General features: G+C 53.8%; 104 protein-coding genes, 4 tRNA genes, 1 other RNA gene, 5 pseudogenes and 1 other annotated feature. Of the genes and pseudogenes, 97 read left to right on the top strand and 17 right to left on the bottom strand.

The window, feature by feature from the left end:
• Nucleotides 1-130: 130 nt before the first annotated feature.
• The 3 genes from ACTNC3_RS02685 to ACTNC3_RS02675 are packed head-to-tail and all read right to left on the bottom strand — an operon-like array spanning nucleotide 131 to nucleotide 840.
• Nucleotides 131-472: a hypothetical protein gene (locus tag ACTNC3_RS02685; protein WP_441226372.1), complete on the bottom strand. Its 342-nt coding sequence runs from the start codon at nucleotides 470-472 to the stop codon at nucleotides 131-133.
• Between the two features lie 30 nt (nucleotides 473-502).
• A complete protein-coding gene (locus ACTNC3_RS02680) occupies nucleotides 503-658 on the bottom strand; it encodes a MoaF-related domain-containing protein (RefSeq protein WP_441226371.1) in 156 nt (51 codons plus the stop codon).
• Nucleotides 625-840, bottom strand: coding sequence for a hypothetical protein (locus ACTNC3_RS02675; protein ID WP_441226379.1), 216 nt, complete (start codon nucleotides 838-840; stop codon nucleotides 625-627). Before ACTNC3_RS02675 ends, ACTNC3_RS02680 begins: the two co-directional genes overlap by 34 nt.
• A 335-nt stretch (nucleotides 841-1,175) precedes the next feature.
• On the opposite strand from ACTNC3_RS02675, the gene ACTNC3_RS02670 reads away from it, so the two are divergent.
• The 3 genes and pseudogenes from ACTNC3_RS02670 to ACTNC3_RS02660 form a co-directional block, all read left to right on the top strand.
• Entirely contained in the window at nucleotides 1,176-2,912 is a 1,737-nt protein-coding gene (locus tag ACTNC3_RS02670; RefSeq protein ID WP_441226370.1) for a [FeFe] hydrogenase, group A, read from the top strand.
• A 73-nt stretch (nucleotides 2,913-2,985) separates the two neighbouring features.
• Nucleotides 2,986-3,213: a hypothetical protein gene (locus ACTNC3_RS02665; RefSeq protein WP_410043421.1), complete on the top strand. Its 228-nt coding sequence runs from the start codon at nucleotides 2,986-2,988 to the stop codon at nucleotides 3,211-3,213.
• 138 nt (nucleotides 3,214-3,351) lie between these two features.
• Nucleotides 3,352-3,573, top strand: a pseudogene (locus tag ACTNC3_RS02660) (VOC family protein); the annotation flags it as partial.
• Between the two features lie 66 nt (nucleotides 3,574-3,639).
• Here the strand turns inward: ACTNC3_RS02660 and ACTNC3_RS02655 are convergent.
• Both ACTNC3_RS02655 and ACTNC3_RS02650 read right to left on the bottom strand, forming a co-directional pair.
• On the bottom strand, nucleotides 3,640-4,035 hold the full coding sequence (locus tag ACTNC3_RS02655) for a pyridoxamine 5'-phosphate oxidase family protein (protein WP_154522770.1): 396 nt from the start codon (nucleotides 4,033-4,035) through the stop codon (nucleotides 3,640-3,642).
• 11 nt (nucleotides 4,036-4,046) lie between these two features.
• The gene (locus tag ACTNC3_RS02650; RefSeq protein ID WP_441226369.1) at nucleotides 4,047-4,547 is read right to left on the bottom strand and encodes a DODA-type extradiol aromatic ring-opening family dioxygenase; all 501 of its coding nucleotides are present in this window, start codon (nucleotides 4,545-4,547) and stop codon (nucleotides 4,047-4,049) included.
• A 268-nt stretch (nucleotides 4,548-4,815) separates the two neighbouring features.
• Between ACTNC3_RS02650 and ACTNC3_RS02645 the strand changes: the two genes are divergently transcribed.
• From ACTNC3_RS02645 to ACTNC3_RS02635, 3 genes are all read left to right on the top strand, one after another.
• Nucleotides 4,816-5,199, top strand: coding sequence for a winged helix-turn-helix transcriptional regulator (locus tag ACTNC3_RS02645; RefSeq protein ID WP_410043424.1), 384 nt, complete (start codon nucleotides 4,816-4,818; stop codon nucleotides 5,197-5,199).
• Between the two features lie 144 nt (nucleotides 5,200-5,343).
• Nucleotides 5,344-5,892, top strand: coding sequence for a histidine phosphatase family protein (locus tag ACTNC3_RS02640; RefSeq protein ID WP_441226368.1), 549 nt, complete (start codon nucleotides 5,344-5,346; stop codon nucleotides 5,890-5,892).
• A gap of 97 nt (nucleotides 5,893-5,989) precedes the next feature.
• Complete coding sequence (locus tag ACTNC3_RS02635; protein WP_410043425.1) at nucleotides 5,990-6,925, top strand: DUF1848 domain-containing protein; 936 nt, start codon at nucleotides 5,990-5,992, stop codon at nucleotides 6,923-6,925.
• 294 nt (nucleotides 6,926-7,219) lie between these two features.
• Here ACTNC3_RS02635 and ACTNC3_RS02630 read toward each other — a convergent pair whose 3' ends face one another.
• Together ACTNC3_RS02630 and ACTNC3_RS02625 are read right to left on the bottom strand one after the other, a co-directional pair.
• Nucleotides 7,220-7,537 carry a type II toxin-antitoxin system RelE/ParE family toxin gene (locus ACTNC3_RS02630; RefSeq protein WP_410043426.1) on the bottom strand — a complete coding sequence of 106 codons (318 nt, stop codon included), beginning with the start codon at nucleotides 7,535-7,537 and terminating at the stop codon, nucleotides 7,220-7,222.
• Nucleotides 7,518-7,790, bottom strand: a complete 273-nt coding sequence (locus tag ACTNC3_RS02625; RefSeq protein ID WP_410043427.1) for a type II toxin-antitoxin system Phd/YefM family antitoxin — start codon at nucleotides 7,788-7,790, stop codon at nucleotides 7,518-7,520. Before ACTNC3_RS02625 ends, ACTNC3_RS02630 begins: the two co-directional genes overlap by 20 nt.
• Before the next feature lie 186 nt (nucleotides 7,791-7,976).
• Between ACTNC3_RS02625 and ACTNC3_RS02620 the strand changes: the two genes are divergently transcribed.
• The 4 genes from ACTNC3_RS02620 to ACTNC3_RS02605 all read left to right on the top strand — a co-directional run bounded on the left by ACTNC3_RS02620 (nucleotide 7,977) and on the right by ACTNC3_RS02605 (nucleotide 10,075).
• A complete protein-coding gene (locus ACTNC3_RS02620; protein ID WP_410043428.1) occupies nucleotides 7,977-8,483 on the top strand; it encodes a hypothetical protein in 507 nt (168 codons plus the stop codon).
• Nucleotides 8,470-8,790, top strand: coding sequence for a hypothetical protein (locus ACTNC3_RS02615; protein WP_441226367.1), 321 nt, complete (start codon nucleotides 8,470-8,472; stop codon nucleotides 8,788-8,790). The genes ACTNC3_RS02620 and ACTNC3_RS02615 overlap by 14 nt, the downstream gene beginning before the upstream one ends.
• 71 nt (nucleotides 8,791-8,861) lie before the next feature.
• Nucleotides 8,862-9,095 carry a hypothetical protein gene (locus ACTNC3_RS02610; RefSeq protein ID WP_441226366.1) on the top strand — a complete coding sequence of 78 codons (234 nt, stop codon included), beginning with the start codon at nucleotides 8,862-8,864 and terminating at the stop codon, nucleotides 9,093-9,095.
• Entirely contained in the window at nucleotides 9,092-10,075 is a 984-nt protein-coding gene (locus tag ACTNC3_RS02605) for a hypothetical protein (protein ID WP_441226365.1), read from the top strand. Before ACTNC3_RS02610 ends, ACTNC3_RS02605 begins: the two co-directional genes overlap by 4 nt.
• Before the next feature lie 80 nt (nucleotides 10,076-10,155).
• Here ACTNC3_RS02605 and ACTNC3_RS02600 read toward each other — a convergent pair.
• A pseudogene (locus tag ACTNC3_RS02600) lies at nucleotides 10,156-10,470 on the bottom strand (substrate-binding domain-containing protein); the annotation flags it as partial.
• On the opposite strand from ACTNC3_RS02600, the pseudogene ACTNC3_RS02595 reads away from it, so the two are divergent.
• The 16 genes and pseudogenes from ACTNC3_RS02595 to ACTNC3_RS02520 form a co-directional block, all read left to right on the top strand.
• Nucleotides 10,437-11,492 (top strand): annotated as a pseudogene (locus ACTNC3_RS02595) (hypothetical protein); the annotation flags it as partial. The pseudogenes ACTNC3_RS02600 and ACTNC3_RS02595 sit on opposite strands and share 34 nt — an antisense overlap.
• Nucleotides 11,483-11,863: pseudogene (locus ACTNC3_RS02590) on the top strand (carbohydrate kinase family protein); the annotation flags it as partial. The pseudogenes ACTNC3_RS02595 and ACTNC3_RS02590, both read left to right, overlap by 10 nt.
• 189 nt (nucleotides 11,864-12,052) lie before the next feature.
• On the top strand, nucleotides 12,053-13,402 hold the full coding sequence (locus ACTNC3_RS02585) for an MATE family efflux transporter (RefSeq protein ID WP_441226364.1): 1,350 nt from the start codon (nucleotides 12,053-12,055) through the stop codon (nucleotides 13,400-13,402).
• A 453-nt stretch (nucleotides 13,403-13,855) separates the two neighbouring features.
• The gene (locus ACTNC3_RS02580; protein ID WP_441226363.1) at nucleotides 13,856-14,113 is read left to right on the top strand and encodes an HPr family phosphocarrier protein; all 258 of its coding nucleotides are present in this window, start codon (nucleotides 13,856-13,858) and stop codon (nucleotides 14,111-14,113) included.
• 35 nt (nucleotides 14,114-14,148) lie between these two features.
• Nucleotides 14,149-15,768 (top strand): phosphoenolpyruvate--protein phosphotransferase, encoded by a 1,620-nt coding sequence (ptsP, locus tag ACTNC3_RS02575; RefSeq protein WP_441226362.1) that lies wholly within the window; start codon nucleotides 14,149-14,151, stop codon nucleotides 15,766-15,768.
• A gap of 13 nt (nucleotides 15,769-15,781) precedes the next feature.
• Entirely contained in the window at nucleotides 15,782-16,513 is a 732-nt protein-coding gene (nagB, locus tag ACTNC3_RS02570; protein WP_410043434.1) for a glucosamine-6-phosphate deaminase, read from the top strand.
• Nucleotides 16,514-16,539: 26 nt separating this feature from the next.
• Nucleotides 16,540-17,652 carry an N-acetylglucosamine-6-phosphate deacetylase gene (gene nagA / locus ACTNC3_RS02565; RefSeq protein ID WP_441226361.1) on the top strand — a complete coding sequence of 371 codons (1,113 nt, stop codon included), beginning with the start codon at nucleotides 16,540-16,542 and terminating at the stop codon, nucleotides 17,650-17,652.
• A 3-nt stretch (nucleotides 17,653-17,655) separates the two neighbouring features.
• Complete coding sequence (locus ACTNC3_RS02560; RefSeq protein WP_410043436.1) at nucleotides 17,656-18,135, top strand: PTS sugar transporter subunit IIA; 480 nt, start codon at nucleotides 17,656-17,658, stop codon at nucleotides 18,133-18,135.
• 67 nt (nucleotides 18,136-18,202) lie between these two features.
• Complete coding sequence (locus ACTNC3_RS02555; protein WP_441226360.1) at nucleotides 18,203-19,672, top strand: PTS transporter subunit EIIC; 1,470 nt, start codon at nucleotides 18,203-18,205, stop codon at nucleotides 19,670-19,672.
• Nucleotides 19,673-19,900: 228 nt separating this feature from the next.
• On the top strand, nucleotides 19,901-20,848 hold the full coding sequence (locus ACTNC3_RS02550) for a hypothetical protein (protein WP_441226359.1): 948 nt from the start codon (nucleotides 19,901-19,903) through the stop codon (nucleotides 20,846-20,848).
• Nucleotides 20,849-21,002: 154 nt separating this feature from the next.
• The gene (locus tag ACTNC3_RS02545; RefSeq protein WP_441226358.1) at nucleotides 21,003-21,425 is read left to right on the top strand and encodes a NusG domain II-containing protein; all 423 of its coding nucleotides are present in this window, start codon (nucleotides 21,003-21,005) and stop codon (nucleotides 21,423-21,425) included.
• Nucleotides 21,426-21,567: 142 nt separating this feature from the next.
• Nucleotides 21,568-24,117 (top strand): FAD-dependent oxidoreductase, encoded by a 2,550-nt coding sequence (locus tag ACTNC3_RS02540; RefSeq protein ID WP_441226357.1) that lies wholly within the window; start codon nucleotides 21,568-21,570, stop codon nucleotides 24,115-24,117.
• A 278-nt stretch (nucleotides 24,118-24,395) separates the two neighbouring features.
• The gene (locus ACTNC3_RS02535) at nucleotides 24,396-25,058 is read left to right on the top strand and encodes a zinc ribbon domain-containing protein (RefSeq protein WP_441226356.1); all 663 of its coding nucleotides are present in this window, start codon (nucleotides 24,396-24,398) and stop codon (nucleotides 25,056-25,058) included.
• A 33-nt stretch (nucleotides 25,059-25,091) separates the two neighbouring features.
• Nucleotides 25,092-26,309, top strand: coding sequence for a flagellin lysine-N-methylase (gene fliB, locus ACTNC3_RS02530; protein ID WP_441226355.1), 1,218 nt, complete (start codon nucleotides 25,092-25,094; stop codon nucleotides 26,307-26,309).
• 124 nt (nucleotides 26,310-26,433) lie between these two features.
• Nucleotides 26,434-27,228 (top strand): aspartate dehydrogenase domain-containing protein, encoded by a 795-nt coding sequence (locus tag ACTNC3_RS02525; protein ID WP_441226354.1) that lies wholly within the window; start codon nucleotides 26,434-26,436, stop codon nucleotides 27,226-27,228.
• Between the two features lie 120 nt (nucleotides 27,229-27,348).
• Complete coding sequence (locus ACTNC3_RS02520; protein ID WP_441226353.1) at nucleotides 27,349-28,251, top strand: NAD(P)-dependent oxidoreductase; 903 nt, start codon at nucleotides 27,349-27,351, stop codon at nucleotides 28,249-28,251.
• 109 nt (nucleotides 28,252-28,360) lie between these two features.
• Here ACTNC3_RS02520 and ACTNC3_RS02515 read toward each other — a convergent pair whose 3' ends face one another.
• Nucleotides 28,361-29,266, bottom strand: a complete 906-nt coding sequence (locus tag ACTNC3_RS02515; RefSeq protein WP_441226352.1) for a TIGR01212 family radical SAM protein — start codon at nucleotides 29,264-29,266, stop codon at nucleotides 28,361-28,363.
• 129 nt (nucleotides 29,267-29,395) lie between these two features.
• On the opposite strand from ACTNC3_RS02515, the gene ACTNC3_RS02510 reads away from it, so the two are divergent.
• The 7 genes from ACTNC3_RS02510 to ACTNC3_RS02480 all read left to right on the top strand — a co-directional run bounded on the left by ACTNC3_RS02510 (nucleotide 29,396) and on the right by ACTNC3_RS02480 (nucleotide 38,327).
• On the top strand, nucleotides 29,396-30,214 hold the full coding sequence (locus tag ACTNC3_RS02510) for an MBL fold metallo-hydrolase (protein WP_441226351.1): 819 nt from the start codon (nucleotides 29,396-29,398) through the stop codon (nucleotides 30,212-30,214).
• 98 nt (nucleotides 30,215-30,312) lie between these two features.
• On the top strand, nucleotides 30,313-31,581 hold the full coding sequence (locus ACTNC3_RS02505; protein ID WP_441226350.1) for a chloride channel protein: 1,269 nt from the start codon (nucleotides 30,313-30,315) through the stop codon (nucleotides 31,579-31,581).
• A 267-nt stretch (nucleotides 31,582-31,848) separates the two neighbouring features.
• Complete coding sequence (locus ACTNC3_RS02500; RefSeq protein ID WP_441226349.1) at nucleotides 31,849-32,535, top strand: polyphosphate polymerase domain-containing protein; 687 nt, start codon at nucleotides 31,849-31,851, stop codon at nucleotides 32,533-32,535.
• Nucleotides 32,536-32,555: 20 nt separating this feature from the next.
• Entirely contained in the window at nucleotides 32,556-33,239 is a 684-nt protein-coding gene (locus ACTNC3_RS02495; RefSeq protein ID WP_410043449.1) for a DUF4956 domain-containing protein, read from the top strand.
• Nucleotides 33,239-34,897, top strand: a complete 1,659-nt coding sequence (locus tag ACTNC3_RS02490; protein ID WP_441226348.1) for a CotH kinase family protein — start codon at nucleotides 33,239-33,241, stop codon at nucleotides 34,895-34,897. Before ACTNC3_RS02495 ends, ACTNC3_RS02490 begins: the two co-directional genes overlap by 1 nt.
• 13 nt (nucleotides 34,898-34,910) lie before the next feature.
• Complete coding sequence (locus tag ACTNC3_RS02485) at nucleotides 34,911-37,130, top strand: glycosyltransferase family 2 protein (protein ID WP_441226347.1); 2,220 nt, start codon at nucleotides 34,911-34,913, stop codon at nucleotides 37,128-37,130.
• Nucleotides 37,131-37,139: 9 nt separating this feature from the next.
• On the top strand, nucleotides 37,140-38,327 hold the full coding sequence (locus tag ACTNC3_RS02480) for a cellulase family glycosylhydrolase (RefSeq protein ID WP_410043452.1): 1,188 nt from the start codon (nucleotides 37,140-37,142) through the stop codon (nucleotides 38,325-38,327).
• 162 nt (nucleotides 38,328-38,489) lie between these two features.
• On the opposite strand, the gene ACTNC3_RS02475 is transcribed toward ACTNC3_RS02480, so the two are convergent.
• The 3 genes from ACTNC3_RS02475 to ACTNC3_RS02465 all read right to left on the bottom strand — a co-directional run bounded on the left by ACTNC3_RS02475 (nucleotide 38,490) and on the right by ACTNC3_RS02465 (nucleotide 41,004).
• The gene (locus ACTNC3_RS02475) at nucleotides 38,490-39,386 is read right to left on the bottom strand and encodes an ROK family protein (RefSeq protein ID WP_441226346.1); all 897 of its coding nucleotides are present in this window, start codon (nucleotides 39,384-39,386) and stop codon (nucleotides 38,490-38,492) included.
• 163 nt (nucleotides 39,387-39,549) lie between these two features.
• Nucleotides 39,550-40,035, bottom strand: coding sequence for a peptidylprolyl isomerase (locus tag ACTNC3_RS02470; protein WP_410043454.1), 486 nt, complete (start codon nucleotides 40,033-40,035; stop codon nucleotides 39,550-39,552).
• Between the two features lie 564 nt (nucleotides 40,036-40,599).
• Nucleotides 40,600-41,004 (bottom strand): hypothetical protein, encoded by a 405-nt coding sequence (locus tag ACTNC3_RS02465; protein ID WP_441226345.1) that lies wholly within the window; start codon nucleotides 41,002-41,004, stop codon nucleotides 40,600-40,602.
• Nucleotides 41,005-41,090: 86 nt separating this feature from the next.
• Here ACTNC3_RS02465 and ACTNC3_RS02460 point away from each other — a divergent pair, with 86 nt between their 5' ends.
• From ACTNC3_RS02460 to ACTNC3_RS02375, 18 genes are all read left to right on the top strand, one after another.
• Nucleotides 41,091-41,849 carry a S1 RNA-binding domain-containing protein gene (locus ACTNC3_RS02460; protein WP_441226344.1) on the top strand — a complete coding sequence of 253 codons (759 nt, stop codon included), beginning with the start codon at nucleotides 41,091-41,093 and terminating at the stop codon, nucleotides 41,847-41,849.
• 317 nt (nucleotides 41,850-42,166) lie between these two features.
• On the top strand, nucleotides 42,167-43,516 hold the full coding sequence (locus ACTNC3_RS02455) for an ATP-binding protein (protein ID WP_441226343.1): 1,350 nt from the start codon (nucleotides 42,167-42,169) through the stop codon (nucleotides 43,514-43,516).
• Entirely contained in the window at nucleotides 43,506-44,405 is a 900-nt protein-coding gene (locus ACTNC3_RS02450) for a radical SAM protein (protein ID WP_441226342.1), read from the top strand. The genes ACTNC3_RS02455 and ACTNC3_RS02450 overlap by 11 nt, the downstream gene beginning before the upstream one ends.
• 249 nt (nucleotides 44,406-44,654) lie before the next feature.
• A complete protein-coding gene (gene sufC / locus ACTNC3_RS02445) occupies nucleotides 44,655-45,398 on the top strand; it encodes a Fe-S cluster assembly ATPase SufC (protein ID WP_441226341.1) in 744 nt (247 codons plus the stop codon).
• 18 nt (nucleotides 45,399-45,416) lie between these two features.
• The gene (sufB, locus tag ACTNC3_RS02440; RefSeq protein WP_410043458.1) at nucleotides 45,417-46,835 is read left to right on the top strand and encodes a Fe-S cluster assembly protein SufB; all 1,419 of its coding nucleotides are present in this window, start codon (nucleotides 45,417-45,419) and stop codon (nucleotides 46,833-46,835) included.
• Nucleotides 46,836-46,846: 11 nt separating this feature from the next.
• Nucleotides 46,847-47,926: a SufB/SufD family protein gene (locus tag ACTNC3_RS02435; protein ID WP_441226340.1), complete on the top strand. Its 1,080-nt coding sequence runs from the start codon at nucleotides 46,847-46,849 to the stop codon at nucleotides 47,924-47,926.
• Nucleotides 47,919-49,157 (top strand): aminotransferase class V-fold PLP-dependent enzyme, encoded by a 1,239-nt coding sequence (locus ACTNC3_RS02430; RefSeq protein ID WP_441226378.1) that lies wholly within the window; start codon nucleotides 47,919-47,921, stop codon nucleotides 49,155-49,157. Before ACTNC3_RS02435 ends, ACTNC3_RS02430 begins: the two co-directional genes overlap by 8 nt.
• Nucleotides 49,157-49,624, top strand: a complete 468-nt coding sequence (sufU, locus tag ACTNC3_RS02425; RefSeq protein ID WP_410043460.1) for a Fe-S cluster assembly sulfur transfer protein SufU — start codon at nucleotides 49,157-49,159, stop codon at nucleotides 49,622-49,624. Before ACTNC3_RS02430 ends, sufU begins: the two co-directional genes overlap by 1 nt.
• 367 nt (nucleotides 49,625-49,991) lie before the next feature.
• Nucleotides 49,992-52,628, top strand: a complete 2,637-nt coding sequence (locus tag ACTNC3_RS02420) for a transglycosylase domain-containing protein (RefSeq protein ID WP_441226339.1) — start codon at nucleotides 49,992-49,994, stop codon at nucleotides 52,626-52,628.
• An 8-nt stretch (nucleotides 52,629-52,636) separates the two neighbouring features.
• A complete protein-coding gene (locus ACTNC3_RS02415) occupies nucleotides 52,637-53,251 on the top strand; it encodes a YigZ family protein (protein ID WP_441226338.1) in 615 nt (204 codons plus the stop codon).
• Nucleotides 53,252-53,301: 50 nt separating this feature from the next.
• The gene (typA, locus tag ACTNC3_RS02410; RefSeq protein ID WP_410043463.1) at nucleotides 53,302-55,134 is read left to right on the top strand and encodes a translational GTPase TypA; all 1,833 of its coding nucleotides are present in this window, start codon (nucleotides 53,302-53,304) and stop codon (nucleotides 55,132-55,134) included.
• A 109-nt stretch (nucleotides 55,135-55,243) separates the two neighbouring features.
• On the top strand, nucleotides 55,244-56,128 hold the full coding sequence (gene dapA, locus ACTNC3_RS02405) for a 4-hydroxy-tetrahydrodipicolinate synthase (protein ID WP_441226337.1): 885 nt from the start codon (nucleotides 55,244-55,246) through the stop codon (nucleotides 56,126-56,128).
• A gap of 208 nt (nucleotides 56,129-56,336) precedes the next feature.
• Nucleotides 56,337-57,101, top strand: a complete 765-nt coding sequence (dapB, locus tag ACTNC3_RS02400; protein WP_441226336.1) for a 4-hydroxy-tetrahydrodipicolinate reductase — start codon at nucleotides 56,337-56,339, stop codon at nucleotides 57,099-57,101.
• Nucleotides 57,102-57,275: 174 nt separating this feature from the next.
• Entirely contained in the window at nucleotides 57,276-58,712 is a 1,437-nt protein-coding gene (gene purB, locus ACTNC3_RS02395; RefSeq protein ID WP_410043466.1) for an adenylosuccinate lyase, read from the top strand.
• Between the two features lie 280 nt (nucleotides 58,713-58,992).
• A complete protein-coding gene (locus ACTNC3_RS02390; RefSeq protein WP_441226335.1) occupies nucleotides 58,993-61,002 on the top strand; it encodes a M28 family peptidase in 2,010 nt (669 codons plus the stop codon).
• Between the two features lie 12 nt (nucleotides 61,003-61,014).
• Nucleotides 61,015-61,650: a GNAT family N-acetyltransferase gene (locus ACTNC3_RS02385; protein ID WP_410043468.1), complete on the top strand. Its 636-nt coding sequence runs from the start codon at nucleotides 61,015-61,017 to the stop codon at nucleotides 61,648-61,650.
• A 182-nt stretch (nucleotides 61,651-61,832) separates the two neighbouring features.
• The gene (locus ACTNC3_RS02380; RefSeq protein ID WP_410043945.1) at nucleotides 61,833-62,018 is read left to right on the top strand and encodes a phosphate ABC transporter substrate-binding protein; all 186 of its coding nucleotides are present in this window, start codon (nucleotides 61,833-61,835) and stop codon (nucleotides 62,016-62,018) included.
• 126 nt (nucleotides 62,019-62,144) lie between these two features.
• Nucleotides 62,145-63,431 (top strand): adenylosuccinate synthase, encoded by a 1,287-nt coding sequence (locus ACTNC3_RS02375; RefSeq protein WP_410043946.1) that lies wholly within the window; start codon nucleotides 62,145-62,147, stop codon nucleotides 63,429-63,431.
• Between the two features lie 141 nt (nucleotides 63,432-63,572).
• Here ACTNC3_RS02375 and ACTNC3_RS02370 read toward each other — a convergent pair.
• Nucleotides 63,573-64,259, bottom strand: a pseudogene (locus ACTNC3_RS02370) (M20/M25/M40 family metallo-hydrolase); the annotation flags it as partial.
• A 317-nt stretch (nucleotides 64,260-64,576) separates the two neighbouring features.
• On the opposite strand from ACTNC3_RS02370, the gene ACTNC3_RS02365 reads away from it, so the two are divergent.
• The 4 genes from ACTNC3_RS02365 (at nucleotide 64,577) to ACTNC3_RS02350 (ending at nucleotide 67,444) form a co-directional block, all read left to right on the top strand.
• Nucleotides 64,577-65,233: a redox-sensing transcriptional repressor Rex gene (locus tag ACTNC3_RS02365; protein WP_410043948.1), complete on the top strand. Its 657-nt coding sequence runs from the start codon at nucleotides 64,577-64,579 to the stop codon at nucleotides 65,231-65,233.
• Between the two features lies 1 nt (nucleotide 65,234).
• Complete coding sequence (gene acpS, locus ACTNC3_RS02360; RefSeq protein WP_441226334.1) at nucleotides 65,235-65,651, top strand: holo-ACP synthase; 417 nt, start codon at nucleotides 65,235-65,237, stop codon at nucleotides 65,649-65,651.
• Nucleotides 65,593-66,555 carry an NAD(P)H-hydrate dehydratase gene (locus tag ACTNC3_RS02355; RefSeq protein WP_441226333.1) on the top strand — a complete coding sequence of 321 codons (963 nt, stop codon included), beginning with the start codon at nucleotides 65,593-65,595 and terminating at the stop codon, nucleotides 66,553-66,555. The genes acpS and ACTNC3_RS02355 overlap by 59 nt, the downstream gene beginning before the upstream one ends.
• Nucleotides 66,556-66,694: 139 nt before the next feature.
• Nucleotides 66,695-67,444 carry a YebC/PmpR family DNA-binding transcriptional regulator gene (locus ACTNC3_RS02350; RefSeq protein ID WP_410043951.1) on the top strand — a complete coding sequence of 250 codons (750 nt, stop codon included), beginning with the start codon at nucleotides 66,695-66,697 and terminating at the stop codon, nucleotides 67,442-67,444.
• A 28-nt stretch (nucleotides 67,445-67,472) separates the two neighbouring features.
• Here the strand turns inward: ACTNC3_RS02350 and ACTNC3_RS02345 are convergent, their stop codons facing one another.
• Nucleotides 67,473-69,248, bottom strand: coding sequence for an Rqc2 family fibronectin-binding protein (locus tag ACTNC3_RS02345; RefSeq protein WP_441226332.1), 1,776 nt, complete (start codon nucleotides 69,246-69,248; stop codon nucleotides 67,473-67,475).
• 168 nt (nucleotides 69,249-69,416) lie between these two features.
• On the opposite strand from ACTNC3_RS02345, the gene ACTNC3_RS02340 reads away from it, so the two are divergent.
• The 22 genes from ACTNC3_RS02340 to rnpB all read left to right on the top strand — a co-directional run bounded on the left by ACTNC3_RS02340 (nucleotide 69,417) and on the right by rnpB (nucleotide 88,467).
• On the top strand, nucleotides 69,417-70,298 hold the full coding sequence (locus tag ACTNC3_RS02340; protein ID WP_410043953.1) for a YicC/YloC family endoribonuclease: 882 nt from the start codon (nucleotides 69,417-69,419) through the stop codon (nucleotides 70,296-70,298).
• 11 nt (nucleotides 70,299-70,309) lie between these two features.
• Entirely contained in the window at nucleotides 70,310-70,948 is a 639-nt protein-coding gene (gene gmk, locus ACTNC3_RS02335) for a guanylate kinase (RefSeq protein WP_441226331.1), read from the top strand.
• On the top strand, nucleotides 70,929-71,327 hold the full coding sequence (rpoZ, locus tag ACTNC3_RS02330) for a DNA-directed RNA polymerase subunit omega (RefSeq protein WP_410043955.1): 399 nt from the start codon (nucleotides 70,929-70,931) through the stop codon (nucleotides 71,325-71,327). The genes gmk and rpoZ overlap by 20 nt, the downstream gene beginning before the upstream one ends.
• A gap of 3 nt (nucleotides 71,328-71,330) precedes the next feature.
• Nucleotides 71,331-72,599, top strand: a complete 1,269-nt coding sequence (gene rimO, locus ACTNC3_RS02325; protein WP_410043956.1) for a 30S ribosomal protein S12 methylthiotransferase RimO — start codon at nucleotides 71,331-71,333, stop codon at nucleotides 72,597-72,599.
• Nucleotides 72,599-73,141, top strand: a complete 543-nt coding sequence (pgsA, locus tag ACTNC3_RS02320; RefSeq protein WP_441226330.1) for a CDP-diacylglycerol--glycerol-3-phosphate 3-phosphatidyltransferase — start codon at nucleotides 72,599-72,601, stop codon at nucleotides 73,139-73,141. Before rimO ends, pgsA begins: the two co-directional genes overlap by 1 nt.
• A 12-nt stretch (nucleotides 73,142-73,153) precedes the next feature.
• On the top strand, nucleotides 73,154-73,423 hold the full coding sequence (locus ACTNC3_RS02315; RefSeq protein WP_410043958.1) for a hypothetical protein: 270 nt from the start codon (nucleotides 73,154-73,156) through the stop codon (nucleotides 73,421-73,423).
• Between the two features lie 18 nt (nucleotides 73,424-73,441).
• Entirely contained in the window at nucleotides 73,442-74,389 is a 948-nt protein-coding gene (locus ACTNC3_RS02310) for a DUF2953 domain-containing protein (RefSeq protein WP_441226329.1), read from the top strand.
• 11 nt (nucleotides 74,390-74,400) lie between these two features.
• Nucleotides 74,401-74,838, top strand: a complete 438-nt coding sequence (locus ACTNC3_RS02305) for a GerW family sporulation protein (protein WP_410043960.1) — start codon at nucleotides 74,401-74,403, stop codon at nucleotides 74,836-74,838.
• A 161-nt stretch (nucleotides 74,839-74,999) separates the two neighbouring features.
• Nucleotides 75,000-75,233 carry a 50S ribosomal protein L28 gene (rpmB, locus tag ACTNC3_RS02300; protein ID WP_410043961.1) on the top strand — a complete coding sequence of 78 codons (234 nt, stop codon included), beginning with the start codon at nucleotides 75,000-75,002 and terminating at the stop codon, nucleotides 75,231-75,233.
• 139 nt (nucleotides 75,234-75,372) lie between these two features.
• Nucleotides 75,373-75,729 (top strand): Asp23/Gls24 family envelope stress response protein, encoded by a 357-nt coding sequence (locus ACTNC3_RS02295; protein ID WP_410043962.1) that lies wholly within the window; start codon nucleotides 75,373-75,375, stop codon nucleotides 75,727-75,729.
• Nucleotides 75,730-75,754: 25 nt separating this feature from the next.
• Nucleotides 75,755-77,461: a DAK2 domain-containing protein gene (locus ACTNC3_RS02290; protein ID WP_441226328.1), complete on the top strand. Its 1,707-nt coding sequence runs from the start codon at nucleotides 75,755-75,757 to the stop codon at nucleotides 77,459-77,461.
• A 56-nt stretch (nucleotides 77,462-77,517) separates the two neighbouring features.
• On the top strand, nucleotides 77,518-79,554 hold the full coding sequence (recG, locus tag ACTNC3_RS02285) for an ATP-dependent DNA helicase RecG (RefSeq protein WP_441226327.1): 2,037 nt from the start codon (nucleotides 77,518-77,520) through the stop codon (nucleotides 79,552-79,554).
• A 139-nt stretch (nucleotides 79,555-79,693) separates the two neighbouring features.
• The gene (rsmD, locus tag ACTNC3_RS02280; protein ID WP_410043965.1) at nucleotides 79,694-80,251 is read left to right on the top strand and encodes a 16S rRNA (guanine(966)-N(2))-methyltransferase RsmD; all 558 of its coding nucleotides are present in this window, start codon (nucleotides 79,694-79,696) and stop codon (nucleotides 80,249-80,251) included.
• A 73-nt stretch (nucleotides 80,252-80,324) separates the two neighbouring features.
• Entirely contained in the window at nucleotides 80,325-80,825 is a 501-nt protein-coding gene (gene coaD / locus ACTNC3_RS02275) for a pantetheine-phosphate adenylyltransferase (RefSeq protein ID WP_410043966.1), read from the top strand.
• On the top strand, nucleotides 80,812-81,435 hold the full coding sequence (locus tag ACTNC3_RS02270; RefSeq protein ID WP_441226326.1) for a vacuolar family H+-ATPase subunit H: 624 nt from the start codon (nucleotides 80,812-80,814) through the stop codon (nucleotides 81,433-81,435). The genes coaD and ACTNC3_RS02270 overlap by 14 nt, the downstream gene beginning before the upstream one ends.
• A 187-nt stretch (nucleotides 81,436-81,622) precedes the next feature.
• Nucleotides 81,623-81,696: transfer RNA gene (locus tag ACTNC3_RS02265), tRNA-Pro, on the top strand.
• Between the two features lie 152 nt (nucleotides 81,697-81,848).
• Nucleotides 81,849-82,907 (top strand): deoxyguanosinetriphosphate triphosphohydrolase, encoded by a 1,059-nt coding sequence (locus ACTNC3_RS02260; protein ID WP_410043968.1) that lies wholly within the window; start codon nucleotides 81,849-81,851, stop codon nucleotides 82,905-82,907.
• A gap of 18 nt (nucleotides 82,908-82,925) precedes the next feature.
• Nucleotides 82,926-84,692 carry a DNA primase gene (gene dnaG, locus ACTNC3_RS02255; protein ID WP_441226325.1) on the top strand — a complete coding sequence of 589 codons (1,767 nt, stop codon included), beginning with the start codon at nucleotides 82,926-82,928 and terminating at the stop codon, nucleotides 84,690-84,692.
• 157 nt (nucleotides 84,693-84,849) lie between these two features.
• The gene (locus ACTNC3_RS02250; protein ID WP_441226324.1) at nucleotides 84,850-85,533 is read left to right on the top strand and encodes a tRNA (adenine(22)-N(1))-methyltransferase; all 684 of its coding nucleotides are present in this window, start codon (nucleotides 84,850-84,852) and stop codon (nucleotides 85,531-85,533) included.
• The gene (locus ACTNC3_RS02245) at nucleotides 85,530-86,387 is read left to right on the top strand and encodes a Nif3-like dinuclear metal center hexameric protein (RefSeq protein WP_441226323.1); all 858 of its coding nucleotides are present in this window, start codon (nucleotides 85,530-85,532) and stop codon (nucleotides 86,385-86,387) included. Before ACTNC3_RS02250 ends, ACTNC3_RS02245 begins: the two co-directional genes overlap by 4 nt.
• A 12-nt stretch (nucleotides 86,388-86,399) precedes the next feature.
• Nucleotides 86,400-88,055 (top strand): nucleoside kinase, encoded by a 1,656-nt coding sequence (locus ACTNC3_RS02240; protein ID WP_441226322.1) that lies wholly within the window; start codon nucleotides 86,400-86,402, stop codon nucleotides 88,053-88,055.
• Between the two features lie 65 nt (nucleotides 88,056-88,120).
• An RNA gene (gene rnpB, locus ACTNC3_RS02235) (RNase P RNA component class A) lies at nucleotides 88,121-88,467 on the top strand.
• 62 nt (nucleotides 88,468-88,529) lie between these two features.
• Here rnpB and uxaC read toward each other — a convergent pair.
• Both uxaC and ACTNC3_RS02225 read right to left on the bottom strand, forming a co-directional pair.
• On the bottom strand, nucleotides 88,530-89,957 hold the full coding sequence (gene uxaC / locus ACTNC3_RS02230; RefSeq protein WP_441226321.1) for a glucuronate isomerase: 1,428 nt from the start codon (nucleotides 89,955-89,957) through the stop codon (nucleotides 88,530-88,532).
• A 243-nt stretch (nucleotides 89,958-90,200) separates the two neighbouring features.
• Entirely contained in the window at nucleotides 90,201-91,229 is a 1,029-nt protein-coding gene (locus tag ACTNC3_RS02225; protein WP_441226320.1) for a LacI family DNA-binding transcriptional regulator, read from the bottom strand.
• 171 nt (nucleotides 91,230-91,400) lie between these two features.
• On the opposite strand from ACTNC3_RS02225, the gene ACTNC3_RS02220 reads away from it, so the two are divergent.
• From ACTNC3_RS02220 to ACTNC3_RS02130, 19 genes are all read left to right on the top strand, one after another.
• The gene (locus tag ACTNC3_RS02220; RefSeq protein ID WP_441226319.1) at nucleotides 91,401-92,432 is read left to right on the top strand and encodes a sugar kinase; all 1,032 of its coding nucleotides are present in this window, start codon (nucleotides 91,401-91,403) and stop codon (nucleotides 92,430-92,432) included.
• Between the two features lie 353 nt (nucleotides 92,433-92,785).
• Nucleotides 92,786-93,020: a binding site (T-box leader), on the top strand.
• A 162-nt stretch (nucleotides 93,021-93,182) separates the two neighbouring features.
• On the top strand, nucleotides 93,183-94,301 hold the full coding sequence (locus ACTNC3_RS02215) for an ABC transporter substrate-binding protein (protein WP_441226318.1): 1,119 nt from the start codon (nucleotides 93,183-93,185) through the stop codon (nucleotides 94,299-94,301).
• 424 nt (nucleotides 94,302-94,725) lie between these two features.
• Nucleotides 94,726-95,670: an ABC transporter permease gene (locus ACTNC3_RS02210; RefSeq protein WP_441226317.1), complete on the top strand. Its 945-nt coding sequence runs from the start codon at nucleotides 94,726-94,728 to the stop codon at nucleotides 95,668-95,670.
• A gap of 1 nt (nucleotide 95,671) precedes the next feature.
• A complete protein-coding gene (locus tag ACTNC3_RS02205; protein WP_410043072.1) occupies nucleotides 95,672-96,487 on the top strand; it encodes an ABC transporter ATP-binding protein in 816 nt (271 codons plus the stop codon).
• A 72-nt stretch (nucleotides 96,488-96,559) separates the two neighbouring features.
• Nucleotides 96,560-97,198: an AAA family ATPase gene (locus ACTNC3_RS02200; protein WP_410043071.1), complete on the top strand. Its 639-nt coding sequence runs from the start codon at nucleotides 96,560-96,562 to the stop codon at nucleotides 97,196-97,198.
• Complete coding sequence (gene aroA / locus ACTNC3_RS02195; RefSeq protein ID WP_410043070.1) at nucleotides 97,198-98,526, top strand: 3-phosphoshikimate 1-carboxyvinyltransferase; 1,329 nt, start codon at nucleotides 97,198-97,200, stop codon at nucleotides 98,524-98,526. Before ACTNC3_RS02200 ends, aroA begins: the two co-directional genes overlap by 1 nt.
• A gap of 105 nt (nucleotides 98,527-98,631) precedes the next feature.
• A tRNA-Glu gene (locus ACTNC3_RS02190) sits at nucleotides 98,632-98,703 on the top strand.
• A 20-nt stretch (nucleotides 98,704-98,723) separates the two neighbouring features.
• A tRNA-Glu gene (locus ACTNC3_RS02185) sits at nucleotides 98,724-98,795 on the top strand.
• Nucleotides 98,796-98,815: 20 nt separating this feature from the next.
• A tRNA-Glu gene (locus ACTNC3_RS02180) sits at nucleotides 98,816-98,887 on the top strand.
• A 161-nt stretch (nucleotides 98,888-99,048) separates the two neighbouring features.
• Nucleotides 99,049-100,758 (top strand): AAA family ATPase, encoded by a 1,710-nt coding sequence (locus ACTNC3_RS02175; RefSeq protein ID WP_441226316.1) that lies wholly within the window; start codon nucleotides 99,049-99,051, stop codon nucleotides 100,756-100,758.
• 116 nt (nucleotides 100,759-100,874) lie between these two features.
• On the top strand, nucleotides 100,875-101,750 hold the full coding sequence (gene pgeF / locus ACTNC3_RS02170; protein ID WP_441226315.1) for a peptidoglycan editing factor PgeF: 876 nt from the start codon (nucleotides 100,875-100,877) through the stop codon (nucleotides 101,748-101,750).
• 10 nt (nucleotides 101,751-101,760) lie between these two features.
• Nucleotides 101,761-101,976, top strand: coding sequence for a hypothetical protein (locus ACTNC3_RS02165; RefSeq protein ID WP_441226314.1), 216 nt, complete (start codon nucleotides 101,761-101,763; stop codon nucleotides 101,974-101,976).
• Nucleotides 101,973-102,620 carry an RluA family pseudouridine synthase gene (locus tag ACTNC3_RS02160; RefSeq protein ID WP_441226313.1) on the top strand — a complete coding sequence of 216 codons (648 nt, stop codon included), beginning with the start codon at nucleotides 101,973-101,975 and terminating at the stop codon, nucleotides 102,618-102,620. The genes ACTNC3_RS02165 and ACTNC3_RS02160 overlap by 4 nt, the downstream gene beginning before the upstream one ends.
• Nucleotides 102,621-102,737: 117 nt before the next feature.
• On the top strand, nucleotides 102,738-103,313 hold the full coding sequence (locus ACTNC3_RS02155; protein ID WP_441226312.1) for an HD domain-containing protein: 576 nt from the start codon (nucleotides 102,738-102,740) through the stop codon (nucleotides 103,311-103,313).
• Between the two features lie 137 nt (nucleotides 103,314-103,450).
• The gene (locus ACTNC3_RS02150; RefSeq protein ID WP_441226311.1) at nucleotides 103,451-104,383 is read left to right on the top strand and encodes a hypothetical protein; all 933 of its coding nucleotides are present in this window, start codon (nucleotides 103,451-103,453) and stop codon (nucleotides 104,381-104,383) included.
• Nucleotides 104,367-104,738, top strand: coding sequence for a DUF4186 domain-containing protein (locus tag ACTNC3_RS02145; protein WP_410043063.1), 372 nt, complete (start codon nucleotides 104,367-104,369; stop codon nucleotides 104,736-104,738). The genes ACTNC3_RS02150 and ACTNC3_RS02145 overlap by 17 nt, the downstream gene beginning before the upstream one ends.
• Before the next feature lie 231 nt (nucleotides 104,739-104,969).
• A complete protein-coding gene (gene asnA, locus ACTNC3_RS02140; protein ID WP_441226310.1) occupies nucleotides 104,970-105,977 on the top strand; it encodes an aspartate--ammonia ligase in 1,008 nt (335 codons plus the stop codon).
• Nucleotides 105,978-106,088: 111 nt separating this feature from the next.
• Nucleotides 106,089-106,499 (top strand): hypothetical protein, encoded by a 411-nt coding sequence (locus ACTNC3_RS02135; protein ID WP_441226309.1) that lies wholly within the window; start codon nucleotides 106,089-106,091, stop codon nucleotides 106,497-106,499.
• A 157-nt stretch (nucleotides 106,500-106,656) separates the two neighbouring features.
• Nucleotides 106,657-107,514, top strand: a complete 858-nt coding sequence (locus tag ACTNC3_RS02130) for a lysostaphin resistance A-like protein (protein ID WP_441226308.1) — start codon at nucleotides 106,657-106,659, stop codon at nucleotides 107,512-107,514.
• A 196-nt stretch (nucleotides 107,515-107,710) separates the two neighbouring features.
• On the opposite strand, the gene ACTNC3_RS02125 is transcribed toward ACTNC3_RS02130, so the two are convergent.
• Nucleotides 107,711-108,547 (bottom strand): ribonuclease H family protein, encoded by an 837-nt coding sequence (locus ACTNC3_RS02125; protein WP_441226307.1) that lies wholly within the window; start codon nucleotides 108,545-108,547, stop codon nucleotides 107,711-107,713.
• A 220-nt stretch (nucleotides 108,548-108,767) separates the two neighbouring features.
• On the opposite strand from ACTNC3_RS02125, the gene ACTNC3_RS02120 reads away from it, so the two are divergent.
• Nucleotides 108,768-109,517 (top strand): HAD family hydrolase, encoded by a 750-nt coding sequence (locus ACTNC3_RS02120; protein ID WP_441226306.1) that lies wholly within the window; start codon nucleotides 108,768-108,770, stop codon nucleotides 109,515-109,517.
• Nucleotides 109,518-109,581: the final 64 nt, after the last annotated feature.

The following is a 109,581-nucleotide window of genomic DNA, read 5'->3' as shown; positions in this document are numbered from 1 at the left end:
TTGATATCGGACATGCTGAGCATCTTCCTTTCCTCCCTTATCTATTGGTTGTGCTTTAGATAAAGGATAATTTTGATTGGTTGGTGTTTCAACGTGTCCTTTCCATTTATAGGGAATTCCTTTTCCAATTTCAGGGATTTTTATTTCCAATTACTAGTATTATTAGTTTACAACATACATGCTGCTGAGTCTCCTCTGTTGAAAGAACCTCGAGCTTCGGAACAGAGCGTAGAATCTGTTCTATTCCGAAATAGTAATCCGGATCACCGTGGATAGCAAATGCACCTTTCAGATTCAGTTTTTCGGTGTTTAAAAAATCAACAAGCTCATTTGCCGTAGCTCTGGTAAAACCTGTATTGATGAGATAAGCGTCAGCTTCTTTCAGAAGGATGACTGCGGTTACATTGAAACTGTTGTCATCTGTGCCGAACACATGAATCTTAAAATTCTCTGTGGATAATGTTTTTCTCATTGATTTGTTCCTTTCTCCTGTCATCAGACATCAGTCCATGATTTTCAGTGTGCCTTTGTGAAGAAGTTCAGCCCTTTTACCGCGCGCATTCTCATCCGGCCAGGTCATAAAGGCATAAACCCTGCCATTTGCAAAATCTGCAATCTGGGATACTACAAGACCGGACGCCTCAATCCAGTTGACCATGTATTTTCCATCGCCGCATAAGAAGTATACGGCTCGTCCTCATGTGCCGGAGCGCCCTCGGCGGTCTTTGAGAGTGCGTCCCAATGCAGTTTATTCTCACTGAGATAGGTAATTACAAAGTGGTAGCCTGTCTCATAATCTACATCGACCTTTTTCCCCTTAGTAAATTCATAAATAGACATCTTTGTTTTCTCCTTTGTTGATGTTAAAAAGCTGAAATACTATTAAAAGTAAAACAAGTATTGATTTAATACTACACTTACTATATAGCATTTACAGAAATTAAAAAGTACGATTTTTTTGGTGACCAAGTCACCTGAAAATTACCGCCTGGGGAAAAATCGGTCTCTGATATTTGAAAAAGTTCGGTCGGTGTAATTTTTAATGCGGGGAAACACAGGCAGGTGTATAATGGTTGCAGGATCGATCTTTCCTGCAGCCATTTTCTGATGAGCTGACCCGGAAGGATGACAGAACAAGAAAAGGCGTAAGTTTCAATAAAAAAAGGAGGCGCGCAGTGGGAAAACATTTATCAGAAAGCATCCGTGTTCCAATTGAGGCAGACAATCCTGCCATCCGCCGCATAGAAAATATCTGTATTAAGTGTGGTCAGTGCAGAGACATCTGCCGGGATTATATCAGCGTGCTCGGCTATTATGACCTGTCAAAGACCAACGACACTGCCGTCTGTATCCATTGCGGCCAGTGCGCGAATGTCTGTCCGGTCAGCTCGATAACAGAGACACCGGAGATGGACGCCGTAATAGCCGCAGCAAAGGATCCGGATAAGGTTCTTATCGTCAGTACATCACCATCCGTCAGGGTTTCCCTGGGCGAAGCTTTCGGAATGCAAAGAGGAAGCTTTGTCGAAGGAAAGATGATAGCACTCCTCCGGAAACTGGGCGCAGATTATGTGCTCGACACAAATTTCGCGGCAGATATGACGATTATGGAGGAGGCCAGCGAACTTGTGGAGAGGCTTACAACGCACAATAAGCCACTTCCTCAGTTCACATCCTGCTGTCCGGCCTGGGTGAAGTTTGCCGAGATCTATTACCCCGAGCTTTTGCCGAATATTTCGTCCGCAAAGAGCCCTATAGGGATGCAGGGTCCTACGATCAAGACCTATTTTGCAAAGAAAATGGGGATAGATCCAAAGAAAATTGTAAATGTGGCGCTGACGCCCTGTACCGCTAAAAAATTCGAGATCCGCCGCGGAGAAATGAATGCTTCCGCCAGGTATCTGAATCTTCCCGGTCTCAGAGATATGGATCATGTCATCACAACGCGTGAGCTCGCAGACTGGGCGAAAAAGGCTGACATTGATTTTTCAACGCTGGAGGATTCAAAATTCGACAAGCTGATGGGAGAGGCCTCCGGCGCAGGCGTAATCTTCGGCAACACAGGCGGCGTCATGGAGGCTGCCGTCCGCACTGCCTACGAATTTGTCACACATGAACCTGCTCCAAAGGAACTGTACACACTCGAGCCCGTCCGCGGCATGCAGGAAATCCGTGAAGCGGCCGTAGAAATCGGAACACTGCGCCTTCAGCTGGCCGTGATCTATGGCACATCGAATGTCCGCAGATTCCTTTCCATGGCAAAGGAATCCGGAAAACATTATGATTTTATTGAGGTCATGACCTGTCCGGGAGGATGCATTGGCGGCGGAGGACAGCCGAAAGCCGATGTGGAAGAGCGCAGAACTATGGTGGATTCCCGTATTGAAAGTCTTTACAAGCGGGATGCGCAGATGAAGTTGCGAAAGAGTCATGAGAATCCAGAGCTGAAGCAGCTGTACGAAGAGTTTTACAGAAAGCCTCTCTCGCCGATCGCTGAAGAAATGCTCCATACATCCTACACGGACAGGAGTGGGCTGCTCGGTGAAGATGCCGGAAAATATAAGACACTACTGACATTTGACGTAGATGGAGCAGAAGCGAAAAACGGTGCAGCAGCCTTTTTCGGAGAAGAAACAGGCAAAAATGCAAGGTCAGAAGGCACCGGCGATTATGAGGAAGTGACAACGCCCGGATCTGCAACACGAAAATGGAAATGTCGTGTCTGCGGTTATATCTATGAAGGAGATAATCCGCCGGCTGAGTGTCCGATTTGTCATAAGGACAGCTCCTACTTCGATCCTGTTAAGAAGTGGAAGTGCCGCATTTGTGGTTATATCTGCGAGGACGTCAATCCACCGGCTGAGTGTCCGATCTGTCACAAGGACAGCTCCTACTTCGATGAGATCGAATGACACCGTGACCGGCGCGCAGTCACCAGCGCGCCGGTCACAATGTGCTGAATCAACAATGAGGATGACAAAAGAAATGGTCCAGGCAGATTTGGATGCCCTGCCGGAATCTTACAGAACAAAAGATGTGGATGCCCTGATCATGCGATATGTAAAGAATAACGCCGATGTATCTGCCCTGCGTGGGTATGTGCTGACCGAGCAGCAGTTTCATCGCATCTATTTCTATGTGACACTGGATCAGATCGGAAGCGTGAATGATCGGATGTCATTTATCAATCACAACCTGTTGTTTGATGACTAGTGGCATACTGACGAACTGATTAAATATGTTGCGGACCTGGATTTTAAAACAGCCCTATCCTATGCGGGAAAATATGTGCTTTCAGACCATCCGTTTATCCGCAGATGGGGATATGCCATGTACATGGGAGGACAGACAATGAAAATTGAACATATCGCCATGTATGTCAATGATCTGGAAAAGGCGAGATCCTTCTTTATGCAGTATCTGGGTGCCAGATCAAACGAAGGATATCATAATCCAAAGACAGATTTCCGGTCATATTTTCTTAGTTTTGATGACGGTGCCCGCCTCGAGATCATGAATAAGCCGGGAATGAAAGATGAAGAAAAAGCGCAGGCGCGCACCGGATACATTCATTCGCTCTGAGATGTCCAGAGAGCTGTTTCCTTTATATTTGTAGTTCTGAACGATCAGAACCGCAGATCAGAAACGGATAACTTCCGGCTCTGCTGTAAAGCTGCAGATCTCCGCTGTCGCATTCTTCAGGTAGAAGACAGCCGTATTACCGTCACCTGCGGCATACATAGACTTCAGGCTGGGATTGGCATCCAGCATAGACTGCTGTGCCTCTATCCGCTCGTCGTGTACTGCCTCTGCGTTCAGGCGGATCCACTTGCCGTCGGCCATCCCACTGATCGCAATCTGCGGATGAGCCAGCATCTGCTTTGCCACCTTCTTCTTCAGACCTGTCTGGATGTACAGTTTTCCTTCAAAAATATTCTGTGCGCCGAACGGGCGAACCTGCGGATTACCTTCCTCATCGACCGTTGCAAGATACCAAACGCCGGCCTTTTTTAAAAACTCAAGTACTTTCTCCATTTCTGCCTCCTTCATGCATTAGCATTTGTCTCAAATATTGTCTCAAATAAATAACCTGTCATTGCCATAGATCCCAGATTGCAGATATTGTTGAAGACCTTTACCTGATTTCCCTCCGTCGCGCCAAGGCAGTAGAGGAGGGGAAGAAAATGATCCGGTGTCGGCACAGCATAGGACGCATCCTGCAGCTGATCATAACGAATCACAATGTCCTTTTTCGCTGATAGAACTGCATCCGTGATTTCCTTATTAAAGCGCAGTGTCATCGGTGTGCCGCCGTCATTGTCCCATTCCACACGCATCAGGTTATGCACGACATTTCCACTGCCGAAGATCAGGTATCCCTCATCCCTCAGCGCTGTGAGTTTTTTGCCGATCGCATAGCTCTGTGCAGCGGAGAGCCTTCCGTTTACGGAGAGCTGAACCACAGGGATATCGGCCTTTGGAAACATATGTACCAGAACCGTCCATGTGCCGTGCCCGGAGAAAACTACCGGCATTCTTGTACTCATGATGTTTCCCTTCCTGCCATCTAATTTTTTGAAAAAATATCAGATGCGCTTTAAATCGTTGACATAGTCAATTAATTGAAGTAACTTAAGAATATCACATAGAGTGCAATCGTCAATCAGGATTTTTTACAGGACTAAGTCATTTTCAAGTGACTGGATACTGAAAATACAAGCAAGTTAATGAATAACCGCGTAAAGGCCGTGCAGAGTGTTCTCCCAAGTATGCCTTAATCTATCATTATTCCGACAGTGAAGGAGATATGCAGAAATGGAAATAGAACAAATAGAAGAGACGACAAAAAAGCAGGGAAAGGAATTGTTCGGCATCTGTCCTTATGTCACCACGCAGACAGTGCTGCAGGGGAAATGGGCAATTCTAATCCTTTATCAGTTGGAAAATGGTCCAGTGCGCTTCAATGAATTGCTCCGTAGAATTGATATCGCCCAGGGAACACTTTCCAACCAGCTCAAATACCTGGAAAAAGAAGGGATGATCCGCCGCAATGTGTACACGGAAGGCGTACTGCGCGTGGAATATGAGCTGACACCGATCGGAGAGAAATTCAGAACAGTATTGCAGTCGATCGAAAAATGGGGGAATGAATATATCACTTATCTGAAAGCAAAAAATGCATCAACAGATAATGAATAAAGAGTTATGGAGAATAAAAATGTTCATTCTCGATTACATATTCTGATTCTTTGCTGAATGCAGTATATCCGGCTCTTCAAGATTGATCATGCATTCAAGGATTATTCTCAATATTATTTTATCAAGGGAGCCTTAAACACAACTATGGGTAAATTTTACTTCGTCCGGCACGGCCAGACAGTATGGAACGTTGAAAATAAGATCTGCGGCGCAACAGACAGTCCCCTGACAGAGCTGGGGCATGAGCAGGCCAGAGAGACAGGAAGAATCCTGAAGCTGAAGATGGATGCCGGAGAAATCACCATCGATGAAATCCTGACATCACCGCTCAGCCGTGCCTATGATACGGCAAAGGAAATTTCTGTGATGACCGGTGTGCCGATGCGGATCGAGCAAAGGCTCATTGAACAGAATTTCGGCAAATGGGAGGGAACCGCCCGAGACGGAAAAGAGTTTGCCAGAGCAAAGCAGAACTTCTGTGACAGCTTTGACGGCGGCGAATCCATGATGCGAATGTCACAGCGCATCTACAATCTGATCGATGATCTGAAAAGGGATCCGGAGAAGACATATCTGCTCGTTGCACACAACGGCATTTCCAGAATTATCGAGTCATATTTTCATGACATGACGAACGAGGAGTTCGCTTCATTCGGTATCCGCAATGCACAAGTGCGGGAATATGATTTCTGATGCCTTTATCCGTTCAGTTGTCTCGAAAATCAGCAGATTGCAGATAAGTTGTGCAGAATTGAAATTGTATGTGCACAGTGGATTTCAGAGGTATGCAATGATTATCAACACAGGAAGCCGAACGGACATCCCAGCCTTCTTTTCGGACTGGTTCTATAACCGCATTCGCGAGAGATATGCCCTTGTCAGGAACCCATATAATCCGGTCTCCGTGACAAAATACAGGTTGGACCCGTCAGTTGTGGATGTCATCTCTTTTTGCACAAAAAATCCAATTCCTATGCTGAACAGGATCCATGAACTGGACGCATTCCGCACTTTCTTCATGGTGACCATCACTCCTTACGGGACGGAGATAGAGCCGCATGTTCCGGAAAAGAAGAAGGTTATGAAGGCCTTTGCTGCTCTTTCCCGTTACGCCGGCCGAAGGAGTGTCATCTGGAGGTACGATCCGGTCTTTATTTTCGGAAAATATACGGTTGATTTCCACAAACGGACATTCGCTGAGATGGCTGGGAAATTAAAGCCCTATACCGATCAGTGTGTAGTGAGCTTCCTTGATCTGTATGAAAAGACAAAGCGCAATTTTCCAGAGGCATCGGCAGTTCTGATGTCCGTACAGAATGAGCTGATCGATTCTTTCAATATGACCGCTGAAAGGCTGGGTATGCAGATTCACCTGTGTCTGGAAGACAGATCCCTTGTCAGAAGCCATGTGGATGCAGAAGGGTGTTTTTCTAAGAAGGTCATTGAAAATGCCATAGGAAAGAGACTTCTCGTGCCAACCCATTCCCCTGCACGGCAGGGGTGTTCCTGTCTCCTTGGCGCTGATATTGGCGAGTACAACACCTGCGGACACGGCTGCCTTTATTGCTATGCCAACTACGACCAATCCGCTGTTCTCCATAATATGAGTCAGCATGATCCTTCGTCTCCGCTGTTAATCGGACATCTCACAGAGCATGATATTGTACACACTGCCAAACAGGCGTCCTGGATTGACAGACAGATGAGCATCTTTGACCTTCTCTAGAGCTCCCTCTACACAGCAAAATGATCGTAGATGTAGAACATTAAACATTGATCCTGTGGAATCACGATTGGAAAAGTCGCGGGTAGAAAGATTCTTATACCGGCTCTACGTGGCCCGAAGAGGTACTCATTTTTCAGAATCAATCTGAGAAGGGGTGCCTCTTTTTATATGCGCGCCGGCTTCTAGGTATGCGTGATGGGAGGAAAAGAATATGAGCAAAGTAATCGCAGTAGCAAATACAGTGCTAGTGATGACAGAAAAAGCCGCCTGTTTCAGCAGGCGGCTTGACTGTAATTATGTCAGCAGGTTGTCAAGATCACGCTTGGCGTACAGAGCACGGCGAATTTCCATTGTGTCGCCAATGACAACATAGAATATTGAAAAGTTTCTTACATTGATTCGGTAGTAAGGATGAGGCCTGGTTTTCGATGACGGATAGGGTGCGAAAGCAAGCGGAGTCTCAAGCCGTTTATTGATCGCAATCTCAATATCATCAATCAGACGGAGAGCAGCATCAGGATTATGCAGATGGTTCGCAATATAATCTGTGATCTCATCCAGGTCTTCCTCAAAGAGGGGAAGGAAAGACAGATTATACTTTTGCGTGCTCATTGATTCTTCTCCTTGCTCTGCCGAAAACATCTGAAGCAGAATACCGAACGGTAGTTTGTTCGGCAGCGGCATCAGCCTCATCCAGTTTCTGCTCGATGTTATCTGTGAGTTCGGAGTATTGTTCAATGCTCATGAGCACCATCGTTCCATAACCATTCTTTGTAAGAAACACAGGCGCGTTGGAATTAGTAACTGTTTCCTCAATCTCTGGAAACTTATTTCTGAGATCTGAGACAGGACGAATGTTGATCATAGTGGCACCTCCTTTATAACACTACATTATCATTATTTTATCAGAATCACAATAAAAAACTAAAAGCCAATGGGGCAGATGTCAGAGAAAAAATTCATTCTCTGGCATCTGCATTTTTTAAGGAGAATCTGATGGCAAGAAAATCAAGGTACATGGGGTATAAGAACGCAGCGAGAACTATGAGAAATGCACCAGAAGTACCGAAGCGGGGAACCGCGCACGAATCAATCCGCCAGCGGCTCCGGTACTGGTTCGGAGAACAGCGGAAATCAGACGGGAAGCGATACGGAGAATTCTGGGAAACCGGATTCAGGAGAGAATACAGCGTCACCGGAGTCAACTGCGAATCTCGTTGATGAGACGAAAACGAAGCTGACGGAGATGAATTCTCTCGGCTGGTGGCTTCCGATCGTCTATGAGGAGGGCTATACCACAGAAAATACGGTCGTCACGGTCGACGGCGTAGACGTGACCAGTGCACTGACGAAAGTGACGGATGATGGAAGCATTGGCAAACTCGCACTGCAGCGCACGCCGGGGACGATCCGCATCCGCAGTACAGAAGATGCCGATAAGTACGAGACGATCGCTCTGAGTGAAGCGACGACGGAAACGGAAAATACGGACGCGAATGATAAGACCGAGGACGGCGCATGCAAGCTACGCACCGGACGCCATCATGAAGGAAGATGAGAGCGGTACGGTGTCTATTATGTTTAATTACAACACGGAGGACGAGAAGACCTGGTTTGATGGCATCGAGAAGCTCGCGCTGGTGTCCTATGACGAGCAGAAGAGGACGCTCAATGCGGATCTTCAGTTCGACATGAAGAAGAACGTTCTGCATGGCAAGGGCCATGTCGGTGAGCTGGAGATTCCGATGGGACAGACGAATTTTCGGAACAATGGTCGCTATTATGTACGCGTGACGTCGAGTGCAGGCGAGACCACGCTGGTTCCGATCCATGTGGTCAATGAGAAAAGCCGAAGCTCACACTGAAGGAGACCGCGCAGTCCGGAAAGAATCTGCATTTTGCGGTCAGTGATCTCGTATATGGCATCACTTCGCCAGTGGAGCTAGTCAACCTGAAGACGCCGAATGGCGACATCGAGGAGCTTCAGAAATTTGATGACTGGTATCTGCTGAGTCAGGATCTGTTTGTACTTTACAACGATAAGACAGATCATCTTGCGACGAAGGGAAAGTATACACTGACGATTTATGCAAACGGATTCCAGACCTTCTCGAAGAGCTTCGGTGTGACAAGCGGAGAGGCGTCCGGGGAGAATGCGAAGTCGGCATGAAAGAGCAGAAGTACCTCGATTCGATGACCCTTCGTTCGCTGGAGGATGAAGATGCGGAGCTCAGATATGTGTATGAGAAGGGTGTTTCCAGCCGCGATGATGTGTACTATGAGGTTTCAGGAGACGGAAAGTCAGTGACACTTCATCAGGTACAGCCGGGCGAGTATGAGCTTACGCTCTATGCGAAGTACTATGAGAATACAGCAGTGAGCTGTGAATTTAAGGTTGAAAAGGAAGCGGAAGAAGAGACACCGGATGAGACGAGTATCGATATCCGCGTTCGGGCTATACGAAAGGAAAACGGATTTTTTACCAGTGGATATGTCATTCAGTTCAGCTACGACGATGGAAGCGGCATCACTGGATCCGATCTCGAAAAAGCACTGGAAACGTATGTAAAGAGTATTGATTGCGTTACGGTCGGCACGACCGAGTATTCGGCAGCTTCATCCAGCTTCAGCTTCGGAGACGATACGTTCTTACCATTTACCTATGACAGTACCTATGGAAGCCAGAAGGACAGCCTTCTTCTTTCGTTCAGCGGCTTTGATAAGAATGGTGATACCAGCGTCGCCATCAGCGCAGGAGAGAGTTATCCGGAAATTGAATTTGTAATCGATCAGAACGGAAAGCTGAAACAGGCGGCGACGTCTGAAAACACCGGTTCTGAGGAAGTGAAGGCATCGGATGAAGAAGCTGTTTCTGAAGGAGATGTACTTGCGGCCGATGACACGGTAATCTCCGGAAAAGCAGATACAGAGGTGAATACAGCGGCAAAGACAGAGGTAAATGCAGAGGCTGAGAAAAGAGAGACAGGTACTGCGATGAAGACCGAAACCTCAGATGACGCAAATGACGCAGAGGACGAGGGGCAGGAGGAAGATGAAAAGAAAGCGCCTTCAGATGATGCTGAGCAGAAAGATGAAATGATTGCGTCTTCAGCTAAGACGGAGCAGAAGGATGCGAATCCAGAAAACTGAATAAGAATCAGAACCAACACCATCTGGCCTCCCGGAGAAATCCGGGAGGTTTTTATGTAAATTCCTTACCATCGACAGCATCATTTCGTCGTGCCTCTCCGGATGAGAATCGGCGTGATCTGCTTGTGCACCGGCTCAGTCAGAAGCTCAGGCTTCCGCTTTTTTCGCTCCTCCATCTGCTGAACGAGGAGCTCCATGGCCATATGCGAAATCTCTTCGATCTGCTGGCCCACGGTCGAGATCGGGATGATCGACTCGCTGGCGATCGGAGAGTCATCGAAACCGACGAGCTCGTAGCTGTCCGGTAGACAGCCATATTTCTGGATGATGATGTTCAGAAACATATTGGCGTAGGTATCATTTGACAGGAAGATGCCTTTCTTCTGATTCGAATACACCGGTTTCAGAGGTTCAGTTTCCTCTTAAGGAAACGAAGGAGCTTTCATTCATTACGGCTGCACCGGCGACCTCTACGCAGAATCCGAATGAGCGTGTGATTTTCCAGCGTCTCGAAGAAAAGACGAATGTCCATATCAAGTGGACCTGTTTCGTACAGGACCAGTTCTCGGATAAGAAGAACCTGGCACTCGTACAGTTCGGAAATCTCCCGGATGGACTGTTTAACGCGCAGATGAGCGATTATGATCTGCTTCGTTATGCGAAGCAGGGCATCATCATCCCGCTGGAAAATCTGATCGACAAGTACATGCCGAATCTTCAGGCGGTTTTCGAGGCTTATCCGGAGTACCGGACGATGTGTACCGCCCCGGATGAGGCGTATGATCGCCTCGGATGCTTCTCCGGTAGTGCCATCGAGGCAGATGGAAAGCATGTGCTGGTGTATACCGGTGTAACGAGAATTCATCTTTCGGATGGAAGTGAGCAGGAGCGTCAGAACCAGTGCATCGCCTTCGGTGATGGCGTGGACTATGTGAAGTATGAAGGAAACCCGGTCGTAAAGGGAGAGATGCTTCCAGAGGACTGCAGCCGGATCGATTTCCGTGATCCGAAGATCTGGAAAGAAGGAGATCGCTACTATCTGATCGTGGGAAATAAAAACCAGCATCAGATCGGTCAGGTCGTCCTCTTCTCCAGCGAGAATCTGACGGACTGGAAGTTTGAAACGATTCTGGCATCGAACGAAACAGGAAATGTCGGTACGATGTGGGAATGTCCGGATTTCTTCGCACTCGGTGATAAACGCGTGCTGATCTGTTCTCCGCAGGATATGAAGGCGCAGAAGTATGAATTCCATAACGGTCATAATTCTGTATACTTCCTCGGTGATTATGATACAGAAACACATACGTTCGTAAAAGAGGAGGCACGTCCACTGGATTACGGTATGGATTTCTATGCCCCACAGACGACAGAGCTTCCGGATGGTCGTCGTATTATGATTGCATGGATGAAATCCAGTGGCTGAGTGGAGAGCAGGACTTCGATGCAGGTGTTCGCTGGATTCGAGCGCGTTTTTCGATTCCACTGATTCTGGTTTCGATGGGAAGAGATGGAAGCCGTGCGTACTATCAGGATAAAATCGTAGAGGTGAAGCCTTTCCTTCAGCCGACGACGATCGAAACCACCGGTGCCGGTGACACCTTCTGTGCCTGTGTACTGCACTATATCCTGTTGCATGGATTACAGGAGTTAACAGAAACGGATCTCTGGGTGATGCTTCGTTACGCAAATGCGGCAGCATCCATCATCACGACACGAAAGGGCGCACTTCGTGTGATGCCGAAGCCAGAGGAAATCAAGCAGCTTCTGGATAATGCAGCGCTTTAATCACATACCATAAAACATCTGGCCATGCCGTAGTGATGCTACGGCATGGCTTTTCTGATGGAAGCAGGCATATGAAGCGGTGCTTTTTATGTACCGAAAAATAAACGGAAATCCTCTTCACAAAGATTTGAAAAACTGATATAAACAGGAATGTTTGCGTTCATTTCGGGTTATAGCTGAGAGGAATTCATGATGAAAAAGGCAATCAATATGACGGAGGGGCCACTGGCGAAGCAGATTCTCTTCGTGAGTCTGCCACTCGTGATGTCGAACCTGCTTCAGGTGCTGTTTAATATATCGGATGTTGCGATCGTCGGACGCTTCGCGGGCTCGACTGCACTCGGATCGGTAGGCTCGACGAGCATCTTCGTTACACTGTTTACAGGATTTCTGATCGGTCTCGGTGGTGGCATCAATGTGCTGGTTGCGCGCTATTACGGTGCCGGTCGTGCGAAAGACGTGAAAAAGACGGTCGGGTCGTCACTGATCATCAGCCTGATCGCCGGTGTGATCCTCCTGCTAGTCGGACTCTTCGGGTCGCCTGCATTGCTCAAAACCATCAACACGAAGCCGGATCTGCTGCCGGGTGCGGTCATGTACCTCCGGGTCTACTTCCTGGGTATGCCGGCGCTTGCACTGTACAATTACGGTAATGCGGTCTTCAGTGCGATCGGTGATACGAAGAAGCCGCTGATCTTCCTCGCGATCGCGGGCGTGCTGAATGTGATTCTGAATCTGTTCTTCGTCATCGTGTGTCATCTGAGCGTGGTCGGTGTCGCACTTGCGAGTGCGATTTCACAGTGTGTTTCCGCGGGACTGATCCTTCATGCCCTGACGAAGGTGCAGGACAGCTATGCGCTCCACCTGCGGGAGGTGAAGTTCGATCGGACGATCGGGCAGCGTGTGCTGATGCTCGGTGTGCCGGCGGGGCTTCAGAACGCCGTGTTCGCCTTCGCAAATCTGTTCATCCAGGCCGGCGTCAACTCCTTCGATTCGCTGATGGTAAAGGGGAACTCTGCGGCGGCCAATGCAGACAACCTGATCTATGATGCCATGGCCGCCTTCTATATGGTCTGCGCAAGCTTTATGAGCCAGAACTACGGTGCAGGCAAGGTCGATCGCGTGAAAAAGAGCTTCTACATCAGCCTGGCGTATTCCTTCGCCATCGGCCTCGTGCTCGGTGGCAGCCTGCTGCTGTTCGGACGCGAGTTCCTCGCACTGTTTACGACAGAGCCGGCCGTCATCGATGCCGGTATGTACCGAATCGGTGTCATGGGACTCGCCTACTGCATTTCGGCCTTTATGGACTGCACCATCGCCGCCTGCCGCGGCCTCGGTGAGACGGTCGTGCCGACCATCCTCGTCGTGCTCGGCTCCTGTGTGTTCCGTGTGATCTGGGTATATACGATCTTTGCCTACTTCCATACGATCCCGTCCCTGTACCTCCTGTATCCATTCTCCTGGGGACTGACGGCCATCGCAGAAATCATCTATTTCGTCCGAATCTATAAAAAAGCGATGCGGGTCTATCAGCATTAATAGAGAATTGACGAGAGTCGTCCGGACCGTCCCGGGCGGCTCTGTTTCTGTCTTAAGAATTTCGTAATGGGGTCTGACCCCATAAACTTCAGTTTAGAATCTGTTTAGAAAAATTTAATGGGGTCAGACCCCCCCCACATTAAATTTCGAGGGGGGGCAAGAATTAAATATTCATCTGGAAATGACATTCTTAAGAGTTATGCCGATGAAAACCGGGTGGAATGAGAAAAGGCGCTTTGGAAAAGTGACGAAATTACGTAAGTGTAAGCGCTTTATGTGACAAATCTGTCATAAACATCGGCAAAATGATGGACAAATTCTAAAGAAATTGTTAAAATACTATAAAGTTAAGAATTTCACAATTCATAATAATTTAAAAATACACAAAATTCGTGATGTTAAAGCCTGCTTGATCGAGGCTTTTTTTGAGCAGTAAGAAAGGATGCGATACAAATGAAGGAATTTTCTTATGTGATTAAGGATGAGATCGGACTGCATGCGAGACCAGCCGGATTACTGGTGAAGGAAGTGAAAAAGTTCGAGAGTGCGGTGACGCTTTCCTGCAAGGGAAAGACCGCAGCTGCCGGAAAGCTGATCGCCATCATGAGCATGGGCGTCAAGCAGGGTGATGAGGTGACCGTGCAGGTCGAGGGTCCGGATGAGGATGCTGCGTTCGAAGCGATGGAAAAGTTTTTCCAGAATAATCTGTAATTCATCGATCGATATAGAATCTGAGAGGACAGAAAATGGAAAAGTACATCGGAAAGTCCGTTTATAAGGGAACGGCGATCGGTCCGATCAATGTTTTGAAGAAGCGTGATGGCATCGTGAAGCGCCAGCATATCGAGGATGTCGCGGCAGAGCTCGAGCGTCTCGAAGCAGCGAAGGCGCAGGCACAGACCCAGCTGGGCGCGCTCTATGAGAAGGCGCTCCAGGAGGTCGGTGAGGTAAATGCGCAGATCTTCGAGGTGCATCAGATGATGCTCGAGGATGAGGACTACCAGGATGCGATCCACTCGATGATCGAGACGGAGGAGGTCAATGCGGAGTACGCGGTGGCGGTCACTGGAGATAACTTCGCCGAGATCTTCGCGAATATGGACGATGAGTACATGCAGGCGCGTTCCGCGGATGTGAAGGATATCTCGAATCGTCTGATCCGGAACCTGAGTGGTGAGGAGGAGCTCGACTGGGCGCATATGGAACCGTCCATCATCGTGGCAGATGACCTGACACCGAGTGAAACGGTGCAGATGGATAAGCGTAAGATCCTCGCGTTCGTCACCGTCCATGGCTCGACGAACTCCCATACCGCGATCCTCGCGCGTATGATGAATATCCCGGCGCTGATCGGTGTGCCGGTGGAGCTCGACCGTCTCCACTCCGGTACGATGGGTATCGTCGATGGCAAGGATGCCGTGTTCTGCGTGGATCCGGATGAGGCAGCCATCGCTGCTGCACGCGAGATGCAGGCGAGGGCGGCAGAGCAGAAGCGGCTGCTTGCAAACTACAAGGGACGTCCTTCAGTGACGAAGAACGGCCGTAAAGTAAATGTATATGCGAACATCGGCAGTGTTTCGGATGTAGCATATGTACAGGAAAATGACGCGGAGGGAATCGGCCTTTTCCGGAGTGAGTTCCTGTATCTCGGAAAGACGGCGCTGCCGGACGAAAATGAGCAGTTTAATGCATACCGCCAGGTACTGCAGACGATGGGCGGAAAGAAGGTCATCATCCGAACGCTCGATATCGGTGCGGATAAGAATGTCGATTACCTCGGACTCGGAAAGGAAGATAACCCGGCGATGGGCTACCGTGCGATTCGTATCTGTCTGAAGCAGCCGGAGGTGTTTAAGACCCAGCTTCGTGCACTTCTTCGTGCGGCGAAGTATGGAAATCTCGCCATCATGTATCCGATGATCATCTCGACCGATGAGGTACTTCGGATCAGGGAAATCGTCGCGGAGGTGGCCGCGGAGCTCGAGCGGGAGCAAATCCCGTATGCGATTCCGGAGCAGGGGATCATGATCGAGACCCCGGCAGCGGTGATGATGAGTGCAGAGCTTGCAGAGCTCGTCGACTTCTTCAGTATCGGCACCAACGACCTCACGCAGTATACACTTGCGATCGATCGCCAGAATGAGAAGCTGGACGATTTCTATAATCCACATCATGAGGCGGTTCTTCGGATGATTCAGATGACCATCGACGGCGCGCATAAGGCAGGCAAGTGGGCCGGCATCTGCGGTGAGCTCGGTGCAGACACGACACTGACAGAGCGTTTCGTCGAGATGGGAATCGATGAGCTGAGCGTCGCACCATCCATGGTGCTCAGCGTGCGCAGTAAGATTTGTGAGATGGAGTAAGGGGGTAGAAATCATGAGAATTTATAGAGCGAAGGACTATCTGGACATGAGCCGTAAGGCCGCAAACATCGTTTCTGCACAGGTGATTATGAAGCCGGACTGTGTACTCGGCCTCGCGACCGGATCCACACCGATCGGCTTATACAAGCAGCTGGTGGAGTGGTATCAGAAGGGTGATCTCGATTTCTCCGAGGTTCGCACCGTGAACCTCGACGAGTATAAGGGGCTGACACGTGACAACGACCAGAGCTACTACTACTTCATGCATGAGAATCTGTTCGATCATGTGAATCTCCCGGTGGAGAGCACACATCTTCCGAACGGCATGGAGATGGATTCCGAGAAGGAGTGCAAGCGCTACTCCGCACTCATTAAGTCCATGGGCGGTATCGATCTGCAGCTCCTCGGCATCGGCCATAACGGACATATCGGTTTCAACGAGCCAGATGAGGCCTTCGATTCGGATGTGCACTGCGTGAATCTCACCGAGTCGACGATCGAAGCCAACAAGCGTTTCTTCGCTTCTGCGGACGACGTTCCGAAGCAGGCATACACGATGGGCATCAAGACCATCATGCAGGCGAAGAAGATCCTTATCGTGGCAAGCGGCGAGGACAAGGCACAGATCGTGCACGATGCGTTCTTCGGTCCGATCACACCGAAGGTTCCGGCATCTGTTTTACAGCTCCATAATGATGTAACCCTCGTTGCGGACGAGGCAGCGCTCAGCAAGGTCGAGCTGTAAAGCACAGAAGAGGGGAGCTGAAAACTATGCTTATAAAGGGTGCAAAGGTATATACAGCGGAGCATCGCTTCGAAACGAAGGATGTCGCTGTGACCGGTGGCCGATTCACTGCGCAGGGCGGAGATGAGCGGGTGGTCAATGCAGACGGCCTCTACATGATTCCGGGCCTCGTGGATATGCACTTCCACGGGTGCATGGGCGCAGATATGTGCGATGGCACGGAAGAGGCGCTGGATGTGATCACGAAGTATGAGGCTTCGATCGGTGTCACGTCCGTGTGTCCGGCGACGATGACCATCGCAAAGGATGAGCTTCTCAAGGTGATGCAGAACGCGGGCGCATATACGTATAAGCGTGGTGCGCATCTCGTCGGTATCAATATGGAGGGACCGTTTATCAGTGCCGCGAAGAAGGGGGCACAGGCTGCGGAGAATATCCTTCGCTGTGACGTGGAGCTCTTCCGACAGTTGCAGAGTGCGGCGAAGGGGCTTATCAAGCTCGTAGATATCGCACCGGAGGAGCCGGGCGCGCTCGACTTCATCGATCAGGTGAAGGGTGAGGTGGTGGTTTCCATCGCGCATACCATGGCTGATTATGAAGCGGCGAAAACCGCCATCGCGCATGGTGCGTCGCATGTAACGCATCTTTACAATGCGATGCCGCCACTCAACCACCGGAATCCGGGCGTGATCGGTGCCGCACGGGATGCGGAGAACGTCCATCCTGAGCTGATCTGTGATGGCGTACATATTCATCCGTCTGTGATCCGTGCAACCTTCGCGATGTTCGGTGCGAAGCGGATGATCCTCATCAGTGACAGCATGCGGGCGACGGGCCTCGAGGATGGTGAGTATACCCTCGGTGGGCAGCCAGTCACCGTGCGGGGCAATCGTGCGACACTGCATGATGGCACGATCGCAGGCTCCGCGACGAATCTGATGGATTGTGTCCGTTTCTGTGTGAAGACCGTCGGCCTTCCGCTGGAGGATGCCATCATGTGCGCAACGGAGAATCCGGCCAGAGAGATCGGTATATACGGTGAGGTCGGAAGCATTGAAACAGGAAAGAAGGCGGACTTCGTGCTGCTGGATAAGGATTTAAATCTTGTAAGTGTCTATATCGACGGAGAGGAGATTTGACAGATGTTCGGACTTTTTAAGAGTAAGGAAAAGGGAAGCATCCTCCACTCACCGTGTAATGGAAAGGTGGTTCCGATCACAGAGGTACCGGATCCGACCTTTGCAGAGAAGATACTCGGTGATGGATTTGCGGTGATTCCGGCAGAGGGTAAGGTATATGCACCGGCCGATGGCGAGATCACCATGGTGTTTGACACACTGCATGCGGTGACGATGACCACGACACAGGGCGTCGAGGTCCTGATTCATATCGGACTCGACACGGTAAACCTGAAGGGCGAGCCGTTCACTGCGCATGTGAAGGCCGGGGATAAGGTGAAGCAGGGAGATCTTCTGATGGATGTGGATCTCGGGAAGATTCAGGCGGCCGGCTTAAACATCATCACACCGGTGCTGATCTGCAATACCGATGATTATAAGGAAATCAGCCTGCAGAAGCAGGGCGAGGTCACACTCGCGGACAGCGTGCTGAAGATTTCCTGATAAGTGTTTAATTTCGAACCTGATTGGAGTAATCCAATTTAGTATATTTTTCTTAAGGAGGGGAAATATGAAGTTTCTTCAAAAGTTGGGTAAAGCGTTAATGCTCCCAGTAGCTGTGCTGCCGATCTGTGGTATCCTGATGGGTATCGGATACCTGCTCTGTCCTGCAACCATGCAGGGTGGTGATATCCAGGGTGCAGCCAACCTGATCGGTCTGTTCCTCGTAAAGGCAGGTGGTGCCTTGATCGATAACATGGCGATCCTTTTCGCAATCGGCGTCGGCGTCGGTATGTCTGATAAGAATGACGGTACCGGCGGAATCGCTGCGCTTGCTTCCTGGCTCATGCTCACCACACTCCTTTCTACAGGATTTGTGACGACCCTGATGCCGTCGATCGCAGAGAGCGAAGTCAAGACCATCGCGTTCAACAAGATTGCAAACCCGTTCATCGGTATCCTCGCCGGTGTGATCGGTTCTACCTGCTACAACAAGTTCAAGGGCACGAAGCTTCCGGACTGGCTCGCTTTCTTCAGTGGTAAGCGTTGCGTAGCGATCGTTGCAGGTGTGGTTTCCATCATCGTATCCGCCGTTCTTCTGTTCGTATGGCCGCTGTTCTTCGGTTTACTCGTAAGCATCGGTGATGCGATTGCGAAGATGGGTGTTGTAGGTGCAGGTATCTATGCATTCCTGAACCGTCTCCTCATCCCGACCGGATTACACCATGCGCTCAACAACGTATTTTGGTTTGATACGATCGGTCTCGGTGATCTTTCTCACTTCTGGGCTGGTGAGACATCTGCAGATGTTTCCTGGAGCCTTGGTATGTACATGTCCGGATTCTTCCCATGTATGATGTTCGGTATTCCGGGTGCTGCACTTGCGATGGTACAGTGCGCGAAGCCTGAGAAGAAGGCTGCCACCATCGGTATCTTACTTTCTGCCGCTGTATGTTCCTTCATCTGTGGCGTTACCGAGCCGTTCGAGTTTGCATTCATGTTCCTCGCACCGGGTCTCTACCTGATCTACGCTGCACTGTATGGCGTATTCACGATCGTTACCGTAGCCCTCGGCTTCCGTGCTGGTTTCTCATTCTCAGCAGGTGCGATGGATCTCCTCTTCTCCGCTTCCCTTCCGGCAGCTGCGAAGACATGGCTGATCATCCCGCTGGGCATCGCTGCATTCCTTGTTTTCTACTTCGTATTCCTGTTTGCGATCAAGAAGTTTGATATCAAGACTCCGGGTCGTGAGGATGATGATGTAGAGGCTGAGAAGAACGTTCAGCTCGCTAGTGATGACTTCACTGCGATTGCAAAGCAGATCCTCGCAGGCTGCGGCGGCAAGGAGAACATCGCAAGCATCGACAACTGTGTCACCAGACTGAGACTTGAGGTGAAGGATATGACCCAGGTTGACGACAAGGCCATCAAGGCTGCAGGCGTTGCCGGTGTCATCAAGCCTGGTAAGACCTCAGTTCAGGTGATCGTCGGCACGAAGGTTCAGTTCGTAGCAGATGCGTTCTCTGAGCTTTGCAAGTAAGCTGAGAACAGGATGAAGTGTTTCGGGATACACCGAAAATCCCACTTTTATGAAAAGCGAAGGGACTGCCGCACGTTATGTGCGGCAGTTTTTCTATGTCCAGTAGGAAGGCCCTCCGGCCTTCCTCGCTGCAGACAATCTGAACGTTCAGGTGCTGCCCGGACTAAAAACACTAAAAAAAGAGGAAAGGCTCGGAAAACAGGAGAGGTTTATGGTAGTATAGGGGGCATGAATGTAATCGATGAAATCAAGAAGGAATTTGAGATTCCGGGGGCGTTCGAGAGCTGGGCGGTGTACCGGGAAGAGGTCACGGATCTTATTCTGGCCAGTGCATCACCGCCAGATTTGATGCAGGAGGCTTCGCTGCAGGCCTCGATTCAGGACGTGGAGCGTTCACGGCGGCCAATGCCTACATCGGACACGAAGGCGACAGGCTCTATCGCGCTGTTCGGGATCGGGCCGGCGAATGACATCGACCTCCGGCGTTTGAGTGAGCGCTTCGAGCGGATCATGCTGATCGATCTGGATCGTGAGAGTATGGAGAGAGGAATCGCGCGTTATGGGCTGCAGCATTGTCCGAAGGTGGCGCTGTGGGATACTTCCCTTTCTGGGGTGACGATGGAGGATGTGGCGGCGTTTTTCGAGACGCTGTATGATCAGGTGGTGCGAAGCGGTCGAGCGCTTACGGAGGCGGCGTTTATGGAGATGTCGCAGGCGGTGCTGGAGCAGATCCGGCGGAAGGTGTTTGCGACTCGGGAGGTGCTGCGGGCGAGGCTTCCGAAGGAGCACTACGATATGGTCGTCAGTGTGGGACTGCACAGTCAGTTCTGGAGTATCCTGAGCTACAGCTGGCTGACGCTCGCGGGGAATGTAGAGGAGCAGATCCTCGGGCATGCGATGAACCATGATCCGTTTTTCGAGGCGCTGCGGGCGATCGACGATCAGTTTATCCCGGTGCTGAACGAGGTGATGCTGTCGATGGGCGACCGGGTGATCATCGCGGTCGAGGAGGATGAGGCGCATCCGGTCGAGGGCGCGTTTCAGTCGATGCAGGATATACGGCAGCGCTATCCCGATGTGCAGGAGAAACGGCTGCACTGGCCATTCCGGCCGGAGGAAGGGAAGAGCTACGAGATGCTTTTTCAGATCATCGGACAGACAGAGGTCGAGCACTGAAGTACCGAACCCGGTGCCGCGGCCAGTGCATGGATGCACTGGGAAATGATCTGAATGATGATTAGATAGGAAGGAAATCCGGAGGCCGAAAACAGGCCGCCAAAGAAAGAAAGGAAATTCGGAGGCTTTATGCAGGCATCCGATGGGGAGAAATATGCAGGAAACAGTAAATAAGAAGAGAAATATCATCGTGATCGCAGTCATCGCGGCGATCATCGTCATCAGCTTCGTCGCGATGCTCGTGATTCGAAAGACCAGTGGTCCGCGGCTCGATGTCGTGGTGCAGTACGGCGATCAGGAGATCCTGCGTGTGCCGCTCTCGAAGGATGCGATGTATAAGATCGAGGATGGGCGGGCCATCGAGGTGCCGAAGGATACGACACTTGCGTCACTTGGTGAGGAGGCGTATCCATCGCAGCATGATGTGAATCTGCTGGAAATCAAGGATGGTGAGGTATGGGTGCCGGAATCGAACTGCTCGAACCAGGTATGTGTATCGATCGGAAAGCTCAGTGGTTCGGACTACGATTTCCCGATCACCTGCCTGCCGCACGGGATCATCGTCGTGATTGAATAGGGCACCGATGGCCGGAAACAGAAGCGGAGTATGGATTCTGTTTCCGGCTTTTCTGCATCTTTTCTATACAACATGTTGTATGGTTGTATCCGATATGATAAAATATTATCGGTTTTTGTAGTACGTGAAAGAAGGAGGGACTATGAAAAAAATCGTAAGTGGTGCGATGGCGCTTTGCCTCGTCGCATCGATGACGGCATGCTCAACCGGAAAGCCTGCAGAGACGACAGCGGCTGCTACGGAAGCTGCGAAGCAGTATGTGGCAGGCACCTACTCGGCATCCGAGGAGGGCTTCGCCGGTAAGGTGACGGTCACCATCACGACCAGTGAGTCGGAGATCACGGATGTAAAGGTCGAGGGACCGAATGAGACCCCGGACAAGGGTGGCGCTGCGATGGAAAAGCTGCAGGGCGAGCTTCTGAAGGCGCAGTCCGCAGAGGTGGACGCGGTCAGTGGTTCGACCGTGACCAGTGACGCCGTAAAGAAGGCGATGGCCGCTGCCATCGAGAAGGCGAAGAGTGGTGATGCGTCCACCGGCTCTGATGAAGCGCTTGCATTCACCGCAGGTACCTATACAGGAACCGGTGTGGGCTATAACGGCCCGACGACCGTTGAGGTTACCTTCGATGACAGTAAGATCACGGATATCAAGATCGTGGATACGAAGGAGACCGCTCATGTAGGTGATACCGCGTTCGAGGTACTCATCCCGCAGATGATCGAGGCAAACGGTACCGGCGTCGATGCCGTGTCCGGTGCGACCTTCTCCTCGAAGGCACTGAAGACCGCAGTCAATGATGCTGCAGAGCAGGCTGGTGCGACAAACCTCGATGCGTTTAAGGCAAACACCCTCGAGGTAAAGGCGCAGGATCCGATCGAGGATACCTGGGATGTGGTTGTTGTCGGTGGCGGCGGAGCCGGTATGGCGGCAGCTGCACAGGCCGCACAGAACGGCGAGAGCGTACTCGTGATCGAGAAGAACGTCGAGGTCGGTGGTAATACCCTCGTATCCGGCGGTCAGTACCAGTCCGTGATGCCGTATCTCGTATGGGATCCAGAGAATCCGGATGCGACGACCGGTATCGGCTTCGATGGAAATGAGTACAACAAGGTGAAGTCCGTACAGGGCTGTATCGATGAGCTGAAGACCATCTACAACTGGTCCGAGGAGCCATTCGATGAGGATTACTACGATACACACGAGTATGTAGCCGGTGATATCGAGGAGCTTTCGAAGCACGGTGTCGTTGCTGAGTATCTCCCGACTCTCCAGGCGCTCAAGAAGGAAATCAAGGCATACCTCGACTGGGCACAGCCGAAGCTCGACGCCGGCACACCGGAGTCCGATCTCACCCTGTTCTCAACGGTAAACCTTCACATCTTCCAGAGCTACTATGGCGGTCTTCGTCAGAGCGCGGATAAGTCCAGCTGGATCTGGGGCGATGTCGATCTCGTTTCCCAGTTCATCAAGGATGGTCAGGATCTGAAGCCATGGCTCGAGTCGATGGGTTCGACCTTCGTCGAAGATACACAGCCGACCCTGATCGGTGCCCTCTGGTACAGAGAGAACCAGTTTATCGGTGCCAATGTTGATACCGATGGTGATGGACAGACCGAGGAGTATGATGGCAGATGGGGCACCTACTTCGTAGCTCCGATGACCTCCTTCCTGAACGCAAACGAGCACAACCAGATCATGACACGTACCACCGCCGAGGAGCTGATCCAGGAGGATGGCCGTGTAACGGGTGTGAAGGCGACGATGTATGATGGTACACCGGTCACTGCACATGCGAAGAAGGGTGTCGTTCTCGCAACCGGTGGTTATGCAGCGAACATCGCAAAGGTCGTAGAGACCAACGAGTACTGGGATCCGGAGTATCTCAATGATAAGACCGAGACCACAAACCGCAGCTCGCTGCAGGGCGACGGTATCACGATGGCCGAGGCTGTCGGCGCCGCAACGACCGGTATGGGCTATACACAGCTGATGCCGATCTCCTGGGTAGACAACGGTGACCTCGCATTCGGCGGCGGTGACTATGCTGTTTACATCAACCCGACGACGGGCAAGCGTTTCGTAGATGAGACCTCTGAGCGTGATGTTCTGTCTCTCGGCGAGTTCAGAAACGGTATCGAGTGGAACGGCCATAAGGGCGTCTTCATCGAGATCGCCAATGCAGCTACCCCGATTCCTGGACCATATCCGTACAAGGATGAGGATGTCGAGGGGCGTCAGTATGTCAGAACCATCGGCGAGATCGCAGATGTGCTGAAGGCAGAGGGCTTCGACACGGATGTCGAGACCATCAAGGCGACCATCGAGGATTACGATCAGGCGATCATCAATGGCACACAGCCACAGGATGTCAGCAAGAAGCAGTTCTCTGCACTGATCGGCGACTGCGAGAAGAACGAGGACGGCTCCTACAAGGCCGACACCTATAACCTCGACGATGCAAAGCTTCGTATCCGCTTCCTCGCTCCGTCGACCCACCATACGATGGGCGGTATCCACGTAGACGTGAAGCGTCACGTACTCGATGCAGACGAGAAGCCGATCGCGGGTCTCTATGCAGCCGGTGAGGTGACTGGTGGTATCCACGGTGGTAACCGTCTCGGCGGTAACGCGATCACGGAGATCTTCGTTTCCGGTCGTACCGCAGCAAACGCTATCAGCGAGGATAACTAATCTGCTGAATGCAGGAAACGATTCTGCGGATCGTCCACGGGGATGGATGGCAGAATAAACAGAAACAGAATATGAAACGATTCAGCCTGCGGTCCTCCGGGCAGCTGGCTGAACAGCTACAAAATACCATGCATGGGCCGCTCCGAAAGGGGCGGCCTTCTTGATTATTCCGCGTATCCATACTATGATGAAGGCTACATTTGTTTTTCGGTAACAGTTCAGCGCTGCCGCCCCTCCGGGCCTCCTGCTTGAACGGTTACATTATTTGAGGTGAGTAGATGAAATGTCCGAAATGTGGTGCTGAGATATCAGATTATGAAAGTCACTGTCCAGCGTGTGGCACGCCGATCGTGAAGATCCGACCGAAGCGTGTCTGCACGAATTGCGGCGCAGAGGTGCCGGATGATGCGACGGTATGTCCTGGCTGTGGCCGGCCTGTGAAGCGTCGTGAACACCAGCAGCCGCACGGTGCCAATGCAGGCGGCGCGAACGCAGGTGGCGCTGCAGCGATGCATGGCAGCGGCTTTATGGCGCGCATCCGTCAGAGCTGGGTGCGTGATAAGTACGCATGGCTGCAGGCGGTGCTCCCGATCGTACTCGCCTTTCTGTATCATATCAATCTGCTGCAGGATAAGATGTCGTTCAATCTGATGAATACCGCACTGATCTTCGAGGGCCTGATTTTCTTCTTCGGCTATCTCGATGTGAAGGAGATCAGCCAGCGCCCGGAGATGTATGGTGGCGTCGCGTTCAGCAGCCGCTACATGTACCTGAGCTATTTCCTGCCGGTCATGAGCTTTTTCGAGCGACGGCAGCTCCCGGGTATGAAGCGAAACGCGCTCTACCCAATCGTCCACGCCGTGCTCCTCGCGATTTTCGCCATCCTGATGCTCTTTACCTCGGATGAGGTGATGCTCCTCGAGGTCGGCGGCGCACTGTGAGACAAATGACGATTACACGAAACAGGAGGAAGCGTGAGCGAGAACAGAAAGCCGATCATCGAACCTGAATTTTATAAGGATTTCCACTGTATCGGTGGGCAATGCTCTTTCACCTGCTGCAAGGAGTGGAAGATTGCGGTTGACCAGGAGACGAAGAAGCGCTGGCGGAAGCTGAGCGTGCCGGAGACGGTGCTGGAAAGCGGTCGTGTGCCGAAGCATGCATGCCGATCAAGCTTAGATAAGGCGCAGTTAAGCCAGTTCGTGATGAAGAAGGATGGCGGTGAGATCATCGAGCTTCTCCCGAATATGCGCTGTCCGTTCCTGGAGGATACGGAGCTCTGTCGTCTGGTGCTCGACTATGGAGAGGAGTGCCTCTCCGAAACCTGTCATGTATTTCCGAGGGAAACGCATGAATTCGCAGATCGGACGGAGCGCACACTCGTCAGCTGCTGTCCGGAAATCGTCGATCGTCTGTATGCATTAAAGGAACTGCACTTCACGAAGCTCCCATATCAGGACCGGGCGTTTCTGCTGGAAGGAAAAGATAAACTGTTTCAAATCCGGAACATCATGATGTACTGGCTACAGGATGCCTCGGTTTCGAACGAAGTGAATCTAAAACGTTGTTTGTTCATGCTCCTCGATCTTCTTGAGAAAGAGCAGAAGATGAGGGCGATCGATCCTGGCGAGTGCCTGAAAGAGGCCGATGTAGAGAAGCTGACGGAGATGATTCTCGCGATGCCAAAGGATGCACAGGCGTCGATCGAGGAGCAGAATGCGCTGTTCCTGGATATCACGGAGAACTACCGGAAGGAAGGGCGCTATCAGGGACTGCTGAATCCACTCTATGCGATGGCAGAGCAGCTGAGTCATGAATTTCAGGAAGCGGAGCCTGCGCGGATGGATGAGATCTGCGCATTGCATGCGGAGGTCGTGGTTTCCTATACGTCACTTCTCCGGAATTACCTCGTGGCGGAAGCATTCGCCACTCTGCTGATCCCGGGATGCACGCTGCGGGACATGGTGCTGCAGCTCGAGTGGATGATCATGGAGTATGTGCTGATCGTGCACGCCATGGTGTTGCAGCGCCTGAGCGAAGACGCACCGCTCGCCTATCCGAAGGCGCGGGAGCTGCTTATCCTGATTGCGCGGATGACCGGCTATGACGGCGATGAGATCGAGGAGTATCTCTGCGACAGCTTCGAGAATCCGGTCTGGCCGTGGGGCTATGCGGACTACCTGCTTGCATAGCATATGATTTGAATGCGACTGTACGTGAATAAGCGCATACCGTTGACATCTTAGATCAGGATCGATTCTCGAGAATCGATGGATAAACAATAAAATAAAAATACAAAACAAAGGAGTTTTGACTATGAAGAAGATTGCGATTATCGGTTGTGGTTTCCTCGGAAACATCATCGCAGACGCGATGAAGAAGGGGCTGCTCACGGACTATACGCTGGCGGGTGCGATGAGCCACCAGAAGGCATCGGCCGAGAAGCTCTGTGAGGGTCTCGGTGGTGAGGCGGTGGAGAGCCTCGACGAGCTGCTGGCACTGAAGCCGGATATGGTCATCGAGACCGCGTCGGTGGCGATGGTCCGTGAGGCCTGCATCCCGACCCTCGAGCACGGGGCAGACTTCATCCCGCTTTCCATCGGTGCATTTGCGGATGCTGCGTTCTATCAGAAGGCACAGGAGGCTGCACGTGCGCATGGCGTACACATCTTCATCCCGCACGGTGCGGTCGGTGGCTTCGATGTGCTCCAGACCATCGCGCTGATGGCCGAGGCCGGTGACATGGAGATCAAGGCCGGCATCGAGACCCGCAAGGGACCGAAGTCCCTCCGGAACACCCCGGTGTATAAGGAGGAGATGGCCGGCACCGAGGAGGTCGAGGCGTTCTACGGCACCTGTCAGGATGCGATCGCGCTGCTTCCAACGAAGGTCAATGTCGCCGTCGCGCAGTCCCTCGCGACCATCGGACCGGAGAAGGCGACCGCACGGATCACCTCCGTACCGGAATTCATCGGTGATGACCATAAGATTACCGTGGAGACCGAGGGGCTGAAGGCCATCGTGGATATCTATTCCAGCACCTCTGCCATCGCCGGCTGGTCCATCGTGGCGCTGCTGCGCAACCTCAGCAGTCCGGTTTCGTTTTTCTGATCGCGGAGGTCCAGCGTGCGCGCCCGGAACATTGTCCTGCAGGACATGTACCGGGGACGTCGGATGATGCGGTATCGTGATTTGATCGAAGGCCATCGCGCTTTCATTAGGGAGTAAGCTATGAAGAAATTTAGAAAACTTGTATCGATCGATAAGGTGGCGCTGACGGAGACGGGCATCCGGGAGCTGCAGAACTACGCTGAAAGCATCGAACTCGCCCAGGATATTCCGGAGAATGATGAGGAGATCGTCGCGCGGATCGGGGGTGCAGATGCGGTGCTTCTGTCTGCGAATTCACGGCTCGAAGCCGATGTCATGACGCAGGCACCGAACCTTCGCTATGTCGGTATGTGCTGCAGTCTCTACAGTGAGGAGAGTGCCAATGTTGACATCCCATATGCACGTGCGCATGGCATCGAGGTGAAGGGCATCCGTGACTACGGTGATCACGGCGTCGTAGAGTATGTGATCTACCAGCTCGTAAAGCTCCTTCACGGCTATGAAGGCAGAATGTGGAAGTCTGCACCGATGGAAATCACAGGCTTGAAGGTAGGCTTCGTCGGTCTCGGAACCTCCGGTGGTATGACCGCAGATGCCCTTCAGTTCCTGGGTGCGGATATCTCGTATTTCGCACGTACAGAAAAGCCGGAGCGGACGGCGCAGGGGTTCCGCTTTAAGGATCTGAAGACCCTGCTTTCCGAGTCCGATGTCATCATCACCGCACTCAATAAGAACGTCATCCTGCTCCATGAGGAAGAGTTCGAGGCACTCGGTAAGGGGAAGATCATGTTCAACACCTCGATCGGACCGGCGGCCGATATGGAGCCGCTCCGGAAGTGGATCGAGGATCCGGAGAACATCTTCTGCTGTGACACGAAGGGCGCGATCGGCGAGATCGCAGATGAGGTCATGGACTATCCGAACGTGTACTGCATGAATGCCAGTGCCGGCATGACCTGCCAGGCCTATGAGCTTCTGAGCCGGAAGGTGCTGGATAACATCCGGAGCGTGCTGGAGGTGTGACGCATTCGCTGACGGGAGGCCAAGGGGTCTGACCCCCGCGGGCATTTTGCCATCACCTTAAGAATTTCGGAAGGGGGTCAGACCCCATTAATTTTCGGCTTTTTCTCTGTCAGGCTTCGTGAATCGCGCGATTCAGAGTGTTCAGAACCTTTTTCTTATCGGCGGACCAGAGCGGTGCGAGGAGCAGTCGCTTTGGTCCGTCGCCGGTTATGCGGTGAATCACGGTGTCGGGTGGCAGGAGCCGGAGGCACTTCACGACCAGTGCACAGTATTCGTCCAGTGAGAGCGTTCGGAAGGGCTCCGCTTCATACATGCGGCCGAGCTCTGTGCCGCGGAGGACGTGAAGGAGCTGAAGCTTGATGCCGTCGAGATGCGGATTCAGTGCGCTGAGATAACGGATGGTCGCGAGCATGTCGTCGTCGGTTTCCCATGGGAAGCCGAGGATGACATGGACGATGACGGTGAAGCCAGCGGCCTTCAGGCGGCGATAGGCAGCGTCGAACACGGCGAGCGGATAGCCGCGGTGGATGCGTTCCGCCGTCGCTTCATGGATCGACTGGAGTCCGAGCTCGATCCAGATGTCCTTTCCGGATTCGTCGCGAAGTCGCTGCAGCATCGCGAGCATCTCGTCCGGGAGACAGTCGGGACGGGTGCCGAGGGAGATGGCGACGATTTCCGGCTGTGCGAGGGCTTCCCGATAGAGCGCTTCGAGGCGCTCGACCGGTCCGTAGGTGTTCGTATAGGACTGGAAGTACGCGATGTACTTCTGCTCCTCCGCCGCGCGGTTCTTCGGGAGCTTCGCCTCGACACGTGCCTTCGCGAGTCGGAGCTGCTCCTTCAGCGGAAGCAGCGGTGCCGCGAAATCGCCGGACCCACCCTCCGAGCAGAATATACAGCCGCCATAGGAGAGCGTGCCGTCCCGATTCGGGCAGGAGCAGCCGGATTGAAGCGAAAGCTTATAGACCTTTGTGCCATATTTTCCTTTTAGATATTCGGATAAAGTGATGATTTTCATAGGCGTAGTATAGCACAGCATCGCCAACCGTGGCAGACGGAAACCCCGAGGGTAAAACCTCGGGGTTTTCTCATGTGAAAAAACGTTGTAATATATATGCTGAAAATCCAAATGATGAGGAGAATGAATATGAAGATCACGATGCTTGGTACGGGCAATGCGCTCGTGTCGGAGGTTTACAATACCTGTTATGTCCTGACGGATGAGGAGAAGCAGGGAACGGAGAAGTACTTCATGGTGGACGCCGGTGGCGGCGGACAGATCGTGCATCAGCTGAAGTATGCGGGCTTCAACTGGATGGATATGCGGGAAATCTTCCTGACACATAAGCATATCGATCACTTCACCGGTATGATCTGGATGGTGCGTCTCATCACGCAGAACATGAAGTCCGGGAAGTACGAGGGGGAGGCCAATATCTATGGCCACAAGGAAGTCATCGAGCTGCTTGATGATATCTCCCGGAAGCTGCTGCAGCCTGGTCAGGTGAAGTTCATCGGTGACCGCCTGCATCTGATTCCGGTCGAGGATGGCGAGACCCGTGTGATCAATGGGCATAAGGTGACCTTCTTCGATATCGGTTCTACGAAGGCGAAGCAGTTCGGCTATCTCTATGAGATGAGCGATGGTCGGAAGATCTGCTGCTGTGGTGATGAGCCGTATAACGCTGAGTTCGAGGAGAAGTATGCGAAGGGGGCAGACTGGCTGCTCCATGAGGCGTTCTGCCTCTATGAGGAGCGGGACAGCTTCCATCCGTATGAGAAGCATCACTCGACGGTCAAGGATGCGGCGGAGCTCGCGCAGAGTCTCCAGGTGCCGAATCTACTTCTCTATCATACGGAGGATAAGAACATCGCGCGCCGGAAGGAGCTCTATACGGCAGAGGCGCAGGCGTCGTATACCGGCCACGTCGTGGTACCGGAGGATCTCGAGACCATCGAGCTGTAGAGTTTATGGGGTCTGACCCCATAAACTTCAGTTTAGAATCTGTTTAGAAAAATTTAATGGGGTCAGACCCCATGATCGGCGCTAAAAGGGGGAGAGTTATGGGAACAAATTACGTAGCGTACTGGAAGACGCTGCCATATAAGCTGCTGGTGGGGCTCAAGTGGATCGGTTTCGGTGTGCTGACCGGCATCCTCGTCGGGGGTGTGTCGGCGCTGTTCGCGAAGGCCATCGTGCTGGTGACGGGCTTCCGTCTGGCGCATACCTGGATCGTGTTTCTGCTGCCGCTTGCGGGTCTGTTCATCGTCTGGTTCTATCATCGGCTCGGAGCGCGGAAGCCGCGGGGGACGAACCTCGTGCTGGAGGCCATCCGCGAGAGTGAGCGTGTGCCGGTGAAGATGGCACCGCTCATCATCGTGTCGACGGTGCTGACGCATCTCTTCGGTGGTTCGGCTGGACGAGAGGGCGCGGCGCTGCAGGTCGGCGGTTCACTCGGGCATGGGCTGGGACAGCTGCTGCACTTCCGGAAGGAGGAGCGTCGCCGGACCATCATGTGCGGCATGAGTGCGGCCTTCTCGGCGCTGTTCGGAACGCCGCTGGCCGCGACGGTGCTCTCGATGGAGATCAGTACCGTCGGCGTCATGTATTACTCCTCGCTCGTACCATGCGCGGTATCTGCATTGACCGCACACTTCGTGGCGCAGGTGATCAACCCGGGAAGCGAGGCGATGCTGCTCTCGGCGGTACCGGCCTTCCATGTGCGCGACGCCGTCTGCACTGGTCTGTTTGCGTGGGCGTGTGCGCTGGTGTCGATCCTCTTTGCAACGTCGATGCACAGCAGTAAGAAGCTGCTGCAGAAGTACTTCCCGAATGACTACATCCGCGTGGCGGTGTCCGGCGTAATCATCGTCGTGCTGACACTGCTCGTGGGCGACCAGACCTATAACGGTACCGGCTCGAATATCATCGCGAGCTGCATCGAAAATCCGACGTTCAAGCTGGCGTTCTATGCCTTCTTGCTGAAGATTCTGTTCACCTCGGTGACCCTCGGCGGTGGCTTCCAGGGCGGTGAGATCGTGCCGTCGCTCTTCATCGGTGCGACCTTCGGACATGTGGTCGGCAGTTTTACCGGCATGAACCCGGCGCTCTGCTCCGCGATCGGCATGGCCTGCGTCTTCTGCGGCGTGACGAACTGTCCGCTCGCCTCGCTGCTCATCGCGTTTGAGATGTTCGGCTTCGACGCGTCGTCGTACTTCATCCTTGCGATCGCGATCACTTATCTGTTCTCCGGTAACTACGGTATCTACGGCGCGCAGAAAATCCGCTTCAGCAAGTGGGATCCGGCGGAGATCGACGCGAATACACACTGAGTCCATCCGAAAGTTTATGGGGTCTGCCCCCATAAACTTCAGTTTAGAATCTGTTTAGAAAAATTTAATGGGGTCTGACCCCATTACTGAATAAATTAGACATATTTAATAAATAAAGTTGCATTTTACACATTTCACACATATAATTTAAAAAATTTGGTTTTGTGTTCATGTGTACTAATGACAAATTTGGAGCAGCTATTCATTTAACCAAATGAATAGCTGTTTTTTTATGCATAAGAACCGAACAGGAAGGAAAGGATAGAAATGTCGGATGTTTCTGTCGTGCGTACAGAAAAAAAGTACAGTATATCACGGTGCCAGCAGAGCAGGCTGCTGCAGCGGCTGGAAACGGTTATGCGCGTCGATCAGTACAGCAGCATCAGCGGATATATGGTGCGTTCTTTGTATTTTGACAGCATGTATGACAATGACTATTTTGACAAGATCAGCGGACTCGAGATGCGAAAGAAGGTGCGGCTACGTATCTATTCACCGGAGCAGACGAGCGTGAAGCTCGAGCTGAAGCAGAAGCAGGGCGCTGCGCAGAAGAAAATCAGTCTGACGATCTCGAGAGCGCTGGCGGAGGAAATGATACGTGGGCAGTATGCAGGGCTGCTGGAGCTGAACTCTGATCTGGGATGGATGTTTTATCAGATACTGGAAACCGGTCTGTACCGTCCGAAATGTATCATCGAGTATCACAGAATCGCCTTTGCAGAGGAGTGCAATAATACACGGATTACGCTTGATTCAGAGATTGGGATGAGTGCGTTCGTCGATCGGTTTTTCGATGCACAGTCGAATCTGATACCGGTACGAAGCGAACCGGTGTTAGAGGTGAAATACAACGGTTTTTTACTGAGTCCGATCAAGCAGGCACTGGATCTCGCAGATGTGCCTGAAGTTGCGGTCAGTAAATATGCCATGTGCCGGCAGGCCCTGGGAATGTAAATATAATTTCGGAGGAAGCTATGAAAAATTTTATTATGCAGTATTCACATGAGGTCGTTCAGGAGCTCACCATAGAGCAGATCGTATTAAATATGGTGGTTGCGCTGGTGCTCGGACTGGTCATCTATCTGTCGTACCGCTTTTCGCATTCCGGCGCGGTATACAGTGCCAGATTTAACGGATCACTCCTGATGATGACGCTGATCACGACGATGATTATGAATGTGATCGGTAATAACATCGCGTTATCGCTCGGAATGGTAGGTGCGCTTTCAATCGTACGATTCCGAACGGCCATCAAAGATCCTAGGGATACCACGTATATTTTCTGGTGCATCGCTGTCGGCATCTGCTGTGGCGTATCGTATTATGCGCTGGCCTCGATCAGTACAGGCATGATTTTCCTGGTCATGCTTGTGATCGGAAGTATCAAGGCCAATGATCGATACCTGCTGATCATCCATGCAAACAGAGAAGAGTGCGCAAAGGAAATCGAGGAAACCGTGTTGCTGCAGTACAGGGGGCAGGCGGTTTTACGTGTCGCAAATCGTACATCCGGGCAGCTCGAGTATATCTATGAACTGACAACGCGAATGATGGAAGAAAAGAAGCAGAGTGATACGAATCCTGTGGAGCTCTTAAGAAAGATCGATGGCGTATATCGCGTGAACCTGGTGTGCCAGAATGAGGAGATGAGCAGATAATGAAAGGGCGCTTTCGGAAAATAAGTTTTTGTCTTGCAGTAGGATTACTGCTGGGCGGAATTGTACTGGGAGCATATAAAGATGAAGGATACCATTTTCCTGAAGTAAAACCATCTTCATGTGAGGAAACGACCGATTTGAGCGAAAAATCGATCGTTGCAGATGAAACGTTCGTTCGAAAAAAACATGGAAGAACGAATTTTCGTGAAAAGAGAATATGGATAGATGAATCGTTTGTCAGTAATTTACCTTTGGTTGTGATCCATACGAATGAGGGAGAAAGACCTCCAGCTCATATCGTATGGAACACGGAAGAAAAACTATACTTGCCAAACGAAAATGAAGATATTTATCTCGATGGAGAACTGTTCATATATAACAGCACAAACGGAGCAAATAGACTAAGTGACGCGCCATCAGTGGAATCGGCGATCCGATTGAGGCAAAGGGGAAATTCTTCAGTCGATTATGATAAAGCGCAATATCTTATTAAACTTGTAGGCGAGGATGGAAAAGCGAATCGACAGAACTTGCTGCAGATGGGAACAGATAATGAATGGGTTTTGAATGTCTCTTTCATTGATAAGTCCCTTTTACGTAATTATTTGGCATACGCTACAGCAAGGGAAATTATGCCATATGTGCCAGATTGTCAGTACTGTGAAGTCATCTGGTATGATGGGCAGAACTATCAATATGAAGGCGTTTATTTATTGATGGAAAAAATAAAGGTCGGAAAAGAACGGGTCGATTTACCTCGGTTTGTGGAAAATAGTGAACACCTTCCATTTTTGCTCCGGCGAGATCGATGGGAGCCAGACCGACTGCTCCTCAATAATTATGCACGGAGAGAAAATCTGTTGGAAGGAGTTCTACGTGTCGAATGGCCATCTGCAAACAAATTGTCAGAGCAGTCTATCCAACGGATCACAAATCAAATTGATGAATTTGAGAAAGCGTTGTTCGCTGAAGACTACGAGACCTTTCTTCAGTACCGCGATATGATCGACATCGATTCGTTTGTTGATTATCTGATTTTAAATGAGTTTTTGATAAATTATGATGCAGGATTCCATTCCACATATATGTACTCCAGTTATAATGGGAAATTGACGATGGGACCGGTGTGGGACTTTGATGGCGCAATGGATAATTACTATCGTGCAACCGCTGAGTTAGACACCGTCGCTTTTTTTCAGTCGCCTTGGTTTAAGCAGATATTGCGTGATCCGGAGTTTACAGAGCGCGTGGTGGAGCGTTACGAAGAATTACGAAAAACTATTTTGTCGGATGAATCCATCGGAACGTTTCTTGATGAGACGGTGGCATATCTGGGCCCCGCAATCGAGCGCGACTGGGCGAGATGGGGGTATTTTTATAAAGACGGTGATTATTTGACCTCGGATTCTTCGGAGCAAACTGATCGTAATACGAAAAGTCATGCCGAAGAAGTAGAGAGAATAAAAAAAGTTCTTTCTGAACATGGAAAATGGTTAGATAAGCATATGGATACTTTGTATCAATTCGTTGATCCAAATGCAGACGCTTATCAAGAAGTAGAAGCTGATCAAAAAGATTATGGTTCTGCCCTTGCCGTTGTGTTCGTAGCGGTTTTTCTGATTTCGGTCAAGCTGGTACTGAAGTATGAAAGCGAATAATGGAGGTGTTTAAATGAAGCGCAAAAAACTATGGTTTTGGCTCATGACAGTTACATCTGTTATTTATATTTTGTGGAGACTCTTCTTCACGCTGCCGCTCCATGCCGGGATCGTATCACTGATCGCCGGAATCGCGCTGTTTTCGGCCGAGTTTATCAGTATGCTTGAAGCGGTGATTCACTATATCTGCATGAGCAAGGATCACGCGCCGGAGTTTCCGGTGATCGAGGAGGCGGATTATCCGCATGTGGATGTCCTGATCGCTACCCACAGTGAAGATGCCGATTTGCTGTTTAAAACGCTAAATGGCTGCAAGCATATGGAGTATCCAGATCCAGCCAAGGTGCATATTTATCTGTGTGATGACAATGATCGACCGGAGATGGCGAAGCTGGCGCAGGACATGGGCGTCGGATATTTCGGTTTATCCGATAACAAGCTGGCGAAGGCGGGCAACCTGAATCATGCGCTTTCCAAAACGGATTCGCCGCTCGTCGTGACCTTCGATGCGGATATGATTCCGAGAAGTAATTTCCTGCTGGAGACGGTACCGTACTTCTCTTTGCCGGAAATGATCCTCGACCATGGAGAATGGAGAAAACGGACAGAGGATGAAATCGATCCCGATTATAAAATCGGCTTTATCCAGACACCGCAGAGCTTCTATAACCCGGATCTGTTCCAGTTTAACTTCTATGCGGAGAATAATATCCCGAATGAACAGGATTACTTCTTTAAGGAAGTAAACCTCGGAAGAAACAGCAGTAATTCTGCGATCTATGCAGGATCTAATACAGTGATCTCCCGGCAGGCACTGGAAGACGTCGGCGGTATCCGTACAAAGACGATTACGGAAGATTTTGCGACCGGCATCGATATTCAGGCAGAAGGATATACCTGCTTCGCGATCGATAAGGTGCTGGCCTCCGGGCTGGCTCCTGATGATTTCCCAAATCTGCTGAAACAGCGTCAGCGTTGGGGACGTGGCTGTGTACAGACGATCCGAAGCCTGAAGTTTCTGTTTGGCGAGCTGCCGCTTCTGTCGAAGCTAAGCTACCTTTCCTGCCTGCTGTACTGGTGGACGTTCCTGCGAAGAATCGTCTATATTCTCTCGCCGATCCTCTTTACGGTATTTGGCGTACTGGTCGTAAAAACAGATATCTGGGGGATCGTACTGATCTGGCTGCCATCCTATCTGATTTATAATCATTCGCTACGTTTACTGTCCGGTAAGGTACGAGATCAGAAATGGAGCAACATCGTCGATACCATACTGTGTCCGTATATGATCATTCCGATCTTGGCGGAGACCCTGGGCATCCGTATGCGTACTTTTTCGGTTACAAGTAAGACAAAATCCGTATCCAGAAGTGCGAAAATCATCTATGCCATTCCGCACATGATTCTACTGGCTGCGTCCCTCGTCGGCATTTACTTCAGTGTGAAATTCATGCTGCTGTACAAGAGCATACTTGGACTGGTGGTGCTGTTCTGGCTATGTATGAATTCATACTTCCTGATCATGGCGATCTTTTTCCTTTTGGGAAGAATCAACTACAGACATTCAGAACGCTTCCGCGTGGAGATACCGATCATGTTTTCGGTCGGTACACGCGAGGTCAATGCTGCCACCTGTGACCTCTCTGAACATGGCTTATCGTTTATCACGGATTTCCCGGAATTTCTATACGGTACGGTAGCGTTTGAATTACAGGACCGACAGTGGCGTGCACGCGTGCCGGGTGAGATCGTCCATGTCGCAAGGGTGGGAGATCGATGGCGGTACAGTGTGAAGCTGGCCGATTTATCGCTTGAAGAAAAGCAGAATTACGATCAGATCGTATTTGACCGTGTCCCAACATTGGCGACAGAAATCAAAACCAACGCAGCGAAGGATCTGCAGGTCTTTTTCAAGAGAAAGACGGCAAGCGCTGTACTATCTCAAAGAAAGCTGCCGAGAATCGTGCTGGATGCTTCCCTGCAGACAGAGAGTGGAAAGCCGATTCATGTTTCTAATTATAATTACCAGTATATGCTTTTGACGGGAGAGGTTCCGGATTCGGAGTTCGATCTCAGGATGGGCAGCATCACCCTGCACTTGAAAAAGACGCCAGAGGCCCTGGGTGGAAAAGAGAAGCTGTTTGAAATCGAAAACTGGGAGCATGTCTCTGCATCTTCCGAGCTTCACGAAGCACTCGTTGCGTTGATTTCAACGAAACAGATCGCAGAATAAGAGTTCGAAATGAGTAAGAAAAATGCAATCAGATGCTATGCAGTGGTTGGGGCAGCCGTATTGGCCGCCGCAATCATACTGCTGGCAGGGATGTTGTATGAGCAAAAGAAAATAGACAAAGCCCTATCCGAGGAGCGGCAGACGTTTCAGAAGCAGGCGCAGGAGTTTCAGGTGCAAAATCAGGCGCTTCAGAAGGAGAATCAGGAGATTCAGATAGAAAATCAGAAGTTTCAGAAGGAAAATCAAGCGCTTCTGCAGGAAATAGACGATTTGCGGACAGCCAAAAATGGAGTAGAAGAGCATGGACGGCTGTCTGTAGATGGTACGCAGCTGGTAGATCAACATGGAAATCCACTCATGCTTCGGGGGATGAGCAGCCATGGTATCAGCTGGTATCCGGAATTCACGAACTATGCGGCGTTGAAAACGATCAAGGACTATGGCGCAAATGCATTTCGGGTAGTTATGTATGTAGAGCAGAATGACGCTTACCTCGAAGAGCCAGCATTGAACCAGAAGCTCCTGTTTTCTGCCATCGAAAACGCCCTGGCAGCTGACCTGTATACCATCGTCGACTGGCATGTGCTCCGGGATGAAAACCCAAACCGCCATATAGAGGAAGCGATGCGTGTACTGGAAGAGGTTGCGCAGCGCTATGGAGACCATCCGGGCATCCTCTATGAAATCTGCAATGAACCGAACGGTGACACGAGCTATGAGGATATCGTTCACTATGCGGAGAAAATCATCCCCGTCATACGGAAGCACGCGCCGAATGCCGTGATTCTGGTGGGAACACCGAAGTTCTGTACATCACTTTCGGAAGCGATCGAAGATCCGATCGACGAGCGGAACATCATGTACAGCTATCATTACTATGCCGGGATCGCCGATGGTACGTTCGCAATCAAGCAGATTACGAGAGGACGGGAAAAGGGCTTGCCGATCTTTGTCAGCGAGTGGGGCGTGGATGGTTATGACGCTACGGAACAGGACTGGGAAGAAACCAGAGCTTTCCTGGATTATCTCGAGAAAGAAAAAATCGGATGGATCAACTGGTCCCTCAGTGATAAAGACGAAGGCTACTCCATGATTCGGCCGGACAGCGGAAAGCTTCATGGCTGGGATGAAAAGGATATGAGCGAAAGCGGACGACTGGTGCTGGAGTATCTGTCGCCGGGCAAGGAGGCGCACTGATTTCAACACTTACGAAGGTAGAGCAGATGATCTCATGGACGCGTGATCAAGCGCTGCGAGCTGAAGTGAAAAAACGGACCTGGCTCTATAGAGAACCGGATCCGTTTTTTGCTGGAACCAACGTAATGGGGGTCTGACCCAATTAATTTTTCTAAACAGATTCTAAACTGGGAGTTTATGGGGTAAGACCCCATAAACTTCGTCGATCGCGAGCTTGATGGCACCCATGATGCCCTGGTCGTCGTGGAGGGAGGCCGGGACGATGTAGTGATCGAGATCGGCGAACTCGTCATTAAGGACATAGCCGTTTACCATGGATTTCACCTTCTCGCGGATGAGTGGGAAGAGCTGCGCCTGGTGCATCACACCGCCGCCGAGGATGATGATCTGCGGGCTCAGGGTCATGATGAGAGTGGTGCAGGCTTCTGCGATGTAGTGTGCTTCGATGTCCCACACCTTCGGATCATCCTTGAGGTTGATGGCTTTCTGTCCCCAGCGTTCTTCGATGGCCGGGCCGGCGGCCATGCCTTCGAAGCAGCTGCCATGGTAAGGGCAGTGGCCTTTATACGTATCGTCCGGGTGCTTCACCACCGGGATGTGCCCGAACTCCGGATGAAGCATACCGTGGACGAGATGACCACCGGAGAGGACACCGGCACCGACGCCGGTGCCGATCGTGATATAAACGGCATCCGTGAGACCGCGGGCCTGTCCGTAGGTGACCTCGCCGAGGAGAGAACCGTTGACGTCGGTGTCGAAGCCGACCGGTACGCCGAGGGCGCGCTTCAGTATGCCGACGATGTCAACATGAGCCCAGCCCTTCTTCGGGGTCGTCGTGATATAGCCGTAGGTCGGCGAGTTGCGGCGAAGATCGACCGGGCCGAAACAGGCCACACCGAGAGATGCGATCTCCTTATCGTGGAACCATGCGATAATCGCAGACAGGGTTTCGTCCGGTGTGGTCGTCGGAATGAATGTCTGCTCGAGAATCGTTCCGTTTTCATCGCCGAGCGCACACACCATCTTCGTGCCGCCGGCTTCTAAAGCACCGTAGAACATAATTGCCTCCGTATGAATAAGGTATCATTTATCGCTTTATTAATGGACCGGTTCAGAACGTGACCGGCTGACATTTATTTTAAAACATGAATGTGTGAAGGAAAAGCAGAGAATAAAAATGAGCCTCCGGATTCCGGAGGCTCTGCGTTTTAAGTGATATGATTTACTCCTCGACGGTAACCTTCGTCATGGTGACAGCGACTACAGGAGCATCCTGCCAGCCGGTCGGGGTGGAAGCGATGCGGTCAACCTCATCCATGCCGTCGATGACCTTACCGAAGGCAGCGTACTGACCATCGAGGTAGGAAGCATCTGCGTGCATGATGAAGAACTGGGAACCCGCGGAGTCCGGATCCATCGCACGCGCCATGGAAATCACACCACGCTTGTGCTGCAGATCGTTCTTTACACCGTTGGAAGAGAACTCACCCTTGATGTTCCAGCCCGGGCCGCCGGTACCGTTGCCCTCCGGATCACCACCCTGGATCATGAAACCAGGAATGATGCGGTGGAAGGTCAGACCATCATAGAAGCCCTGCTTTACGAGCTTCACGAAATTCTCTACCGTGATCGGTGCGATCTCAGGATACAGCTCGAGCTTGATATCCTTGTCGTCGTCCATATGAATCGTTACGATTGGATTAGCCATAATTGAAAACCTCTTTTCATTGATTTATCTCTATGGATTCTACCAGTAAAACGCAGGCAGAACAATAGAAAAAGGGAGATTCGCTGATTACAGTTTCAGACTGTTCTCGTCCAGCAGAAAATTTCTCAGGCCATAAATCGTCCTCTATTCCGAAAACAGGTGCAGATGCACCTCATTTCGGAATAGGAACATCATAAAACAAGGTTCGGATAAAGCTGCGGCTTCGCAGCTTTTCTGAGATTCCCTACGCAATGATGATCCAACCAGATATAACCAAACGGAATTACAAAGGAGGGCGAAACTATAACGGAAATAGATTGATGAGAGTATAATTTAAATTAACATCTTTATAGATTTTGATGAACATGAACATGCATTAAGGCTGTTTCACGAAATAAGGCCTTTCACCATCCATGACATTATAAGTTTCTGGAATTTTCACGATCCATTGAATTATCCTTGCTGTGACATTAGGCGATTTTCGCAATCCTTTGAAATTCGGCCTGCATGCCATTAGTTTTTTCTGGAATTCTCACAGAACCATCGATATCCTTCATCGTGACATTATCGACGTTTCGCAAACGGCCTGAATTCTGGATTCATGCCATTAAGTTTTTTCACAGAGCTGTTCTTATCTTCGAGTGTGACATTATATTTCGGCTCTCGGAGGCCGCATATAGCCTTATATTTGGAGCTCTCCCGGTATTTACTTAATGTCACTTGTTTTAAAACCGGGGTCTTTGCGTCAAAAACCGGAAAATCACTCATAAACCAGCTCTGTATATTTCCGTGAGATAATGTCACAAGCTTCGATAAAGCGGGATCTGTGAAAATACCTGATGTCATCCAATCAGAAATCAATGATTTTGCGAAAAAAGCAGTACAGGGAGTGCCCTCCGGGGGCACGCCCAAAATGCGACGAAACATCGCAAAACGGCTGGAAACCGCTGTGCGAATTTCATCCCCCATCTTGTAGCGACGTGCCGGTTTGTGGTATAGTATACCGAGTGAGCCTTCGGGGCACGCATTATTAAGAAAAAGAGGTACCATAGACTATGGCAGACGAGATCAAGATCGAGGAAGCAAAGGAAGAGAAGATCCCTTCCATGGATGATTTCAAGGAGGAGCTTGAGGCATCGTTCAAGCAGCATGCAAATGCGAAGCGCGTGGACATGAGCAAGTGGGAGAAGATCCTCGATGACTTCCAGAACAAGACCAGCTTCGAGGTAGAGGTAAACGAAGCTGTGAAGAGCGGTGTGACCGCAAGCGTGGATGGCCTGAGAGCATTCATCCCGGCATCGAAGCTTTCACTCGGCTTCGTAAAGGATGAGGAGCTGAAGGACTGGGTAGGCAAGAAGCTGAATGTCCGCGTCATCACGGCTGAGCCAGAGAACAACAAGCTGGTTCTTTCTGCACGTGATGTTCTCCGTGATGAGCAGGAGAAGGTAAGAGCAGAGAAGGCAGCTGCGATCCAGACCGGTCTCGTCACCGAGGGTACGGTTGAGACTGTAAAGGACTATGGTGCATTTATCGATCTCGGAGATGGCGTGACCGGTCTTCTGCACGTTTCTCAGATCTCCAACAAGAGAGTGAAGTCTCCGGCAGATGTACTGAAGGAAGGCCAGACCGTGAAGGTTCAGGTTATCGGTGTCAAGGATGGTAAGATTTCCCTTTCCATGAAGGCACTCGAGGCTGAGAAGCAGGAGCGTAAGGAGAAGCAAGAGCGCGAGGATTTCCGTGCAAACTACAAGGAGTCCGGTGCTGCAACCTCTTCCTTCGCAGAGATTATGAAGAAGAGCGGCATTAAGTTCTGATCATACGGATGCTTTGATTTATTCAGTAGTCACGTATATAGAAGTTGACAGTTCATTTAGTGACACAGGAGGGCCGGCAACAGAAGCCATACGGAAAGACCGTGAATAAATCAAAATTGTCCCCTTAGAACCAGTTGGAGTAATTTTTCCTTAGCACTCTCTGCAACACGGAGTTTTCCTAAAGAAAACTCCGTCGTTTGCAGAGAGCCTACTGGTTCTTAGGGGGCAATTTTTGATTTTTCCGGTCTCGGAGTACTGTGCTTCTGTTGCCGGCCCTCCGGGGCACTGAATGATAGAGAGTTAAAGAGAGGAAACAGATGGAGTATACAGCGAAGGAAGTGACGGCGGAGGAGCTCGAGCAGTGGCCACGGGAGAGCTATCACCTGATCGATGTGCGAAGTGAAGAGGATTTTCAGACGGGCAAGATGCCGGATGCGCTTCGGGTGGATCTCGACCGTATCGCCGAGGGTAACCACAGCATCCCGAAGGATAAGCGGGTCGTACTGTACTGTAAGTACGGTGACCTCTCCCTGACGGCAGCCGAGGACCTGTGCGCGCAGGGCTATGAGGCCTACAGCCTCGCCGGCGGCTACGGTAAGTGGGTGCTCCGCCAGATCCAGAAGGACATGGATTCCGAGCAGCGCCGCGACGACATCGAGAAGTCCCTCCGCAAGAAGTTCAAGCGGAACCTCTTCGGCATGTTCGTGAAGGCCATCTGCGATTATCAGCTCGTCGAGCCGGGTGACCGCATTGCGGTCTGCATCTCCGGCGGTAAGGATTCGATGCTCATGGCGAAGCTCTTCCAGGAGCTGAAGCGCCACAACAAGATCCCGTTCGAGCTCGTGTTCCTGTGCATGGACCCTGGCTATAACGAGGCAAACCGTAAGGTCATCGAACGGAACGCGGATCTCCTTGGCATCCCGCTCACGATCTTCGAAACAAATATCTTCGACTCCGTCTACAACATCCCGAAGTCCCCGTGCTACGTCTGCGCCCGCATGCGCCGCGGCTACCTCTATAAGGAAGCCCAGCGCCTCGGCTGCAACAAGATCGCGCTCGGCCACCACTTCGACGACGTCATCGAGACCGTCCTCATGGGTATGCTCTACGCCGGCCAGTATGAGGCGATGATGCCGAAGCTCCACTCCACGAACTTCCCGGGCATGCAGCTGATCCGCCCGCTCTATCTCATCCGTGAGGCGGAAATCAAGCACTGGCGCGACTACAACAGTCTGAACTTCATCCAGTGCGCCTGCCACTTCACCGAGACCTGCGCGACCTGCCATACCGACGGTCAGACCAGCTCGAAGCGTCTAGAGACGAAAAAGCTGATCGAGAAGCTGAAGGAAACGAATCCGTACGTCGAGCGGAACATCTTCAGCGCGATGGAAAACGTAAGCCTGAACAAGATCCTCGGCTACAAGCGTCAGCACGTGAAGCACAGCTTCCTCGAGTGGTACGAGGATGAGGACGACCTGAAAATCGGCGTCATGAACGAGGCAGAGATCGCGCACGAGGATGAGCTTCGTCGGCAGCAGGAGCTCCAGAAGGAGAAGGCTCGCATCGATTCTCAGCCGAAGTCCGAACAGGCGCGCCGGAACGCCGAGGAGAACCGTCGCAACGCGCAGTTCCGTAAACTGGAAGGAGCGAGGCCGGATGGAAACTAGTATGGAGAACTGCCGGCTCTGCCCGCGCCAGTGCGGTGTGAACCGGAACGCGGGGCAGAAGGGCGTCTGCGGCGTCGGCTCCGAGCTCTATATCGCGCGGGCGGCGCTCCACTTCTGGGAGGAGCCGTGCATCTCCGGTAAGGAAGGCAGCGGCGCGGTGTTCTTCTCCGGCTGCACCCTGAAGTGCGTGTTCTGCCAGAACTATGAGCTGAGCCACCAGGAGGTCGGAAAGCGCGTCAGCCTCGAGCGACTCGCGGAGATCTTTTTCGAGCTGGAGGCGCAGGGCGCGAACAACATCAACCTCGTGACCCCGGACCACTACATCCCCCTCATCGCGCAGGCCATGGAGCGGAGCCGCGTGCAGGGACTGAAGATCCCCTTCGTGATCAACTGCTCTGGCTATGAAACGACCGAGCTGATCCGCCGCCTGGATGGCCTCGCGGACATCTACCTCGACGACTTCAAGTACATGGACAGCGCGAAGGCACAGAAGTACTCCGGTGCCGGCGACTACCCGGAACGCGCGCAGGAAAGCCTCGCCGAGATGGTGCGCCAGTGCCCGGAGCCCGTCTTCGACGAACGCGGCATGATGCAGAAGGGCGTCATCGTTCGCCATCTCCTTATGCCCTCGATGGTCCATAACGCAGAACGCGTCGTCGATTACGTGTATGACCGCTACGGCGACCAGGTCTACCTCAGCCTCATGCACCAGTTCACCCCCTTCCCGCGCCTCGAAAAGTGGCCGGAGATCAACCGCCGCGTCACCCGCCGTGAGTACGAACGCCTCATCGACTACGCCCTCGAAAAAGGCGTCACCAACGCCTTCATCCAGGAAGGCAGCGTCGCGAAAGAGAGCTTCGTCCCAAAATGGGATGCAGAGGGTGTCTAGAAGAGATGTCGGGTGCTGTGCACCCGATTTAGTACGTAATCCTATAGGGAAACTAGGAAATCTTGTTGCGGAAGCGAATCCGCTGGGCTATAATCAAAGCTGCTGATATCCGGCACCATCTGACCGGACATCAGCAGCTTTTCATATATTCCCGTATGCCCTGTGGAGGCGACACAGTCGTACGGTGATCATGTTCTACATGAATAGAATTCACGCCCCGCACCCCGGGGCTCTTATGGAGGAATGAATATGGCAGATTTACTGAATGTCAAGAATCTTCAGGTGAAGGTCGAGGAGAAGGAGATTCTCCACGGCGTCGATCTGACAGTGAATAGAGGTGAGACCCATGTCCTGATGGGACCGAACGGTGCCGGTAAGTCCACCCTCGGTAACGCACTGATGGGCAACCCGCAGTACCAGATCGTCGGCGGACAGATCCTGTTCAACGGCCAGGACATCACGACGGAGCCGACTGATAAGAGAGCAAAGCTCGGTATGTTCCTGTCCTTCCAGAACCCGCTCGAGGTGCCGGGCATCACCCTCGGTAACTTCATCCGCTCGGCTCTGCAGCAGAGAACCGGCAAGCACATCCGCCTCTGGGACTTCAAGAAGGAGATGAAGAAGGCGATGGAGGTCCTCGATATGGATCCGAGCTATGCCGATCGTGATCTCAATGTCGGCTTCTCCGGCGGTGAGAAGAAGAAGGCAGAGATCCTGCAGCTCCTCATGCTGAAGCCGTCCCTCGCAATCCTCGACGAGACCGATTCCGGCCTCGACGTCGATGCCGTTCGTACCGTAAGTAAGGGTGTCGAGGAGTACCAGAAGTCCATGGACGGTGCCCTCATCATCATCACCCACTCCACGAGAATCCTTGAGTCTCTGAAGGTGGATAAGACGCACGTTCTCGTCAGCGGCCAGATGAAGGCCGAGGGTGACGCGTCGATGGTCGACCGCATCAACGAGAACGGCTTCGTGGATTTCCTGAACAAGTAAGCGTGGAGGACAGCATCTATGGCAAATAAGGAAAAGGCAGAGGTTCAGGACATCAACCGCTCCATGTATGATTTCCGTTACGAAGAGAAGGATACGGATTTCTACAAGATCCAGGAGGGGCTGACGAAGGATATCGTCCTCGAGATCTCTGAGAAGAAGGGAGACCCGGCGTGGATGCGGGACTTCCGTTTAAAATCACTCGAAATTTATAATCAGAAAAAGGTTCCGCAGTGGGGCCCGAGCATCGACGGACTCGATATGAACAACATCGTGACCTATGTAAAGCCGAAGACGAAGATGACCGCGGACTGGGAAGAGGTTCCGGAGGACATCAAGAACACCTTCGAGAAGCTCGGTATCCCGCAGGCAGAGCGTGAGTCGCTCGCCGGCGTCGGCGCACAGTACGACTCTGAGCTCGTCTACCATAACCTTCAGAAGGAGGTCGAGGAGCAGGGCGTCGTATATACCGACATCGAGTCGGCCCTGCACGGTCCGTATGCAGATATGATCCGGGATCACTTCATGCACCTCGTACCGCCGACGGATCATAAGTTCGCGGCGCTCCATGGTGCGGTCTGGTCCGGCGGCTCCTTCGTCTATATCCCGAAGGGCGTCTCCGTCGAGATCCCGCTGCAGTCCTACTTCCGTCTGAACGCCCCGGGCGCCGGACAGTTCGAGCATACCCTGATCATCGTGGATGAGGGGGCACAGCTCCACTTCATCGAGGGCTGCTCTGCACCGAAGTACAACATCGCGAACCTGCATGCCGGCTGCGTCGAGCTCTATGTCGGCAAGAATGCGAAGCTTCGCTACTCGACCATCGAGAACTGGTCGAAGAATATGTATAACCTGAACACGAAGCGTGCCATCGTCGAAGAGGGCGGCACGATGGAGTGGGTATCCGGATCCTTCGGCTCCCATGTTTCCTACCTCTATCCGATGACCATCCTGAAGGGCGACAACTCCCATATGGAGTTCACCGGCGTTACCTTCGCCGGCAAGGGCCAGAACCTCGATACCGGTGCGAAGGTCGTCCATACTGGAAAGAATACCAGCTCCTACATCAACACCCGTTCCATCAGTAAGGATGGCGGTATCAGCACCTACCGTTCCTCCGTCGTCATCAACAACTCGGCGAAGCACGCGAAGGCTGCTGTTTCCTGCCAGTCCCTGATGCTCGACGACATCTCCCGCTCCGACACCATCCCGGCGATGGATGTCCGCACCCAGGATGCCGACGTCGGACACGAGGCGAAGATCGGACGTATCTCCGACGATGCCGTATTCTATCTGATGTCCCGTGGCCTCTCCGAGGAGGACGCACGTGCGCTGATCGTTTCCGGCTTTGCAGACAGTGTTTCGAAGGAGCTCCCGCTCGAGTACGCCGTAGAGATGAACAACCTCATCCGTCTCGAGATGAAGGGCGCGATCGGTTAAGGAGGGCAGAGATGAAGGAAAATCAGCTTTTAGTAAATGTTCTGCCGTCACCGACCTATAACTGGCTCCGGATGAACGACGCAGATGTGAAGGTACCGGGTGATGCGGTCGAAGGAAATCCGATGGTGACCCGGACCGCCGATGTGACCGCGACGGTGACCGACTATACAGAGATCCAGGATATCGCCGGCGGCATGGGCTATGATTTCGATACCTATATGAAGCATTCGGACGCGGATGTCCTGAAGCTTCAGATCGGCCGTCAGCAGAAGGCCGCACAGCCGGTGCATATCGAGTTCGATTATGAAAAGAACTGTGCAGACGTAAATGCCGTCTACATTGACGCAGACGAAGGGAGCGACCTCGTCGTCGTGATGGATTTCCGCTCCGCTGCAGAGGCCGTCGGCTTCGCAGCCGTACAGACGAAGATTCATGTGGCGAAGGACGCCCACGTACTGCTCGTGCAGATCCAGCGGCTCGGCCAGGGCTTCCGCTTCCTGAATGATGTGGCCGCGAAAACGGAGGAGAGCGCAGGCTTCGAGCAGATCGAGCTCATCCTCGGCGGCGCAGACACCTACCAGGGCTCCCGTACCGACCTCGTCGGTGCGCACAGTACCCTGAAGACCGATATCGGCTATCTCCTGAAGCGGCAGGAGCATCTCGATATGAACTACATCGCGAACCACATCGGCCGGAAGACCGAGTGCGCGATCGACGTGAAGGGCGTGCTCCGCGATGGGGCACATAAGCTCTTCCGCGGCACGATCGACCTCCGGAGAGGCGCGAAGGGGGCCCTCGGAAACGAGCTCGAGGACGTGCTGCTGATGGATGACAACGTGATCAACCAGACGATTCCGATCATCCTCTGTGACGAGGAGGACGTCGAGGGTAACCATGGTGCGACCATCGGCCGGATCGATGAGGCCCTGCTGTTCTACCTCGAGTCGAGAGGTATGACAGAGGCCGAGGTCTACGAGATGATGGCCGGTGCCCGGATCGATTCGGTGATCCATAAGATTCCGGATGCCGTGACACGTGACCGTGTGTTCGAGGAACTCAAGGGCCATAAGGAGGAGCGATATGATGACTGAAATCACAAGAGAAGAGCGTCAGCGTGAGGATCAGGCAATTCTTCAGCAGTTCCCGATCCTCGACGGCAGCTTCACCTACCTCGACAACGGGGCGACGACCCAGAAGCCGCAGTGCGTCCTCGATGCGATGATGCACTACTATACGAAGGAAAACGCAAACCCGATGCGCGGTCTTTATGATCTCTCGATCAAGGCCACCGAGGCCTACGAGGATGCGCGTGAGACCGTCCGTGCCTTCATCAACGCACGCGCCCACGAGGAGATCGTCTTCACGCGGAACGCCACCGAGAGCCTGAATCTCGTGGCGTACACCTACGGACGCGCGTTTATAAAGGAAGGTGACGAGATCGTCATCACCATCATGGAGCACCACAGCAACATGCTTCCATGGCAGCAGCTCTGTAAGGAAAAGGGCGCGAAGCTCACCTACATCCTGCCGGAAGCAGATGGCACGATCACAGAGGAGATGTTCCGCTCCTACATGAACCCGAACGTCAAGCTCGTGGCGATGACCCAGGTGTCGAATGTGCTCGGCGTGAAGAATGACATTAAGACCTTCGCCCGCATCGCCCACGAGAACGGCGCGGTCTTCGTGTGCGACGGCGCACAGTCGGTACCGCATATGAAGGTCGATGTACAGGAGCTCGACTGCGATTTCCTGTCCTTCTCCGGTCACAAGATCTACGGACCGATGGGCATCGGCGTGCTCTATGGAAAGCGTGATCTCCTTGACAAGATGCCACCGTTCCTCTTCGGCGGCGAGATGATCGAGTACGTCACCACCGAGGGCGCGACCTGGAACGAGCTGCCGCATAAGTTCGAGGCAGGTACGGTCAATGATGGCGGTGCGGTCGGACTGGCCGCCGCCCTCCGCTTCGTGTCTTCAATCGGCTTTGACCGGATCGAGGAGCGCGAGCTTCATCTCACGAAGATGATGATGACCGAGATGCAGAAGCTGCCGTATGTGCACATCCTCGGATCCACCGACCCGGAGAAGCACCACGGCATCGTCACCTTCACCGTCGACGGCGTTCATCCGCACGACATCGCGGCGATCTTCGACTCCCATAAGGTCGACATCCGCGCCGGACACCACTGCGCACAGCCGCTCATGAAGTTCTGCCATACCCCGAGCACGGTACGTGCAAGCATGGGTCTCTACAACACCGAGGAGGATGTACAGCATTTCCTCGATGCCCTGAAGAAACTGAGAGAGGAGATGGGTTACTGATGGCGATTACATTTTACAACGAGGTCCTGACGGACCATAATATTCATCCGTCCCACAAGTATAAGATGGAGGACGCAACCTACTCCCTCGAGGGGGTCAATCCGAGCTGCGGCGATGACGTCGTACTCTATATCAAGGTCGACGCGGACAACGTGATCGAGGACGCCTCCTTCGACGGAGACGGCTGCGCGATCTCCCAGGCCAGCGCTGACATGATGTGTGACCTCATCATCGGCAAGCCGAAGGACGAGGCCCTGCGCCTCTCGGAGATCTTCCTCCGCATGATCAAGGGCAAGATCACCGACGAAGAGAAGGACGAGCTCGAGGAAGCAGGTATCCTCGAGGACATCTCGCACATGCCGGCCCGCGTCAAGTGCGCGGTGCTCGGATGGCACACCATGGATCAGATCTTCCAGGACGCCGATAATGGCAAGGTTGATCAATACGACGGAAAGTTCGAAAAATAATTCGGACGTTTTTGGATCAGAACCCCCGGAGGACCGGCACCAGAAGTCATACGGAGAGTTCGTGAAGAATCAAAATCCCAGCTCTTAGAAGTACTTGGAGTAATTTTTCCTTAGCACCCTCTGCAACGCTGAGTTTTCATAAAGAAAACTCAGTGATTGCAGAGGGCCTAGTACTTCTTAGAGCTGGGATTTTAGAGTCTTCCGAACTCGGAGTACTGTACTTCTGGTGTCGGTCCTCCGGGGACTCTGCCATAAACCTAAAGGAAATTGTAAAGTCTGAGCATTGTAAACGCCGTAGCGCTTCGTTATAATGAGAATGTTTATTAAAAGGGAATTTTTGCATTTTCGGAAGACGGACTAGAAATACATGAAGAATTACAGCCGATTTAACGTAGATAAAACCTTATATGAGATGGACAACACGAAGGTGAAGCTCGGGCACAGCATCGCACATGTCATCCAGATGGCGCTGCTGATCCTGGTGCTCTGCCTCTGCCTCCTGGGCGCCGCGATGGGCTTCGGTATGTTCCGGGGCATCCTCGACTCCGCGCCGGACATCGATACGATCCATATCGGTCCGACCGCCTATGCGTCGAAGGTGCTGGATACCGATGGAAACATTACTGCGACACTGGTGACGGCGGGCTCGAACCGTGAGCGCGTGAGCTACGAGCAGCTCCCAGAGGACCTCATCAACGCCTTCGTCGCGATCGAGGATGAGCGCTTCTGGCAGCACAACGGCATCGACCTGAAGTCGATCCTCCGTGCCGTCCGCGGCGTGGTGTCGGATGATGACTCTGCCGGCGGCGGCTCGACGATCACGCAGCAGCTGATCAAGAATAACGTCTTCGGCGGTGGCCTGCATGAGGGAAAGTTCCAGCGCTATGTCCGGAAGTTCCAGGAGCAGTATCTGGCCCTCGAAATCGAGAACCAGCCGGGACTCAGCAAGGAAGAAATCAAGAAGAGTATCATCACGGAGTATCTGAACACCATCAACCTCGGTGCGAATACCCTCGGTGTCAAGGTAGCAGCGAGACGCTACTTTAATAAAGAAGTGAGCGATCTGACGCTCTCCGAGTGTACGGTCATCGCGTCGATCACGAAGAACCCGAGCGGGCTGAACCCGATCACCCATCCGAAACGGAACGCTGAGCGCCGCGCGCAGGTGCTGAAGAACATGCTCGAGCAGGGCTATATCGATGAGGCACAGTATACGGAAGCCCTGGCAGACGACGTGTACGCGCGGATCCAGGACGTCAATGTACAGAAAACAGCAGAGAATGAGCCGTACTCCTACTTCGTGGATGAGCTGACGGCACAGGCGATTCAGGAGCTGCAGGATCGACTCGGCTATACGAAGGATAAAGCAACCGACCTGCTCTATTCGGGCGGTCTCACGATCTACTCCACCCAGGATCCGAGCCTCCAGAGCATCGTCGATGAGGAGGTCAATAATCCGGACAACTATGACACGGCGAAGCATTCCGTGACCTGGCGCTATACGCTGAAGCACGACGACGGCTCGATCGTGAACTACTCCGAGAAGGACCTCCTCCGCTGGATGAAGGAGGTGAAGGGCATCAACTTCAACGGTCTCTTCAGCTCGGAGGACTCGGCGAAGTCCTATGTCGAGCAGTATAAGGCAGAGCTCGTCCGTGATACCGATACGGAGCTGGGCGAGCAGTTCTTCACGACCCTGGAGCCGCAGGTTTCCTTCGTGCTCATGGACCCGCACACCGGCCAGGTTCGGGCCATCAGCGGTGGTCGTGGCGACAAGCGCTATTCACTGTCCCTGAACCGTGCGACCGGAACCCTCCGGCAGCCGGGATCGACCTTCAAGCTGATTACGTCCTTCGCACCCGCCATCGACCTCTATGGGGCAACATTGGCCACGCCGTTCTATGATACGGCGTATACGCTCGGAAATAAGACCTTCAAGAACTGGTACAGCTCCGGCTTCCTCGGCTACCAGACGATCCGCGATGGTATCATCTACTCACTGAACATCATCGCGGTGCGCTGCCTGATGGAGCAGCTGAATCCGCACGAGGGACGGCTGTATGCAGAGAACCTCGGCATCACGAGCCTGCTCGACAGCGATGAGAACCCGGCGCTGGCGCTCGGCGGTATCACGCATGGTGTGACGAATCTCGAGCTCACGCAGGCCTTCGCGACGATCGCAAACGGCGGTCAGTTTAACAAGGCGAAGTTCTTCACGAAGATCCTCGATCAGGAGGGCAATGTGCTCATCGATACGACGGAGGACCAGCCGCGGCAGGCGATGAAGGCCACGACGGCGTTTCTGCTGACCGATGCGATGAAGCAGTCCATGCTGCCGAATCGTGCGTATGCGGCCTCGCTGAATGTCAACTCCACGTCGACACGTGCGCACTTCGACGGTATGAGCCTCGCCGGCAAGTCCGGTACGACGACGAAGGATGTCGATATCTGGTTCGTCGGATACTCTCCATATTATGTGGGCGGTATCTGGGGTGGCTGTGATGAAAACCAGCCGCTCATCGATAAGGCGAGCGGAGAGTATAACGGCGGCGCCGGTTTCCACAAGGATATCTGGCGGAAGATCATGAGCCGTGTGCATGAGGGACTGCCGGATATCGGCTTCACACAGCCGGACGGCATCGTGCAGGCACAGGTCTGCCGGAAGTCCGGTAAGCTTCCGACGAGTGGATGCTATGCGGATTATCGCGGCAGTTCTGTCATCACGGAGTATTTCGCAGAGGGCACAGTGCCGACCACGAACTGTGACCGACATACGAGCTGGGGCTCTATCATCATCCCGGAGGATGAGAAGGATCTCGCCTATACGGATGATGGCGGCTTCGTCTTCCCGGAGCCGACCGAAGCGGAGACAGAGGAATCCTCAGACGACGAGGTGATCGATGAGGGACCGGCGGATGCCGCAGGCCCGGTTGTCTCAGGTGGTGGCGGACCGGGTGAGGGACTGCCGTCACGGGATATCAAGGCACCGGTCGTCGAGGGATAGAATAGAAAATGAAGTATGTAAAATCCTATGCGACCGGCGAGTATGAGGAGAAGAAGTCCCGATTTATCGGGGAGGTCTTCCCCATCCAGTCGGTCGACGAAGCAGAAGCCCTGATTCAGCAGGTGCGCAAAAAATATTATGATGCACGCCATCACTGCTATGCCTATGTGCTCGGAGATCAGTATGAGACCGTGAAGCAGTCCGATGATGGGGAACCGTCCCAGACGGCGGGCATGCCGATCCTTAGTGTGCTGAAGGGGCAGGAGATTCACGATGCGCTCGTCGTCGTCACCCGCTACTTCGGCGGTACGCTTCTCGGTACAGGCGGGCTCGTCCGCAGCTATACGAATGGCGCGAAGGCGGCGCTTGATGCGGCCGTGATCCTGACCGCGGTCGAGGGCTATGCTGTGCAGGCGGAGATCCCGTACACGCTGGTCGGGAAGATCAAGTACATCGCGGAGAGCGCCGGGATCACGGAGGCGCGTGCCGACTATGGTGCAGCGGTCTCGATGACCTGGCACGTGCCGGCAGAGCAGCTGGCCGGATTTCAAAATCAGATACAGGAGCTGTCCGGCGGATCCATAGTACTTGCAATCGATAAACACCGGTGGTATAATTCGTAAGATTTTTTTGTAAGCATGTACATTAGATATAGTAGAAATAAGGTGTCAAGATGAATCAGAAGAGAGAAGATATTCGTAACGTTGCCATCATCGCCCACGTCGATCATGGTAAAACCACACTGGTCGATGAGCTGTTAAAGCAGTCCGGTGTATTCCGTGATAACCAGGAGATGGGCGTCCGTGTCATGGACTCGAACCCGATCGAGCGTGAGAGAGGTATCACCATTCTCTCGAAGAACACAGCCGTTCACTATAAGAGCACGAAGATCAACATCGTCGATACCCCGGGCCACGCTGATTTCGGTGGTGAGGTAGAGCGTATTCTCAAGATGGTAAATGGTGCGATCCTCCTGGTCGATGCCTTCGAGGGACCGATGCCTCAGACCCGTTTCGTACTGCAGAAGGCCCTGGACCTTCGTCTTCCGGTTATGGTCGTTATCAACAAGATCGATAAGCCGCAGGCACGTCCGGCCGAAGTCGAGGATGAGGTTCTCGAGCTGATGATGGATCTCAATGCTTCCGACGAGCAGCTCGACTGCCCGTTCCTGTATGCATCCTCGAAGGAGGGCTTTGCGAAGAGAAGTCTCGATGATGATTCCACCACCATGGAGCCGCTGTTCCAGACCATCCTTGATTATATCCCGGCACCGGAGGGCGATCCGGATGCGGATACGCAGATGCTGGTGTCGACCATTGATTACAACGAGTTCGTCGGACGTATCGGTGTCGGTAAGATCGATAACGGTTCCCTGAAGCTGAATCAGGAGGCCTATGTCGTGAACCACCACGATCCGGACAAGCGTACCCGTGTACGTATCACGAAGCTCTACACCTTTGACGGTCTCGCAAGAGTTGATGTCAATGAGGCCAGCTGCGGTGAGATCGTTGCGGTCTCCGGTATCGAGGATCTCCACGTAGGTGATACGATCGTCACCGGCGAGGCAGCCGCGATTCCGTTCCAGAAGATTTCCGAGCCGACGATCTCGATGGATTTCATCGTCAATAACTCCCCGCTCGCCGGTCAGGAGGGTAAGTTCGTGACTTCCCGTCATATCCGTGACCGTCTGATGCGTGAGCTGCAGACCGATGTATCTCTCCGTGTAGAGGATACGGATTCTGCTGATACCTTCAAGGTTTCCGGCCGTGGTGAGCTTCACCTCTCCGTACTCATCGAGACGATGCGTCGTGAGGGCTTCGAGTTCGCCGTATCAAAGGCAGAGGTTATCTACAAGACCGAGAACGGCAAGAAGATGGAGCCGATGGAGATTGCGTACGTCGATGTTCCGGATGAGTTCAGCGGTAATGTCATCCAGAAGCTGACTCAGCGCAAGGGCGTACTGAACGGTATGAGCCCGCTCGCTTCTGGCTATACCAGACTCGAGTTCGAGATTCCGTCGAGAGGTCTGATCGGCTACCGTGGTGAGTTCATGACCGATACCAAGGGTAACGGTATCCTGAACACCGAGTTTGACGGCTACGGCGAGTACAAGGGTGATATGAACTACCGTCACAACGGCGCGCTCATCGCCTTCGAGTCCGGCGAGGCGGTTACCTATGGTCTCTTCCAGGCACAGGCGAGAGGAACGCTCTTCATCGGACCTGGCGAGAAGGTTTACGGCGGCATGGTCATCGGCCAGTCTCCGAAGTCCGAGGATATCGAGGTCAATGTCTGCAAGACGAAGCATCTGACCAACACCCGTACATCCTCTTCCGACGAAGCACTGAAGCTCGTTCCGAAGAAGATCATGTCTCTCGAGCAGTGCATCGACTACATCGATACCGACGAGCTCCTCGAGGTTACCCCGGAGAGCCTTCGTATCCGTAAGAAGATCCTCGATCCGGTCCTTCGTAAGAGAGCCGGCTTCGCACGGAAGCAGGGATAATTTTCATAGCCCCTGCGAGGGGGTATGATGTAGCGACGGAGACATTGGCCCAGGGCCAGTGAACAGATACTAAAGTGTAAGAGAAACCAAAGCAAAGACGGAGGTAGTTATGGCACTTTTCAGAGGCGCTGGAGTCGCGCTGGTGACTCCATTTCATGCAGATGGTTCTGTGAATTATGATAAGCTGGCAGAGCTCGTAGAGGAGCAGATCGCGGGTGGCACCGACGCCATCATCGCGTGTGGTACGACCGGTGAGGCAGCCACCATGTCCGAGGAGGAGCACATGGATGTGATTCGCTTCATCATCAAGGCGGTGAATCATCGTATTCCGGTTATCGCCGGAACCGGCAGCAACTGCACGGCGACCGCGATCGATCTGTCGAAGCAGTCAGAGGAAGCTGGCGCCGACGGTGTCCTTCTGGTGACCCCGTACTACAATAAGGCGACCCAGGGTGGTCTCATCCAGCATTACGAGGCCGTGGCAGGCGCGATCAGCCTCCCATGCATCCTGTACAATGTTCCATCCAGAACCGGCGTGACCATCCAGCCGGAGACGATGGCATACCTCTATCAGCATGTCGAGAACATCGTCGGTGTGAAGGACGCAACCGGCAACATCTCGATGATCACGAAGCTGATGTCACTGGTGGACGAGGATTTCCTTCTCTTCTCCGGTGATGATGATCAGATCGTTCCGCTCCTCAGCGTGGGCGCATCTGGTGTTATTTCCGTACTTTCGAACGTGGCACCACGTGAGACGCATGAGATCTGCCAGAAGTGGTTTGACGGCGACATCAAGGGCGCACGTGAGGCACAGTTTAAGGCATATCCGCTGATTAAGGCACTCTTCGCCGAGGTCAATCCGATCCCGGTCAAGGCGGCCCTGAATCTGATGGGTAAGAATGTCGGCTCCTTACGTCTCCCGATGACGGAGGCGACCGACAGCACCAAGGCACTCCTCAAGGATGAGATGACGAAGTACGGTATCCTTTAAGTGACTTCCTCGGCAGTGACCTTCGGTGAAGGCCGCTGCCTTTTTTAGTGGTATATGTGATGATGAAATCATGGTAGTGAGATGGTCTCGTGAAAGGGGTCTGACCCCATAAACTTTTGTTTAGATTCAGTTTAGAAAAATTTAATGGGGTCAGACCCCGTGAAATCCCGGGACTTCATGGATGACCGTGACGATATTGGAGAAAACAATGACCAGAATTCTTTTATTCGGCGCGATGGGCGCGATGGGCAGAAATGTAATCAACTGTGCGAAGGCGATGGAGGATGCGACGATCGTCGCGGGTGTCGACCGTGAGGATCACTTCGATGATCCGGCGATCGGCTTTCCGGTGTATGGCAGCTTCGATGCGGTGAAGGAGGACTTCGATGTGATCATCGATTTCTCCGTGGCACCGGCCATCGACGGTCTTCTCGACTATGTGGAGAAGAGTGGAAAGGCGCTCGTGCAGTGCACAACCGGTCTTTCAGCGGAGCAGATCGCACGTGTACAGAAGCTTGCGGAGAAGGCTCCGATCCTTCGCAGTGCGAATATGTCGATCGGCGTGAATCTGCTCCTGGAGCTCGTGAAGACTGCAGCCCAGAAGCTCTATGAGAAGGGCTTCGACATCGAGATCGTCGAGCAGCACCACCATCGCAAGATGGACGCCCCGTCCGGTACCGCACTGGCACTGGCAGATGCGGTCAACGAAGCACTCGATGACAGGCTGACCTATGTGTATGACCGTTCCCAGCGGAAGGCAGCCCGTCCGCACGAGGAGCTCGGTATCAGTGCCGTTCGTGGTGGCACACTGCCGGGGGTTCATGATATCATCTTTGCAGGCGAGGATGAGGTCATCACCTTCAACCACACTGCGTACTCGAGAGCGATCTTCGCAAACGGCGCACTCAATGCAGCCCTTTTCCTCCACGGAAAGGCAGCCGGCATGTACTCGATGCAGGATGTGCTCGCCTGAACGGGTCGGAACATTCAGGGAGGCAGAGGGGTCTGACCCCATAAACTTCAGTTTAGAATCTGTTTAGGAAAAATTAATGGGGTCAGACCCCATTAAAAAAGTATAAACTTCGGTCGTCAGCATTGCGCTCAGCGATGTTGCAATATAAAACATGCTTACGGTAAGGAGAAAAACATGGCGGAATACAATCGTTACACAAGCCCACTGACAGGACGTTATGCATCGAAGGAGATGCAGTACATTTTCTCACAGGACAACAAGTTCCGGACCTGGAGAAAGCTCTGGATCGCACTGGCAGAGACGGAGCATGAGCTGGGCCTCAACATCACGAAGGAGCAGATCGATGAGCTGAAGGCACATCAGGATGAGATCAATTATGAGGTGGCAGAGGCACGTGAGAAGGAAGTCCGTCACGATGTTATGAGCCATGTGTATGCGTACGGCGTACAGTGCCCGAACGCGAAGGGTATCATCCACCTCGGTGCGACCTCCTGCTATGTCGGCGACAACACCGATATCATCATCATGCGGGAGGGGCTCGAGCTCGTGCATAAGAAGCTCGTCAATGTCATCAACGAGCTCAGTAAGTTCGCAATGAAGTATAAGGATATGCCGACGCTCGCGTACACCCACTTCCAGCCTGCACAGCCGACAACCGTTGGTAAGCGTGCGACCCTGTGGCTGAACGAGCTCGTGCTCGACCTCGAGGATCTCGAGTATGTACTCGGCTCCCTGAAGCTGCTTGGCTCTAAGGGCACCACCGGCACCCAGGCGTCCTTCCTCGAGCTCTTCGACGGCGACCATGCGAAGTGCCGCCAGCTCGACCAGATGATCGCAGAGAAGATGGGCTTCACGTCCTGCTATCCGGTATCCGGTCAGACCTACAGCCGTAAGGTCGATTTCCGTGTTCTCAGCGTGCTCGCCGGCATCGCCCAGTCCGCGCATAAGTTCACGAACGACATCCGTATGCTCCAGCATATGAAGGAGGTCGAGGAGCCGTTCGAGAAGCACCAGATCGGTTCCAGTGCGATGGCCTACAAGCGGAACCCGATGCGTTCCGAGCGTATCGCCTCCCTCGCAGACTACGTGATCTCCGATCTCATGAATCCAATGCTGGTATCCTCCACGCAGTGGTTCGAGCGTACACTCGATGACTCCGCAAACAAGCGTCTGTCCGTACCGGAGGGCTTCCTCGCCATCGATGGTATCCTCGATCTCTACCTGAACGTCGTCGATGGTCTCGTGGTATACCCGAAGGTTATCCGCAAGCATCTCATGGCGGAGCTGCCATTCATGGCGACCGAGAACATCATGATGGATGCGGTAAAGGCTGGTGGCGATCGTCAGGAGCTGCATGAGAAGATCCGTCAGCTTAGCATGCAGGCTGGTAAGACCGTCAAGGAAGAGGGTAAGGACAACAACCTCCTCGAGCTGATCGCGGCAGATCCGAGCTTCCATCTCTCCCTCGAGGATCTCGAGGCCAGCATGCAGCCGGAGCGCTATGTCGGTCGTGCACCGAAGCAGACCGAGGAGTTCATCACCGAGGTGATCAACCCGATTCTCGAGAAGAACAAGGAGGTGCTTGGACTCACCGCTGAGATCAATGTCTGATCCCGTTACAACAGACCGTGCCCGGAGGGGCGGCAACAGAAACACAGTACTCCGAGCTCGGTAAAATCTAAGCCAGGAACCCTAAGCGGCACTAGGCCCTCTGCAATCACTGGGTTTTCTTTATGAAAACTCAGCGTTGCAGAGGGTGCTAAGGAAAAAGGCACCAAGTGCCGCTAAGGGAACCCGGCTTGATTTTACACGACCTCTCCGTATGGATTCTGTTGTCGGCCCTCCGGGCCTTTTTGATTTGTGACGTGGTGTGCAGTGAAGGGGGAAGTGTATGGAAAAGAGCAGTATCCTTCCATGGATCAATACAGAATATTCCTATCAGCTGGCGAAGCGGATGGAGCAGTTCCGCTCGCATCCGGAGCTCGGCTACCGGCCGGCAGGATCAAAGGCGGAGTTTGCGACCGGCGAGATACTGCGGGAGGAGATGGAGCGCATCGGTCTCCGGGACGTCCATAAGGATCAGATCTGCGTGGATGCCTGGGAGTTTCATAAGGCAGAGCTTGTATGGCGACGTGCAGATGGCAGTGTCGGGCTGCGGTCGCTGCTCGGTGGCTATCAGACCACGTTTCAGACCGACGGGCCGCAGGAATTCGGCCTCGTCTACGTCGGGAAGGGCACGGCAGCTGACTACGAGGGGAAGGATGTGAAGGGAAAGCTGGTCCTCGCGGATATCAATCAGCGCGACGAGTGGTGGATCAATTTCCCGGTCTACCAGGCCTATGTTCGTGGTGCCGCCGCGTTGATCGCTGTGCAGGAGGGCGGCTTCGCGGAGATCCAGGATGAAGCGCTGAACGCACAGGATATCGCGGGTCCGGCAGAGGCGGCCGCCTTTTCGATGTCACGCTCAGATGCCGCAGTGCTGAAGCAGGCACTCCGGGAGACACCGGAACTCCGGGTGACCCTCGACGCCGACAGCACCGTCACGGAAAAACAGCGCTCCTACAACATCGTCGGCACGATCCCGGGCGAGGATCCGACGCAGATGATCCTCCTGTCGGCCCACTATGACTCCTACTTCAGCGGCTTTCAGGATGACAATACGGCGGTGGCAATGATGTTCGGCATCGCGAAGGCACTGATCGACAGCGGCTACCGGCCGAAGAAGACCATCGTCATCGCGGCGCTGGCGGCGGAAGAGTGGGGCATCGTGAACACGAAGTATGACTGGTCGACCGGTGCCTACCAGCAGGTCTTTCAGGTCCGTCCGGAGTGGCAGGGCAGGGTCGTGGCTGACTTCAACTTCGAGCTTCCAGCGCACGCCCATGGACCGAAGGACGCCGTGCGCAGCGTCTATGAGTACGTGCACTTCCTCGAGCAGGCCGTCGCCGACATCCCGGTGGATCCCGCGGCGTATCCGGAGGGACTCGAGGTGCATGCGCCGATCCAGACCATGTCCGACGACTTCTCGATGGCCATCGCCGGCATCCCGTCCATGGTAAACGAGTTCACGGACAGCAGCTTCATGGAGACGCACTATCACTCGCAGTTCGATAACGAAGCCTATTATCATGAGCCGGTCTACCGTTTTCATCACCTCTTATACGGCACGCTGATTCAGAAATTCGACCAGCTGATCCTCCCGCCGATGGACTTTTCCGCACTGTTCGAAGCGATGAACAGAAGCATTGACCTGCGCTACGCCGGCCTCGTCGGCGAACTGGGCGCGGAGCTCGATGCCGTGACGAAGGAGGCGGCCGCCCTCGGGCATACCGTGTACCGCTGGATCGCGTCGGTCAATGCTTCCGGCGTGACACCATCACGCGCCGGGGAGTGCACGGAGATCCTGATGAAGGCATTCCGAAAGGCCCAGGACTCCTTCGTACGCCTCGACTGGCAGGATACCGTCCTCTTCCCACAGCAGGCGGTACGGCAGAACCTCACGCATATCAAGGACGCCATCCGCTGCCTCGAGGAGAGCGATGCCCGCGGTGCCCTCGATGCCATCTATGAAATCGATAACAACTGCTATGCCTTCCAGTTCGATGAGGAGGTATTTAACTACTTCACCGACTATGTCTTCTGCCAGCCGAAGGAGCGCCTCCAGTGGGGAGCCGGACGGATCGTGCATCATGAGAATCTGTACCAGCTGGTGCAGAAGCTGAAGCACAAGGCAGAAGCCGGCAGCGTGGATTTCGAGGAGGAGCTTCGCATCCTGAACCGCGTACGCAAGAACCAGGAAGAGTGCTATAAATCGGATCTCGAATACATGATACGGGAAACAAACAATATCATCCAGAGCCTGAAACAGATTTCAGCGATCGCTGATGGAAAGGAATGTTAAACAGGATTTACTATGGATAGTGACAAATTGTACCGCGTAAAAAAGGAAGATATCCCGAAGCTGGAGCGGCTGTTGACGGTCTGCTTCGCGAAGGATCCGCTGTACTGTAAGCTGATTCCGGACGAGGATACACGGAATCGTCTGCTGCCGGAGCTTTTTCACTGTGATCTAGAGGAGATGTTCGAGACCTGCGAAATCTTCGCAGACAGCCCGGAGCTGAATGGCATCCTGGTCGTATCCGACGAGTCGGAGCCGTATAATTTCTTCCGCTATTACCTGACCGAGCTTCGCGCGAATCTGAAGACCGACGAGTACCTCATCAAGGAGGACCCGAGCCTCCGGGCCTTCTGGAACTTCGTGCTCGGTAAGGACTATCTGAACGAGAAGTGGACCGACCAACTCCACCAGGAGGAGCGCATCCACATCATCTACCTCGCCGTCGATCCCGAGAAGCAGCATCATCACATCTCCTCGATCCTCATGGACGAGGCCATCGCCTACGCCGACGCACATCATCTCATGATGTCCCTCGAGACCCACAACGAGCATAACGTCGCCATGTACGAGCATTTCGGCTTCAAGCTTTACGGCGTGATGGAAAAGCACTTCGACCTCAAGCAGTACTGCCTCATCCGAGAGGTGCAGTAGAGGCCATCTTAAGAATTTCGTAAGGGGGTCTGACCCCATAAACTTTTGTTTAGATTCGGTTTATGAAAATTTAATGGGGTCAGACCCCATAAACTCGAGAGGTCAAGACCCCTTGAAATCAGGCCGTATTCCCGATATAATAACCTTGTCTGTGCGTAAGCACGATACAGGAGGTAGTGAGCATGGAGCTTAGACGAATACTCGCGATTCTCGCACTGGTCATCATCGCGTTTCTCCTCGTCGCCGTACTGTATTTCGCAGTGACCGGAGCGAACCAGTACCTTCTGGCCTGTTTATTCTGTCTGGTCGTCGTACCGGTGGTGATCTACATCTTCATCTGGTTCACGAAACTGACAAACAAAAAATAATGCAGGATGTTCTGGTCACGAATCTCTCACATACATCCGGGTGAGGACGCCCGAGATGGACTGTGTCAAAAAGGTGAAGAACATCCATAGTATCCATACACGGATGCTATCCTTAGGAGGATTCACATGGTAAGAGCAATCGTTGGAGCAAACTGGGGCGACGAGGGCAAGGGCAAGATCACCGATGTGCTTGCCGAGACCTCGGATATCGTTGTACGTTTCCAGGGTGGCGCAAATGCCGGCCATACCATCATCAACAATTATGGTCGTTTCTCACTCCACCTTATGCCGAGCGGCATATTCTATAATCACACCACATCCGTACTCGGAAATGGTGTGGCACTCGATATCGAGAGGTTCTGTGCAGAGCTGAAGTCCATCGTCGACGCCGGCGTTCCGACCCCGAAGATCCTGGTATCCAACCGTGCACAGGTTATGATGCCATATCACGTTCTGTTCGATACACTCGAGGAGGCGAGACTCGCCGGTAAGAGCTATGGCTCCACGAAGTCCGGCATCGCACCGTTCTTCTCTGACAAGTATGCGAAGATCGGTCTTCAGGTAAGCGAGCTCTTCGATGAGGAGGTCCTTCAGGATCGTCTGCACAAGGTCATCGAAATCAAGAATGCGATCCTGCGTGAGCTTTATCATGCACCGGAGATCAACTACGACGAGCTCCTCGAGGAGATGCATCGTCAGAGAGATATGATCGCACCGTATGTGACCGATACCTCGAAGTTCCTGCGTGAGGCACTGAAGGAAGGTAAGACCGTCCTGCTCGAGGGTCAGCTCGGTACCATGAAGGATCCGGATCACGGTATCTATCCGATGGTAACCTCCAGCTCCACACTCGCAGCCTATGGTGCCGTCGGTGCCGGTATCCCTCCATATGAGATCAAGGATATCGTCGCTGTAACGAAGGCATATTCCTCCGCAGTCGGTGCCGGTGATTTCGTTTCCGAGCTCTTCGGTGAGGAGGCAGATGAGCTTCGTAGAAGAGGTGGCGATAAGGGTGAGTTCGGTGCAACCACTGGACGTCCGAGAAGAGTCGGCTGGTATGATGCCGTCGCTTCGAAGTATGGTTGCCAGCTTCAGAGCGCGACCGAGGTCGCACTGACCGTCCTCGATGTACTCGGCTACCTGAAGGAGATCAAGGTCTGCGTAGGCTATGAGATCGATGGTAAGGTAACCACCGACTTCCCGGTTACACCGCTCCTTAACAAGGCAAAGCCGGTCTATGAGACCCTGCCGGGCTGGAACTGCGACATCCGCGGCATCAAGAACTATGACGAGCTTCCGGAGAACTGTAAGAACTACATCGACTTCATCGAGAAGCACATCGAGACCCCGATCACTATGGTTTCCAATGGTCCGGAGAGACACGAGATTCTGAAGAGAACCCCGAAGATCTGATCGCGTGACAAATACTAGTATAAACGAGGCGCCCATTGCATCACTGCAATGGGCGCCTCGTTTTTGTGGGTATAGATGAAGGGGTACGATGTCCTTCTCGCGGATGATTTCCACCTCGGTTTCGGTCATCATCGCCGCGCCCTGGAGAATCTTTTCGAAGCGTGTGCAGACGTTGTCGAGGTAAGCGCGGTTATAGGAACGCACGTAGAAGCTCGCCTCCGAATAGGCCGGCACGACATTGGCCGGTGTGCCGCCGCAGTTGGTGACTGTATAATGGATCTTCACGTCGGATGCGACGTGCTCACGTAAAAACTCAACGCCCTGGAAGGCGAGGATGAGGCCATCCAGCGCACTGCGACCCTTTTCCGGGCGGAGCGCAGCGTGCGCACTGGTGCCGTGGTAGATTACCTTATACTTCGAGTTCGCGAGCGACTTCACATCCACCTGCGTATTCGGACCGCCGTGCATCATGAAGGCCACGTCGAGATCGGTGAAATCGCAGCCGTTCCGGATCATCTGGATCTTACCGCTGATGCTTTCCTCGGCAGGGGTTCCGTAGACCGTGATGGTATAGGCCTGGTCCAGGTCTGCTTCTTTCAATGCCTTCGCCGCAGCGAGGATGGATGGACCCTGCAGATGATGACCGCAGGCGTGTCCGAGGCCTGGAAGCGCGTCATACTCACAGAGCAGTCCGATGTTCGGGCCGCCGTTCCTGTGGTGGAAGACGGCCTTAAATGCGGTCGGGACACCCGCAATGCCGGTTTCGACCTCGAAGCCTTCGCGCATAAGCCACTGTGTCAGAACGTCAAGGGCATGAAACTCCTCCATGCCGGTTTCCGGGTGATCGAAGATATCGTCGGCCATCGCGATCAGCTCTTCCCGAACGCCATCGATCGTTTGAAATAATCTTTCCTTCAAATTAAAAGCACCTCCGTTTTTTGATGAGCCCATTATACAGGGCAGCGGAAGTGCTTGTAAAATATAGAAAACAAAAGATTATTATTTATACTTATTTAACAATATAATTGTTAAGAATTCTACAACTTGCCTTTGACATCTATTTCACAGGATTGTATAATTTAGAACGAAATCTATGATTTTGTATGCAATATCTACAAAATCATATCACAGGAGAGCGTATTAACATGGCAAAGAAAGAAATATCACAGGCGGTTATCCAGAGACTTCCTAGATATTATCGATATCTCGAGGATCTCATGGATCAGGGGATCGAGCGCATTTCGTCGAACGAATTAAGTAAGCGGATGAAGCTCACGGCGTCGCAGATCCGTCAGGACCTCAATAACTTCGGCGGCTTCGGTCAGCAGGGCTACGGCTACAACATCCGAAATCTGCATGATGAGATCGCGAAGATCCTGAACATCGATGAGGAGCATGAGATGATCATCGTCGGAGCCGGTCACTTAGGACAGGCACTGGCGAACTATACAAATTTCCGAAAGCGCGGCTTCATCGTAAGAGCTATCTTCGATCAGGACCCGACGGTTATCGGTACCCGGGTAGGCGATGTTGAGGTGCTTCCGATGGAGAAGATCGATGAGGTCGTGAAGGCATCCAATGTCAAGATGGCAGCGGTCTGCATCCCGAAGACACCGGCCGTGAAGGTAGTCGAGCAGCTGATCGCCGACGGCGTCGTTGGTATCTGGAACTTCGCGCACGTCGATCTCGAGGTTCCGGATGATGTCGTCATCGAGAACGTGCATCTCTCCGAGTCGCTGATGCGTCTCAGCTACCGTATGGGTGAAGCCTACGGACGGAAAGAAGCGGAGGACGAGGCATAAGATGGTGATCGGTATCGGCACCGACATCCTGGAAATCAGCCGTATCGAGAGTACCCGGCGAACAGGCACGGAGACTCGTATTTTTACGGATCATGAGCGCCGGCAGGCATCTGGAAGAGATTCCATGCTTGCCGGTGATTTTGCATGTAAGGAGGCGGTCGCGAAGTGCTTCGGCACCGGCTTCCGCGGCTTCCGCCCGATCGACGTCGAGGTGCTCCGGGATGAACTCGGGAAACCCTATGTCGTGCTTCACGGCGCTGCCCGCACACTGTATGACGAGCTGGGCGGACGCTCGATTCAGGTCTCGATCTCCGACACGAAGGAGCTCGTCATCGCATTTGCCATACTGGAGGGCACAGATGGACACAGACAAGACGACCTATCTCAAGAAGATTCCGGCACGCCGGAGCGACAGTAATAAGGGAACCTACGGAAAGATCCTCGTGGCCGCCGGCTCGGAGGGCATGTGTGGTGCCGCTTACCTCGCCGGTCTCGCCGCCTATCGCAGCGGCGCCGGCCTCGTGCGCATCCTGACCCCTGCGTCGAACCGCCTCATCGTGCAGTCCCTGCTTCCGGAGGCGATCTTCACCGGCTACGATTCGGACAGTAATTTCCGGGTCCTGTCCGAGGCCAATGTCTCCTGGGCGGACATCCTCGTGCTGGGGCCAGGTCTCGGCACCGAGGCGCTGAGCGTGACGCTCGTTCGCGAGCTGCTGCAGGCCATCGCAGCGCAGTGTGATGCAACGCCGTCGAAATGGCTTGGGAAATTCCCGCTTCTGCTGATCGACGCAGACGGCCTCAATATCCTGAGCGTCCGTCCGGAGCTCATGCAGCTCGTCGACCAGATCGCACGGCAGATCCCGGTGGTCGTCACGCCACACCCGATGGAGATGGCGCGCCTCTCTGCGGTTTCGCTGCAGGAGATCCTTCAGTGCCCGGCCCACGCGGCGGAAGCATTGGCCGCGGCACATGGCACCATAACCGTGATGAAGGGCTCGGAAACCATCGTCCTGGATGCCGACGGACACGCCTTCCAGAACCTGGAGGCGAGCCCGGCCCTCAGTAAAGGCGGCTCCGGCGACGTCCTGTCCGGTGCCATCGCCGGCGTCTATGCCGTCCTGCGCGCCGACCGAATCGACGCACTGAACGAAGTCCCGCCAGAAGAACAGCGTACGCGTTGGCGCAGGATGGCCTTCGACGCAGCCGTCACCGGCGTCCTGCTCCATGCAGAAGCCGGACGACAGGCCGCAAATATCCACGGAACCCACGGCGTACTCGCCAGGGAAACGGCGGACATGCTCGGAATCGTGATGCATGCGTGAAGATGATTCCTGCGACCCGCCCGCCGTTCTAAGATGCAAACATGTCAGAAAAGCTTGATTCTACGCCGTTTTTACGTTATAGTACTAGAGTTTGATTTAAACATCGATCAATTTTATATATGTAATTGAGGAGAGTATTATGTCAGGACATTCCAAGTTTTCAAACATCCGTGCTAAGAAGGAAAAGAATGATGCCGCAAAGGGCAAAATTTTCACCATGATCGGCCATGAGCTCGCACTGGCTGTAAAGGCCGGTGGACCTGACCCAGCTAACAACTCCAAGCTCGCTGCTGTCATCGCGAAGGCAAAGGCAAACAACATGCCGAACGACACCATCAACAGCGGTATCAAGAAGGCAGCCGGATCCATGGATGCGGATAACTTCGAGGAGCTTCAGTACGAGGGCTACGGCCCGAATGGTGTAGCCATCATCGTCAAGGTTCTGACGGATAATAAGAACCGTGCTGCAGCGGATGTACGTTCCGCATTTACGAAGGGCCACGGCTCACTCGCAACGCAGGGTGCCGTTTCCTTCATGTTTGACGAGAAGGGCCAGATCATCCTCGACCGTGAGGCGATGGACGATATGGGTAAGGACTTCGACACACTGATGGATATGGCCATCGAGGCTGGTGCCGAGGACATCACCGACGAAGAGGATTCCTACGTGATCATCACGGATCCGGCGGACTTCGAGACGGTTCGCGAGAACATCGAGAAGCAGGGCATCCCGATGGCAGAAGCGGACGTCGTGATGATCCCGCAGAACTACGTATCGGTTACCGATCCAGAGGTCGTAAAGGGACTTCGCAGAACCCTCGACCTGCTCGACGCATCCGAGGACGTTCAGACTGTATACACCAACTGGGAAGAAGAGAATGAGGAGTAAAAAAAAGACCGCGTAAGCGGTCTTTTTTTTATGCATTGAGTAGGTTCTTCGGCTCCACCGTCACCGACCAGTTCGTATGATAGATGACGAAGCCCGGTGCCTGATTCGGCACCTTCCGAAGATTCTTCCGAATCGTATAATCGACCTCGACCTTCGGATCCTCACGATGCGAAGAGAAGTACGCCGCGAGCTCCGCCGCCTCGATGAAGACCCGGTCCGGCACCTCCTCCATCGGCTGCCCGCCCGTCTTCACGATGACATGCGAACCCGTCACGCCCTTCGCGTGGAACCAGAGATCCCCGCCATCCCCGAGTCGGAAGCTCACGTCCTCGTTCTGATAATTATTCTTTCCGATGAACAGCTCATAGCCGTCGCTCGTCACCCAGTGGTACGGCTTCGACTTCCGCTGCAGCCGGTTCTTTCCCTTTCCCGGCGTCTTATGCAGGAAACCGAAATCGATCATCTCCCGACGGATATCCTGCAGATCCTCCTCGGACTCCGCGATATCGAGCGCCGTGCGAATCGACTCGAGGTGCTCGACCTCCTTCCGCGTCTCCTCGAGCTGCACCGTCACGTTCTCCTTCGTACGCTTCTGCTTCTGGTACTTCTCGAGGTAGCGCTTCGCATTCTCCGCCGCAGAGAGATCCTTCTGCAGTGGAATCGTGATCTCACTGTTTGTATAGTAGTTCTCGCAGACCAGCTGATCCTCCCCACCCTGCAGCGAGTAGCCGTAGGTGTGCAGCAGCTCACCGTATACGCGGTACTTATCCATGCCCTCGGTATCCCGGAGCTGCTTCTCCTGAATCATCAGCTTCTTCCCGGCACGCTCCATCAGCGTCGTCAGCACCTTCCGGAGATCCGTCGAACGCTGACGGATCCTGGAGCTCTTATCCTTCTCACTGTAGAAGCGGCGGATGACCTCACTCATCGAGTCGAAGTGCTCGACCTCGAAGGCGGCGTCCGCCTCATACAGCGTGAGATCGAAGGCGGAGAAGTCCGTCGGCACCTCATCCTGGTAGACGATGACCGGATCCGGCTGCCGCTCGATTGCAACTTCTTCTATAATATGATGGAAGCTTCCGTACAGTGCGGCCAATGCTTCTGCCGGCTGGCAGTTCGCGGAGAGGTCGGGATCGACACCGGCGCGGTGACAGAGCTCGGAGGCCGTCAGTGGACTGAGACCCGTGATGTGATGGAAGAGCGCCTTGAAGACCGGCTCCGGCTGCTGCGCGAGCAGCGCACAGAAAGCGGCTTCATCGAGTGTCAGCGGATTCTTCTTTACACCCGCATCCGGGATGAAGTACGGACGATTCGGCAGCACCTCCCGCACGGAGGACTGGGAAGCGGAGATGCGCTTCACGGAATCGATGATGCTGTGGTCATCGCGGAGCAGGATGATGTTCGAGTACTTGCCCATCAGCTCGACCGCGAGGTAGCGCTTTCCGAGGTCGCCCATCTCATCGAGATGCTCGATGGTGAAGAGGATGACACGCTCGAGACCGTCCTCGTGCAGCGCCTGGTCCGGCTGTCGCACGTCGAGGATCGCACCGTTTCCGATGTGCTTCCGGAGGGCCATACAGAAGGTCGGCGCGTTGATCGGCGCCGGCTTCGCATCCTCCGTGAGGGTGCAGAGCGGAAGGGACGGATTGACCGAGATCTGTACCTTCACATTATCCTTCTGATTTCGCACGGTCAGCTGGATCTCATCCTTCTCCGGCTGTGTGATCTTCGCAATCCTGCCGCCGATCAGACGCTCGCGAAACTCCTTTACGGTCGCCGAAACGACCAGTCCATCATATGCCATAGCACATCGCCTTTCTATATCAAAAACCTTACGTGACAGTTCAGACAGGGGACCCCACGACCTGAACTGTTAAAACTTTACTTCTAAATTATAGTAGACTATAATTTATTACATATGACTAAAAAACGCAAGCCGCCCTCGGGCAGGCTGTGCACATCGAGGTAATCTATGAAATTAAAAAGCATGACCGGATTCGGACGCGCCGAGGTCTCGAACGACCAGTACCGCCTGTCCGTGGAAGTGAAGTCGGTCAATTCCCGTTTCCTGGATCTCAGCATCAAGATGCCGAAGAAGTTTAATGCACTCGAGGCCAATATCCGAAACACTGTGAAGGAGTACATCTCCCGTGGCAAGGTCGATCTCTTCATCACCTACGAGAGCTTTTCAGAGAAGGGAAAGGCCCTCCGGCTCGATCTGCCGCTCGCGAAGGAGTACCTGGAGTCCATGCGTACACTGGTGAACGCGCTGGGAGTCGAGGACAATGTTAAAGTCACCAATCTGGCGTCGCTGCCGGATGTGCTCGTGCTCTCTGAGGAATCTGAGGATGATGACGCGCTCTGGGAGAGCCTGAAGCCGTCACTCACCGGTGCACTCGAGCGTTTCTCCGAGACCCGTGTGATGGAGGGCGAGAACCTCCAGAAGGATCTCCTCGGAAAACTCGCCGAGATGGAAGCCATCGTGAACCGTATCGATGCGCGTTCGCCGGAGATCACAGCCGCCTATGAGGCGCGTCTTCGTGCGAAGGTATCGGAGCTCCTCGAGGGTACCGGCATCGACGAAGCCCGCATCGTGCAGGAGGTGACGATCTACTCGGATAAGATCTGCACCGATGAGGAGCGGGTACGCCTGCACAGCCATATCAAGAATATGCGGACGAAGCTCCAGAACGACGGCCTCGTCGGTCGTGAGCTTGATTTCGTCGCACAGGAGATGAACCGTGAGGCGAACACGACGCTCAGTAAGGCAAACGACCTGATCGTATCGGAGGATGCGATCGGGCTGAAGACCCTGATCGAGAAGATCCGTGAGCAGATTCAGAATCTTGAGTAAGGAAGGTATACATGGAAAAGGGAGTTTTAGTTGTGATTTCCGGCTTTTCAGGAGCCGGTAAGGGAACGCTGATGAAGCAGCTTGTTTCCCGTTATGATCAGTATGCACTGTCGATCTCAGCGACGACGCGCCAGCCGCGCGAGGGCGAGGTCGATGGACGCGAGTACTTCTTCAGGACGAAGGAGGAGTTCGAGGAGATGATCGCACAGGATGCGCTCGTGGAGTACGCGCAGTACGTCGAGCACTACTACGGCACACCGAAGAAGTATGTCGAGGAGAACCTCGAGGCCGGAAAGGATGTACTACTCGAAATCGAGATCCAGGGCGCACTGAAGATCCGCGAGAAGTACCCGGAGGCGATCCTGATCTTCGTCACACCGCCATCGGGAGAGGAGCTTCGCCGCCGTCTCGTGGAACGTGGCACGGAGACCATGGAGGTCATCGAAAAGCGCCTTCGGAGAGCCATGCAGGAGTCGGAGGGCGTCGAGGCCTACGACTATATATTGGTAAACGATAATATTGACACTTGCACCGAAAAATTGCATAATCTCATACGTGCCGCGCACGAAAAGTCCAGCCGGCACATGGAGATCATCGAAAATGTAAGACAGGATCTGAGGAGGATAGAACATGTCACAGCAAACATATAATGACCTGATTGATGCAGCGAAGAATACGAACGCCATTCAGGACGACACGGATAAGCTCGTAGAGAGCCGTTACGCAGCCGTTATCGCCAGCGCGAAGCGTGCACGTCAGCTGATCGATGGTGCAGATCCTGTACTTCCGAACGCAGAAGGCAGAAAGCCGCTCGCGATCGCTGTCGAGGAGCTCGCACGGAATCTCGTGACCATCAAGCGTGGTACGGAGGTCGATGACGATCCGAAGATCGCGGCGAGAGAGAACCCGGGCTTCGCTTTTGACCTCGATGAGGACAGCGAGGACGAGGACAGTGAGGATATCATGCTGATGAACGATGCGCATGCAGCTTCCTCTGAGGATGACTACAACTCCGACAGCGAAGCATAATATATGAAGATTCACATGATATCCCTCGGTTGTGACAAGAACCGGGTGGACAGTGAGAAGATGCTTTCCAACCTGCTCGAGAAGTATCCGGGCAGTGAGCTCACCGATGATCCGGCTGAGGCAGATATTACAGTCATCAATACCTGCGCCTTCATCGGGGATGCGAAGGAGGAGAGCATCAACACCATCATCGAGAATGGTGAATATAAAGAAACAGGCAGGCTCAAGAAGCTCATCGTGGCGGGCTGCCTCGCAGAGCGCTACCGTGAGGAGATCCGAAAGGAGCTTCCGGAGGTCGATGAGGTCATCGGCGTGAAGGAGTATGTCGAGCGTCTGGATGTGCAGATGAAGCGTGTCGAGAACGCAGAGAACTACACGGCGTATCTCAAGATCGCCGAGGGCTGCGACAAGTGCTGCACCTACTGCATCATCCCGAAGCTGCGCGGACACTACCGCTCGGTGCCGATGGAACACCTTCTGGAGGAGGCGAAGCGACTTGCTTCCGAGGGCACGAAGGAGCTGATCCTCGTGGCCCAGGAGACGACCCTCTACGGTGTCGATCTCTATGGTAAGAAGAGCCTTCCGGAGCTCCTGAACCGGCTTTCGGAGATCGAGGGTCTCGAGTGGATCCGTATCCTGTACTGCTACCCGGAGGAGATCACGGACGAGCTCATCCAGACGATCCGTGATAACCCGAAGGTCGTACACTACCTCGACATCCCGATCCAGCATGCGTCGGATAAGATCCTGAAGAACATGCACCGTCGGACCCGTGAGTCGGAGCTCCGTGAGCGCATCGCGACGCTTCGTCGTGAGATCCCGGACATCGCCCTTCGGACGACCCTGATCACCGGCTTCCCGGGCGAGACAGAGGAGGACTTCGACATCCTGAAGAACTTCGTCACGGAGATGCGCTTCGACCGCCTGGGTGTCTTCCCGTATTCGCAGGAAGAGGATACGCCGGCTGCGGAGATGGAGGGCCAGGTGCCGGAGAAGATCAAGCTTCAGCGGCAGGATGAGATCATGCGGCTGCAGCAGGGGATCGCTTTCGAGAAGGCGAGAGAACAGATCGGACGAGAACTCAGGGTTATCATCGTCGGATATGATCCGGAGCATAACGAGTATCTGTGTCGTTCCTATATGGATAACCCGGATATCGACAGTCTCGTCTATGTCGATGCAGGTGAGTATCATAACGAACTCAGCGGTGATATGATTTCCTGTCGTATCATCGAGGCGGATGGTTATGATCTGATAGGAGAGAGAATCTGATGAATCTGCCGAATAAACTGACTTTATTACGAGTTGTACTGATTCCGGTGTTTGTGGTACTGCTTCTCCTGGAGGGCGGACAGAACGATACGCTCCGCATCGCAGCGCTGATCGTGTTCTGCTTCGCCTCCTTCACGGATTTCCTGGATGGTCAAATCGCACGCCGGAACAATCTGGTGACGAACTTCGGAAAGTTCATGGACCCGCTGGCGGATAAGCTGCTGGTCTGCTCCGCACTGATCTGCATGATCGAGCTCGGACAGCTTCCGTCCTGGTACGTCATCACCGTGATCGCCCGTGAGTTCATCATCTCCGGCTTCCGTCTGGTGGCGGCCGACAACGGCATCGTGATCGCCGCATCCTGGTGGGGAAAGTTCAAGACGACCTTCCAGATGCTTACGGTCATCCTGCTGATCCTGAACATCCCGGCACTTCATACCGTGACGCTGATCATCGCAGGCGTCGCCTTCGTCCTGACGCTGGTATCCCTGCTTGACTACATCGCAAAGAACTATAAGGTTATCACCGAGGGCGGTATGTAAGGAGAGAATCCGATGATTTTTTCTAAGCACATGTACTATGGAAGGCATGCAGCAGAGCACCGGTCCTATATCCTGGATAACCTCCGGAAGGGCCAGTTCCAGCCGGGGGCGTACGTCATCGTGCGTGCACCGGAGCCCAATCTATATGAAATCTACAATCAGGCCATGTTCCTGAATCCGAAGCTCGATACGGAGACGGTCGAGGTACTCGGGATCGGCTATGGCTATCGGGATACGATCGACTGCGTCACACAGATGCTGAAGGATCGCCACATCCTGTAAACACGAGGAGGACAGCAGATGCTTTTATGTATGATATTAAAAGTCATCGGGCTCGTCCTCCTCTTTCTTTTACTGCTGCTCCTGCTTCTCCTCGGACTCGTCCTGCTGGTCCCGTTCCGCTATGCGGGTGCCGGCCATAAGGGCGAAGCGGCCACGGATTACGCCGCGCACCTCGAGCTCAGCTGGCTTCTCCATATGGTGCAGCTCCACGCGGACATCACCCCGGCGGGGCTTGCGTATTCCCTCCGCATCCTCTGCTTCCGCCCGGTCGATTCTTCCGGTGGTTTCGCATTACAGGATGAACATACAGATGTTGAGTTGAAGCAGCCTTCGAAAGATGAGAAAATATCGGAAGAGAGCGTGAACGTTCCTGAAAGTAAAGCAGAAGCATCTGAACGTGCTGCTGCACAGACGGCGGAGGTCGACAGCATTGAACTGAAAAGCAGTACGACGCCGGAGCAACTGAATGAGACGAAAACAGTGGCGGATGAAACGCCGACTTCCGACATCGATCAGGAAAGCAAAACGAAACGTACATCCCCTGCGGCTGAAGAACCGAAGAAAAAGAAGAGGAAAAAATTCTTATTTGCTGATAGAATAAAGAGAATCTGCGAAAAGGCTTCCTCGCTTCGCGAGATGGTGGAGGATGAGGAGAATCAGAAGGCCGTCCGTCTGCTGATTTCCAGAGTGAAGTACCTGCTTCACCATCTTCGCTTTCGGAAGTTCGAAGGTCGACTCGCGTTCGGCTTCGAGGATCCGGCGATGGTGGGACGGACGCTCGCTGTGCTCAGCCTGTTCTACCCGCTGTACGGGGAATGCTTCACGATCACGCCGGTGTTTGACCATACGCTGTTCGAGGGCGAGATCACACTGAAGGGACATGTGCGTCTCATCCACATCCTGATCGCGGGGATACAGCTGATGATGAATAAGAAGATACGCGGGCTCGTGCTCGATCGTATATAAGGAGGCTCAGTATGAGTGATTCTACGAATGTAAAAGATATACTCGATACCATGTTTAAGGGCATGGACGGTTTCGTGAATTCGAAGACCGTCGTTGGTGAGCCGGTGAAGGTCGGCGACGCCACCCTGATTCCGCTCATCGAGGTCAGCTGCGGCATGGGTGCCGGCGGCTATGTAAAGGAGAAGGATGCAAAGAATGGTGATGGTGGTGCGGGAGCGCTCAGCTCGAAGATCACCCCGACCGCGATCCTCGTGCTTCAGAACGGAAATACGAAGCTCGTCAATATCAAGAACCAGGATGCCATCACGAAGCTCCTCGATATGCTTCCGGAAACCATCGATAAGATCACCGGCGGCAGCCGCATCTCGAAGAGTGCCCAGGCAGCCGCGGACGAGATGGCTGAAAAGGCGACGTCGGAAACCGTCGTCGAGGATGCAGAAACCCTGTAATGCCGCTATACTGACTTTACATTTCGTGTCCCGGATGATATTTTGGAAAAAATGCGTAAAAGTACTTGCAATACAAATGGAGATTTGTTATTATAGGCGAGTCGCGAATTCAGGGGCATGATTGTGTCTCGATTCGATTAATTTGAAAGGGAGGTGCAACCATGGCAAAGTGCGCAATTTGTGAGAAGGCAGTTCACTTCGGAAATCAGGTAAGCCATTCACATAGAAGATCAAACAAGATCTGGAAGGCTAACGTTAAGTCTGTTAGAGTAAAGGTAAATGGTGGTACAAAGAAGATGTATGTATGTACTTCCTGCTTAAGATCCGGTAAGGTTGAGCGTGCATTCGGTACAGCCAAGGCTTCAGAGGCAGTAGCTGCAACAGAGAACGCTTAATTTTGAGATCGTTTGATTGAAAGATTATTGGGCATTACGATCGAATCGTAATGCCCTTTTTCTGTTTTAAGCGCTCCATAGATATGGTATAATCATAGTGTTTATGATTTAATATAGATCCTTATTCGGGAGGTACGATATGAGAGGAACGATTGCATCCAAAATGGGTGAGATTCAGATAACGCCAGACGTTATTGCAGCCTATGCGGGTATGACCGCCGTTGAGTGCTTCGGCATCGTGGGTATGGCGAAGGTTTCTGTACAGCAGGGCCTGGTCAAGCTCCTCAAGCGTGAAAGTCAGTCCAAGGGCATCCTCGTAACGATGGAGGAGGACGGAATCTCTCTGGACTTCCATGTCATCGTGGCATACGGCGTCAGCATTCAGGCGGTCGCGGAGAACCTGATCGAGAATGTCCGCTACAAGGTAGAAGAGTATACTGGTATGAAGGTGAAGGATGTGAACGTCTATGTAGAGGGCGTTCGCGTCATTGACTAAGTAGCTTTACAAGGAGGAATTACCTGTGGGTGATCAGATAGATGCTTTACAGCTGAAAAATGCATTTCTGGCTGGCGCGAACAACTTAAACGCGAAGAAGGAGTGGATCAATGAGTTAAACGTGTTCCCTGTACCGGATGGCGATACAGGTACGAACATGACCATGACCATCATGTCAGCGGCACGAGAGGTCGCCGCGATCAGTGCACCGACCCTGGAGAATGTCGCGAAGGCGATGGCCAGCGGCTCTCTTCGTGGCGCACGCGGAAACTCCGGTGTCATCCTGAGCCAGCTGATTCGTGGCTTTACGAAGGAGATTCGTGAGCATGCGGATGAGGCAGGAATCGATAACCTGATCATGGCACGTGCCTTCAGCCGTGCCGTGGAGACGGCGTACAAGGCGGTCATGAAGCCGAAGGAGGGTACGATTCTGACGGTGGCGAAGGGCATGGCCGATCGCATCACCGAGCTTTCAGTGACCGATGAGGATCTCATCACGCTGCTGGAGAAGGTCGTCGCGTACGGTGACGAGGTGCTCGCGAAGACCCCGGAGATGCTTCCGGTACTGAAGGAGGCGGGTGTCGTCGATTCCGGCGGACAGGGCCTCATGACGGTCGTGAAGGGTGCCCTGGCTTCGCTCAAGGGAGAAGAGGTCGTCCTCGATCTCGGCGATCAGGGCGCGGCGAAGGCCGAGGCTCCGGTGGAGCGGAAGTCCCGTGGCGAGATCTCAACGGCGGACATCAAGTTCGGTTACTGCACCGAGTTCATGGTGAACGGTGATCATGAGTTCACGGATGAGGAGGTCGACAGCCTGCGTGCGTGGCTCGGCGGGGTCGGTGACTCCATCGTCTGCTTCTCGGATGAGAACATCATCAAGGTACATGTCCATACGAATCACCCAGGCAATGCCTTCGAGAAGGGCCTCAGCATGGGTTATCTCTCGAAGATGAAGGTCGATAATATGCGCCTCGAGCATCATGAGGTGCTCATCGAGGATGCCTCGAGGATCGCAGAGGAGAAGAAGGAAGAAGCTGCGTCTGCAGCGGCACCGGAGAAGCCGGAAGAGCCTGCGAAGGAGTACGGCTTCATCTCGGTATCGGCCGGTGATGGACTCACGGAAATCTTCCGCGGTATCGGCGTCGATTATGTCATCGAGGGCGGTCAGACGATGAATCCGTCCACCGAGGACATCTTAAACGCCTGCGATCAGGTCAATGCAGAGACGATCTTCGTCCTTCCGAATAACAAGAACATCATCCTCGCAGCCAATCAGGCGAAGGATATCATCGAGGATAAGAACATCATCGTCGTTCCGACAAAGACGATCCCGCAGGGCATCACAGCGATGATCAGCTTCAGCCCGGATATGAATCCAGAGGAGAACCTCGAGGCGATGAAGGATGCGTCCCAGTGCGTACGCACCGGTGAGATCACCTATGCGGTCCGCAACACCACCATCGACGGCCATGCCATCGAGAAGGATGACATCATGGCCCTGGGCGATGACGGTCTGCTGGCCGTCGCGAAGGAGAAGAACCAGGCGGTTCTGGAGGCGCTCAAGGCAATGGTAAACGACGAATCTGAGATCATCACCATCTACTATGGTCAGGACATCCCGGAGGAGGAAGCGGAGGCACTGGCTACGCGTATCCGTAAGGCGTACCCGCAGGTCGAGACCGAGCTTCAGTACGGCGGACAGCCGATCTACTACTATTTCCTGTCGGTAGAGTAATCGTATGAACGAAACGGAGCTCCTGAGGAAACTCAGGGGCTCTTTTATATAGAAACATGGAACTTACAGAACTGAAGGGCATCGGCCCGAAAACAGAAAAGCTGTTTCAGAAGCTGGGGATTCGGACCGTAGAGGACCTCGTCTACTACTTCCCGCACACCTATCTGAGCTTCCCGAAGACGCAGGTGGTGGGGAGTCTCGTCGATGGCGAGCAGCAGGCGGTCATGGGCATGCTCGAGAAGGATGCGACGGTGGTGCATCTCCACGGTCTCCTTATGACGACGGCCTATGTCCGAGATCTCTCGGGAAAGCTGCGTCTCTGCTGGTTCAATGCCGCCTTTCTAAAGAGTACACTGCGGGCCGGTACGGTCCTGGTCTTCCTCGGGAAGGTCACGAGCTTCAAGGGACAGAAGACGATGCAGCAGCCCCGGATCTTTCGACCGGAGGAATACGAAGCGAAGCCAGGCACCCTGGAGCCGGTCTATGGGCAGACGAAGGGGCTCTCGAATACGGCGATTCTGAAGGCGGTGCGGCAGGCGATGGACGTGTCGGTGTTCCGTCCGGATTTCGTCCCGGAGAGCATACGCTGTAACCGGACCCTGATGGATATGCGGACGGCGGTCCGGGCAATGCATTTTCCGGAGAGCGTGACGCAGTTCGAAGCGGCCCGAAAACGCCTTGCGTTTAACGAGCTGTTCCTCTTTTCTCTGGCGCTGGCGGAGAAGAAGGCGCATCACGCAGCGGAACGCTCGCGCTTCGTGATCGAGGCGCATCCGGAGGTAGCGGCGCTGGTAGAGAAGCTGCTGTTTCAGCTCACCGAAGGGCAGAAGGCGGCCGTGCAGGACATCACGGCGGATCTCCGGTCTGGCTTCGTGATGAACCGCCTCGTGCAGGGAGATGTCGGCTCCGGAAAGACCATCGTCGCCTTTCTCGCGATGCTGGAGACGGCGCTCAGCGGCTACCAGGCGGCACTGATGGCGCCGACGGAGATTCTCGCGGAGCAGCATTTTGCGAAGATGAAGGCGATGATCGAGGAGCATGCGCTCGCGCTTCGACCGGTGCTCGTGACCGGTTCGATGACGGCGAAGGAGCGGAAAACGCTCTATACACGCATCGCCACCCACGATGCGGATCTCATCATCGGCACCCATGCCCTGTTCCAGGAGAAGGTCGTCTATGACCAGCTCGCACTCGTGATCACGGATGAGCAGCACCGCTTCGGCGTGAATCAGCGGCAGGAGCTGTCAGAAAAGGGCCAGCGACCGCATACACTCGTGATGTCGGCGACCCCGATTCCGCGGACGCTCGCTATGCTCGTCTATGCGGATATGCAGGTGAGCCTGATCCGGGAGAAGCCGGCGGATCGTCTCCCGATCCGGAACGCGGTGGTCGATGAGAATTATCGAAAGAATGCGTATAAATTCATCTACGAGGAGATCCGGAAGGGACGTCAGGCCTACATCATCTGTCCGATGGTGGAGCCGAACGATATGCTCGATCTCGAGAATGTATCGGATTATGTGCAAAAGATCCGTAAAATTTTCCCAAAAGAAGTGAAGATCGGGAAACTCCATGGTAAGATGAAGCCGGCAGAAAAAGAAGACATCATGGCACGCTTTCTCGCGCACGAGATCGACCTCCTCGTGTCGACGACCGTCGTCGAGGTCGGGGTCGATGTGCCGAATGCGACGGTGATGATGGTGGAGAATGCAGAGCGCTTCGGACTGGCGCAGCTTCACCAGCTGCGCGGACGAGTCGGACGCTCGGAGCATCAGAGCTTCTGCATCTTCGTCGATACGCAGAACTCGGAGAAGTCGAAGCAGCGACTGCAGATCCTCGCCCACTCAAACGACGGCTTCGACATCGCAGAGCAGGATCTCCGGCTTCGGGGACCGGGTGACATCTTCGGTGTCCGTCAGTCGGGTGCCCTGGATTTCGCCATCGCAGACATCTATGAGGATGGCGCGCTCCTCCGGGAAGCTTCAGAGGATGCAGCCTTCGTACTGAAGACGGATGCGGAGCTTACGCTTCCGGAGCATGGGGAGCTGAAAAAAGCGCTTGATCGCTTCCTCGCGAAGAGCTGTACACTATGAGATTCCCGCGTCTGTCAGGCGCAGAATGACGGACTCGAGCAGATGACAGAGATCAGACGGTGGCATCAGCCTTTGACAGGGATGCCGATGCATCCTTATATTAAGAAGAAAACTGAAGTGTTATAGAAAGAGAGCAGAGATGAGAGTAATTGCAGGAACCGCACGGAGCCTTCAGCTGAAGACCGTAGATTCGATGGATACACGTCCGACCCAGGACCGTATCAAGGAAACCCTTTTTAATATTTTACAGTTCGAGGTCCAGGGTATCGACTTCCTCGATCTCTTCGCAGGCTCCGGCGGCATCGGCATCGAGGCGATCTCCCGTGGTGCCCGTCGTGCGGTCTTCGTCGATAATGCACCGAAGTCGATCCGCTGCATCGAGGAGAACCTCACGCACTGTAAGTTCACCGAGGAGGGTGTGGTGATCGCCTCCGACTATATGTCGGCGCTGAACCGCCTCCGGAACGCAGGCTACCACTTCAGCGTGGTCTTCATGGACCCGCCATATAATCACGGCTTCGAGCGGAAGGCGATGGACATCCTCCACGATATGGATTATGTCGATGAGCATACGCTGTTCATCATCGAGGCGGATCTCAACGATGATCTGACGGATGACATCGAGGCACTCGGCTACACGCTCGTACGTGAAAAGCTGTATAAGACGAACAAGCACGTTTTCTTCCGTAAAAAGTAAGAAAAACTTCGGAAGATCGGACTTGTCAAGCGACGAAAAAGGCATAAGATAATAGCCTGGAGAGAAGAACAGTATGAAAATCGGAATCTATCCTGGATCCTTTGATCCGGTGACTTTCGGTCATCTTGACATCATCGAGCGCGGCGCGAAAATCGTCGATAAGCTCATCGTAGGCGTGCTTACAAACAACGCGAAAACGCCGTTGTTTTCAAGTGAAGAACGTGTTAGAATGATTAATAATTTGACGAAACATCTCGACAATGTCGAGGCGAAGGCCTTCGATGGCCTGACGGTCGACTTCGCACATGCGGAGGGCGCTACCGTGATCGTCAGAGGACTCCGTGCCGTGACGGATTTCGAGTACGAGCTTCAGCTCGCACAGACGAATAAGGTCATCGCGCCGGATATCGATACGATCTTTCTAACAACAAATCTGAAGTATTCCTATCTCAGCTCCAGCACCGTAAAGGAAATCGCAAGCTTCGGCGGCGATATCCATGAATTCGTGTCACCTGAGATACAGGATAGAATGAAGGGAAAATTTAAGGCGGTTAAGAAACATGAGCAGAATTGAGCAGTTAATCGGTGAGATTGAGGAGTACATTGACAGCTGTAAGTATCAGCCACTGTCGAATTCGAAGATCCTTGTAAATAAAGAGGAGATGGAGGAGCTTCTGGTCGAGCTTCGCCTCCGTGTTCCGGATGAGATCAAGAAGTACCAGAAGATCATTTCCCAGCAGGATGCGATCCTTGCAGATGCGAAGAATCAGGCAGAGAGCATGATTCAGGATGCAAAGCAGCAGACCGAGGAGATGGTATCTGAGAACGAGATCATGCAGCAGGCCTACACGAAGGCAAACGAGCTCGTACAGCAGGCACAGGCGCAGGCAGATCAGATCCTCGCAAATGCGACCGCTGAGTCCAACAACATGAAGCTGAACGCCATCCAGTACACAGACTCCATCCTCGCCTCCATCGAGACCCTGATGAGCCACTCGATGGTCGAGCAGCAGTCGAGATACCAGGCGCTCATGGAAAACATGCAGCAGACCTACGATGTCGTCGTCAGCAATCGTCGTGAGCTGAACACGGCAGTTTATCAGCCGGAGCCACAGCAGGAGACCGCGGAGCAGCAGCCGGCAGCGTCGGCGCCAGCGGCATCTGCGCAGGATGATGCACAGTAAGTGATGTGATGCACAGGTCGTGGAGTGAACACTCCACGACCTTTTCCGTACGGATGAGATGGAGTTATCGTTCAGGCAGCCGGGACCCGAAAAAAGTTTCAAATTAATGCTTGACACTCACCCGTCTGTCTGATATTATCTTACCTGTTGCTGAGGCAGACACAACACAGCAACGAAAACAACTTATCGATGCGTGGCTCAGCTTGGTAGAGCGCTGCGTTCGGGACGCAGAGGTCGCTGGTTCGAATCCAGTCGCATCGACTACCCTTGGGACTGACTCGTAAGCATGGCTTACGGGTTTTTCTTTTTGTGTAATCATACATACAGGACGGAATGTTCATTGATTCAGCTCTCTGAAAATGATATTCTAAGAGCAAACAATCATTCGGCTGTTGCAACAGATCGGAGGCAAGATGAGCTGTATCAGAGAAGAACTGGAAGCGCTGGAGCGGGAGACCCTGTCGCCGTATGCGGCACTCTCCTCGGAATCGCAGGGGAGAGACCGGGCGGAGGAGCCGGACGACATACGCCCGTGCTTCGAGCGTGATCGTGACCGTATCATCCACTGTAAGGCCTTCCGCCGCCTCAAGCATAAGACGCAGGTTTTCATCGCACCGGAGGGAGACCACTACCGTACGCGTCTCACCCATACCCTGGAGGTCAGTCAGATCGCCCGGACCTTCGGTAAGGCACTCCGTCTCAACGAGGACCTCATCGAGGCGATCGCCCTCGGCCATGATCTCGGCCATACCCCGTTCGGGCACAGCGGCGAGCATGTGCTGAACAGCCTCTGTCACGAGGGCTTCTCCCATGTCGAGCAGAGCGTGCGCGTCGTCGAGGTGCTGGAAAAAAATGGCCAGGGCCTCAATCTCACGAAGGAGGTGCGCGACGGCATCCTGAACCACCGCACCTCGGGTCATCCGAACACCCTCGAGGGTCAGGCGGTCCGCTTCGCGGATAAGATCGCCTACATCAACCACGACATCGACGACTCGATCCGCGCGGGCCTCATCCGGGAGGAGGAGATCCCGTCGGAGATCAGCGACATCCTGGGGCACTCGGTGAAGGAACGCTTAAGCGTCCTGATCCATGACGTGATCTATCAGTCGAAGGGACAGCCGCTGCTTACGATGTCGGCACCGGTCGAGCATGCGATGCAGTCGCTTCGGGAGTGGATGTTCACGCATGTCTATATCGGCGGTGAGGCGAAGCAGGAGGAGGTCAAGGTTCGACGCATGATGACGCTGCTGTTCCAGTATTATATGGAGCACCCGGACTCGATGACCGAGGAGTTCATCACCATGCTCGAATCGAATCTCGCGAAGATCGCGTCGGATGATCCGGAGAAGGAGCTCAAGCGTCAGATCGCGCGCGAGCGCTCCGTCTGCGATTATATCGCCGGCATGACGGACGATTACTGTATCTATAAATTTAAGGAGTATTTTGTGCCGGTCGGCTGGCAGAAGTTTTAGAAGAACTGGAGAATCCTCTTGTATTATCCTGAAGAAGTCATAGAAGAAGTAAGATCACGGGCCGATATCGTGGACGTGGTCGGTAAGGTCGTCCATCTGAAAAAGATGGGCGCCAATTATTTCGGGCTCTGCCCGTTTCATGGAGAGAAGACGCCCTCCTTTTCCGTGAATCAGTCGAAGCAGATTTTCTACTGCTTCGGATGCGGAAAGGGCGGCGATGTCGTGAAGTTCACGATGGAGTATGAGAACCTCACCTTCCTGGAGGCGGTGCGGAAGCTCGCCGACGAAGAGGGCTATCAGCTTCCGGAGGGAAATGTCAGCAGTGAGGAGCGGCAGAGCCGTGACCTCCGGACGAAGCTTCTCGAGATCAATAAAAAGGCGGCTGTCTACTTTTACGATGCGCTCCGGAAGCCGGTCGGACAGCTCGGTATGAACTACTTCCGGAAGCGTCAGCTGAGTGACGAAACGCTCCGAGTATGGGGACTCGGCTATGCCGACCAGACCCGGGACGGACTCTATCGCTATCTCCGCCAGTGCGGCTATGAGGACGCGATCCTCCGGGAGTCCGGTCTCGTGAACTTCTCCGAGCGCGGCGCGTACGATAAGTTCTTTAATCGTGTCATCTTCCCGATCATGGATGTTAACAGCCGTGTCATCGGCTTCGGTGGCCGTGTGATGGGCGAGGGTGAGCCGAAGTACCTGAACAGTCCGGAGACCCGTCTCTTCGACAAGTCAAGAAACCTCTTCGGTCTCTGCTATGCGAAGAAGTCGCGGAAGAAGTATTTCATCCTCTGTGAGGGCTATATGGACGTCATCTCGATGCACCAGGCCGGCTTCACAAATGCGGTCGCTTCGCTCGGTACGGCGCTCACGGAAGAGCAGTGCCGCCTTCTCAGGCGCTATGTCGGTGAGATCCTTCTCACCTATGATTCGGATGGTGCCGGCATCAAGGCCGCGAAGCGCGCGATGCCGATGCTGAAGGCGGTCGGGATCCAGAGTAAGGTCATCAGCATGAAGCCATACAAGGACCCGGACGAGTTCATCAAGGCGAAGGGACAGGAAGCTTTTCAGGAGCGCATCGACCAGGCACAGAACAGCTTTCTATGGCTCATCGATGTGATGAAGCTCGACTACGACCTCAAGGACCCGGCAGGCATGACAGCGTATACAAATGCCGCCGCGGAGAAGCTGAGCGAGATCCAGGAGGCCATCGAGCGGGAGAATTATATCCAGGCTGTGGCCCGCGAGCAGATGATCGACGTGAATGCCCTGCGTCGCCTCGTAAATACGATGGGCGAGCAGCGGGCGCGCCGGAACTCCCCGCTGAACGAGAAGATGTATCAGTCCACGAGCTTCATGCCGCGGACGAACCCGAAGAAGAAGGTAGAGACGGCGCTTCAGAAGTCGGAGAAGCAGCTCGTCACCTGGCTCAGTGAAAAGCCGGAGCTCATACCGACGGTCCAGAAGTACATCCAGCCGGCGGACATCAGTGATGAAACCGTCCGCACGGTACTGGAGCTCGTCTACCAGCAGCAGCCGGTCAATACGATCCTCGATCGTTTCCGTGAGGATGAGGAGGCGTATGAGAAGGTCGCCGCGATGTTTAACGGGAATCTACTGCCGGAGGATGTCGACGAGCGCGAGTTCAAGCGCGGGCTCGAGGATGTGATTCGGAATGTCAAGATGAGCTCGCTGAATACGAAAATCGCGAATGAGACGGATCCTCGTCAGCTGTCGGAGCTCTTCCGGCAACAGTCGGCGCTTCAGGGTATGCACATCGACTGAGTATATGGGCGAGGCTGCATCAAACTCGCCTGCGGAACTGTCTTGATGAAATAGGCTGGTACAGGACAGCAGAAGCATTTCGATGAAACAGGACATAGCTGGTCTGCAGAAGGATCCCGATGCATAGAACGATCAGGCTATATACAGGAGGAACGAATTGGAAAAGCAGTTTCAGCTTCCGAAAAGACTGGAAACCATCATAGAGCGGATGCCGGACTCCGGCTGCCTCGCGGATATCGGCTGTGATCATGCCTATGTCGCGATCGAGGCGGTACGGCGTGGGAGAGCGGCACGCGCCCTCGCCTGTGACGTACGGAAGGGTCCGCTGCAGCAGGCAGCGGAGCATATTCTCTGCGCAGGACTCGCCGGAAAGATCGAGACCCGCCTCTCAGACGGCCTCGAGAAGGTCGCGCCGGGGGAGGCCGACACCGTCGTCGTCGCGGGTATGGGCGGACCGCTGATGGAGCGCATCCTGCAGGGACGGCTCAGGGACTTCGCGCACTTCGTTCTGTCACCACAGTCGGAGATCCCGCACTTCCGCCACTTCCTTCTCGCAGAGGGCATGCAGATCGACGAAGAAACGATGCTCATCGATGAGGGAAAGTATTATGTCATACTTAACGTATCGAAGTGTGCAGACGCGGCGTCCTCCGACTCGATGTATGTCACGGAGGAGGACTTCCTTTATGGTGGCCGTCTGCTCCGCCGGCTGGATCCGGTTTTAAAAAGCTTTCTGGAAAAGGAAAAAACGAGATATGAGGGCATCCTCAGACAGACCGATTCGCTGGAGGTACGTACCGCATATCAGCATTGTATGAACGCACTGGAGGCATATCGATGAACACAGTATCTATGATTACAGAAAAGCTCGAGCAGCTCGCGCCGAAGGCAGCCGCCTGCGACTGGGATAACCCGGGGCTGCTGGTCGGTCGTTCGGACCGGGAGGTCAGCCGCATCTATGTCGCACTGGATGCCACCTGCACGGTCGTCGATGCCGCGATCGATGCCGGCAGCGATCTGATCGTGACCCATCACCCGATCATCTTCCGTGGCGTGAAGTCCATCAATGATCAGTCAGCACTGGGGCTCAAGCTTCTGGATCTCATACGGAATGACGTTTCTGTCTTTTCGATGCACACGAACTTCGATTCCTGCCCGGGCGGCATGGCGGACATCGTCTGTGCGGCCCTGGGACTTCGGAAGACGGGCCTGATGGAGCCGACGGGATTTCTTCCGAAGGACACGCAGAACGGCGCAGCAGAGGGTCTTCAGCTGCGTGTCGTGGAAACAGAGCGCGATGTGAATCCAGATGCCTATGGCATCGGCTTCACGGCAGAGCTGCCGGAGCTGCTGAGCGCTGCAGAGCTCGCGGCCCGTGTGAAGGCGTGCTTCGGACTGCCGTTTGTTCAGTACTATGATGCCGGTATGCCGATCCGGCGCATCGCCTGCTGTCCGGGTTCTGGACGCGGCGAGCTGAAGGAGGTACTTAGCCTCGGGGTTGACGCCTTCCTGAGCGGCGATATGGGCCACCACGAGGGCCTCGACCTCTGTGAGGAGGGCATCAGTCTTCTCGACGCTGGCCACTACGGCCTCGAGCATATCTTCGTGCACTACATCGCCGAGTTTCTGCGGGCAGAGTTCCCGGAGGCAGAGATCATCGAGGAGGAGCTGCACTTCCCGGCGCAGATTGTCTGAGGAGGAAAGTACATGACGATTACAGTTCAGGGGAAGACCTGCGAATATCCAGCGGGCACGACATTTTATGAGATCGCGATGCAGCATCAGGCGGAGATCCCGCAAGAGATCCTGCTGGCAAAGCTCGGTACGAAGCTCTACGAGCTTCATAAGCATGTACCGGAGAGGGGCGGGGAGATCAGTTTCATCACCGGCGCAGACAAGGAAGGGCACATGGCCTACCAGCGCTCGGCGATCTTTATGATGCTGAAGGCCTTTTATCACCTCTGTGCCGATGTGAAGGATTTCGGCGTCGTGGTCGACTATACCCTCGGCGGTGGCTTCTACTGTTATCTTCGTGGCGGGGTCGAGGTGACGGAGGCACTGCTCGCTCAGGTGAAGCAGACCATGGAAGCGTACCGGGATCAGAAGATTCCGATCATGAAGAGGAGTGTGCAGACCGACGAAGCGATCCGGATGTTCCGTGAGGTCGGGATGACGAGCAAGGAGCGTCTGTTCCACTATCGTATGACGAGCCGGGTCAATATCTACAGCCTCGGAAATTTCTTCGATTACTTCTATGGCTATATGGTGATGGATACCAGCTACATCCGGGCCTTCGACCTCGTACCGTACGGCAGCGGCTTCGTACTGATGCTGCCGACGATGCGGGATCCGGAGCATGTAGCGCGCTTCGTGCCGCTGGATAAGCTCTATAAGGTCCAGAAGGAATCCGCGGCCTGGGCGAACTCCATCGACTGCGGCAATGTCGCCGCGCTGAATGACTGCATCGTCCAGGGTGGCACCGATGAGCTCATCCTGATGCAGGAGGCGATCTTCGAGAAGACGATCGGCAACGTCGCGATGGAGATCGCGAAGCGGAATAAGAAGTTCGTCATGATCGCCGGCCCGTCGAGCTCCGGCAAGACGACCTTTTCACGTCGTCTCAGCATACAGCTCATGGCCCTCGGCCTGCATCCGCACCCGATCACCGTCGATAATTACTTCCGTGATCGCGAGCTCGCCCCGATCGGCCCGGATGGAAAGAAGGATTTCGAGTCCATAAAGTGTGTCGACATCGAGCAGTTCAGTGAGGATATGCTGAAGCTCCTCGCAGGCGAGACGGTGCAGCTGCCAGTCTACAATTTTATAACCGGAAAGCGCGAGTACCGCGGCCACTTCTGTAAGCTCGGCGAGAACGACGTCCTCGTCATCGAAGGCATCCACTGCCTGAATGACGAGATGTCGAAGCAGCTTCCGGTGGACGCACGCTTCAAGATCTATATCTCCGCCCTGACCCAGATCAATGTCGACGACCACAACCGCATACCGACGGCGGATGGCCGTCTCCTCCGCCGCATCGTGCGTGATAACCGCACCCGTGGCTACAGCGCGAAGGATACCATCACCATGTGGGACAGCGTACGCCGAGGAGAGGATAAGAACATCTTCCCGTTCCAGGAGACTGCGGATGTGATGGTGAACTCCAGCATGATCTATGAGCTTCCAGTGCTGAAGCTCTTCGCAGCACCCCTCCTGTTCCAGATCCGGCCGGAAGAGCCGGAGTATCAGGAGGCGAAGCGCCTGCTCAAGTTCCTCGACTACTTCCTCCCGATCAGCCCGGAGCTGATCCCGAAGAACTCCATCATACGGGAATTCATCGGCGGCAGCTGCCTCGACGTCGGCTGAACTGTATGCCCCAAGGAGCCCGCGGGTGCTTGACGGCGCGGGATTCCTGAGGTAAAATGTGGTGTCGAGTATCGGATGTGGTCGCTGCCAGCGTAGGGAAACCGGCTGGGAGAGGAAAGTCCGGGCTTCACAGAGCAGGATGCCTGCTAACGGCAGGTTGCGGTGACGCACAGGAAAGTGTAACAGAGAGTAGACCGCCGGCTTCGACCGGTAAGGGTGCAAGGGCAGTGTAAGAGACTACCGCGGGCCTGGTGACAGGAACGGCATTATAAACCCCATCTGAAGAAAGACCAAACAGGAAGCATAGGGTGGCTCGTCCGCTTCCGGGTAGGTTGATGGAGGCGTATGGCAACATACGTCCTAGATAGATGACCACTTGATACATAACCCGGCTTATTACGATGCTCGACATTTCAGAAAAACAAAACGGGAACCTGTCCTCAGAGAGGACAGGTTCCCGTTTTTTAAAATTTATTAGCACTGCTCGAGATCGAAGCCGAAGTACTTCACAGCGTTGTTAAAGGAGATACCCTTTACGATTTCGGTCAGGGCCTTCTTGTCGTACGGATACTCACCGTTCTCTACCCACTGTCCGATCAGCTCGCAGAGAATACGACGGAAGTAGTCGTGACGAGCGTAGGAGAGGAAGGAGCGGGAGTCGGTCAGCATACCGTTGAAGTTTCCGAGTGCGGAAAGGTTAGCCATGTTGACCATCTGGTCGATCATGCCCTGCTTGTGATCGTTGAACCACCATGCAGCACCCTGGGTTATTCTGTTCTTTACAGGTGCCTTGCAGAAGCAGCCGGCGATGGTATTGATCGTGGTGTTATCGCAAGGGTTCAGTGAGTAGAGGATGGTCTTCGGAATCTCATCCGTCGCACTGAGGGCGTTGAAGAACTTCGCGAGCTGATCGGCCGGAGCGTAGTTGTCGACGGAGTCGAAGCCGGTATCCGGGCCGAGCTTTGCGAACATGTCGGCGTTGTTATCACGTACGCAGCCGTAGTGGATCTGCATGACCATGTCACGCTTGTTGTACTCCTTTGCAAGGAAGAGAAGCATCGCGGTCTTGTACTTGGCAGCCTCTTCTACCGTCACGGCCTCGCCGTTCATCGCCTTCTTCAGGATCGCATCGAGCTCGGACTTCTCAGCCGGAGCGTATGCAACGTAACGAACACCGTGGTCGGTGACAGAGCAGCCCATGGACTGGAAGAAATCGAGACGGTCAGCGACTGCCTTCTCGAGGGAAGCCATATCGGTGATGGTGATACCGGATCTCTCCGCGAGCTTTGCGATGTATGGTGCGAAGGTCGGGAGCTCGATGTTGTTCAGCTTGTCCGGTCTCCATGCAGGAAGAACCTTTACGTCGAAGCTTGCGTCGTCCTTGAGCTTCTGATGCCACTCGAGGGTATCGATCGGGTCATCGGTGGTGCAGATGAGCTTTACGTTCGACTGCTTGATGATGTTCCGTACGGACATGGATGGATCATGGAGCTTCTCGTTGCAGAGGTTCCATACTTCCTCAGCGGTGTCGCCGTTCAGGTAGCCCTCGTAGCCGAAGTACTTACGAAGCTCGAGGTGAGACCAGTGGTAGAGCGGGTTACCGATGAGCTTCGGAAGGGTCTCTGCCCACATCTGGAACTTCTCGCGGTCCGGCTTATCTCCGGTGATGTACTCCTCCGGTACGCCGTTGACACGCATCTGTCTCCACTTGTAGTGGTCACCGATTGGTGGCTTTCCGAGCCATACCTGGAAGATGTTATCGTAGCTCTTATCGGTTGCGATATCCTTCGGATCGATATGACAGTGGTAATCGAGTATCGGTGCCTTCTCTGCGATCTCGTGATAGAGCTCCTTCGCTACATCGGTCGAGAGCAGGAAGTCCTTGTCCATAAATGGTTTCATAGCTTTACCTCCATGAGTTTGTGGTATCTGCCGAGCGGTCCGTGCATTTCGCTCCGGGGACAGCGACAGATAGGGATAAATATATATGCAACGCCTTACGGCATTGTCTTCAGTGCAGGTGTCGGACGGTCAATGCATACGAGTGTTCGCTTGTGACCCTCCGACGTTTCAGTGGCCTCGTCTGGTGCCGCTGTCAGCGTGATGATCGGTGACAGGGCAGGAGAGGCTGCAGGCCTCCGGTCGTCAGAAACGTGTGGTTTCACGCGTGACGAGGCGCGTCGCAATGACGGTCTTCTTCGGGATCTCCGTCTCGAGCGGCTCGCCCTGCGCATCCTCCGCCGGATTCAGAAGCGTCATCAGATGCTGGCAGGTTTTCTGGCAGAGCTCCTTCAGCATCGCGTCGACACTGGTCAGCTCCGGAGAGGAGGCCACCGCGAGGGTGGAGTCGTTCCAGCTGACGATCTGGAGATCCTCCGGGATCCGAAGGCCCATGCGTCGCGCGAACTTGACGGCACCGACACCGGAGGTGTCGGAGGAGCCGAGGATGGCGTCGAAGGCTTCCTCTTCGTAGGCTTCCTTCAGAAGCTGCGCCATCTCGTCGAAGCGGCGGTGGCCATGTACGGTGCGGAGTGCGTCCTGTGGGAGTCCGAGCTCCGCGATGCCCTGGTGCAGCCCGGCCAGCTTCTGTGTGCCGGAGTAGCTGACGCTCGAGTAGACATAGACGAACTTCCGTGCGCCGGTGTCATAGAGCTGGTGGAGCGCGTTTCGCATACCGCCCTGCTCGTCGCAGACGGTGCAGTAGATGTTCTCGCCCTCGAGATAACCGTTCAGAATCATGACCGGATGCTCCCGGGCACCCTCGATGATGTAGGCATTGTCCTCCGGATTCGGCTCGATAAACTGTGAACCGACGAGGATGAAGGCGTCGACCTGACGGGATTTCAGGAGCTCGAAGCTCGCCTTCTTATTCTCGAGCTCGAAGCCGGTGCAGCAGAGGATGGAATTATAGCCCTGGCTGCGCAGCTCGGTCTCGAGGAAGTTGATGGCACTCGCAAGGTACATATCGGTCGGGTCGGAGCACATGATGCCGATGGTCTTCATGGAACCGCGCCCGAGACCACGTGCATACGCGTTTGGTGTGTAGCCGTACTGGTCGATGACATCGAGCACCTTTTTACGGGTCTTCTCGGAGACGTTTTCCGCGCCGTTGATGACACGGGAGACGGAAGCGATGGAAACCCCGGCTACTTTCGAGATATCGTAAATATTCATACTGTTTCCTTCTTTGACGCTTCGCATGAAGAACGGTTACCAGGAAATGAGCTCTTTCGTGTAAGCGTTTACATTTTCCTTGATTATAACGAAAGAATGGTATAAAATCAATGCATTATATGCATTATCGACAATTTCGGAAGCATTTTCCGAGGCATGGGAGGCATGAATATGAATTTTCCGGATAGACCCTTTGATCTTGTAACCATGGGACAGCTGCTGCTTCGACTTTCGCCACCAGGAAACGAGCGTATCGCCCGTTCAGACGTGTTCGAGAAGAACGTCGGCGGTGCAGAGCTGAACGTAGCGGTAGGCGCCGCACTGCTCGGCCTTCATACCGGTATCATCTCGAAGCTTCCGGCACATGACCTCGGTCAGTTTATGAAGGGTACCATCCGAAGCTACGGCGTATCGGATGACTTCTTCATCTACGATCAGTCAGAGGATGCCAGAGTCGGCGTGTACTACTATGAGTATGGCGCATACCCGCGTAAGCCGCAGGTCATCTATGATCGCCGGAACTCGAGCTTCTTCTCCCTGAGTCTCGATGAGATCGATCCAGAGGTGTATAAGAGCACGAAGTGCTTCCATACGTCGGGGATCACCCTGGCACTGTCTCCACAGCTTCGTGAGACGACCATCGAGGCGATCAAGCGCTTCAAGGAAAATGGCGCGCTGATTTCCTTCGACGTGAACTTCCGTGGGAACCTCTGGAGTGGAGATGAAGCACGTGAGACGATTCTGAAGATTCTTCCGTATGTGGATGTTTTCTTCTGCTCCGAGTCGACGGCACAGCTTACCTTCCTGAAGACCGGAAGCTGCCGGGAGATGATCAAGAGCTTCACCGAGGAGTTCCCGATCAAGGCTGTATTTGCGACGCAGCGCACGGTACACAGCCCGAAGAGCCACGATTTCGGCTCCCTTGCCTACTGTGCAGAGCGTGACGCCTACTTCGAGGAGCCGACGTACGAGAACATCGATGTCGTCGATCGGATCGGATCCGGTGATGCGTATATTTCTGGTGCGCTCTATGGACTGATTCACTCAAACGGTGATGTTCAGGAGGCAGTGAAGTATGGTAATGCGACCTCCGCGATGAAGAATACCATCCCGGGCGATCTGCCGCAGAGCTCACTGAAGGAGATCGAGTCGGTTATCCGCGATCACTATTCCACTGGCTTCCACAGCGAGATGGATCGCTGACAGAACGTAACAGTTCATGCAGACAGGGTCCCCGGAGGGGCTACAACGGAGGCACAGTACTCCAAAACCGGTTCAATCTAAGCCGGGGACCCTAAGCGGCACTAGGCCCTCTGCAATCACTGAGTTTTCTTTGTGAAAACTCAGCGTTGCAGAGGGTGCTAAGGAAAAAATACTCCAAGTGCCGCTAAGGGGACCCGGCTTGATTTCACACGGTTTCTACGTATGGCCTCCGTTGTAGCCCCTCTGGGGACCCTGCCTGAGCTGGTACGACAGAACATCTGATATAAAATTTAATTATGGATCGGGTGTTGACGATTCGGATTTAACGTGTTAAAGTACAGTCAATCGAATAAAACAAACCGATGACAGAGAGAAGTAGTTCATCCTGAATGTCAAAGAGAGCCGTCGATGATGAGAATACGGTACAGGATAGATGAGTGAATGGACTCTGGAGGGCGCTCCGAAAGGGATCGAGTAGGAAGCGACGGGTTCTGCACCGTTATCAGGCAGCACATATGCTGGTATGTGAAAAGTGACCGAAAGGTAAGATGAGTGGTACCACGGATTATGGATTAATTCGCCTCATGCAGAGAGAAATCTCCGCATGGGGCTTTTTTAGTACGAATCCATGAGAGGGCCACCCCGGAGGGGTGGAGAGGCTCGGGGATTTTCCGTGATACATCATATTTCGATCAGCTCCAGTTGAACATCTACAGAGGGCGAGCGCCCGACATCATGGAGGTAAATATTATGAAGAAGCAGTTTATGGCAGCGACGATGGCAGCATTGATGGCAGCGACACTGGGGGCATGTGGTTCTTCCACTACACCGGCCGCGACGACGGCTGCGGAGACGAAGGCGGAGACCACTGAAGCTGCAGCAGATACAGCAGCTGCTACCGAGGCAGCCGAAGAAGCGGGAAAGGAATATAAGGTCGGTATCGTTCAGTTCATGGATCATCCGTCCCTCAATCAGATCGAGGAGAACGTGGAGAAGGAGCTGGATAAGATTTCCGAGGAGAAGGGCGTGAACTTTAATTATAAGGATTACACCTTCAACGGTCAGGGCGACGCAACGGTACTGAACCAGATCGCGAGTCAGCTGATTTCGGATGATGTAGACATCATCATCCCGATTGCAACTCCGTCAGCACAGGTTGTACAGTCCGCAGTGGAAGGACAGGATATCCCGGTGGTATTCTCCGCCGTATCGGATCCGGTATCTGCGAAGCTGGTCGCGTCCATGGATGCGCCGGGCGCCAACATTACCGGAACCTCGGATGCGCTGAACACGAACGCGATCATGGATCTCATGCTGGCCGTGAATCCGGATACAGATTATGTCGGACTTCTGTACTCCAACTCGGAGGACTCCTCGAAGCAGCCGATCGAGGATGCGAAGAAGTACCTCGATGGAAAGGGCATCAAGTACATCGAGAAGACCGGTACGAAGACCGATGAGGTACAGGCAGCCGCCGATGCACTCGTCGCAGAGGGCGTGGATGCGGTATTTACACCGACCGACAACACGATCCAGCAGGCAGAGCTCGGTATCTATGAGAAGTTCCTCGAGGCGGGGATCCCGCACTACGCAGGCGCGGATTCCTTCGCACTGAACGGTGCCTTCATGGGCTATGGTGTCGATTATTCGAATCTCGGTGTCGCAACCGCAGACACCGTAGCGGAGATCCTCCTCGACGGTAAGGATACGGCAAGTCTCGCGGTCAAGACCTTCGATAATGGTATCGCGACCATCAACACCGACAGCTGCGAGGCACTGGGCCTTTCCCTCGATACCGTGAAGTCCGAGATCCAGGATCTCTGCACACAGATCGTCGAGACGAAGACCGAGAAGGAATTTGCAAACTAAATTGTAACAGTTCAGGCAGGCAGGGCACCCGGTGGGGCGGCAACGGAGGCCATACGTAGAGACCGTGTGAAATCAAGCCGGGTCCCCTTAGCGGCACTTGGTACATATCCATGCGCCTTTGGCGCGTGGATGCCCCCGGGCGGCGAGGCCGTTTTGCCACCTTGGTGGCAAAATCAAACGACGATGCCCGCGCCGTAGGCGCATCTGATGGCATCGTCTCTTTGGTGTTATCTCTCCCAGGAACCCTCTGCAACGCTGAGTTTTCATAAAGGAAACTCAGTGATTGCAGAGGGCCTAGTGCCGCTTAGGGTCCCCGGTTTAGATTGAACCGGTCTCGGAGTACTGTGCCTCCGTTGCCGCCCCTCTGGGTCCCCTGCCTGAACTGTTACACTAAATTAAAACTTTTTTTAGGAGGTATGAACCCTTGACTGGTTTTCTCACAGCGGGCATCATCCGCACGGCACTGGAGGTAGGTCTCGTCTACTCACTGGTGGCGCTTTCACTGTTTATCAGCTATTCCATCCTGAATATCTGTGATCTCTCGACCGACGGCTGCTACACCCTCGGCTGCGCGGTGGGCGCGGTCGTGACGATCGCAGGTCATCCCTTCCTCGCGATTTTCGCGGCGATGGCAGCGGGTGTCTGCTCGGGCTTCGTAACGGCGTTTCTGCAGACGAAGCTCGGTGTCGAGAGCATCCTCGCGGGGATCATCGTGAACACGGGCCTGTATACCGTGAATCTGGCCGTCATGGGCTTCAGCTCAAACGTCTCTATCTTCGGCACGGACACGATCTTCACGCTCTTCGGAAAGCTGAGCAGCAGTAAGGCCTTCGCGAGCTGGAGCAAGCTGATCCTCCTTGCGGCGATCGTCCTCGTGGTCTGCCTGCTGATCCGCTGGTTCCTGAGCACGACCCTCGGTCTCTCGATTCGTGCGACGGGTGACAGCCCGGCGATGGTCCGTGCATCCTCCATCAACCCGGCGTTCACGATCACGGTCGGTCTCTGTGTGGCCAATGCCATCACCGGTCTTTCTGGATGCCTCATCGCGCAGTACAACAAAACCTGTGACATCAATCTCGGAACCGGTATGGTCACGATCGCCCTCGCGTCCCTCGTCATCGGCGAAACCCTCTTCGGAAAGCGGAAGATGATGGCGCGGATCCTCGGTATGGTCGTGGGCTCCTGCCTCTACCGCTTCATCATTTCCGTCGCGCTGCGTCTCAATGTTCCGACTGAGGCCTTCAAGCTGGTGTCGGCGGTGATCGTCGCGGTGGCGATCACTGCACCGCGTGCGAAGGAGCTCGTCGCATTCAAGCATAAGCAGCTGAACGCGATCCGTGAACGTAAGTCCATGCAGGGAGGTAGATGAGATGCTGAAAATCGAACATATCTTTAAGACCTTCAATGCAGGCACCGTCAATGAAAAGCGTGCCATCTCGGATCTGTGCCTCACCCTCGAGGATGGGGATTTTGCCACCATCGTCGGTTCGAACGGCGCCGGCAAGTCAACGCTGTTCAATGCCATCGCCGGAACCTTCTACACGGACTCCGGCTATATCGAACTCGACGGGGAGGACATCACCTTCGTTCCGGAACATGTCCGCAGCCGCTATATCGGACGCCTCTTTCAGGATCCGCTGATGGGCACGGCACCCCACATGACGATCGAGGAGAACCTCTCGGTGGCCTATCTTCGGGCCAGCGAGCATAAGAAGGGACTCTTCAGCTATGTGACGAAGAAGGACCGCGAAGCCTTCCGGGAGCAGCTGTCGCTCCTCGACATGGGACTTGAGGACCGGATGAGCCAGCCGGTGGGACTGCTGTCCGGCGGTCAGCGCCAGGCGCTGACCCTGCTGATGGCCACCATGGTCACGCCGAAGATTCTTATGCTCGATGAGCATACGGCGGCTCTCGACCCGTCGACGGCGAAGAAGGTGCTGGAGCTCACGAAGAAGATTGTGAAGGAGAGGAACATCAGCTGCCTCATGGTCACCCACAACATGAACCAGGCGCTGGAGCTCGGGAACCGGACACTGATGATGAACAGCGGAAACATTGTCTTCGATGTACGTGGCGAGGAAAGAGCGAGCATGAGTGTCAACGATCTCCTCGAGCGTTTCGCCGAGGGTGCCGGTAAGGAGATGAACAACGACCGTATCCTCCTTTCGACGAAGGAAGGTATCTGATACATATTGTAACGCGGGTTTCAAATGGTATATAATTATAGTATCAACAGGTAATCACATCAGGAGGCAACTATGATTAAGAAGCAATTCGTCATTACGATCGGCAGACAGTATGGTTCCGGCGGACGCCTCGTAGGTAAGCGTCTCGCGGAGGATCTCGGCATTCATTTTTATGATGATGATATTCTGAAGCTCACCTCGGAGAAGACCGCGATCGGTGAGCAGTATTTCCGTATGGCAGACGAGAAGGCCGGACGGAACTTCCTGTTTAAGGCCCTGTACGGTCTGAAGCCGGACATCGGGAAGCCGAACACCCAGGAGAATATCGTTTCTCCGGAGAATCTGTTTCGCTTCCAGGCAGAGGTGATCCGTGATATCGCCTCGAAGGAGAGCTGCATCATCGCCGGACGCTGCAGTAATTACATCCTGACCGAGGCGGATATGGAGAACCATGTCGATTTCTTCGTCTATGCAGATCTTGTAACCCGTACGAAGCGCGTCATGGACTACGATAAGGTCAACGAAGAGGAGGCCCTCCGTCGCATCCGTAAGATCGATAAGGAACGGAAGGACTACCATAAGTACTACACCGGTGAGGACTGGATGCAGCCGGATAATTATGATCTGATGATCAACGCGAGCCGCATCGACTTCGACGAGATGGAAGTCCTGATGAAGAACTACATGACGATGAGAGGATTTATCGACTGATGAAGAAAACCATACATGCAGCACAGCATCCCCTGAAGGGGAGCCTGACGGTGCCGGGAGACAAGAGCATTTCGCATCGTGCCGTCATGCTGGGTGCCCTCAGCGAGGGTGACACCCACGTGAGCGGTTTCCTGAATGGTGCGGACTGTCTATCGACGATTGACTGCTTCCGACATATGGGTATCGCCATCGAGCTTGACCAGCGTGAGACCGAGGTCGTGATTCACGGCCGCGGTCTTCGTGGTTTACAGAAGCCGGATGGAATGCTCGACTGCGGAAACTCGGGTACCACGACGAGACTTATTTCCGGCATCCTGGCCGCGCAGGACTTCGATTCCGAGCTGACGGGAGATGAGAGCATACAGAAGCGCCCGATGAAGCGCATCATGATCCCGCTTCAGGCGATGGGGGCGGATATCCGCTCGATTCGAGAGAACGGCTGTGCACCGCTCGCGATCCACGGGCAGAAGCTGCACGGGATCCGCTACAACTCCCCGGTTGCCAGTGCCCAGGTGAAGTCCTCGATCCTGTTCGCCGGCCTCTACGCGGAGCGTCCGACCACGGTGATCGAGCCGGCCCTGTCCCGAGACCACAGTGAGCGCATGCTGCGTGCGCTGGGGGCGGATGTCTCCACCCGGCTGCTTCCGGATGGACGGGCGGAGATCACGCTGCAGCCGGGTGCGAAGCTCGCTGCGCTGCCGGAGACACTGGAGGTACCGGGTGATATCTCCTCGGCAGCCTACTTCATCTCGGCGGCGCTGCTCGTGCCGGGCTCGGATGTGCTCATTCGAAACGTTGGCATCAACGAAACGCGTGCGGGTATCCTCGATGCCTATGCTGCGATGGGTGCGGACATCACACTGGAGAATCGTCGTCTCGCCGGCTTCGAGGACGTCGCAGATCTCCATGTCCGCTACAGTGCCTCGCTGCACGGCACCGAAATTTCTGGTGCGATGATCCCACGTCTCATCGATGAGCTCCCGGTCATCGCCGCGGTCGCCGCGGGTGCGGACGGTCGCACGGTCTTCCGTGATGCGCAGGAGCTGAAGGTAAAGGAGTCAAACCGCATCGCTGTGATGGTCGAGGGCCTGCGTGCGCTTGGTATCTCTGCAGAGGAGACGGAAGACGGCATGATCATCGAGGGACGGGGCAGTGACCTTCGTGTTGGCTCCGGCACCATCGACACGCATAAGGACCACCGCATCGCGATGACCTTCGCGGTCCTCGCCCTCGCCGGTGATGAGCGCACCGCCGTCGAGCTCCTCGACGCGGACTGCATCAATATTTCATATCCGACGTTCTACGACGACCTGAAGGATCTGCTGTGACGAACATCGAGCCCCTCCGGGGGCTCGAAAAAAATATAAAAAAGTAGTTGACTTTCGGGAGGGTGACTGTTATAGTAATCGAGTCGCCTTGAGCGACACAAATATGGCGGATTGGTCAAGAGGCTAAGACGCAGCCCTCTCACGGCTGAATCCCGGGTTCGATTCCCGGATCCGTCATTTAAAACTTTATATCACATGGCGGATTGGTCAAGAGGCTAAGACGCAGCCCTCTCACGGCTGAATCCCGGGTTCGATTCCCGGATCCGTCACTTAAAACTTTATATCGCATGGCGGATTGGTCAAGAGGCTAAGACGCAGCCCTCTCACGGCTGAATCCCGGGTTCGATTCCCGGATCCGTCACTTCATGAGCTTCAGGTTTTCCTGGAGCTTTTTGTTTGTTATGATAGAATTTAATGAGAATCAGGAAATGGATCCCTTGCGTATGGATTTGAGGATTACGTATGTCGGATGAAAGATCTATGAGTATCCAGGCCGATCGATGAGTTGTTGGAGGTAGAAGTATGGTCAAGAACGAGAAACTGAAGCTTCCGGTAGGAATTGATGGATTCGAGAAGATCCGTCGTAACGGTTTTTACTATATCGACAAAACAAAATTAATCGAAAGGTTATTTTTTAACTGGGGCGAGGTGAATTTATTCACACGTCCGCGCCGTTTCGGAAAGACGCTTAATATGAGTATGCTGAAGTGCTTTTTTGAAATCGGAATGGATCCGTCGCTTTTTGATGGGCTTTATATTACTGAGAATAAGGAACTGTGCGAGCAACATCAGGGACAGTATCCGGTCATTTTTCTTTCTCTGAAAAATGTCGAAGGCAATGACTTCGAGAGCGCAAAGTACCAGATGATGGAATTGATCTCGAAGGAAGCTATACGACATAGCTCTTTAAGAGAAAGCGAAGCCATGGATGAAAATGCGAAAAAGGCATATGAAGCACTGACCACGTTTTCAGACGGGCGATATCAAATGACGGAGGAATCACTGCTTAGCTCATTACAGACGCTTTCCGAGCTATTATCGACACATTATCATAAAAAGACGGTTATCCTGATTGATGAATACGATGTACCGTTAGACAAGGCATTCCAGCATGGTTACTATAAGGATATGGTTTCGCTTATCAGGACGATGTTCGGGAAGGCGCTGAAAAGCAATTCTGCACTCGCATTCGCGGTATTGACAGGTTGCCTCCGCGTTTCAAAGGAAAGTATCTTTACCGGCCTCAACAATTTTAAGATCCTGTCGATCACGGATACGCGTTTTGATGAGCAGTTCGGTTTTACGGATACGGAAGTACGGAAACTGCTTTTCGATTATCATCTGGAAGATCGCTTCGAAGAAGTGAAGGAGTGGTACGATGGATACAGATTCGGAAATGCAGACGTGTACTGTCCGTGGGATGTAATAAATTTTGTGGACCGCGCGAAGGATGACAAAGAAGCGAAACCGGAAGCGTACTGGATCAACACGAGCGGAAATGACCTCGTAAAGCACTTCATCGATAAAGCAAATAAAACAACAAAGAGTGAGATCGAACGCCTGATAAATGGCGAAGCCATCGAAAAGGAGCTTCGACTGGATCTTACATATGAAGAGATCGATCAGAGCATCGAGAACCTATGGAGTGTACTTTTTACGACCGGGTATTTGACGCAGAGTGGAAGAGACGAAAGCGGAGCCTATCGGCTGATTATTCCAAACCGGGAAGTGCGTGAAGTATTCAGACTTCAAATCAACGAATGGTTTAAAAAGTCGATCTTCAGTAACACGGCACGTCTCACAGCATTCTGGAAAGCTTTTGAAGAAGGAGATACAGAAGGTATCGAGCAGTATTTAAACCGCATACTAAGTAATTCCATCAGTGTTTTTGACACGAAAGCAAGAAAAGAAGAGAAGGAAATCTCTTATCATAATCTTCTCGTTGGTATCCTTACCGGAAACGCAGACTGGCTTGTGAAGTCAAACGTCGAAGCCGGAGAAGGATTTGCAGATATCATCGTAGAAACGGATGATCCGGATGCGGGAATCGTCGTAGAGCTAAAATATACGAAAAACTTTGACGATATGAAGATGACTTGCCAAAAGGCCATCGATCAGATCAGGGATCGCCGTTATCAGGAGTATCTATTGAACGATGACCGGAAGAACATCCGGCTGTATGGCATTACATTCTGTAAAAAACGGTGCTGTGCAATCAGTGAAAAACTGTGAGAGGTTGGGATTTATGATGGTCACGCGATCACTTTGTAATTTTCTCAAAAATATGTATCTGACCTGTGGAATGTTAACTGTACCCCAACCCGCGCATTTATGCTAAAGTATGCTCTATGTTGAAGATCAGGCGGACGGGCGCAGCGCCCGTCATGGATATCATAAAAACGGAAAACCCGGATGGGAGTGCGCTCCTCTATATGCAGATTCCGGCGATCCGGGCGACGGGGATCGTCGAGCATGCGTTTTCCACACGAATCGGCGGGACGAGCCAGGGCATCTTTAGCTCGATGAATCTGCGCTTCGGGCATGGCGATGAGGATGCGCGGGTGCGCGAGAACTTTCACCGGATGGCGTCGGTGCTGGGGACTGATGAGGCACACATGGTGCTCACGAAGCAGACGCATACGACGAACGTCCGGGTCGTCACCGCGGCGGATGCGGGCTACGGCGTCGTGCGGGAGCGTCCGTACGATGACGTCGATGGTCTGATCACGGATGTGCCGGGGCTCGCCCTCGGGATCTTCGCGGCGGACTGTGTGCCGTTGCTGTTCGTCGATCCGGTGCACCACGTGATCGGCGCGAGTCACTCCGGCTGGCGCGGCACGGTTAAGCGTATGGGCGAGGTTACCATTCGGGCAATGCAGGCGACCTACGGGTCGGTGCCTTCGGATCTCATCTGTGCCATCGGGCCGAGCATCTGCCGGGACTGCTATGAGGTCTCGGAGGATGTGGCGGAGCAATTCAGAACGGCCTTTCCGGGACATGCTGCGGAGATTCTGCGTGACGATGGGCTCAATGCAGCCGGCGAGCAGAAGTTTCATCTCGATCTCTGGGCGGCGAACCGCATCGTGCTCGAGGAAGCGGGCGTCCCGGCAGCACAGATCAGTGTGACGGATATCTGTACAAACTGTAATCCTGCGTTGCTGTTCAGTCATCGCTATACGCATGGGCTCCGGGGGAATAATGGTGTATTTATCATGCTGAAGTAGAGGTGTTATTATGAATTTACCGATTGCAATTTTACTGATCGTGGGGATCGCGGCGCTGACGGTCTATATCTTCCGTCATGCGATGAAGAAGGAGGATCTCGGGAAGGATGGCTGCTCCGGCTACAAGGGCTGCGCGTCCTGCGCGGCGTCCGAGTACTGCAACCATATCACGAGCCTCGAGAAGTTCGCGGATGAGCGGGATAAGGAAAAGAAGACGAGAACATGAAGATCATTCATCAGACAGCGGAGTATGTGGTCGTCTGCAAGGCGGCCGGTGAGGATTCGGAGCATGATCTGCCGGAGATGCTCGCGGAGCAGAACGGCGATCGGGCGACGGATTATTATGTCGTGCACCGGCTTGATAAAGCGGCGTCTGGACTGCTCGTGCTGGCACGGGATCGTCAGACGGCGGGCGAGCTCAGCCGCCAGCTGACGGAGAACCGTCTTCGGAAGACCTACCTCTGTGTCGTCCCGGGGGTGCCGGCGCCGGTGAGTGGGGAGATGCAGGACCTTCTTTATCAGGATAAGATGAAGAAGAAAATGTTTCCGGTGAAGCGGAAGCGCGCCGGCGTGAAGGAGGCTTCGCTTACATACAGGGTACTGGAGACACAGGCACCGCTCACGCTCGTCGAGGTGGAGCTTCAGACGGGACGATTCCATCAGATCCGCTGTCAGTTTGCGGCGCGGAAGCTGCCGCTCGTCGGAGACGGGAAGTATGGCTCGCGGGTGCGGAGTCCGCATCTCGCGCTGTTCTGCCGTCAGCTTTCGTTTTATGATGCGAAGGAGAAGAAGGAGTGTTCCTTCACGGCAGCGCCACCGGCGGAGTTTCCATGGACGGCGTTTTCCTGCGCTTCCGATGAAGTGAAGTGAGGTCATCTGAAAACGGGGCGGAAGCATTGGCCTGACGAGTACGAGCGCTGGGAATCGAGCCTGCGGAGGGAAATCGCCTGAGCTGCGTTTGGACCGTCGGGAAGATGAGGGAGAGATATGACGGAATTCGAATTTCTGGATATTATGCATCGGGCGGAGATGCTGAAAAATAATGCACGGCACAGCTGGACCTCGCAGGACCGGCATGAGTCGGTGGCAGAGCACAGCTGGCGGCTTGCGTTCATGGTGCTCATGTACAGCTACGAGCTGAAGAAGGAGTTTCCGGAGGTCGACATCGATAAGGTGCTTCGGATGTGCATCATCCATGACCTCGGGGAAGCCTTCACCGGCGATATCCCGTCGTTTTACAAGACGGATGCGGATTCGGTGAAGGAGTCGGACATCCTGCTTGACTGGTTCCGCTCGATGCCGGCGCCGTTTGACACGGAGCTTCCGGCGCTCTGGGAGGAGATGGAGGCGCTTGAGACGACCGAGGCGCGCATCTACAAAGCCTTCGATAAGATCGAGGCGGTGGTGCAGCACGATGAGGCGAAGCTCAGCACCTGGCTCCCGCTCGAGCGCGAGCTGCAGCTCACGTACGGCGCGGAGAATATGAAGTTTTCGAGGAAGCTTCAGAAGCTTCGCGCTGTGATCGATGAGGAAACACGGAAGAAGATCGCAGAGGGCAGGTAAGACCAGCAGCCGCGCTGGACAGGATCGATAGAAGTGGCCCGGCGGCGGACATGGTTGACAGAAGCGGGCAGCGAGCGGAGATGTTTTCGCCCGCGCGGACGGCACGCGATACGCATCAGCGATGAGAGGATGTACATATGAAGGATTACGAGCCGGAACGGCAGCCATCGATTGAAATCTCAACACAGGCGTCGGCAGATCAGCATTGGCAGACGATCGACCGGAGCACGCTCGCACCGCGCTCCGTGCTGCTCTACGCGGAGCGGCTGTCGGAGGCGGTCGATCTCAGGCCAATGCTGTCGACCGGTCTGATCATGGCGGTGCAGGTGGCGGGTGATCCCGCGGAGGATGGTGCCGTACTGGATTTTGCTTACGTGCAGGGTCTTCGGAAGCAGTGCATCGCGGCAGATGTGCCGTTTCACTTTGCGGGCACCGGCGCGAACTTTCAGATGAAGGGGCGGATGTTCCACATTCCGGCGAAGCTGCAGGCCTCGCAGGCGGCGAAGGCGGAGCTGGAGTATTTCCCGATCTGCCTCGCGATGAACGCACCGGTGCCGGCATTGGCCCAGGACTTATCAGAGGATGCAGGGAAGGCGGCGAAGATCGACACGACGTCCGTGGAGACGCGTAAGCCGCAGCGAAGCTACGCAGGCAGAAGGTCCGTACAGACCGGTGGATGGGAAGCAATGGGCCATGCACCGTCGATGTTTGATCAGATGTCGGGTGGTCAGGATCGTGGAAGATCGATGCCCGGTGTCGCAGTTGCGCTGCCGGATGCGGATGGCTTTGCGCCGGTGAGCTTCAATCCTTTCGAGGATGGGGAGGATACGGCGCAGGAAAATGCGCATCCGGAGGACGAGGACCCGACGTTTTTCGGCTCGCCGGAGCATCCGAGTGTGAAAAATCTGCACTATACGATCGAGGTCTCGGATGACGATGATGATTATCAGGGGGCCAGTGCCGAGGATCATCGGCAGCTCGAGGAGAGTGAGCGGGCGCGGAAATCCGGTGCCCAGGTGCAGTTTCTTCAGGAGTCGCTGCGACTCACCGAGGATGGAGGTCATCCCTGACCAGGCGATGGCGCGCCTCTTCGAGCGCCTCGCACAGAGTAAATTCCGGTCCGGCTTCCATCTTCGGGCGCAGGAGCGCGCCTACTTCGAGAAGCAGGGGCGTGCGAAGATCGAGGAGCATGCGCGGGATTTCATCCGGGAGCGTCTGGCACCGGCAGAACCGCGTAACGATGGGAAGCAGACCCCGTGGCGGGGGCACCCGGTCTTCATCGCGCAGCATGCCACCGGTTGTTGCTGTCGCGGCTGCCTCAGTAAGTGGCATCACATCCCGCCGCATCGGGCGCTCCGTGAGGACGAGCAGCGCTACATCGTTTCGGTGCTGATGTGCTGGATCGACCGGGAGATGAAAGCGTAAAAGCGAGGCCCCGGAGGGGCGGCGACGGAGGCACAGTACTCCGAGACTGGTTCAATCTAAGCCGGGGACCCTAAGCGGCACTAGGCCCTCTGCCTGAACGATACAGCAACGTTTCAGGTGTCACGAAAAGAACTTGCATATACAGGTCGTGCGTGCTACATTTTTTAATTATTGAAATGAACTGGGCGGTGTCAGCATCACTGGCAGTATGTCCAGATTTAGGGGGTAAGTATGGGACTGATCATTCCAAAGGATTATGATCCGCGTCTTTCTGTGCGTGAGACACAGGAGGCAATCAAGTATATCAGAGATACATTTCAGAAGGAGTTCGGTCGGGAGATGAATCTCAGCCGTATCTCTGCGCCGCTTTTCGTGCCGAAGAGCTCGGGTCTCAATGATGATCTGAACGGTTATGAGCGTCCGGTCAGCTTCGATGTTCCATGGTGGCCGGATGAGACGATCGAGGTCGTGCATTCGCTGGCGAAGTGGAAGAGAATGGCACTGAAGAAGTACGGCTTCAAGCCGGGCGAGGGTCTCTATACCAACATGAACGCGATTCGTCGCGATGAGGAGCTCGATAATCTGCACAGTTGCTATGTCGATCAGTGGGACTGGGAGATGGTCATCAACAAGGAGGACCGGAACACCACGACCCTCGAGGGTACGGTACGTATGATCTTCCGTATCATCAAGCACATGGAGCATGAGGTATGGTACAAGTATCCGAATGCGGTCAACAAGCTGCCGGATGATATTTACTTCATCGATTCCGAGACACTGCTTCAGATGTACCCGGATAAGACGCCGAAGGAGCGCGAGAACGCAATCTGTAAGGAGCATGGCTGTGTGTTCATCAGTCGCATCGGTGATAAGCTGTCAAACGGGGAGCCGCACGATGGTCGTGCACCGGACTATGATGACTGGGCACTGAACGGCGACATCCTGTTCTGGTATCCGACGCTCGACTGTGCACTGGAGATCAGCTCCATGGGTATTCGTGTCGACGAGATGTCGCTGCGTGCGCAGCTGAAGAAGGCCGGCTGTGAGGAGCGTGCAAATCTTCCATACCATAAGATGCTGCTCGAGGGTGAGCTTCCGTACACCATCGGTGGTGGTATCGGTCAGTCGCGTCTCTGCATGCTTCTGCTGAATCGTGCGCACGTCGGTGAGGTACAGGCCAGCATCTGGCCGCAGGAGATGATCGATACCTGCCGTGAGCATAACATCATCCTGCTTTGATTCTGATTTTGAGAGCCTGCTTTCAGCAGGCTCTTTTCATATTTGAATTCTGGCAGGACTCGATGCTATAATGGAATGGCAGTAAAGCGGTTTAGAAAGGAGGGCAGAGTGATGGCGACGAGGAGAATGCAGAAGCTGAGTGCGGTATGGATGCTGCTGGCTGTGCTCTGTCTTTTACTGATCACGCCTTTTCGTAATATCTCTGCACTTCGTGTGAACGGGGAAAGCAGTGTGGCTACGTATCAGATTTCTGCGGAGGATTCACTGACGGCGCGGATCGAGGAGGGGAAGCTTTCGGATATGGCGGAGCTTCGTCACTTTCTGAATGTGACGATCGAGAAAAGCGGCAGCAGAACGCGTATGGCCCAGCGCTTCGATGAGGGTAGTGATGCGCTGCTTCGTCGTGATTTTGCGCTTAAAGCTGTGAATGCTTTTCGATGTCATGAATTTCTCGAGCACGGGGCTTCACGTTCACCGCTGTCCATCCTGACGGTTCTGGATTCGGTTCGACTTCTGAATTAAATACTCTTTTCAATTTCGTGCGATAAAGTACCGGACGATGATCGATACATACAGGCTTATCCAGTCTATGTATAGGGGTTCGGTCGATACGATCATGCACTGCATGTCCGTCGAGTGGGGCAGGCATGATGATGTAAACATTGAAAAGAGGTTCTATATGAAGGAAACGCGTAGAGCGTTCATGCATCGTCACCCGATCATGTACGCCATCATGACGGCGCTTTCCTTTCTTCTGATTTTATATTTCACGGCACATGTTACACAGGGAATCGAGATCCCGGGCTATGGCGGACTGCTTCTTCGTGAAGAGTCGGCGCTGATTCTCACCATGCTCGTACTGGCGGGCTTCGGTATGCTGCAGGAGATTCCGTGGGAGCAGGATAATTTCATGGATACGCTGAAGGCGGGTGGTTTCGTCCTTCTGCTGGATGCGCTTCTTCTTCAGTATGAGCGTATCCTGATGATCGAGAATGACGCCCTGCCATGGACACAGATACTGATTTTCCTCGCCTTTATCTTCCTGGTGGGGCTCCTGGAGGAGACGGTCTTCCGGGGCATCATCGAGGAAACACTGATCCGCAGCTTCCGGCCGATTGCGCACGGTCGGCTGCAGGCAGCCTATCTGACCGGTCTTCTTTTCGGCCTCGCCCATGTCATCAACATGAGCTGGGCAGCGGATCCGATGGCCGTCGTTTTCCAGATGGTGCAGAATGTAGTCATTGGCATCTATCTGAGTCTCATCTATGCTCGTGCGCGGAACGTTCTCGCGATGATTTTCCTGCACGCCTTTTATGATTTCACTTCCCTCATGATGTCCGGTATTTATGGGATCGGCAGCATGCAGCAGGGAGTCGAGGCGATGAACGCGACGAGCCTCTGGGTGCTCCTCATCTATCTCGGACCGATCGTCTACCTCACGATCCGGATCCTCGTCGATGTACATCGGCAGAAGCTTCGCGAGCGTGGCACGGAGGTGGCGGAGCGCAGTCACGAAAGTAAGCAGGCCTACGCGTGAGCTGATTCATACATAATATCAGAAGAAAAAACGTCGTCAGCAAAAAGCTGCCGTTCTGCCCCGGGATTTCGGAGTGGGACGACAGCTTTTTCAGTGCAGATAAGCTTAAGAATTTCGTAAGGGGGTCTGACCCCATTAAATTTTTATAAACAGAATCTAAACAGAAGTTTATGGGGTCAGACCCCATAAACTGACGTCAGGCGATGCCGACGGAGGCCTTCGCGAGCTGGTCGACGAGCTCGTTGAAGCGGACGCCGGTGTGTGCCGCAACCTTCTGGAAACGGATCTCGATGCGTGGTCGGATCGCCTCGATGAAGGCCTTGTATGCACGTGTGCCTTCCTTGTTCGTTTTCCACTGGCCGTTCGCCCACATCTCGATGCCCATATAATCATAGAAGATCGTGATGCTCACGATGCCGGCATCGGCTGCCGCCTGTATCGCCGCCATCGAGCCATGAATCTCGCCCGCGACGTTCCGCATCGTACGTAAGGTCTCGTCCCGTCCGTGCCCCTGAAGCGGGCGAATGCTTCCGTCCCGACACAGCAGCACCCCGCCATAACCATAGACACCCGTCGAGAGATTGAAGCTGCCATCAACGTACGCGAGCGCCTCGGTCTCGACCGCTGAAAGCTCCTGCATCACATCCTCCCGCGTCACATCCGAGACGGAATGGAAGAGCGGGCCCTTCGGAGCGATGGCCGTTCGGCTGGAAGAGGCCTTCGCACCGCCTGCAGACGATGGGATCGCGCTTCGTCTGGAAATGGACGTTTTCGCAGATTCGGTAGAACGTTGAGGTTTCATACTTCTGGAAGCGACAGAAGCGGAAACAGACGACGAATCCGAAACTTCCGGCACATCAAACGGCAATTGCAGATCATAGCCATCTGCCTTCACAAATGCCTCTGCCTCCGCCCGGGTTTTAAACTTCTTAAAGACCGCACCGGCTGCACCGGTCACCTCTCTCTGGCAATCACTCCAGTTCTCATAAACACCCGGATGACGCCCCTTCTGCACTGCATAATAAAACTTCATATTTAGATGAACTCCATTTTCTGATTTCGTATTCCGTTATTCTAGCATGGTTTCGCTTGAACTGCAGATAAAAAACGAAGGCCCTCCGGTTCCCTGCTTGATCAGTACACGTGTGAACAGTAACGGCTCCCCTTTCGTAAACACTCAGTTTATACGAATTTAATACTGCAGTGCCGCCTTTCGTGCTATAATTTCCATGTTTTAAACACAGGAGGTTGCTATGTCTCAGAAATACAGTGCACTATTAATGGATCTCGATGGAACGCTCGTGAACACGCTCTACAGTCTCCAGGACACCATGAATAAAACCATGGATGAGCTGGGCCTCGACCGCATCACGCTCGAGCAGACGAAGAAGTTCGTCGGAAACGGCGGTGAGAAGTTCGTCGAGCGCGCCCTGGCGGCCACGGCGGACCGTTACTATAGAGAAGCGGAGAAGTGGGAGGAGAAGGACGAGGACCGGGCGATCGATCTCGACCAGAAGGCGGATGAGGTGATGGAGCTTTTCGATGACGCCTGGAACCTGTACATGGATTTCTTCCAGGAGAACTGCACCTACAAGGCGGAGCCGTATCCGGGGCTGAAGGCCTGTCTCGATGAACTGAAGGCGGAGGGCTGGAAGCTCGCCTGTATCACGAACAAGTCGCTGCATGAAGCCATCAAGGTCCTCGATACTGCCTATGGCGCCGGCTACTTCGATTATATCTCGGGCGATGACGGCACCCATCCGCTGAAGCCGGACACCGGCGTCGTCGATGATGCCCTCGCGCACATCGGAAAGACTGCAGCGGACTGCCTCTATGTCGGCGACACGAACACGGATATGGAAACGGCGAAGCGCGCAGGCATCCCGTCCATCGGCTGCATCTACGGCTTCCGGACGCAGGAGGAGCTCGAGGAGAGTGGCGCAGCGATCTGTATCGAGCAGGCCGCAGACCTTCGGAAGGCGATCGACTACCTTTCTGAGTGAGCCCTTTCTTCCACTGTACGATCGCTTCCGCATCCGAAGGAGAGGCCAATGCAGGCGGCCTCAA

Origin of the sequence: Oribacterium sp. HCP3S3_B9 (genome assembly GCF_052064255.1) — a bacterium.
Classification (GTDB): domain Bacteria; phylum Bacillota; class Clostridia; order Lachnospirales; family Lachnospiraceae; genus Oribacterium.
Note: the sequence above shows the minus strand (reverse complement) of the source record. Positions and strands in the feature narration are given on the sequence as shown.

Excerpts from the sequence above, each read along its gene's own strand:
- ACTNC3_RS02685 (WP_441226372.1), bottom strand. The coding sequence starts at position 472 with ATGAGAAAAACATTATCCACAGAGAATTTTAAGATTCATGTGTTCGGC.
- ACTNC3_RS02680 (WP_441226371.1), bottom strand. The coding sequence starts at position 658 with ATGGTCAACTGGATTGAGGCGTCCGGTCTTGTAGTATCCCAGATTGCA.
- ACTNC3_RS02675 (WP_441226379.1), bottom strand. The coding sequence starts at position 840 with ATGTCTATTTATGAATTTACTAAGGGGAAAAAGGTCGATGTAGATTAT.
- ACTNC3_RS02665 (WP_410043421.1), top strand. The coding sequence starts at position 2,986 with ATGGTCCAGGCAGATTTGGATGCCCTGCCGGAATCTTACAGAACAAAA.
- ACTNC3_RS02655 (WP_154522770.1), bottom strand. The coding sequence starts at position 4,035 with ATGGAGAAAGTACTTGAGTTTTTAAAAAAGGCCGGCGTTTGGTATCTT.
- ACTNC3_RS02650 (WP_441226369.1), bottom strand. The coding sequence starts at position 4,547 with ATGAGTACAAGAATGCCGGTAGTTTTCTCCGGGCACGGCACATGGACG.
- ACTNC3_RS02645 (WP_410043424.1), top strand. The coding sequence starts at position 4,816 with ATGGAAATAGAACAAATAGAAGAGACGACAAAAAAGCAGGGAAAGGAA.
- ACTNC3_RS02640 (WP_441226368.1), top strand. The coding sequence starts at position 5,344 with ATGGGTAAATTTTACTTCGTCCGGCACGGCCAGACAGTATGGAACGTT.
- ACTNC3_RS02635 (WP_410043425.1), top strand. The coding sequence starts at position 5,990 with ATGATTATCAACACAGGAAGCCGAACGGACATCCCAGCCTTCTTTTCG.
- ACTNC3_RS02630 (WP_410043426.1), bottom strand. The coding sequence starts at position 7,537 with ATGAGCACGCAAAAGTATAATCTGTCTTTCCTTCCCCTCTTTGAGGAA.
- ACTNC3_RS02625 (WP_410043427.1), bottom strand. The coding sequence starts at position 7,790 with ATGATCAACATTCGTCCTGTCTCAGATCTCAGAAATAAGTTTCCAGAG.
- ACTNC3_RS02620 (WP_410043428.1), top strand. The coding sequence starts at position 7,977 with ATGCACCAGAAGTACCGAAGCGGGGAACCGCGCACGAATCAATCCGCC.
- ACTNC3_RS02615 (WP_441226367.1), top strand. The coding sequence starts at position 8,470 with ATGAAGGAAGATGAGAGCGGTACGGTGTCTATTATGTTTAATTACAAC.
- ACTNC3_RS02605 (WP_441226365.1), top strand. The coding sequence starts at position 9,092 with ATGAAAGAGCAGAAGTACCTCGATTCGATGACCCTTCGTTCGCTGGAG.
- ACTNC3_RS02585 (WP_441226364.1), top strand. The coding sequence starts at position 12,053 with ATGATGAAAAAGGCAATCAATATGACGGAGGGGCCACTGGCGAAGCAG.
- ACTNC3_RS02580 (WP_441226363.1), top strand. The coding sequence starts at position 13,856 with ATGAAGGAATTTTCTTATGTGATTAAGGATGAGATCGGACTGCATGCG.
- ptsP (WP_441226362.1), top strand. The coding sequence starts at position 14,149 with ATGGAAAAGTACATCGGAAAGTCCGTTTATAAGGGAACGGCGATCGGT.
- nagB (WP_410043434.1), top strand. The coding sequence starts at position 15,782 with ATGAGAATTTATAGAGCGAAGGACTATCTGGACATGAGCCGTAAGGCC.
- nagA (WP_441226361.1), top strand. The coding sequence starts at position 16,540 with ATGCTTATAAAGGGTGCAAAGGTATATACAGCGGAGCATCGCTTCGAA.
- ACTNC3_RS02560 (WP_410043436.1), top strand. The coding sequence starts at position 17,656 with ATGTTCGGACTTTTTAAGAGTAAGGAAAAGGGAAGCATCCTCCACTCA.
- ACTNC3_RS02555 (WP_441226360.1), top strand. The coding sequence starts at position 18,203 with ATGAAGTTTCTTCAAAAGTTGGGTAAAGCGTTAATGCTCCCAGTAGCT.
- ACTNC3_RS02550 (WP_441226359.1), top strand. The coding sequence starts at position 19,901 with ATGAATGTAATCGATGAAATCAAGAAGGAATTTGAGATTCCGGGGGCG.
- ACTNC3_RS02545 (WP_441226358.1), top strand. The coding sequence starts at position 21,003 with ATGCAGGAAACAGTAAATAAGAAGAGAAATATCATCGTGATCGCAGTC.
- ACTNC3_RS02540 (WP_441226357.1), top strand. The coding sequence starts at position 21,568 with ATGAAAAAAATCGTAAGTGGTGCGATGGCGCTTTGCCTCGTCGCATCG.
- ACTNC3_RS02535 (WP_441226356.1), top strand. The coding sequence starts at position 24,396 with ATGAAATGTCCGAAATGTGGTGCTGAGATATCAGATTATGAAAGTCAC.
- ACTNC3_RS02525 (WP_441226354.1), top strand. The coding sequence starts at position 26,434 with ATGAAGAAGATTGCGATTATCGGTTGTGGTTTCCTCGGAAACATCATC.
- ACTNC3_RS02520 (WP_441226353.1), top strand. The coding sequence starts at position 27,349 with ATGAAGAAATTTAGAAAACTTGTATCGATCGATAAGGTGGCGCTGACG.
- ACTNC3_RS02515 (WP_441226352.1), bottom strand. The coding sequence starts at position 29,266 with ATGAAAATCATCACTTTATCCGAATATCTAAAAGGAAAATATGGCACA.
- ACTNC3_RS02510 (WP_441226351.1), top strand. The coding sequence starts at position 29,396 with ATGAAGATCACGATGCTTGGTACGGGCAATGCGCTCGTGTCGGAGGTT.
- ACTNC3_RS02505 (WP_441226350.1), top strand. The coding sequence starts at position 30,313 with ATGGGAACAAATTACGTAGCGTACTGGAAGACGCTGCCATATAAGCTG.
- ACTNC3_RS02500 (WP_441226349.1), top strand. The coding sequence starts at position 31,849 with ATGTCGGATGTTTCTGTCGTGCGTACAGAAAAAAAGTACAGTATATCA.
- ACTNC3_RS02495 (WP_410043449.1), top strand. The coding sequence starts at position 32,556 with ATGAAAAATTTTATTATGCAGTATTCACATGAGGTCGTTCAGGAGCTC.
- ACTNC3_RS02490 (WP_441226348.1), top strand. The coding sequence starts at position 33,239 with ATGAAAGGGCGCTTTCGGAAAATAAGTTTTTGTCTTGCAGTAGGATTA.
- ACTNC3_RS02485 (WP_441226347.1), top strand. The coding sequence starts at position 34,911 with ATGAAGCGCAAAAAACTATGGTTTTGGCTCATGACAGTTACATCTGTT.
- ACTNC3_RS02480 (WP_410043452.1), top strand. The coding sequence starts at position 37,140 with ATGAGTAAGAAAAATGCAATCAGATGCTATGCAGTGGTTGGGGCAGCC.
- ACTNC3_RS02475 (WP_441226346.1), bottom strand. The coding sequence starts at position 39,386 with ATGTTCTACGGTGCTTTAGAAGCCGGCGGCACGAAGATGGTGTGTGCG.
- ACTNC3_RS02470 (WP_410043454.1), bottom strand. The coding sequence starts at position 40,035 with ATGGCTAATCCAATCGTAACGATTCATATGGACGACGACAAGGATATC.
- ACTNC3_RS02465 (WP_441226345.1), bottom strand. The coding sequence starts at position 41,004 with ATGGGGGATGAAATTCGCACAGCGGTTTCCAGCCGTTTTGCGATGTTT.
- ACTNC3_RS02460 (WP_441226344.1), top strand. The coding sequence starts at position 41,091 with ATGGCAGACGAGATCAAGATCGAGGAAGCAAAGGAAGAGAAGATCCCT.
- ACTNC3_RS02455 (WP_441226343.1), top strand. The coding sequence starts at position 42,167 with ATGGAGTATACAGCGAAGGAAGTGACGGCGGAGGAGCTCGAGCAGTGG.
- ACTNC3_RS02450 (WP_441226342.1), top strand. The coding sequence starts at position 43,506 with ATGGAAACTAGTATGGAGAACTGCCGGCTCTGCCCGCGCCAGTGCGGT.
- sufC (WP_441226341.1), top strand. The coding sequence starts at position 44,655 with ATGGCAGATTTACTGAATGTCAAGAATCTTCAGGTGAAGGTCGAGGAG.
- sufB (WP_410043458.1), top strand. The coding sequence starts at position 45,417 with ATGGCAAATAAGGAAAAGGCAGAGGTTCAGGACATCAACCGCTCCATG.
- ACTNC3_RS02435 (WP_441226340.1), top strand. The coding sequence starts at position 46,847 with ATGAAGGAAAATCAGCTTTTAGTAAATGTTCTGCCGTCACCGACCTAT.
- ACTNC3_RS02430 (WP_441226378.1), top strand. The coding sequence starts at position 47,919 with ATGACTGAAATCACAAGAGAAGAGCGTCAGCGTGAGGATCAGGCAATT.
- sufU (WP_410043460.1), top strand. The coding sequence starts at position 49,157 with ATGGCGATTACATTTTACAACGAGGTCCTGACGGACCATAATATTCAT.
- ACTNC3_RS02420 (WP_441226339.1), top strand. The coding sequence starts at position 49,992 with ATGAAGAATTACAGCCGATTTAACGTAGATAAAACCTTATATGAGATG.
- ACTNC3_RS02415 (WP_441226338.1), top strand. The coding sequence starts at position 52,637 with ATGAAGTATGTAAAATCCTATGCGACCGGCGAGTATGAGGAGAAGAAG.
- typA (WP_410043463.1), top strand. The coding sequence starts at position 53,302 with ATGAATCAGAAGAGAGAAGATATTCGTAACGTTGCCATCATCGCCCAC.
- dapA (WP_441226337.1), top strand. The coding sequence starts at position 55,244 with ATGGCACTTTTCAGAGGCGCTGGAGTCGCGCTGGTGACTCCATTTCAT.
- dapB (WP_441226336.1), top strand. The coding sequence starts at position 56,337 with ATGACCAGAATTCTTTTATTCGGCGCGATGGGCGCGATGGGCAGAAAT.
- purB (WP_410043466.1), top strand. The coding sequence starts at position 57,276 with ATGGCGGAATACAATCGTTACACAAGCCCACTGACAGGACGTTATGCA.
- ACTNC3_RS02390 (WP_441226335.1), top strand. The coding sequence starts at position 58,993 with ATGGAAAAGAGCAGTATCCTTCCATGGATCAATACAGAATATTCCTAT.
- ACTNC3_RS02385 (WP_410043468.1), top strand. The coding sequence starts at position 61,015 with ATGGATAGTGACAAATTGTACCGCGTAAAAAAGGAAGATATCCCGAAG.
- ACTNC3_RS02380 (WP_410043945.1), top strand. The coding sequence starts at position 61,833 with ATGGAGCTTAGACGAATACTCGCGATTCTCGCACTGGTCATCATCGCG.
- ACTNC3_RS02375 (WP_410043946.1), top strand. The coding sequence starts at position 62,145 with ATGGTAAGAGCAATCGTTGGAGCAAACTGGGGCGACGAGGGCAAGGGC.
- ACTNC3_RS02365 (WP_410043948.1), top strand. The coding sequence starts at position 64,577 with ATGGCAAAGAAAGAAATATCACAGGCGGTTATCCAGAGACTTCCTAGA.
- acpS (WP_441226334.1), top strand. The coding sequence starts at position 65,235 with ATGGTGATCGGTATCGGCACCGACATCCTGGAAATCAGCCGTATCGAG.
- ACTNC3_RS02355 (WP_441226333.1), top strand. The coding sequence starts at position 65,593 with ATGGACACAGACAAGACGACCTATCTCAAGAAGATTCCGGCACGCCGG.
- ACTNC3_RS02350 (WP_410043951.1), top strand. The coding sequence starts at position 66,695 with ATGTCAGGACATTCCAAGTTTTCAAACATCCGTGCTAAGAAGGAAAAG.
- ACTNC3_RS02345 (WP_441226332.1), bottom strand. The coding sequence starts at position 69,248 with ATGGCATATGATGGACTGGTCGTTTCGGCGACCGTAAAGGAGTTTCGC.
- ACTNC3_RS02340 (WP_410043953.1), top strand. The coding sequence starts at position 69,417 with ATGAAATTAAAAAGCATGACCGGATTCGGACGCGCCGAGGTCTCGAAC.
- gmk (WP_441226331.1), top strand. The coding sequence starts at position 70,310 with ATGGAAAAGGGAGTTTTAGTTGTGATTTCCGGCTTTTCAGGAGCCGGT.
- rpoZ (WP_410043955.1), top strand. The coding sequence starts at position 70,929 with ATGTCACAGCAAACATATAATGACCTGATTGATGCAGCGAAGAATACG.
- rimO (WP_410043956.1), top strand. The coding sequence starts at position 71,331 with ATGAAGATTCACATGATATCCCTCGGTTGTGACAAGAACCGGGTGGAC.
- pgsA (WP_441226330.1), top strand. The coding sequence starts at position 72,599 with ATGAATCTGCCGAATAAACTGACTTTATTACGAGTTGTACTGATTCCG.
- ACTNC3_RS02315 (WP_410043958.1), top strand. The coding sequence starts at position 73,154 with ATGATTTTTTCTAAGCACATGTACTATGGAAGGCATGCAGCAGAGCAC.
- ACTNC3_RS02310 (WP_441226329.1), top strand. The coding sequence starts at position 73,442 with ATGCTTTTATGTATGATATTAAAAGTCATCGGGCTCGTCCTCCTCTTT.
- ACTNC3_RS02305 (WP_410043960.1), top strand. The coding sequence starts at position 74,401 with ATGAGTGATTCTACGAATGTAAAAGATATACTCGATACCATGTTTAAG.
- rpmB (WP_410043961.1), top strand. The coding sequence starts at position 75,000 with ATGGCAAAGTGCGCAATTTGTGAGAAGGCAGTTCACTTCGGAAATCAG.
- ACTNC3_RS02295 (WP_410043962.1), top strand. The coding sequence starts at position 75,373 with ATGAGAGGAACGATTGCATCCAAAATGGGTGAGATTCAGATAACGCCA.
- recG (WP_441226327.1), top strand. The coding sequence starts at position 77,518 with ATGGAACTTACAGAACTGAAGGGCATCGGCCCGAAAACAGAAAAGCTG.
- rsmD (WP_410043965.1), top strand. The coding sequence starts at position 79,694 with ATGAGAGTAATTGCAGGAACCGCACGGAGCCTTCAGCTGAAGACCGTA.
- coaD (WP_410043966.1), top strand. The coding sequence starts at position 80,325 with ATGAAAATCGGAATCTATCCTGGATCCTTTGATCCGGTGACTTTCGGT.
- ACTNC3_RS02270 (WP_441226326.1), top strand. The coding sequence starts at position 80,812 with ATGAGCAGAATTGAGCAGTTAATCGGTGAGATTGAGGAGTACATTGAC.
- ACTNC3_RS02260 (WP_410043968.1), top strand. The coding sequence starts at position 81,849 with ATGAGCTGTATCAGAGAAGAACTGGAAGCGCTGGAGCGGGAGACCCTG.
- ACTNC3_RS02245 (WP_441226323.1), top strand. The coding sequence starts at position 85,530 with ATGAACACAGTATCTATGATTACAGAAAAGCTCGAGCAGCTCGCGCCG.
- ACTNC3_RS02240 (WP_441226322.1), top strand. The coding sequence starts at position 86,400 with ATGACGATTACAGTTCAGGGGAAGACCTGCGAATATCCAGCGGGCACG.
- uxaC (WP_441226321.1), bottom strand. The coding sequence starts at position 89,957 with ATGAAACCATTTATGGACAAGGACTTCCTGCTCTCGACCGATGTAGCG.
- ACTNC3_RS02225 (WP_441226320.1), bottom strand. The coding sequence starts at position 91,229 with ATGAATATTTACGATATCTCGAAAGTAGCCGGGGTTTCCATCGCTTCC.
- ACTNC3_RS02220 (WP_441226319.1), top strand. The coding sequence starts at position 91,401 with ATGAATTTTCCGGATAGACCCTTTGATCTTGTAACCATGGGACAGCTG.
- ACTNC3_RS02215 (WP_441226318.1), top strand. The coding sequence starts at position 93,183 with ATGAAGAAGCAGTTTATGGCAGCGACGATGGCAGCATTGATGGCAGCG.
- ACTNC3_RS02205 (WP_410043072.1), top strand. The coding sequence starts at position 95,672 with ATGCTGAAAATCGAACATATCTTTAAGACCTTCAATGCAGGCACCGTC.
- ACTNC3_RS02200 (WP_410043071.1), top strand. The coding sequence starts at position 96,560 with ATGATTAAGAAGCAATTCGTCATTACGATCGGCAGACAGTATGGTTCC.
- aroA (WP_410043070.1), top strand. The coding sequence starts at position 97,198 with ATGAAGAAAACCATACATGCAGCACAGCATCCCCTGAAGGGGAGCCTG.
- ACTNC3_RS02175 (WP_441226316.1), top strand. The coding sequence starts at position 99,049 with ATGGTCAAGAACGAGAAACTGAAGCTTCCGGTAGGAATTGATGGATTC.
- pgeF (WP_441226315.1), top strand. The coding sequence starts at position 100,875 with ATGTTGAAGATCAGGCGGACGGGCGCAGCGCCCGTCATGGATATCATA.
- ACTNC3_RS02165 (WP_441226314.1), top strand. The coding sequence starts at position 101,761 with ATGAATTTACCGATTGCAATTTTACTGATCGTGGGGATCGCGGCGCTG.
- ACTNC3_RS02160 (WP_441226313.1), top strand. The coding sequence starts at position 101,973 with ATGAAGATCATTCATCAGACAGCGGAGTATGTGGTCGTCTGCAAGGCG.
- ACTNC3_RS02155 (WP_441226312.1), top strand. The coding sequence starts at position 102,738 with ATGACGGAATTCGAATTTCTGGATATTATGCATCGGGCGGAGATGCTG.
- ACTNC3_RS02150 (WP_441226311.1), top strand. The coding sequence starts at position 103,451 with ATGAAGGATTACGAGCCGGAACGGCAGCCATCGATTGAAATCTCAACA.
- ACTNC3_RS02145 (WP_410043063.1), top strand. The coding sequence starts at position 104,367 with ATGGAGGTCATCCCTGACCAGGCGATGGCGCGCCTCTTCGAGCGCCTC.
- asnA (WP_441226310.1), top strand. The coding sequence starts at position 104,970 with ATGGGACTGATCATTCCAAAGGATTATGATCCGCGTCTTTCTGTGCGT.
- ACTNC3_RS02135 (WP_441226309.1), top strand. The coding sequence starts at position 106,089 with ATGGCGACGAGGAGAATGCAGAAGCTGAGTGCGGTATGGATGCTGCTG.
- ACTNC3_RS02130 (WP_441226308.1), top strand. The coding sequence starts at position 106,657 with ATGAAGGAAACGCGTAGAGCGTTCATGCATCGTCACCCGATCATGTAC.
- ACTNC3_RS02125 (WP_441226307.1), bottom strand. The coding sequence starts at position 108,547 with ATGAAGTTTTATTATGCAGTGCAGAAGGGGCGTCATCCGGGTGTTTAT.
- ACTNC3_RS02120 (WP_441226306.1), top strand. The coding sequence starts at position 108,768 with ATGTCTCAGAAATACAGTGCACTATTAATGGATCTCGATGGAACGCTC.